At 40.6% G+C, this 114,479-nt stretch carries 128 protein-coding genes, 6 tRNA genes, 2 rRNA genes, 1 pseudogene and 2 other annotated features (1 of these 139 running past the window's edge); of the genes and pseudogenes, 18 read left to right on the top strand and 119 right to left on the bottom strand.

Annotated features, from left to right (window positions below; translation table 11 throughout):
* Together CR194_RS17275 and CR194_RS17270 are read left to right on the top strand one after the other, a co-directional pair.
* A protein-coding gene (locus CR194_RS17275) for an MBL fold metallo-hydrolase (protein WP_233254406.1) crosses the window boundary here: on the top strand, nt 1-76 show its 3' portion. It extends 1,391 nt beyond the left edge of the window; the window shows 76 of its 1,467 coding nt (coding positions 1,392-1,467); its start codon lies off the left edge, out of view; the stop codon is at nt 74-76.
* A gap of 1 nt (nt 77) precedes the next feature.
* Nucleotides 78-347 carry a DUF3006 domain-containing protein gene (locus CR194_RS17270; RefSeq protein WP_110611360.1) on the top strand — a complete coding sequence of 90 codons (270 nt, stop codon included), beginning with the start codon at nt 78-80 and terminating at the stop codon, nt 345-347.
* A 204-nt stretch (nt 348-551) separates the two neighbouring features.
* On the opposite strand, the gene CR194_RS17265 is transcribed toward CR194_RS17270, so the two are convergent.
* From CR194_RS17265 to CR194_RS17240, 6 genes are all read right to left on the bottom strand, one after another.
* Nucleotides 552-1,133 carry a GNAT family N-acetyltransferase gene (locus tag CR194_RS17265; protein ID WP_110611358.1) on the bottom strand — a complete coding sequence of 194 codons (582 nt, stop codon included), beginning with the start codon at nt 1,131-1,133 and terminating at the stop codon, nt 552-554.
* 149 nt (nt 1,134-1,282) lie between these two features.
* Nucleotides 1,283-1,927, bottom strand: a complete 645-nt coding sequence (locus CR194_RS17260) for an SIMPL domain-containing protein (RefSeq protein WP_110611356.1) — start codon at nt 1,925-1,927, stop codon at nt 1,283-1,285.
* Between the two features lie 163 nt (nt 1,928-2,090).
* Complete coding sequence (locus CR194_RS17255) at nt 2,091-2,402, bottom strand: hypothetical protein (protein WP_110611354.1); 312 nt, start codon at nt 2,400-2,402, stop codon at nt 2,091-2,093.
* A gap of 22 nt (nt 2,403-2,424) precedes the next feature.
* Nucleotides 2,425-2,763: a hypothetical protein gene (locus tag CR194_RS17250; protein ID WP_110611352.1), complete on the bottom strand. Its 339-nt coding sequence runs from the start codon at nt 2,761-2,763 to the stop codon at nt 2,425-2,427.
* Between the two features lie 32 nt (nt 2,764-2,795).
* Nucleotides 2,796-3,482 (bottom strand): AIM24 family protein, encoded by a 687-nt coding sequence (locus CR194_RS17245; RefSeq protein ID WP_110611350.1) that lies wholly within the window; start codon nt 3,480-3,482, stop codon nt 2,796-2,798.
* Nucleotides 3,483-3,577: 95 nt separating this feature from the next.
* Nucleotides 3,578-3,820 carry a hypothetical protein gene (locus CR194_RS17240; RefSeq protein ID WP_110611348.1) on the bottom strand — a complete coding sequence of 81 codons (243 nt, stop codon included), beginning with the start codon at nt 3,818-3,820 and terminating at the stop codon, nt 3,578-3,580.
* Nucleotides 3,821-4,243: 423 nt separating this feature from the next.
* On the opposite strand from CR194_RS17240, the gene CR194_RS17235 reads away from it, so the two are divergent.
* Complete coding sequence (locus CR194_RS17235) at nt 4,244-5,320, top strand: M42 family metallopeptidase (RefSeq protein ID WP_110611346.1); 1,077 nt, start codon at nt 4,244-4,246, stop codon at nt 5,318-5,320.
* Between the two features lie 101 nt (nt 5,321-5,421).
* Here the strand turns inward: CR194_RS17235 and CR194_RS17230 are convergent, their stop codons facing one another.
* From CR194_RS17230 to CR194_RS17225, 3 genes are all read right to left on the bottom strand, one after another.
* A complete protein-coding gene (locus tag CR194_RS17230; protein WP_110611344.1) occupies nt 5,422-6,360 on the bottom strand; it encodes an LPXTG cell wall anchor domain-containing protein in 939 nt (312 codons plus the stop codon).
* Nucleotides 6,361-6,693: 333 nt separating this feature from the next.
* Nucleotides 6,694-6,819: a hypothetical protein gene (locus CR194_RS20755; RefSeq protein WP_269845727.1), complete on the bottom strand. Its 126-nt coding sequence runs from the start codon at nt 6,817-6,819 to the stop codon at nt 6,694-6,696.
* 213 nt (nt 6,820-7,032) lie between these two features.
* The gene (locus CR194_RS17225) at nt 7,033-7,686 is read right to left on the bottom strand and encodes a YusW family protein (protein WP_110611342.1); all 654 of its coding nucleotides are present in this window, start codon (nt 7,684-7,686) and stop codon (nt 7,033-7,035) included.
* 611 nt (nt 7,687-8,297) lie between these two features.
* Between CR194_RS17225 and CR194_RS17220 the strand changes: the two genes are divergently transcribed.
* Both CR194_RS17220 and katG read left to right on the top strand, forming a co-directional pair.
* Nucleotides 8,298-9,284 (top strand): aldo/keto reductase, encoded by a 987-nt coding sequence (locus CR194_RS17220; protein WP_110611340.1) that lies wholly within the window; start codon nt 8,298-8,300, stop codon nt 9,282-9,284.
* Nucleotides 9,285-9,774: 490 nt separating this feature from the next.
* Complete coding sequence (gene katG, locus CR194_RS17215) at nt 9,775-11,958, top strand: catalase/peroxidase HPI (protein ID WP_110611338.1); 2,184 nt, start codon at nt 9,775-9,777, stop codon at nt 11,956-11,958.
* A gap of 203 nt (nt 11,959-12,161) precedes the next feature.
* Here the strand turns inward: katG and CR194_RS17210 are convergent, their stop codons facing one another.
* Nucleotides 12,162-12,533, bottom strand: a complete 372-nt coding sequence (locus CR194_RS17210) for an iron chaperone (protein WP_199228200.1) — start codon at nt 12,531-12,533, stop codon at nt 12,162-12,164.
* Between the two features lie 47 nt (nt 12,534-12,580).
* Nucleotides 12,581-12,931, bottom strand: a complete 351-nt coding sequence (locus CR194_RS17205; protein ID WP_110611336.1) for a DUF2200 domain-containing protein — start codon at nt 12,929-12,931, stop codon at nt 12,581-12,583.
* 122 nt (nt 12,932-13,053) lie between these two features.
* On the opposite strand from CR194_RS17205, the gene CR194_RS17200 reads away from it, so the two are divergent.
* Nucleotides 13,054-13,500, top strand: a complete 447-nt coding sequence (locus CR194_RS17200; RefSeq protein WP_110611334.1) for a hypothetical protein — start codon at nt 13,054-13,056, stop codon at nt 13,498-13,500.
* A 123-nt stretch (nt 13,501-13,623) separates the two neighbouring features.
* Here CR194_RS17200 and CR194_RS17195 read toward each other — a convergent pair whose 3' ends face one another.
* From CR194_RS17195 to CR194_RS20340, 3 genes are all read right to left on the bottom strand, one after another.
* Nucleotides 13,624-13,965, bottom strand: a complete 342-nt coding sequence (locus CR194_RS17195) for a general stress protein (RefSeq protein ID WP_110611332.1) — start codon at nt 13,963-13,965, stop codon at nt 13,624-13,626.
* 507 nt (nt 13,966-14,472) lie between these two features.
* Entirely contained in the window at nt 14,473-16,275 is a 1,803-nt protein-coding gene (gene glmS, locus CR194_RS17185; RefSeq protein WP_110611328.1) for a glutamine--fructose-6-phosphate transaminase (isomerizing), read from the bottom strand.
* Between the two features lie 70 nt (nt 16,276-16,345).
* Nucleotides 16,346-16,597 (bottom strand): hypothetical protein, encoded by a 252-nt coding sequence (locus tag CR194_RS20340; RefSeq protein WP_158282303.1) that lies wholly within the window; start codon nt 16,595-16,597, stop codon nt 16,346-16,348.
* A gap of 367 nt (nt 16,598-16,964) precedes the next feature.
* On the opposite strand from CR194_RS20340, the gene CR194_RS17180 reads away from it, so the two are divergent.
* The 4 genes from CR194_RS17180 to CR194_RS17165 are packed head-to-tail and all read left to right on the top strand — an operon-like array spanning nt 16,965 to nt 22,132.
* On the top strand, nt 16,965-18,386 hold the full coding sequence (locus tag CR194_RS17180) for a PTS mannitol transporter subunit IICB (protein WP_110611326.1): 1,422 nt from the start codon (nt 16,965-16,967) through the stop codon (nt 18,384-18,386).
* A 34-nt stretch (nt 18,387-18,420) separates the two neighbouring features.
* Complete coding sequence (locus tag CR194_RS17175; RefSeq protein WP_110611324.1) at nt 18,421-20,547, top strand: BglG family transcription antiterminator; 2,127 nt, start codon at nt 18,421-18,423, stop codon at nt 20,545-20,547.
* 1 nt (nt 20,548) lies between these two features.
* Complete coding sequence (locus tag CR194_RS17170; RefSeq protein ID WP_110611322.1) at nt 20,549-20,986, top strand: PTS sugar transporter subunit IIA; 438 nt, start codon at nt 20,549-20,551, stop codon at nt 20,984-20,986.
* Nucleotides 20,987-22,132, top strand: coding sequence for a mannitol-1-phosphate 5-dehydrogenase (locus CR194_RS17165; RefSeq protein WP_110611320.1), 1,146 nt, complete (start codon nt 20,987-20,989; stop codon nt 22,130-22,132).
* A gap of 131 nt (nt 22,133-22,263) precedes the next feature.
* On the opposite strand, the gene CR194_RS17160 is transcribed toward CR194_RS17165, so the two are convergent.
* The 8 genes from CR194_RS17160 to CR194_RS17125 all read right to left on the bottom strand — a co-directional run bounded on the left by CR194_RS17160 (nt 22,264) and on the right by CR194_RS17125 (nt 34,116).
* Nucleotides 22,264-23,598 (bottom strand): glycoside hydrolase family 30 protein, encoded by a 1,335-nt coding sequence (locus CR194_RS17160; protein WP_110611318.1) that lies wholly within the window; start codon nt 23,596-23,598, stop codon nt 22,264-22,266.
* Nucleotides 23,599-23,664: 66 nt separating this feature from the next.
* Nucleotides 23,665-24,957, bottom strand: coding sequence for an ABC transporter substrate-binding protein (locus CR194_RS17155; protein ID WP_110611316.1), 1,293 nt, complete (start codon nt 24,955-24,957; stop codon nt 23,665-23,667).
* Nucleotides 24,958-25,185: 228 nt separating this feature from the next.
* Complete coding sequence (locus tag CR194_RS17150) at nt 25,186-28,335, bottom strand: hypothetical protein (RefSeq protein WP_110611314.1); 3,150 nt, start codon at nt 28,333-28,335, stop codon at nt 25,186-25,188.
* 170 nt (nt 28,336-28,505) lie between these two features.
* The gene (locus CR194_RS17145; RefSeq protein ID WP_110611312.1) at nt 28,506-29,342 is read right to left on the bottom strand and encodes a carbohydrate ABC transporter permease; all 837 of its coding nucleotides are present in this window, start codon (nt 29,340-29,342) and stop codon (nt 28,506-28,508) included.
* A complete protein-coding gene (locus CR194_RS17140; RefSeq protein WP_110611743.1) occupies nt 29,342-30,277 on the bottom strand; it encodes a carbohydrate ABC transporter permease in 936 nt (311 codons plus the stop codon). Before CR194_RS17140 ends, CR194_RS17145 begins: the two co-directional genes overlap by 1 nt.
* A gap of 478 nt (nt 30,278-30,755) precedes the next feature.
* On the bottom strand, nt 30,756-32,135 hold the full coding sequence (locus tag CR194_RS17135; protein ID WP_110611310.1) for an ABC transporter substrate-binding protein: 1,380 nt from the start codon (nt 32,133-32,135) through the stop codon (nt 30,756-30,758).
* Nucleotides 32,136-32,462: 327 nt separating this feature from the next.
* The gene (locus CR194_RS17130; protein ID WP_110611308.1) at nt 32,463-33,068 is read right to left on the bottom strand and encodes a YesL family protein; all 606 of its coding nucleotides are present in this window, start codon (nt 33,066-33,068) and stop codon (nt 32,463-32,465) included.
* 28 nt (nt 33,069-33,096) lie between these two features.
* Nucleotides 33,097-34,116: a LacI family DNA-binding transcriptional regulator gene (locus tag CR194_RS17125; protein WP_110611307.1), complete on the bottom strand. Its 1,020-nt coding sequence runs from the start codon at nt 34,114-34,116 to the stop codon at nt 33,097-33,099.
* 312 nt (nt 34,117-34,428) lie between these two features.
* Here CR194_RS17125 and CR194_RS17120 point away from each other — a divergent pair, with 312 nt between their 5' ends.
* A complete protein-coding gene (locus CR194_RS17120) occupies nt 34,429-35,880 on the top strand; it encodes a glycoside hydrolase family 1 protein (protein ID WP_110611305.1) in 1,452 nt (483 codons plus the stop codon).
* A 3-nt stretch (nt 35,881-35,883) separates the two neighbouring features.
* Nucleotides 35,884-36,816, top strand: coding sequence for an ROK family protein (locus CR194_RS17115; protein ID WP_110611303.1), 933 nt, complete (start codon nt 35,884-35,886; stop codon nt 36,814-36,816).
* Nucleotides 36,817-37,067: 251 nt separating this feature from the next.
* On the opposite strand, the gene glmM is transcribed toward CR194_RS17115, so the two are convergent.
* From glmM to sigW, 5 genes are all read right to left on the bottom strand, one after another.
* On the bottom strand, nt 37,068-38,432 hold the full coding sequence (glmM, locus tag CR194_RS17110; protein ID WP_110611301.1) for a phosphoglucosamine mutase: 1,365 nt from the start codon (nt 38,430-38,432) through the stop codon (nt 37,068-37,070).
* Nucleotides 38,433-38,491: 59 nt separating this feature from the next.
* Nucleotides 38,492-40,027, bottom strand: coding sequence for a CdaR family protein (locus CR194_RS17105; RefSeq protein WP_199228199.1), 1,536 nt, complete (start codon nt 40,025-40,027; stop codon nt 38,492-38,494).
* Nucleotides 40,020-40,838, bottom strand: coding sequence for a diadenylate cyclase CdaA (cdaA, locus tag CR194_RS17100; protein WP_110611299.1), 819 nt, complete (start codon nt 40,836-40,838; stop codon nt 40,020-40,022). Before cdaA ends, CR194_RS17105 begins: the two co-directional genes overlap by 8 nt.
* 180 nt (nt 40,839-41,018) lie before the next feature.
* Nucleotides 41,019-41,669 carry a zf-HC2 domain-containing protein gene (locus tag CR194_RS17095; RefSeq protein WP_110611297.1) on the bottom strand — a complete coding sequence of 217 codons (651 nt, stop codon included), beginning with the start codon at nt 41,667-41,669 and terminating at the stop codon, nt 41,019-41,021.
* A gap of 21 nt (nt 41,670-41,690) precedes the next feature.
* Nucleotides 41,691-42,254, bottom strand: coding sequence for an RNA polymerase sigma factor SigW (gene sigW / locus CR194_RS17090; RefSeq protein ID WP_110611295.1), 564 nt, complete (start codon nt 42,252-42,254; stop codon nt 41,691-41,693).
* A gap of 337 nt (nt 42,255-42,591) precedes the next feature.
* Between sigW and CR194_RS17085 the strand changes: the two genes are divergently transcribed.
* Nucleotides 42,592-42,777: an aspartyl-phosphate phosphatase Spo0E family protein gene (locus CR194_RS17085; RefSeq protein ID WP_199228198.1), complete on the top strand. Its 186-nt coding sequence runs from the start codon at nt 42,592-42,594 to the stop codon at nt 42,775-42,777.
* 256 nt (nt 42,778-43,033) lie between these two features.
* On the opposite strand, the gene CR194_RS17080 is transcribed toward CR194_RS17085, so the two are convergent.
* From CR194_RS17080 to CR194_RS17045, 9 genes are all read right to left on the bottom strand, one after another.
* A tRNA-Ala gene (locus CR194_RS17080) sits at nt 43,034-43,109 on the bottom strand.
* A gap of 25 nt (nt 43,110-43,134) precedes the next feature.
* Nucleotides 43,135-43,210 (bottom strand) — tRNA-Lys (locus tag CR194_RS17075).
* A gap of 32 nt (nt 43,211-43,242) precedes the next feature.
* Nucleotides 43,243-43,386 carry a hypothetical protein gene (locus CR194_RS20335; RefSeq protein WP_158282302.1) on the bottom strand — a complete coding sequence of 48 codons (144 nt, stop codon included), beginning with the start codon at nt 43,384-43,386 and terminating at the stop codon, nt 43,243-43,245.
* 44 nt (nt 43,387-43,430) lie between these two features.
* Nucleotides 43,431-43,505, bottom strand: a tRNA-Gln gene (locus tag CR194_RS17070).
* A gap of 249 nt (nt 43,506-43,754) precedes the next feature.
* Nucleotides 43,755-43,829, bottom strand: a tRNA-Glu gene (locus CR194_RS17065).
* Nucleotides 43,830-43,845: 16 nt separating this feature from the next.
* Nucleotides 43,846-43,921 (bottom strand) — tRNA-Thr (locus CR194_RS17060).
* 1 nt (nt 43,922) lies between these two features.
* A tRNA-Asn gene (locus CR194_RS17055) sits at nt 43,923-43,997 on the bottom strand.
* 14 nt (nt 43,998-44,011) lie between these two features.
* A 5S ribosomal RNA gene (gene rrf, locus CR194_RS17050) occupies nt 44,012-44,128 on the bottom strand.
* A gap of 108 nt (nt 44,129-44,236) precedes the next feature.
* Nucleotides 44,237-44,473 (bottom strand): hypothetical protein, encoded by a 237-nt coding sequence (locus tag CR194_RS17045; protein WP_110611293.1) that lies wholly within the window; start codon nt 44,471-44,473, stop codon nt 44,237-44,239.
* 118 nt (nt 44,474-44,591) lie between these two features.
* Between CR194_RS17045 and pdaB the strand changes: the two genes are divergently transcribed.
* Nucleotides 44,592-45,356: a polysaccharide deacetylase family sporulation protein PdaB gene (gene pdaB, locus CR194_RS17040; RefSeq protein ID WP_110611291.1), complete on the top strand. Its 765-nt coding sequence runs from the start codon at nt 44,592-44,594 to the stop codon at nt 45,354-45,356.
* A 23-nt stretch (nt 45,357-45,379) separates the two neighbouring features.
* Here the strand turns inward: pdaB and CR194_RS17035 are convergent, their stop codons facing one another.
* Nucleotides 45,380-46,057: a KinB-signaling pathway activation protein gene (locus CR194_RS17035; RefSeq protein WP_110611289.1), complete on the bottom strand. Its 678-nt coding sequence runs from the start codon at nt 46,055-46,057 to the stop codon at nt 45,380-45,382.
* 230 nt (nt 46,058-46,287) lie between these two features.
* Between CR194_RS17035 and gerD the strand changes: the two genes are divergently transcribed.
* The gene (gerD, locus tag CR194_RS17030) at nt 46,288-46,935 is read left to right on the top strand and encodes a spore germination lipoprotein GerD (RefSeq protein WP_110611287.1); all 648 of its coding nucleotides are present in this window, start codon (nt 46,288-46,290) and stop codon (nt 46,933-46,935) included.
* A gap of 56 nt (nt 46,936-46,991) precedes the next feature.
* Here gerD and CR194_RS17025 read toward each other — a convergent pair whose 3' ends face one another.
* The 3 genes from CR194_RS17025 to CR194_RS17015 form a co-directional block, all read right to left on the bottom strand.
* A complete protein-coding gene (locus CR194_RS17025) occupies nt 46,992-48,041 on the bottom strand; it encodes a P-loop NTPase (RefSeq protein ID WP_110611285.1) in 1,050 nt (349 codons plus the stop codon).
* Nucleotides 48,042-48,159: 118 nt separating this feature from the next.
* Nucleotides 48,160-48,879 (bottom strand): N-acetylmuramoyl-L-alanine amidase CwlD, encoded by a 720-nt coding sequence (cwlD, locus tag CR194_RS17020; protein ID WP_110611283.1) that lies wholly within the window; start codon nt 48,877-48,879, stop codon nt 48,160-48,162.
* A 66-nt stretch (nt 48,880-48,945) separates the two neighbouring features.
* Nucleotides 48,946-49,383: a DUF2521 family protein gene (locus tag CR194_RS17015; RefSeq protein ID WP_158282301.1), complete on the bottom strand. Its 438-nt coding sequence runs from the start codon at nt 49,381-49,383 to the stop codon at nt 48,946-48,948.
* A 320-nt stretch (nt 49,384-49,703) separates the two neighbouring features.
* Between CR194_RS17015 and CR194_RS17010 the strand changes: the two genes are divergently transcribed.
* Nucleotides 49,704-51,530: a UbiD family decarboxylase gene (locus CR194_RS17010; protein WP_110611279.1), complete on the top strand. Its 1,827-nt coding sequence runs from the start codon at nt 49,704-49,706 to the stop codon at nt 51,528-51,530.
* Between the two features lie 79 nt (nt 51,531-51,609).
* Here CR194_RS17010 and CR194_RS17005 read toward each other — a convergent pair whose 3' ends face one another.
* The 8 genes and pseudogenes from CR194_RS17005 to CR194_RS16975 all read right to left on the bottom strand — a co-directional run bounded on the left by CR194_RS17005 (nt 51,610) and on the right by CR194_RS16975 (nt 57,444).
* Nucleotides 51,610-53,031 (bottom strand): LVIVD repeat-containing protein, encoded by a 1,422-nt coding sequence (locus tag CR194_RS17005; RefSeq protein ID WP_110611277.1) that lies wholly within the window; start codon nt 53,029-53,031, stop codon nt 51,610-51,612.
* A 483-nt stretch (nt 53,032-53,514) separates the two neighbouring features.
* A complete protein-coding gene (locus CR194_RS17000; protein ID WP_110611276.1) occupies nt 53,515-54,300 on the bottom strand; it encodes an SDR family oxidoreductase in 786 nt (261 codons plus the stop codon).
* Nucleotides 54,301-54,501: 201 nt separating this feature from the next.
* Nucleotides 54,502-54,702, bottom strand: a complete 201-nt coding sequence (locus CR194_RS16995; protein ID WP_110611274.1) for a hypothetical protein — start codon at nt 54,700-54,702, stop codon at nt 54,502-54,504.
* Nucleotides 54,703-54,889: 187 nt separating this feature from the next.
* Nucleotides 54,890-55,030 (bottom strand): annotated as a pseudogene (locus tag CR194_RS20905) (family 4 glycosyl hydrolase); the annotation flags it as partial.
* A 95-nt stretch (nt 55,031-55,125) separates the two neighbouring features.
* The gene (locus CR194_RS16985) at nt 55,126-55,914 is read right to left on the bottom strand and encodes an ABC transporter ATP-binding protein (RefSeq protein ID WP_110611272.1); all 789 of its coding nucleotides are present in this window, start codon (nt 55,912-55,914) and stop codon (nt 55,126-55,128) included.
* A gap of 325 nt (nt 55,915-56,239) precedes the next feature.
* Nucleotides 56,240-56,659 carry a pyridoxamine 5'-phosphate oxidase family protein gene (locus tag CR194_RS16980; RefSeq protein WP_110611270.1) on the bottom strand — a complete coding sequence of 140 codons (420 nt, stop codon included), beginning with the start codon at nt 56,657-56,659 and terminating at the stop codon, nt 56,240-56,242.
* Nucleotides 56,660-56,993: 334 nt separating this feature from the next.
* Nucleotides 56,994-57,137: a hypothetical protein gene (locus tag CR194_RS20330; protein WP_158282300.1), complete on the bottom strand. Its 144-nt coding sequence runs from the start codon at nt 57,135-57,137 to the stop codon at nt 56,994-56,996.
* A 73-nt stretch (nt 57,138-57,210) separates the two neighbouring features.
* A complete protein-coding gene (locus CR194_RS16975; RefSeq protein WP_110611268.1) occupies nt 57,211-57,444 on the bottom strand; it encodes a hypothetical protein in 234 nt (77 codons plus the stop codon).
* A gap of 148 nt (nt 57,445-57,592) precedes the next feature.
* Between CR194_RS16975 and CR194_RS16970 the strand changes: the two genes are divergently transcribed.
* Together CR194_RS16970 and CR194_RS16965 are read left to right on the top strand one after the other, a co-directional pair.
* Nucleotides 57,593-57,958: an SET domain-containing protein gene (locus CR194_RS16970; protein WP_199228197.1), complete on the top strand. Its 366-nt coding sequence runs from the start codon at nt 57,593-57,595 to the stop codon at nt 57,956-57,958.
* A gap of 80 nt (nt 57,959-58,038) precedes the next feature.
* Nucleotides 58,039-58,926, top strand: coding sequence for a YheC/YheD family protein (locus tag CR194_RS16965; RefSeq protein WP_110611266.1), 888 nt, complete (start codon nt 58,039-58,041; stop codon nt 58,924-58,926).
* Between the two features lie 103 nt (nt 58,927-59,029).
* Here CR194_RS16965 and rpsI read toward each other — a convergent pair whose 3' ends face one another.
* The 71 genes from rpsI to rrf (CR194_RS16610) form a co-directional block, all read right to left on the bottom strand.
* Nucleotides 59,030-59,422 (bottom strand): 30S ribosomal protein S9, encoded by a 393-nt coding sequence (rpsI, locus tag CR194_RS16960; RefSeq protein WP_110611264.1) that lies wholly within the window; start codon nt 59,420-59,422, stop codon nt 59,030-59,032.
* A gap of 20 nt (nt 59,423-59,442) precedes the next feature.
* Entirely contained in the window at nt 59,443-59,880 is a 438-nt protein-coding gene (gene rplM / locus CR194_RS16955; RefSeq protein ID WP_110611262.1) for a 50S ribosomal protein L13, read from the bottom strand.
* A 148-nt stretch (nt 59,881-60,028) separates the two neighbouring features.
* Nucleotides 60,029-60,805 (bottom strand): tRNA pseudouridine(38-40) synthase TruA, encoded by a 777-nt coding sequence (truA, locus tag CR194_RS16950; RefSeq protein WP_110611260.1) that lies wholly within the window; start codon nt 60,803-60,805, stop codon nt 60,029-60,031.
* Between the two features lie 18 nt (nt 60,806-60,823).
* Nucleotides 60,824-61,624 carry an energy-coupling factor transporter transmembrane component T family protein gene (locus CR194_RS16945; protein ID WP_110611738.1) on the bottom strand — a complete coding sequence of 267 codons (801 nt, stop codon included), beginning with the start codon at nt 61,622-61,624 and terminating at the stop codon, nt 60,824-60,826.
* Nucleotides 61,617-62,498, bottom strand: coding sequence for an energy-coupling factor transporter ATPase (locus CR194_RS16940; RefSeq protein ID WP_110611258.1), 882 nt, complete (start codon nt 62,496-62,498; stop codon nt 61,617-61,619). Before CR194_RS16940 ends, CR194_RS16945 begins: the two co-directional genes overlap by 8 nt.
* Complete coding sequence (locus tag CR194_RS16935; RefSeq protein ID WP_110611256.1) at nt 62,474-63,313, bottom strand: energy-coupling factor transporter ATPase; 840 nt, start codon at nt 63,311-63,313, stop codon at nt 62,474-62,476. Before CR194_RS16935 ends, CR194_RS16940 begins: the two co-directional genes overlap by 25 nt.
* 158 nt (nt 63,314-63,471) lie before the next feature.
* A complete protein-coding gene (gene rplQ / locus CR194_RS16930) occupies nt 63,472-63,834 on the bottom strand; it encodes a 50S ribosomal protein L17 (protein ID WP_110611254.1) in 363 nt (120 codons plus the stop codon).
* Between the two features lie 74 nt (nt 63,835-63,908).
* Nucleotides 63,909-64,853 (bottom strand): DNA-directed RNA polymerase subunit alpha, encoded by a 945-nt coding sequence (locus CR194_RS16925; protein WP_110611252.1) that lies wholly within the window; start codon nt 64,851-64,853, stop codon nt 63,909-63,911.
* Nucleotides 64,854-65,029: 176 nt separating this feature from the next.
* The gene (gene rpsK, locus CR194_RS16920; RefSeq protein ID WP_110611250.1) at nt 65,030-65,422 is read right to left on the bottom strand and encodes a 30S ribosomal protein S11; all 393 of its coding nucleotides are present in this window, start codon (nt 65,420-65,422) and stop codon (nt 65,030-65,032) included.
* Nucleotides 65,423-65,445: 23 nt separating this feature from the next.
* Nucleotides 65,446-65,811 carry a 30S ribosomal protein S13 gene (gene rpsM / locus CR194_RS16915; protein WP_110611248.1) on the bottom strand — a complete coding sequence of 122 codons (366 nt, stop codon included), beginning with the start codon at nt 65,809-65,811 and terminating at the stop codon, nt 65,446-65,448.
* A gap of 20 nt (nt 65,812-65,831) precedes the next feature.
* Nucleotides 65,832-65,945: a 50S ribosomal protein L36 gene (gene rpmJ, locus CR194_RS16910; RefSeq protein ID WP_003322638.1), complete on the bottom strand. Its 114-nt coding sequence runs from the start codon at nt 65,943-65,945 to the stop codon at nt 65,832-65,834.
* A gap of 47 nt (nt 65,946-65,992) precedes the next feature.
* A complete protein-coding gene (gene infA / locus CR194_RS16905; RefSeq protein ID WP_071307888.1) occupies nt 65,993-66,211 on the bottom strand; it encodes a translation initiation factor IF-1 in 219 nt (72 codons plus the stop codon).
* Nucleotides 66,212-66,215: 4 nt separating this feature from the next.
* Complete coding sequence (locus CR194_RS16900) at nt 66,216-66,518, bottom strand: KOW domain-containing RNA-binding protein (RefSeq protein WP_110611246.1); 303 nt, start codon at nt 66,516-66,518, stop codon at nt 66,216-66,218.
* Nucleotides 66,519-66,539: 21 nt separating this feature from the next.
* Nucleotides 66,540-67,289, bottom strand: a complete 750-nt coding sequence (map, locus tag CR194_RS16895) for a type I methionyl aminopeptidase (RefSeq protein WP_110611244.1) — start codon at nt 67,287-67,289, stop codon at nt 66,540-66,542.
* Nucleotides 67,286-67,939, bottom strand: a complete 654-nt coding sequence (locus CR194_RS16890; RefSeq protein ID WP_110611242.1) for an adenylate kinase — start codon at nt 67,937-67,939, stop codon at nt 67,286-67,288. The genes map and CR194_RS16890 overlap by 4 nt, the downstream gene beginning before the upstream one ends.
* 57 nt (nt 67,940-67,996) lie before the next feature.
* Nucleotides 67,997-69,289, bottom strand: coding sequence for a preprotein translocase subunit SecY (gene secY / locus CR194_RS16885; protein WP_110611240.1), 1,293 nt, complete (start codon nt 69,287-69,289; stop codon nt 67,997-67,999).
* Nucleotides 69,289-69,729 (bottom strand): 50S ribosomal protein L15, encoded by a 441-nt coding sequence (gene rplO / locus CR194_RS16880; protein WP_110611238.1) that lies wholly within the window; start codon nt 69,727-69,729, stop codon nt 69,289-69,291. The genes secY and rplO overlap by 1 nt, the downstream gene beginning before the upstream one ends.
* A 27-nt stretch (nt 69,730-69,756) precedes the next feature.
* Nucleotides 69,757-69,945, bottom strand: coding sequence for a 50S ribosomal protein L30 (rpmD, locus tag CR194_RS16875; protein ID WP_110611236.1), 189 nt, complete (start codon nt 69,943-69,945; stop codon nt 69,757-69,759).
* A gap of 13 nt (nt 69,946-69,958) precedes the next feature.
* Nucleotides 69,959-70,456, bottom strand: coding sequence for a 30S ribosomal protein S5 (gene rpsE / locus CR194_RS16870; RefSeq protein WP_110611234.1), 498 nt, complete (start codon nt 70,454-70,456; stop codon nt 69,959-69,961).
* A gap of 26 nt (nt 70,457-70,482) precedes the next feature.
* Nucleotides 70,483-70,845, bottom strand: a complete 363-nt coding sequence (gene rplR, locus CR194_RS16865; RefSeq protein ID WP_110611232.1) for a 50S ribosomal protein L18 — start codon at nt 70,843-70,845, stop codon at nt 70,483-70,485.
* A 34-nt stretch (nt 70,846-70,879) separates the two neighbouring features.
* On the bottom strand, nt 70,880-71,416 hold the full coding sequence (gene rplF / locus CR194_RS16860) for a 50S ribosomal protein L6 (protein ID WP_110611230.1): 537 nt from the start codon (nt 71,414-71,416) through the stop codon (nt 70,880-70,882).
* Nucleotides 71,417-71,446: 30 nt separating this feature from the next.
* On the bottom strand, nt 71,447-71,845 hold the full coding sequence (rpsH, locus tag CR194_RS16855) for a 30S ribosomal protein S8 (protein ID WP_110611228.1): 399 nt from the start codon (nt 71,843-71,845) through the stop codon (nt 71,447-71,449).
* A gap of 29 nt (nt 71,846-71,874) precedes the next feature.
* Complete coding sequence (locus CR194_RS16850) at nt 71,875-72,060, bottom strand: type Z 30S ribosomal protein S14 (RefSeq protein ID WP_110611226.1); 186 nt, start codon at nt 72,058-72,060, stop codon at nt 71,875-71,877.
* A gap of 30 nt (nt 72,061-72,090) precedes the next feature.
* Complete coding sequence (gene rplE, locus CR194_RS16845; RefSeq protein ID WP_110611224.1) at nt 72,091-72,630, bottom strand: 50S ribosomal protein L5; 540 nt, start codon at nt 72,628-72,630, stop codon at nt 72,091-72,093.
* Nucleotides 72,631-72,659: 29 nt separating this feature from the next.
* The gene (gene rplX / locus CR194_RS16840; protein ID WP_110611736.1) at nt 72,660-72,971 is read right to left on the bottom strand and encodes a 50S ribosomal protein L24; all 312 of its coding nucleotides are present in this window, start codon (nt 72,969-72,971) and stop codon (nt 72,660-72,662) included.
* Between the two features lie 63 nt (nt 72,972-73,034).
* The gene (rplN, locus tag CR194_RS16835; protein ID WP_110611222.1) at nt 73,035-73,403 is read right to left on the bottom strand and encodes a 50S ribosomal protein L14; all 369 of its coding nucleotides are present in this window, start codon (nt 73,401-73,403) and stop codon (nt 73,035-73,037) included.
* 44 nt (nt 73,404-73,447) lie between these two features.
* Nucleotides 73,448-73,711: a 30S ribosomal protein S17 gene (gene rpsQ / locus CR194_RS16830; RefSeq protein WP_110611220.1), complete on the bottom strand. Its 264-nt coding sequence runs from the start codon at nt 73,709-73,711 to the stop codon at nt 73,448-73,450.
* Nucleotides 73,712-73,732: 21 nt separating this feature from the next.
* Nucleotides 73,733-73,936 carry a 50S ribosomal protein L29 gene (gene rpmC, locus CR194_RS16825; RefSeq protein ID WP_078578514.1) on the bottom strand — a complete coding sequence of 68 codons (204 nt, stop codon included), beginning with the start codon at nt 73,934-73,936 and terminating at the stop codon, nt 73,733-73,735.
* Nucleotides 73,926-74,360 (bottom strand): 50S ribosomal protein L16, encoded by a 435-nt coding sequence (rplP, locus tag CR194_RS16820; RefSeq protein WP_110611218.1) that lies wholly within the window; start codon nt 74,358-74,360, stop codon nt 73,926-73,928. The genes rpmC and rplP overlap by 11 nt, the downstream gene beginning before the upstream one ends.
* 2 nt (nt 74,361-74,362) lie before the next feature.
* Entirely contained in the window at nt 74,363-75,022 is a 660-nt protein-coding gene (rpsC, locus tag CR194_RS16815; RefSeq protein ID WP_110611216.1) for a 30S ribosomal protein S3, read from the bottom strand.
* A 2-nt stretch (nt 75,023-75,024) separates the two neighbouring features.
* The gene (gene rplV, locus CR194_RS16810) at nt 75,025-75,366 is read right to left on the bottom strand and encodes a 50S ribosomal protein L22 (protein ID WP_110611214.1); all 342 of its coding nucleotides are present in this window, start codon (nt 75,364-75,366) and stop codon (nt 75,025-75,027) included.
* A 21-nt stretch (nt 75,367-75,387) separates the two neighbouring features.
* Nucleotides 75,388-75,663, bottom strand: a complete 276-nt coding sequence (gene rpsS, locus CR194_RS16805) for a 30S ribosomal protein S19 (protein ID WP_110611213.1) — start codon at nt 75,661-75,663, stop codon at nt 75,388-75,390.
* Between the two features lie 60 nt (nt 75,664-75,723).
* Nucleotides 75,724-76,554 carry a 50S ribosomal protein L2 gene (rplB, locus tag CR194_RS16800; protein ID WP_110611211.1) on the bottom strand — a complete coding sequence of 277 codons (831 nt, stop codon included), beginning with the start codon at nt 76,552-76,554 and terminating at the stop codon, nt 75,724-75,726.
* A gap of 30 nt (nt 76,555-76,584) precedes the next feature.
* Nucleotides 76,585-76,875 carry a 50S ribosomal protein L23 gene (gene rplW, locus CR194_RS16795; RefSeq protein WP_110611209.1) on the bottom strand — a complete coding sequence of 97 codons (291 nt, stop codon included), beginning with the start codon at nt 76,873-76,875 and terminating at the stop codon, nt 76,585-76,587.
* Nucleotides 76,875-77,498 (bottom strand): 50S ribosomal protein L4, encoded by a 624-nt coding sequence (rplD, locus tag CR194_RS16790; protein ID WP_110611207.1) that lies wholly within the window; start codon nt 77,496-77,498, stop codon nt 76,875-76,877. The genes rplW and rplD overlap by 1 nt, the downstream gene beginning before the upstream one ends.
* Nucleotides 77,499-77,524: 26 nt before the next feature.
* Nucleotides 77,525-78,154 carry a 50S ribosomal protein L3 gene (rplC, locus tag CR194_RS16785; protein ID WP_110611205.1) on the bottom strand — a complete coding sequence of 210 codons (630 nt, stop codon included), beginning with the start codon at nt 78,152-78,154 and terminating at the stop codon, nt 77,525-77,527.
* A gap of 36 nt (nt 78,155-78,190) precedes the next feature.
* Complete coding sequence (gene rpsJ, locus CR194_RS16780; protein WP_110611203.1) at nt 78,191-78,499, bottom strand: 30S ribosomal protein S10; 309 nt, start codon at nt 78,497-78,499, stop codon at nt 78,191-78,193.
* A 257-nt stretch (nt 78,500-78,756) separates the two neighbouring features.
* Nucleotides 78,757-79,584, bottom strand: coding sequence for a hypothetical protein (locus CR194_RS16775; RefSeq protein ID WP_110611201.1), 828 nt, complete (start codon nt 79,582-79,584; stop codon nt 78,757-78,759).
* 105 nt (nt 79,585-79,689) lie between these two features.
* Nucleotides 79,690-80,880, bottom strand: coding sequence for an elongation factor Tu (gene tuf / locus CR194_RS16770; RefSeq protein WP_110611199.1), 1,191 nt, complete (start codon nt 80,878-80,880; stop codon nt 79,690-79,692).
* A 119-nt stretch (nt 80,881-80,999) separates the two neighbouring features.
* Nucleotides 81,000-83,078, bottom strand: coding sequence for an elongation factor G (gene fusA / locus CR194_RS16765; protein ID WP_110611197.1), 2,079 nt, complete (start codon nt 83,076-83,078; stop codon nt 81,000-81,002).
* A 133-nt stretch (nt 83,079-83,211) separates the two neighbouring features.
* The gene (rpsG, locus tag CR194_RS16760) at nt 83,212-83,682 is read right to left on the bottom strand and encodes a 30S ribosomal protein S7 (protein ID WP_110611196.1); all 471 of its coding nucleotides are present in this window, start codon (nt 83,680-83,682) and stop codon (nt 83,212-83,214) included.
* A 64-nt stretch (nt 83,683-83,746) separates the two neighbouring features.
* Nucleotides 83,747-84,160: a 30S ribosomal protein S12 gene (gene rpsL / locus CR194_RS16755; protein ID WP_110611194.1), complete on the bottom strand. Its 414-nt coding sequence runs from the start codon at nt 84,158-84,160 to the stop codon at nt 83,747-83,749.
* Nucleotides 84,161-84,274: 114 nt separating this feature from the next.
* Nucleotides 84,275-84,523 carry a 50S ribosomal protein L7ae-like protein gene (locus tag CR194_RS16750; RefSeq protein ID WP_110611192.1) on the bottom strand — a complete coding sequence of 83 codons (249 nt, stop codon included), beginning with the start codon at nt 84,521-84,523 and terminating at the stop codon, nt 84,275-84,277.
* An 83-nt stretch (nt 84,524-84,606) separates the two neighbouring features.
* Nucleotides 84,607-88,215, bottom strand: coding sequence for a DNA-directed RNA polymerase subunit beta' (gene rpoC, locus CR194_RS16745; protein WP_110611191.1), 3,609 nt, complete (start codon nt 88,213-88,215; stop codon nt 84,607-84,609).
* Between the two features lie 36 nt (nt 88,216-88,251).
* The gene (rpoB, locus tag CR194_RS16740; RefSeq protein ID WP_110611189.1) at nt 88,252-91,797 is read right to left on the bottom strand and encodes a DNA-directed RNA polymerase subunit beta; all 3,546 of its coding nucleotides are present in this window, start codon (nt 91,795-91,797) and stop codon (nt 88,252-88,254) included.
* Between the two features lie 459 nt (nt 91,798-92,256).
* Nucleotides 92,257-92,862 (bottom strand): class I SAM-dependent methyltransferase, encoded by a 606-nt coding sequence (locus tag CR194_RS16735; RefSeq protein WP_110611187.1) that lies wholly within the window; start codon nt 92,860-92,862, stop codon nt 92,257-92,259.
* Between the two features lie 120 nt (nt 92,863-92,982).
* A complete protein-coding gene (gene rplL / locus CR194_RS16730; protein WP_110611185.1) occupies nt 92,983-93,345 on the bottom strand; it encodes a 50S ribosomal protein L7/L12 in 363 nt (120 codons plus the stop codon).
* A gap of 59 nt (nt 93,346-93,404) precedes the next feature.
* Nucleotides 93,405-93,905 (bottom strand): 50S ribosomal protein L10, encoded by a 501-nt coding sequence (rplJ, locus tag CR194_RS16725; protein ID WP_110611183.1) that lies wholly within the window; start codon nt 93,903-93,905, stop codon nt 93,405-93,407.
* A 37-nt stretch (nt 93,906-93,942) separates the two neighbouring features.
* Nucleotides 93,943-94,089 (bottom strand) — a sequence feature (ribosomal protein L10 leader region).
* 37 nt (nt 94,090-94,126) lie between these two features.
* Nucleotides 94,127-94,822 (bottom strand): 50S ribosomal protein L1, encoded by a 696-nt coding sequence (gene rplA, locus CR194_RS16720; protein WP_110611181.1) that lies wholly within the window; start codon nt 94,820-94,822, stop codon nt 94,127-94,129.
* A 126-nt stretch (nt 94,823-94,948) separates the two neighbouring features.
* A complete protein-coding gene (gene rplK, locus CR194_RS16715; protein ID WP_146035969.1) occupies nt 94,949-95,374 on the bottom strand; it encodes a 50S ribosomal protein L11 in 426 nt (141 codons plus the stop codon).
* Nucleotides 95,375-95,541: 167 nt separating this feature from the next.
* Nucleotides 95,542-96,075 carry a transcription termination/antitermination protein NusG gene (nusG, locus tag CR194_RS16710; protein ID WP_110611177.1) on the bottom strand — a complete coding sequence of 178 codons (534 nt, stop codon included), beginning with the start codon at nt 96,073-96,075 and terminating at the stop codon, nt 95,542-95,544.
* A 62-nt stretch (nt 96,076-96,137) separates the two neighbouring features.
* Nucleotides 96,138-96,332, bottom strand: a complete 195-nt coding sequence (gene secE / locus CR194_RS16705; protein ID WP_110611175.1) for a preprotein translocase subunit SecE — start codon at nt 96,330-96,332, stop codon at nt 96,138-96,140.
* Between the two features lie 23 nt (nt 96,333-96,355).
* Nucleotides 96,356-96,505 carry a 50S ribosomal protein L33 gene (rpmG, locus tag CR194_RS16700; RefSeq protein ID WP_110611173.1) on the bottom strand — a complete coding sequence of 50 codons (150 nt, stop codon included), beginning with the start codon at nt 96,503-96,505 and terminating at the stop codon, nt 96,356-96,358.
* Between the two features lie 349 nt (nt 96,506-96,854).
* Nucleotides 96,855-97,511 (bottom strand): RNA polymerase sporulation sigma factor SigH, encoded by a 657-nt coding sequence (gene sigH / locus CR194_RS16695; protein ID WP_110611171.1) that lies wholly within the window; start codon nt 97,509-97,511, stop codon nt 96,855-96,857.
* Between the two features lie 136 nt (nt 97,512-97,647).
* Nucleotides 97,648-98,160: an NYN domain-containing protein gene (locus CR194_RS16690; protein WP_110611169.1), complete on the bottom strand. Its 513-nt coding sequence runs from the start codon at nt 98,158-98,160 to the stop codon at nt 97,648-97,650.
* 1 nt (nt 98,161) lies between these two features.
* Nucleotides 98,162-98,917, bottom strand: a complete 756-nt coding sequence (gene rlmB / locus CR194_RS16685; RefSeq protein WP_110611167.1) for a 23S rRNA (guanosine(2251)-2'-O)-methyltransferase RlmB — start codon at nt 98,915-98,917, stop codon at nt 98,162-98,164.
* A complete protein-coding gene (locus tag CR194_RS16680; protein ID WP_110611165.1) occupies nt 98,910-99,332 on the bottom strand; it encodes a Mini-ribonuclease 3 in 423 nt (140 codons plus the stop codon). Before CR194_RS16680 ends, rlmB begins: the two co-directional genes overlap by 8 nt.
* Before the next feature lie 3 nt (nt 99,333-99,335).
* Entirely contained in the window at nt 99,336-100,733 is a 1,398-nt protein-coding gene (gene cysS / locus CR194_RS16675; protein ID WP_110611163.1) for a cysteine--tRNA ligase, read from the bottom strand.
* Nucleotides 100,734-100,748: 15 nt separating this feature from the next.
* Nucleotides 100,749-101,414 (bottom strand): serine O-acetyltransferase, encoded by a 666-nt coding sequence (gene cysE, locus CR194_RS16670; protein ID WP_110611161.1) that lies wholly within the window; start codon nt 101,412-101,414, stop codon nt 100,749-100,751.
* A gap of 164 nt (nt 101,415-101,578) precedes the next feature.
* Nucleotides 101,579-101,826: a binding site (T-box leader), on the bottom strand.
* A gap of 15 nt (nt 101,827-101,841) precedes the next feature.
* On the bottom strand, nt 101,842-103,296 hold the full coding sequence (gltX, locus tag CR194_RS16665) for a glutamate--tRNA ligase (protein ID WP_110611159.1): 1,455 nt from the start codon (nt 103,294-103,296) through the stop codon (nt 101,842-101,844).
* Between the two features lie 114 nt (nt 103,297-103,410).
* Complete coding sequence (gene ispF / locus CR194_RS16660; protein ID WP_110611157.1) at nt 103,411-103,884, bottom strand: 2-C-methyl-D-erythritol 2,4-cyclodiphosphate synthase; 474 nt, start codon at nt 103,882-103,884, stop codon at nt 103,411-103,413.
* Nucleotides 103,884-104,579 (bottom strand): 2-C-methyl-D-erythritol 4-phosphate cytidylyltransferase, encoded by a 696-nt coding sequence (gene ispD / locus CR194_RS16655; RefSeq protein WP_110611155.1) that lies wholly within the window; start codon nt 104,577-104,579, stop codon nt 103,884-103,886. Before ispD ends, ispF begins: the two co-directional genes overlap by 1 nt.
* A 22-nt stretch (nt 104,580-104,601) precedes the next feature.
* A complete protein-coding gene (locus CR194_RS16650; RefSeq protein ID WP_110611154.1) occupies nt 104,602-105,702 on the bottom strand; it encodes a PIN/TRAM domain-containing protein in 1,101 nt (366 codons plus the stop codon).
* A 198-nt stretch (nt 105,703-105,900) separates the two neighbouring features.
* Nucleotides 105,901-106,983 (bottom strand): DNA integrity scanning diadenylate cyclase DisA, encoded by a 1,083-nt coding sequence (gene disA / locus CR194_RS16645; RefSeq protein WP_110611152.1) that lies wholly within the window; start codon nt 106,981-106,983, stop codon nt 105,901-105,903.
* Nucleotides 106,958-108,364 carry a DNA repair protein RadA gene (radA, locus tag CR194_RS16640; RefSeq protein ID WP_110611150.1) on the bottom strand — a complete coding sequence of 469 codons (1,407 nt, stop codon included), beginning with the start codon at nt 108,362-108,364 and terminating at the stop codon, nt 106,958-106,960. The genes disA and radA overlap by 26 nt, the downstream gene beginning before the upstream one ends.
* A gap of 177 nt (nt 108,365-108,541) precedes the next feature.
* Complete coding sequence (clpC, locus tag CR194_RS16635) at nt 108,542-110,983, bottom strand: ATP-dependent protease ATP-binding subunit ClpC (RefSeq protein ID WP_110611148.1); 2,442 nt, start codon at nt 110,981-110,983, stop codon at nt 108,542-108,544.
* Entirely contained in the window at nt 110,980-112,077 is a 1,098-nt protein-coding gene (locus tag CR194_RS16630; RefSeq protein WP_110611145.1) for a protein arginine kinase, read from the bottom strand. Before CR194_RS16630 ends, clpC begins: the two co-directional genes overlap by 4 nt.
* 2 nt (nt 112,078-112,079) lie before the next feature.
* Entirely contained in the window at nt 112,080-112,619 is a 540-nt protein-coding gene (locus CR194_RS16625; RefSeq protein ID WP_110611143.1) for a UvrB/UvrC motif-containing protein, read from the bottom strand.
* Nucleotides 112,620-112,637: 18 nt separating this feature from the next.
* Nucleotides 112,638-113,114 (bottom strand): CtsR family transcriptional regulator, encoded by a 477-nt coding sequence (locus tag CR194_RS16620; protein WP_110611141.1) that lies wholly within the window; start codon nt 113,112-113,114, stop codon nt 112,638-112,640.
* Nucleotides 113,115-113,269: 155 nt separating this feature from the next.
* The gene (locus tag CR194_RS16615) at nt 113,270-114,004 is read right to left on the bottom strand and encodes an MgtC/SapB family protein (RefSeq protein ID WP_233254405.1); all 735 of its coding nucleotides are present in this window, start codon (nt 114,002-114,004) and stop codon (nt 113,270-113,272) included.
* A 351-nt stretch (nt 114,005-114,355) separates the two neighbouring features.
* A 5S ribosomal RNA gene (gene rrf / locus CR194_RS16610) occupies nt 114,356-114,472 on the bottom strand.
* Nucleotides 114,473-114,479: the final 7 nt, after the last annotated feature.

Below are 114,479 nucleotides of genomic sequence, written 5' to 3'. Positions count from 1 at the left end.
GACTCGGATTAATGGCATTGCCGCTAAAACGTTGGAAGATATCAAATCAGAGGGAAATGCTTGTATAGGAGGTTAATATGAATACTTTGGGCGTTATTGATCGAATGGAAGACAACCAATATGCTGTCATTCTTGCAGAAACTGAAGGAAAAGAATTTGTAGTGAACAGAGGGGAGTTGCCTGACGGAGCTAAAGAAGGGACTTGGCTTCATCTCATCCTTGAGAATGAGAAGGTGATAAACATGACGATCGATCATGATAAGACCATGGCTCAAAAAACGAAAATAAAGAATCAATTAGCACGGATCAAGAAAAAAAGTAGCGGGAGTAAGTTTAAGAGGAAGTAATCACATGTATATAGGTCGAGATACTTCCCTTGTTCGTCGCTAATCTCTCATTTTGGCTGCGTTCAGACTAACGCTCCCCCTCTGTTCGTCGCTAATCTCCCATCATTGCTCTTTTTTTACCTGAGATTAGATAAAAACACCCTCCTATCGACTTAAAAGCGAGCCGGAGTTTCCTCCAAGCTCGCTTTTCTCAAAGTATAGGTATTAGATACTCTCTTTTGTATTGGAATTCATATAATATATCAGGTTATCGGTCCAGCCTCCGAATTCATAAATGAACCCTTTTCTTGTGCATTCATAAGACATGCCGACGCTTTTGGCTAACCGGATAGAAGCTTCGTTGTCTGTGTTAATGTGGGCCTCAATCCGATGGAATTTCAACTCATTGAATGCCAGATCCACTGCAAGCTTGACTGATTCATGTCCGTAGCCATTTTTCCAGTGCTGATTATGAATCATATAGCCGATCCTGCCCCACTGAAAGTCATTCCTTTCAAGTGTTGAGAAATCTACCATTCCTAGGTGCTTCCCGTCCTTTTTGCGAAAAACAGCGAAAATATGGGATTCGTCAGTTAACGCCAACTGCTGGTGTTTCTTTACCAAGTTAACAAACCAATTCTCCGAACAAATACTCATGTCTCTCTTCCCTTCATCATGACGGTGATGAGAAGGTTTTCTAGCTTTAAATTCAGTCAGCCAATTCTTGTAATCCTCTTCCTCAAGAGGGCGTAAAATTAACCGGTCAGATTCAGCACAGAGGTCGAACGTTTTTTCTTTTTTTGACAATGTGATGTCTCCTTTTCATGACGTTTTTTTGATACATATGTGCTTTTTCTACTGAAAAAAAATAGATTTGTCATAAGCCATCACACCTTTCAAAAAAGATAAGTTAAATATTACCACAAACTCTTTGCCTTTTTAATAAAAATTCAATGTTAATATTGAAACTGCGCTTCTACTTTTGCCACAATCACGAGCTGCCCCGGCTCAATCGGAGTTGTCGTCGCCCCTTGGACAGATGCAAAGGCGGTAAAAGGACGGTCACGGTCGATGTTTAATTCAATTACTTTCACAGGAATTAGATCAACATTTACATTGAATGTACGAGCAATCGTTTGAGCTTTCAATTGAGCATCTTGCAACGCCTTGTTCAAAGATCTTTGATACAACACATTCGGATTTTCTACCGTCAGTTCGATATTCGACACTCGATTAACGCCATTTTCTACGGCAACATCGATTGCTTGCCCCACTTGATTCAAGTTTTTTATTGTGACGGTCAATCCGTTAACTACTTGATAGTTCCTGAATACTTGTTGGCCGTCTACATAATCATACGTTGGGCGAATGTTGTAAGTCGTTGTCTGCAAATGTTCTCTCGGAATGCCTAATTGAATGAGAGCCTGGATCACTTGGGTCATGATCACCGCATTCTCCTGCTGAGCTAGACTTAGAGACTCATTTTCCGTTACCACGTCTAATTCAACGCTGGCTGTATCTGGTTCTACTGAAAGGTTCCCCTCCCCTATCACTGTCATCATACGAGTTCCGTTCCCTTGTTCTCGATATGAATCATACATAAGCACTCCGCCACCTTTCTTGTTATCTACATTAATGAATGTATATGCTGTAGCAAGGAGGAAAAATGCTTGGCAGAAGAGGGTGCATCTATTTAGTTAAATTTGTTCTACTGTTTACTGGCACTAAAGGATCTAAGCTCTTGTGAAGATATGCTGTACAATCCTACGATCCTAGAAGAATATAGAAAAACCGGATGAGGACAAAGAGGATAAATGCTCCTCCGATTGAAAAAAAGATGACTCGTCCGATCAGCTGTTTTTTTGTTGGATGGGTAGTGCCTTTGTCAATTATCGTATGAGCAAAATATTTCCCTCTAATCATACCGACTATGATGATACCTAGGCTAAGACCCACAAGATTTGGCCATGGGGGCCAACCCACTTCAAGCAAGGCAAGAGTAACAAAGACGACAGTAATTTGAACGAGCGGACCGAACAGATAAATGTTTAGTTTTTGTTTGGCAGTTAATGCCATTGGACTTCACCTTCTAAACTAATTATAGAACCATGACGCCAAATACGAAAAATGATACGAGTAATGGGACCCCGATGCACGCTGAACGGAATGCCCATTTCATAAGTTTTCCGTCCTCTTGTTTTTGCTCATTTGCATTGATAGTGGTCATTTTCCCTGGCGCTGATGTTCCATAAACGGTCGGTCTTGGAACCTTGCTGGTTGTAAATGAAGCTACGATTAAAGGGATGAACGAAGCTATAGCTAAGATGACAGTGAGTATTAGAAATAGCTGCCAGCTTCCTAATGTAACTGTAGTGAATCCCAATATGGCAGTCAGGATACAGCCTATGAGAATATATTGTAAAATCGTTCGTGCCATACAACCTCTCCTTTCACGTTTGAAGCTGTGCTTTACTGGTTAGAAGTTCCTTCAAAACATGGCTGAACAATGACGAACCCTTCTCCTTCAAACTTCATCTGAATGGATTCTCCACTTCCTCGACCTAAAAACGTCTTGTAATTCATATCCGTTTTGAACTCTGGTTCTAAATGACCTGACCATGCAACGGTTGCACTCGGGTCTGTCATCACGGGCTTCCCTGGTTCTACTAACAAGGTTAGCGGTTCATAATAGGTCGTGATCGCTATTTTGCCTTGGCCTTCTAGGATGATATTGAATAACCCGCCGGACATCATGCCCGCTACTTTTCTCATCATATGAATATCCCAGTTTACAGAAGGCTGAAACGCTAGAAGATCGTTCCCATTGACGGTTATTTTTTCTCCTTGTAAATCTAAGATGGTGATTTTCTTCCCTTGGTCTGATAAATAGATTTGTCCTTTTCCTGTTGCACTCATCAATTCGCTACCTTCGCTAGTAAATGCTTTCTTCAGCATGCGATCAGCTCCATGATCCATCAGGCCTTCTCGTTCGAACTTTACATCTCCTATGTAAGCGATCATCGATCCCATTTTCGCCCATAAATTCCCTGCTAATTGCACGTCTAAAATCCGGTCTGTTTCAAGATCAAATGAATCCTTTGGCTCCTTTGTTTTTTTCGTTTCATTGATAAATTCTTGAATGGAATATTTGCTCATGTGAGTCACCCTTTCAATTTTTTATCTATCTTGAAAAGCAAAGGTTCGGCAGTCACTAATGTCATGATGAGGATCTCACCACCAAAGTTTAACTGTTACTCTAATCCCTTTTTCTTACGCCATTTATGCCCTAAAAACGTAAGAATGGTTCCGACAATGCCTGCTAGAATCACTATAACAATCAGCCCTTGCCAAAAAGTTAAATCCGTTGTCTCTCGCCGGTACGTGTTGAAAACCGCTGCACCCGCACCGATAATCGCGAAAATAATATAATCAATTTTCTTTGTAAACATCGGCCCCTTCCACATACTCTTTTGGGGAACTTGATTATCACTCATCAAACCACTCCTTTATTTCTATCATTCTATTAAAATGACGAAAGGCTTATTTCTTATAGATCACATATGTATTGGCCAACATGTCATGAAGCCCTGTTTTTTCTTAGTCAGTCCTACGAGGACATATCCGATAATCATAATTAAATAGGAAAGAATCTCTGCAAAATATCTTCCTATCGACTTCCCATATCCAATTCTTTCGTAGTCTTTATCTGTGATTTGCATTCTCTGCGAATGTTAGAACAGATTCTAGTCACATAAATTGGTAAACAATAACATTAGTTCCCTCGAAAGAAATTTCTAAACTCGAAATTTTTCGAGGGAGACATCTGCGACAATCGCTAAAAAACTATTTTATGCGATTTTGAATAAAATGATCTTCCTTACTGATGCTATAAGTATCCAACCTTAAGGAGGAACGATATGGAAAGAGCTGATTATCAATTAATGCAAGGTTTAACTGAAACTGAAGGGTTACCAGGGTTTGAAGATCGCATCTATCGTTTTATGAAAAAGGAGATTGTTACTTATACAGATGATATTTATTCTGATAACTTAGGCAGTATTGTTGGCAAGATAGGGAGTGGTGAACCGAAAGTGTTGCTAGCAGGACACATGGATGAAGTGGGATTCATTGTCAGTTCTATTACCAAGGATGGCTTTTTGCGCTTTCGTCCACTAGGAGGTTGGTGGGGACACGTGTTGCTCTCTCAACGAGTGAAAGTGTTAACGAAAGAGAAAGATTTAACAGGGATCATTGGTTCTAAAGCTCCTCACGTGCTTTCACCTGAGGAACGGAAAAAAGTGTTGGACATAGATAAGATGTTTATCGATATTGGCGCAAGTTCTAGGAAAGAGGCAGAATCATTCGGAGTGGCTGTTGGTGATCCTATCGCGACGATTTGTCCTTTCGAGCCGCTCCCTAATGAGAAAATGCTTCTAAGCCGTACGTGGGATAATCGGGCTGGCTGCTACATTGCGTTAAAAGTCTTGGCTCGCTTAAAAGATGAAGCACTGCCTAATTCCTTGTACTCAGGTGCGACCGTTCAAGAAGAAGTAGGTCTTAGAGGCGCTGAGACTTTAGTAAACATGGTCGAACCGTCGATCGCTTTTGCTACAGATGTGGGCGTTGCCGGGGATATTCCAGGTATGAATCAAGAGGAAACGGGGTTATCCCTAGGGAAGGGGCCAATATTATCCTTCATGGATCGCTCGATGATTCCTCATCGGAAATTACGTGATTTCGTTGTGGAGACAGCGAAAGAAAACCGGATCCCTTACCAAACAGATATCATGGCAGGGGGTGGCACAGATGCAGGAAAGTTCCACATCGCTTATAAAGGAGTTCCTACGATGGTCGTAAGTGTTCCAGCCAGGTACATTCATAGCCATGTCTCCATCGTTCATCACGACGATTTAGATCATGCTATTGACTTGTTATGTGAAGTTATCAAGAAGCTGGATAAAGATACAATACACGGTATCATTGGCTTGCATTAATGTGAAATCAAACGAAGCCACTCGCTTTTTCCAAGCTCGTTAAGATTCTCCAAACGAGAACAGGAGACAGAGTGGCTACTGTCTCCTGTATCAATAATTAGTTATTCTTGTGCAGTTCTCCTGCGAAAGAAGAGTACTCCGCCTGTTAGCATAGCAAGCATTAACCCACCGAGAGCAAACATCGGATGATTAGTTGCTGTATTTGGGAGCTCGTCCCCTTCCTCAGCCTCTTCTAGCATTTCGTCTATACCTTGTGCACCTTCAACGACTTCTTGCGGAACATCGAAATCTTCTACACTATCGTAATTGTGAAAATTCATATCCATCATTTGCTCAATTGTAGCTGTTTCTCCTTCAGCCTCGATTTCCATGTCCATTTCCAAATGAATGGAACTGATATAATGCGTATCCATATCGATAAAGACTTCATAGGAGAAATCGTGGACCTCCACATCCCCTAACATGTCTTCCATCATATCCATGTCTTCGCCATTCATCCCATCGTTCATGGCTTGGTTCATGATATATGTCAGTTCTTCCCCATCACCGTTATATGTAACGACATAATAATTATCTTCTTCAGAGAGAGTCAAGTCTTCAGACATCGCTTCAAATTCACCTAGCTGATTACTTGGGTGGTGCGCCATTCCTTCCATATCTTCCGATCCGTCGGCAATTTTCATCCATCCACCTTCAGGGTCTTCCATGAAATATCCTTCATCTGTCCAATAAGAAGTTACGGTTTCTTCTTCAGCATCAGGTAAGCTAGTCGTCACAACTTGATGAAGCTTGAAAGGATCCAGGATTACATCTTGTTCAATTTCAGAATGAATTTCCACCTCACCTGACACTTCGTCTGAGATAACCTGATGCAACATGGTCATACTTGAAAAGCTCTGAATATCTTCCATTGCTTCATTTGAATGATTTAGTACATCCTCCGCCGTCATATCATCATTTGCAAATGTGCTATTCGCACTAACCAACAACATCGACAAGGACAAGGCAGAAAAAGTAGTTGCTTGCTTTTTGTTTATCAAACCGCTCACTCCTTATTTTTTTGGGATTCTATGAAACTGAATTCTCTCGTTCTGTTAACCTTGGTAATATATACCTCCCAGTTCGACAGCATAAACCTTTTTATGTAAAAATAGGAAATAAATATTTTTCAAGTAGGAGGAGAATACGTCATTCAGGTACACGAGCGTTCAAACTGGCTTACCATTCTCCATACGGGCTACAACCTCTCTCAAACCGGCTACAACTACCTCCAAACCGAATACCGACCTTCTCAAATCAGCTACCATTCTCCATGCGGGCTACAACTCCACTCAAACTGACTACAACCCCCTCCAAACCGAATACCAACCTTCTCAAACCAGCCACCATTCTCCATGCGGGCTACAACTCCACTCAAACTGACTACAACTCCCTCCAAACCGAATACCAACCTTCTCAAACCAGCCACCATTCTCCATGCGGGCTACAACTCCACTCAAACTGACTACAACTCCCTCCAAACCGAATACCAACCTTCTCAAACCAGCTACAAATCTCCATAAGGGCTACAACTCCACTCAAACCGACTACCAACCTTATCAAACAAGCTACAACCATAATTACATTTTTCAAAAAAACTCATTATTAACATCAAAAGCCTAAGTCCGCAAAAAAGTTGCGAACTTAGGCTCAATGAATTTTCACTATCATTTTTAGTTGTTTACGTCATCGTCGTTATTTAATGCATCATTATTTTCTTCAGCGGAGTCATCATTTTCCTCGTCTTGGCTCCATGTCCATTCTGTTTCATTCTCTTGATCAGCGAAATCAATCGTCAAGTTGTACTCTTGGAAGTCTTCTTCATTAAAGTCGAACGTGTTAGCAATTTCAGAAGTGATATCTTCTTGATCCGTTGCTGCGTCCACGTGGAAGTTAGATAAATAGATTTCCATTTCAGCCATCGCATTTTCGCCTTCTAAATCTAGATCATCTCCACTGACCGTAGCGTCCCCTTCTTCATCTTCTGATTCAGGAGTGTAGGAGAATTCCCACTCTGTTTCGTCAACTAATGTAACGTTTAAATCGAAACTGTTAATATCTTGATCCGCGACTGCTTCAGCCTCTTCTTCATCATCATTCATTGCATCATTATTATCTAAACCATCATTGTTATCTTCAAAATTGTCGTTCATATTCATATCATTATTTTCGTTCTCTTCATTATCAGCTAAGTTTACATCAGGCTCTTCTGTTACTTCATTGTTCTGATTATTATTATTTTCTTCTGTGTTAATTCCTTCATTGTTGTCTCCACACCCTGCTGCAACTACAGCTAATACTGCGATACTCATAGCAAACTTCTTCATTATTAAACCCTTCTTTCAATTAATTTAAATATATTTTTTAGCGACTAGGGTCTGTTTCCTGTTCACGCACTTCATAAACTCGATTAAACTAGATTAGCCCCAAAGTACCAAAATTTCATTTAATTTAAAATAAATAGAAAAAAAGATTTCATTCAGTCCCACCTGTTCAGTTAAAAAATTGATGTAATATGATAAGAAGTTCAATCGTCTAATTAGTAAATCAAACGCACAGCACTGAAAGGAGGCGGTCCAATTGGATGAAATAGAATCGTGGTTTTATCAATACTCAGATGATATCTATAAATCCGCAAACACGGTCGTGCTTCTAGCGATAAGAAAAGTGTAAAAAAATCGGTTCAATCTAAAGGAAGCCCTCACTTATTAAAGGGTAACTTATTGATTTCGTGCCCTAAGTCGATAAATATTCCTGATCCTGTCTTACTCTTACATGAATAGTTTCACTAGCCCCCCTTCTAGGTGTTTAATTTTCAATTTTATCGGTAATGGACAAAATGACAGCTAATAAGTTGCTCAGGTTATTGATAATTACTTGCTAGATGTCATAAGGGCTTTTGAAACAATCCCTTTATTATTAAAGGAGGATAATTAACATGATAAATTTAAAACAGAACGGAAAACTTGGCTTTGGAACGGCGCCTTTAGGAAATATGTTTCGAGACGTTCCAGAGGAAGAAGCACTTGAAACAGTCAAGACAGCATGGGATAACGGCATTCGTTATTTTGACACTGCGCCCTTCTACGGAGCTGGTCTCGCTGAAATGAGATTAGGAGCAGTATTGTCTAATTATGATCGGGACGACTATGTGTTAAGCACAAAAGTTGGACGACTCATCTTAGACGAAGAGGAAGAAAAAGAAGGTCTATTTGAATTCGGCCACAAGAATAAAATTGTTAATGATTATTCTGCAGAGGGTACTCGTCGCTCCATTAAAGATAGTATGGAACGATTGAAAACCGATCGACTGGATTTTGTTTACGTCCATGATATCTCACCGGATTTCCATGGAGATCAGTGGCTCTCATTATTTGAAGAAGCAAGAACAGGAGCTTTCCGTGAGCTGAACAAGCTTCGTGACGAAGGTGTCATTAAAGGTTGGGGATTAGGCGTTAACACAACGGAACCCATTGAGCTTGCAAATGAATTAGAAGAAACAAAGCCAGATATTCATGTTCAGGCTACCCAATACACCCTATTAGATCATGAATATGCTCTACAGCGGTTAATGCCCGGTTCTGAAGAAAAAGGAATCAAAATCGTGGTTGGTGCTCCTTATGGCTCAGGTGTTATCGCTGGTGGCTCTCATTATGCATATCAAAAAGCCCCATCTGAAATCAATTCAAGGGTAGAGCGCATGAACGAGATCGCTAAGCGTCATCAGGTCAGCTTAATTTCAGCTGCTCTTCAATTCTCAGCGGCCCATCCGGCAGTAGCTGCTGTCATTCCAGGTACTACTCGCCCTGAGCGCATTCTAGAGAATATCAATGCTATGAACGCTGATATTCCTGTAGCCTTCTGGGAGGAAATGAGAGAACAAAAATTAATCTCTCCTGAAGCACCGTTGCCAATAAAAGAATAACTTTCTTGCAAAAAACTAACAACAGATGGAATCCCCTTAGAATACACATGCTAAGAACACGAAATGTAGATAGCATGTTGCTCGGAGGGGTTTTTTTGAGGGAAATTGGACAACCTTTAGCAAGATGAAAAAGAGATTTATATTTCTAGCATTGCAACTTCACGACTTGAATTAAATATCATTCCATTCATCAATGTTTGGATTTAAAACCGTTCATCTCCCCCTTGAATTCGTTGTACCTCTTTAAAAAATATCCTAATTTTAATGTGAGAATATCTTTATGCATAACCCTTACAACGATTAATCTACTGATACCTTTGAGACATTTTACAATTTTCTGAAGTCTAACTGCGTTTTACTTTTTATTTGAGTAATTATTTATTATAATTATAATGTAAGAATCGATACTGTCTCTATTTTAAGTTTCGTACGATGAGAGGCATGATCATTTATTGTCTACTCTTCTCAAATCAGAAAGGGGAATGAACGTATGGACATGAAAGAAAATGAAAACGCAGGAAAGTGCCCGTTTACAGGTGGAGGTGCTGCTAGTAAACCTACTGGAGGAACAAAAAACAAGGACTGGTGGCCAACCCAACTGGACTTACATGTTCTTCATCAGCATGATACGAAAACGAACCCACTTGGGGAAGATTTTAATTATGCAGAAGAATTCAAAACAATTGATTACGATGGATTGAAAAAAGACCTTCATAATCTCATGACAGACAGTCAAGAGTGGTGGCCTGCGGACTACGGACATTATGGTCCATTCTTCATCCGCATGTCTTGGCATGCAGCAGGTACATACCGCATGCAAGATGGACGCGGTGGCGGTGGAAGTGGTTCCCAACGCTTTGCTCCTCTTAATAGCTGGCCCGACAACGGAAACTTGGACAAGGCCCGTCGTCTTCTTTGGCCAATTAAACAGAAATATGGAAATAAATTATCTTGGGCAGACTTGCTCGTTATCACAGGAAATGTCGCGATTGAATCCATGGGTGGTAAGACTATTGGATTTGGTGGAGGACGTGAAGACATTTGGCATCCGGAAGAAGATGTTAACTGGGGTCCTGAAGAAGAATGGTTAGGGGACAATCGTTACTCTGGTGAACGTGACCTAGAGAACCCTCTCGCTGCCGTTCAAATGGGCTTAATTTATGTAAATCCAGAAGGTCCAAATGGCGAACCGGATCCACTTGGAAGTGCCAGAGATATTCGTGACACCTTTAAGCGCATGGGTATGAACGATGAAGAAACCGTTGCCCTTACGGCCGGTGGCCATACTTTTGGTAAGGCACACGGTGCAGGAGACCCTTCACATGTAGGTGAAGAACCTGAAGGATCTCTGGTTGAACATCAAGGCTTCGGCTGGAAAAGTACACATGAAACCGGCCACGGGCCTTTCACCATTACTAGCGGAATCGAAGGTGCATGGACTCCTACCCCAACTCAATGGGATATGAGTTACTTTGATTTGCTGTTCGGATATGAATGGGAGCTTACAAAGAGCCCTGCCGGAGCATATCAGTGGCAACCTGTAAATCCTGATGAGAAGCACCTTGCTCCTGATGCGGCTGATTCGTCGAAACACGTTCCGACGATGATGACTACAGCTGATATGGCTATGCGTATGGATCCAGATTATGAAAAAATTTCACGTCGTTTCCATAGTAATCCTGACGAATTCGCTGATGCTTTTGCTCGTGCATGGTTCAAGCTTCTTCACCGTGACATGGGCCCACGTGACCGCTACTTAGGTCCAGAAGTTCCAGAAGAAGAATTCATCTGGCAAGACCCTATTCCAGCGGTTGATTATGACTTAACAGATGCTGAAGTAGAAGATCTAAAAGCGAAAATTTTAGACTCAGGACTAACAGTGGGCGAACTTGTCAAAACTGCCTGGGCTTCCGCTAGCACATTCCGTGGCTCAGATATGCGCGGAGGCGCGAACGGTGCTCGGATCCGCCTTGCTCCACAGAAAGACTGGGATGCGAATGAGCCAGAACAGCTTTCAAAAGTGTTATCGGTTTACGAAAACATTCAAAAAGATCTAGATAAAAAAGTCAGCTTAGCTGATTTGATTGTACTTGGAGGAAGTGCAGCCATTGAAAAAGCTGCAAAAGACGGCGGCGTTGACGCTAAGGTTCCATTTACTCCAGGACGCGGGGATGCAACTCAAGATCAGACAGATGTAGAAAACTTTGAAGTATTGGAACCAGTAGCCGATGCTTTCCGCAACTATCAGAAGAAAGAGTATAGTGTTAGTCCAGAAGATCTCATGGTAGACAAAGCACAGCTACTTGGCTTGTCGGCTCATGAAATGACTGTACTAATTGGTGGTATGCGCGTGCTAGGTACCAACCACGGTGGAACACAACACGGCGTCTTTACGGATCGTGTCGGTACCCTCACGAACGACTTTTTCGTTAAGCTCCTAGAAATGGGACTTGAGTGGAAGCCAGTAGACGGCGGTATCTATGAAGGACGCGATCCTAAGACAAACGAACTCGTACGTACTGCAACGAGAGTCGATCTTGTTTTTGGTTCCCATTCGATTCTCCGTGCCCTTTCAGAAGTGTACGCGCAGGACGATAGCAAAGAGAAATTTGTTCATGACTTTATCGCTGCATGGGTGAAGATCATGGACGCAGATCGTTTTGACGTTAAATAAAGGAATTCGGAACTTTATGTTTTAATTAACATCCGGGCTATATGAAGTTTTAATTTAAGCATAGAAAAGGAACACCTTACAAAGCTTGTTGGCCAACAGCCTCGTTTCCCGTGGTTGTTGGCCATAAGAGTGAACACTTGAATGGACAAAAGGACAGAACTTGAGAAGTGCTAAACTCAAGTCCTGTCCTTTTAATGATTAAATTATTTTCTCCATAAAGTTGAATAGTCTTTTTTATCTAAAATATATAACTCAATCATTTTTTCGATTAAAGTGAAATCAATCGGCGTATTCCATTTCATCCTGACCAATTCCTTCGTGTAATCATAACCTGCCTGCTCAATTTCAGTTTTAAAGTGATCCAGCCCTGCTCTTTCTGGCGCTACAGATAGATGATGTTTCGCCACACTAAACCCTATAATATAGGTCGCATGATCCGTAAACATAGGCTGATTCCAAGCAATTTCAGGCTCTAAACTTGGAAACTTCTCCATAACCCAAGTCAATAATTCTTCCATTCTTTCTCGATGCTCTGGGTTATCAATTTTCTTTAAATAACCTTCAAAATCATTCAAGTGGTTTTCTCCTCGTATCGTTTGCGGTTCTGGTTACACTAACTTATTTATTTCCGCAAAATCTTCTCCATCGCTTTTCCCTTTGCCAATTCATCGATCAGCTTATCTAAATAGCGGATTTCCTGCATCGTCGGTTCTTTGATCTCTTCTACTCGGACACCGCATATCACACCTTTGATCAGAGTCCGTGATGAATTCAGTTGGGGTGCTTCAGCAAAGAAGGTCTCAAAGTCTGTCTGTTTTCGCAACTGTTCTTCTAACTCTTCCTGGCTATATCCGGTTAACCAACGGATGATCTCATCAACTTCGGCTTTCGTCCGTCCTTTTTTCTCCGCTTTGTTAATATAATGTGGATAGACACTTGCGAAACTCATTGTATAAATCTTATGTTTGGCCATGATACACCCCCTCTTACATTTTTTTTAGTATATCACGAAATATACAGTACTAGCAGATGGACTCTTTTAGATTAAACTACTTCTTTATTGAGTATGCTAATCATAGAGGAGGGAAGAAAAACATGGTAATTAACATTATTTTAGGAGCAATCCTCCCATGGATCATCCTTGTTTACTTATACAAACGAGACTCAAAAATTGTAGTATTGTTCGTCCCCTTTGCAATTGCGCTTGCATTTATAGCAAATGACTGGGGCCAAGAAATTTTTTGGGTGGTGACACCTTATTTTGAGAATCCCTCTTTGTCCACCCTCCCCATAAACCTCGGATATTTCCCATTGCTTGCATGTTTATTAGTTTATATTAAGATAAAAAAAGTCGTAAATAACCGGATATTATTAACCTTTTCAATTAGCGGCGCAATAGCACTGGAGTTTACTGCTTTGACATTCGGTAAAGTCATTTATCTAAATAATTGGAATTTGTTTTATACTTCCTTTATCTATTTGGGCGGAGCCCTAGTTACGCTTTCTTATCTTTACTTGTTACAAAAGTTCAATTTCATTTGAGTCCACTCCTATCTATGTAAATTTTTGAATAGTTAAAAAGAATGACAAGAAAAAAACTTGAGGTCAGATTTCTTTTCTCTGCGCCTCAAGCCTACCAACCGTTATTACAATATTTAATTTACGTTAAAACTCCACTTTTTTTTGGTTTGTAACAATGAGCAATGTTTTTCCTTTATCTAGTTCTTCTTCTAGATCTTCTGCTCTCTCTGCACTAAATCCCATTTCTTTCATTTTCGTACGAAGCTTGTCTCCTTTGGAACGAAAGACATTTTTTAATGTTGTTCCTACTCCTAATTCACTAACTCCGATCTTGTTTGCATCAGTGTTTTTTCTACTTCTTTGTTCATGGTCGTTGTCATGGGAAAGGACATAAATGTCTTCATCCCGAACACCATCTTTTCTAATTTTCCCAATCGATTCGCTTAATTTTTCATCGTCGTGAAATATTTTGAATAAAGGTTTCATTTGCATTTCCTCCTCATATATTATGACTATCGTTTTTCGTAATAGATAGACAGAAATCTTAAGATGATGGAGTCTACATATCGATCTCAATGAATATCTCTTCCATCATAATGGAACTACTCTTTTGTGTTCCCGATAAGATCATTTTAAAACACACATCTATAGAATTTATTGCAATTACACCGGAAGCGTCAGTCTCTTTTGGTAATCCTTTTGCACTCACCCCAACAACTCAACCCCATTTTCTCTCCATTTCCACAACTTCCATATGTATTAATGTTTTGAGCGAAAACACCTCTTTTCACATCCATAATATGGGATAAAAACTCAAGAAAATGCTCCTTGAGGGGAATACGCTGTGGGTTAAGGAAGCAAGAAAAAAAGCCAGAGAAAACGACGGGAAGGTCGTCTCTCGGGCTTGGAAAAAAGAGTGGGGAGCGTGTGATGGATATCCCAACTCAAATGTTTTTTACATAGACACACTTAACAAATTTCGTCGACTAAAACCTATTCCACCGTAACACTCTTAGCAAGGTTACGTGGCTTATCAACGTCGCACCCACGGTGAAGGGCAGCGTAGTAAGAGATCAGTTGCATTGGGATGACGCTCACTAATGGTGTGAGGTAATCATGGACTTTCGGCATAACGATTTTATCGTCATCTTCTTGGAAGCCTTCCATACTGATCATACATGGGTAAGCGCCACGAGCGACAACTTCCTTCATGTTTCCGCGAAGATTTAAATGAACCTTTTCCTGTGTGGCAAGACCAATGACAGGGGTTCCTTCTTCAATTAACGCGATCGTTCCGTGCTTCAACTCTCCACCTGCAAAGCCTTCAGCTTGAATATAAGAAATCTCTTTCAGCTTCAACGCGCCTTCCATACAGACATGGTAGTCCATGGATCGACCGATAAAGAAGCAGTTTCGTGAGACGCTCAAATAGTCGCGAGCGACCTCTTCTAAAACGTCCTTTTGTTCAGTGAAAATCTCCATGGCATTGGCAACAATCCCTAGCTCTTGAAGAGGATCGAAGTCCATTTCTAGCCCTGACGCTCTTGCTGTGTCAACGGCGAGAATGGCAAGAACAGCCATTTGCGCTGTGTAGGCTTTCGTAGAAGCAACAGCGATTTCTGGACCTGCATACGTGTGTAGCGTGTACTCCGCTTCGCGAGACAGAGTGGATCCTGGAACATTTGTAATGGTTAAGGTTTGATGACCTAACTTTTTCACATTTACGAGAACGCCGCGGGAATCCGCAGTTTCTCCGCTCTGTGATATGAAAATAAAGAGTGGTTTTTTACTTAATAACGGCATGTTATAGAGGAACTCACTGGCAATATGGGTTTCAACTGGAATGTTAGCGATTTTCTCAAGCAACTCTTTCCCTACTAAACCAGCGTGATAACTCGTACCTGCCGCGATAATATATATACGGTCCGCACTTTGAACAGCTTGACGTACTTCCTCATCAAGCTTAATGCTATCGTCTTCGTCTTTGTACTTCGTGATAATGTTACGAATGACAAATGGCTGCTCATCAATTTCTTTGAGCATGTAGTGAGGGTATGTTCCTTTTTCTATATCACTGCTATCGATCTCAGCGATATAGGAATCCCGTTTCACTACTTCACCAGCCATCGTCTTGATTGTCGCTTCTTCTTTCGTTACAACGACGATTTCTTCGTCCATGATCTCAACGAATTCATTCGTAACTTGCAGCATAGCCATGGCATCACTTGCTACCACGTTTACGCCTTCACTTAGTCCAACGAGAAGCGGACTTTTGTTTTTCCCTACATAAATTGTATCTGGATCTTCAAGGTCTAACAGAGCCGTCGCATAAGACCCTTTCAAAACGCTTAGCGCATGCCGAAATGCTTCTTCTGTTGATGCTCCTTCAGAAGAAAACTTCTCTACAAGCTGAACAATAATCTCTGTGTCTGTATCACTGATCATCTTCACGTCAGGAAGGTATTCCCGGCGAACGTATTCGTAATTTTCGATTACTCCGTTATGAACAATGGTATATCGAGCTGAAGTACTTTGATGAGGATGGGCATTCAACTGACTTGGCGCACCATGAGTGGCCCAGCGAGTGTGTCCAATCCCAACCATTCCAGATTCTGTTTCATCCACTGACTCACGAAGAGTGGCGATTCGCCCCTTCTCCTTATAGACATGAATGCCTTGATGGTTAGCGATGGCAATGCCTGCTGAGTCGTAACCCCGATATTCCAATTTCTCTAAACCTCGTAAAAGGATTTCTTTTGCATCTTCCGTTCCTACATATCCTACTATTCCACACATAATTCCATTTCCTCCCTCGGCAGGACAAGAAATGCTTTTGGGGCATTCTCGCCCCACTCTTCATCTTAGTTTATGATAATCTTTTCCTGTTTGTTAGTTTGATTTCATCAATACTGAAGCCTTTGTTCGAAAAGTCGCCTTCTCGTTTTGGGCTGCAGCTTGCGGTTGTGATGAACCAACCGAGAGGCATCCGCCGAATCGTTCGATGAACCTCTTCCTCGTCAACTGCGATACGTTTCATCCGTTCACAGTCCTGGCGCTTTGTACTGCTGGAATATATTGTTGTCCGATCCTCCTTTCTTCTCTTGAATAGTCTAATCATACTACATTCGTAAAAATTTGGTCAATTCTTTTTTTGTTAATGACTGAACTTATTCTTCATATGAGAAGACTAATCATGAAGAGGCCTCTCCCTAGTACTATATGATTATTATCTAATTGAGGTTCTTACAATGTGTAAATCCCGAGTCTAATTTACCCGCTAACAGGGTGATTGAAACGATTTTCGGGCAAAATAACTGTCTCACTATTTACAATAAGTAAAATGTCAGTAATTGTTATGTCAAAAATGTCAACAATGTCTATGACGAAATTAGCTTTAGATTGCATTGTATCAACGTTGGGAGCGCTTTATTATAGAGTTATACAGACGAATTCATTTTTCATTATAAAAAAAGGAGGAAACAACAATGACGCAAGAAAAAAGTTCAATACGTACGAAGATTCAAAAGTTCGGTAACTTTCTAAGCAGTATGATTATGCCGAACATCGGTGCTTTCATTGCATGGGGACTTATTACTGCACTCTTTATTCCTGATGGCTGGCTCCCTAATGAAAGTTTCGCTGAATTAGTTGGACCGATGATTACATTCTTACTTCCTTTATTAATTGGTTTCACTGGAGGTAAACTCGTTCACGGTACTCGGGGAGGCGTCGTTGGTGCGACTGCCACAATGGGTGTCATCGTCGGAGCAGAAGTACCGATGTTTATCGGTGCCATGATTATGGGACCTTTAGGCGGTTTCATCATCAAGAAAATTGACCAGTCGTTTGAAGGGAAAATCAAGCCCGGTTTTGAAATGCTGATTAATAACTTTACTGCAGGTATATTCGGTGGTGCCCTTGCACTTGTTGGCTTAGTTGGTGTCGGACCGATTGTGACTGCCTTCAGTCAAGCTATGGGCGCGGGTGTAGACGTCATTGTTGACGCCGGTCTACTTCCTCTGGCAAGTATTCTGATTGAACCTGCGAAAATCCTGTTCTTAAACAATGCAATTAATCATGGGGTGTTAACTCCTCTTGGTTTAGAACAAGTATCTGAAATGGGACGTTCGATTTTATTTCTATTAGAAACTAACCCAGGACCTGGTTTAGGAATACTTTTAGCCTTTACATTCTTTGGAAAAGGCATGGCGAAACGTTCTGCTCCTGGAGCTGTCATCATTCATTTCTTTGGAGGGATTCACGAAATTTATTTTCCTTATGTATTAATGAAGCCAGCTTTAATTCTGGCGGCCATTGCTGGTGGGATGAGCGGGATCTTCACATTTAATCTATTAGGTGCTGCTTTACCTGCAAGCCCGTCACCAGGAAGTATTATCGCCTATACACTGTTGATACAGCCAGGTTATTACGTTCCTGTATTCTCCGGTGTCATTGTTGCAACTGCCGTGTCTTTTGTTGTAGCCTCAATAATATTGAAAACAGGCAAAGCAACTGAAGAGGAAGATTTGACAGAAGCAACATCTAAAATGGAAGCCATGAAAGGAAAAGAAAGTTCCGTCTCGTCTTCTCTAACGGGTAGTTCAGCTACAGCTTCAGGGGAATTTGATTATAACAACGTAAACAAGATCATCTTTGCTTGTGATGCAGGAATGGGGTCCAGTGCCATGGGAGCATCCATTCTACGCAATAAAGTAAATAAAGCAGATCTTGACATCAACGTATCGAATACAGCGATTAGCAATATTCCAGATGATGCAGATGTGGTTATCACTCACAAAGACTTAACACCACGTGCAAAAGATAAAATTCCGACTGCTCATCATATTTCTGTCGATAATTTCTTAAGCAGTCCTGAGTATGATAAGCTGATTGAAAAGTTAAAGTGATGCAGCTTTTGATGCTGTAATGGAGTGATCCAATATGTATGTTTCTGCAAGAGACAGGTTTATTTTAGATAATCTCATTCAACATCCTGAAGGAGTGACGATCCGAGAGATCGCTCACTCTCTTCAAGTAAGTGAACGGACGATTCATCGTGATCTGGCCAGCTTCGACTCTTTGCTTCATCCTTATGAGCTGACCCTTGAGAAAAAAACGGGAAAAGGAATTTTTCTAAAAGGGGCCAAAGAGCAAATTCAACAATTCAGTCAAGATTTACAAGAGGCTAGACACTTTGATTTTATGCCTGAGCAAAGGCACGTGATCATTATTTGCAAATTGCTCGAAACCTTTCAGCCAATGAAACTTCAGTCTCTGGCATCAGACTTAAACGTCACCGTAGCAACGATCAGCAGCGACTTAGATAAAGTGGATGAGTGGTTAACGAAGTATGAGCTAACACTTGAAAAAAGAAGAGGACTCGGCATTCAGGTGATTGGAAACGAGACAAATAAACGAAGAGCCATCAGTGGTCTCTTAACCGAACACTTCGCTGAAGGTGAGATCTTGCAGTATATTCGCAGGCAGTTGCCGAATCGGGATTCTGATATAAACGAATCCATCGCCGGACAATTGCTTGGATTTATCAACGTTGAAAAGTTAAAAGAGGTACAAGAGGCTGTAGCAAAGATCAGTCGATCACTGGATTATCATATCGCTGACTCTGCTTATATCGCTCTTGTTGTTCACCTGACCTTGGCATTGGAACGAATTCTAAAAGGGGAAAATATCAGTATAAACACTGAACTGGCCAAACGTCTTAAGGACAAAAAAGAATTTGCATTGGCCGAAAAACTCGCACAAGAGCTCGAAAATACCTTCTCTCTTGCTATACCTGAAGCAGAAATCTGTTATATTACGATGCACTTGCGAGGAGCGAAACTACGCCAAGATCATCAGGTGTTGTTTACAGAAGAGAATATGGATACGGCCATGCTAGCTAAGAGATTGATCCGTGCAGTCAGCGAACATGTTCACATCGATTTACAAAGGGACGATTCCCTTTACCAAGGGCTTATCGCTCATTTGGATCCTGCTCTTTATCGTTTAAAACAAGGAATGCATATTCATAACCCTTTGCAAGATAAAATCCTAGAGAATTATCAAGAACTTTTCTCTACTGTAAAACAAGCCTTTCATTCGGTTATCACGGATATTGATATCCCCGATGAAGAAGTTGGTTTCCTCGTGTTGCACTTCGGTTCGGCCATTGAGAGGGAGAGTAACAGAAGAACGCATAAAGCAGTTGTCATATGCTCAAGTGGGATTGGCTCATCGAAAATGATCTCAAGCAGACTTCAAAATGAATTTCCAAATATTATTGATGTGAAAAACAGTTCTTTGTTCGACTTAGATGACGTTGATCCTGATGAATTAGATTTAGTAATTTCAACGATTCCTCTAGTAGATCACGCCATCGATTATGTTCAGGTGAATCCTTTTTTAACGAAAGAAGATGTTCGAAAGATTCAGGATTACATTGATCGTAGAGAACATCATGCCGCCCTGTTAAAAGCATCAACGACCTCAAGAGCGAAGAGTAAGAACCCGTCTGTGCAAAGCATGGTTCGAGCGAAAAACATTTTCATTAATATGCAACAAAGTTTAACTTCTACCGTGCATTTGCTACGTCACTTTAAAGTCTATCGACCTTTCCCTAACTTAACGCTATGGGAATCACTCACTCACGTATGTACAGACCTAAAAAATAAATCTTTGATCACTGATGTTAATGAAGTCTTACAACATTTAAAAGCAAGGGCGGAACTTTCCGGGTTAGGAATTCCAGGTACACAAATGGCCTTGTTCCATGCCCGCAGTGAAAGTGTCAATCAGCCAATATTTATCATCATGGAGCTTAGTCAAATAGAGAGAGTAAATGCCATGGACGGTAACGAGATTGATATGAATCGAGTATTAGTGATGCTAGGTCCAGCAGAAATGGCAGAGGAAGAAACAAAAATATTAAGTGCTATCAGCAGTATGATGATTGAAGACGACGATAGTATCGCTCTTTTTGCAAAAGGGAACGAAGAAGAAGTTTCTAATTTCATCAGTGAACAGTTAATCATTTACTACCAAAATTATTTGAAAAAGGAGCATCATTAAAATGAGTAAACCTATTATTTCAAACCAAAACGTAGTATTAAAAGCGAAAATATCATCCAAGGAAGAAGCCATCAGAGAAGCAGGAAAGATCCTAGTAGATGGAGGATATGTTAACGAAGAATACATCACGAAAATGTTTGAACGAGAAGAAATCACGTCTACATTCATGGGGAATTACATTGCCATTCCTCACGGGACCGAAGATGCAAAAGGAACCGTACTTGCATCTGGAATTTCTGTTCTTCAGTTAGCAAAACCGATTGATTACGGTGATGGAAATCAAGTGAAGATCGTGTTTGGAATTGCCGGTCAAAACAATGAGCATCTGGATATTCTTTCAAAGATTGCTATTGTTTGCTCAGAAGAAGAAAATATTGAGAAAATGGTTCAGGCAAACACAGAAGACGAGCTTCTATCGTTATTTAGCGAGGTGGAATAAATGATTGCCGTTCATTTCGGAGCTGGGAATATTGGTCGAGGATTTATAGGAAAAATCTTAGCAGAATCTGATTATGAGATGACCTTCGTGGATGTAAACGCTGAGATTATTGACGGGATAAATGAACACAAAATGTATCAAGTTTTTTATGCGGAAGAAGATAGACGGTCGTTTACAGTTTCAAATATTCGTGGACTTCATTCTCAACACCAAGAAGAGGAAGTCGTTCAGGCCATCGCTCAAGCTGATCTCCTGACAACGGCTGTTGGAGCTCACATCCTCCCTCACATTGCGCCTTTAATAGCGAAAGGGTTAAAGAAGCGTCTAGTTGAAAACAATCATCCGCTAAACGTGATCGCCTGTGAAAATGCCATAGGTGGGACAGATCAGTTAAAGCAAGCTGTACTAAAGCATCTGGATCCTGTTGAAGTCAACGACCTAAACCGCCTCATCGGCTTCCCGAATGCAGCCGTTGACCGGATTGTACCTAATCAAAACCAGGAAAATATCCTTGATGTCCTTGTTGAGCCGTTCTTCGAGTGGGTCGTCGACAAAAGGGCAGTGAAAGGAACGATCCCTCCCGTTGAAGACATTCATTTCGTTGAAGATTTAGACGCCTTTATCGAAAGAAAATTATTTACAGTCAATACGGGACACGCATTAGCTGCATACTCTGGCTATCAAGCTGGAAAACCAACAGTACAAGAGTCCCTCCTTGATCCAGTAATTAAAGAGAAAGTTCTTCAAGGTCTTAAAGAAACCGGTCAACTCTTATGTGAGAAGCATGGTTTTGATCCGATTCAACATCAAGGGTACATCGAAAAAATACTTGAAAGATTTACTAACCCTTATTTGACGGACGAAGTCACTCGAGTAGCTCGTCAGCCGATCAAGAAATTAGGTTTAAACGAACGTTTGATTAGTCCGGTTAAGCAATTAATGACGAGAAAGATCGTGCCATATGGGTTATTAACCGGGATTGTAGCAGCTTTACAATACGACTTCTCTGAAGACGCTGAAGCAGTTGAATTGCAGAAAAAAATAAAGCAACATGGCGTTAAAGTGGCGTTAAGTGAAGTTTCAGGATTAGCAGAAGACGATGAGATTATCGATCAAGTCTTCGCTTTGTATAGCGAAACCGTTTAACTTATGTAGATGATTCAGGATCTATGAATCTCTCTCTACTAACACGAATGGCCGAAGAGGACTTCGTTTCACCAACGAAGCCCTCTTCGGCTCTTTTTTATTGATACCCACTTTCTATCTCTTTTATAGCTTTATATAATATAGGTTGTGATCGACCTTTTTGGTATTTGAATATTGGTTTGATATCCTTCAAGATTTAGCTTTGTATCAACTTCCTCATCAGTCTCATTTAGAACAACAATAATAATATCATTATTTTTATTCTTGAAAGCGGTGGTGGATACTTTATCTAAAGAAGAAGTCACAGCAATTCGCTTCGCCCCTGGTTCGATAAACTTACTGAAATGACCAATATAGTAATAAGAACTGTTGTAGTGAATTTTATCTTCTTTTGTCTCAACGATAATTGGTGCATCACAAAAGTTCCCCACGTGATTAGGTCCACCTTGCTCATTTAGTACAAGGTTCCAATCAATAAAACCTTCCAACCAATTGTTCATGTCCCCAATGATATTCCTGGCGTAGCGCTCACCAGTGTGCCATTCTCCTAATTGAACGCCCCCTTCAATGCACCCTTCAGTGAATATCAAGTGTTTATCAGGGAAGGCTTCATGAACTTTCGATAAATTCTCAAATTCTTCCGATACGTACCAATGGTTACCCGTGCCCCAAACGTATTTTGAAGCCTCAGGGTCAGATAACACGGTCGTTGCTCTTTCTACCATGAGATCGCGATTATGATCCCATATAATGATTTTTTTATCCTCTAGTCCATGGTGCCGTAACGTAGGTCCTAAATAATCTTTAATAAAATCTCTTTCTTCTTCTGCCGAATATAGACAAGAATCCCATACTTGCTTCGCTGCTGGCTCATTTTGAACAGTAACTCCCCAAATAGGAATACCTGTTTTCTCCATCTCCTTAATATACTTAACGAAATAATTAGCCCACGTTTGACGATATTCATCTTTTAACTTTCCTCCGTGGTTCATTTCGCCATTTGTTTTCATCCAAGCCGGAGGACTCCATGGAGAAGCTAACATTGTAAAGTTTTGGTTTGCAATACTTGCCGCATCTTTTATTAATGGGATGACGTATTTTTGTTCTCGTTCAATGGAGAATGATTCAAGAGAATTGTCATTTTCCTCAACATATGTATAATTCTCCAGAGCAAAATCACAACTATGGATGTGCGTTCTTCCTAAGTTGTAGCCTAAACCATCTGTTTGATCAAAATAGGAATGAATGACCTCTTCACGCTTACTAGGTGAAACTTGAGAGAGCGAATAAGCGGCCGCTTCGGTAAATGCACCGCCAAACCCTAACCATTCTTGATATTCTTTCGTTGGGTCTACAGATATGACACTCCCCGCTTCGTTCGATTCTTTTTCTAAAATTAAGTCGTTTTTATGAGCCCATTTTTCAGCTGAAAACTTACTAGTTTGAATAACTTGAACTTTTTTCAATGATTAACACTCCCCAATAGTTCTTATTCGAGCGGTAATGATTTAAACCGCTTCATTTTCCCTTCATTATCTGAATACTCTTCGTTCAACTCGGTTAATGATTTCTGGCCATTCTTCTTCTGGATTTGCACCGTCATAGACATTATCTAACCCAATGAGGATTTCTTCATTCACATCTTCGTAGAGTGATCCTTTATAAACATATTCTACTTCCAAGGCCGCTTCTGCGAATAATTCTGCAACATTTCCCCCGCCGAAATGATCATCTGTAGGTAGTGTGAAATCAGGATCATCATAAACGTCTGGCGTCGATGGGAACGTACCTCTTTCTTCAAAAGATTTCATTTGTTGCTTTGCAGCTACCAGCCACGTTAGAAATTCATAAGCCTCTTCTGGATGATCTGTTTCTTTCGGAATAGTGAACCAAGAACCCCCCCAATTTCCAGCTCCTTCTGGCATGGAGACAACTCGCCAGTTCGTATCATCTGGTGCATATCCCTTAATCGTCTCACTCATCCAAACTGGGCCTAATAATGTAGCATAATCTCCTTCTTGTATAGCATTTCGCCACTCTCTGGACCCCATTTCACTATTATCGATATACCCGGCCTCGATCCATCGTGCCGTCTCATCGTATACTTGTTTCATATATGGTGAAGACTCAATGAGAAGTTCGTTTGTTTCATTAAAATAGTGTTCAGAAGCTTGATCCCGCTTCGCTTTAAATACTGGCTCCGAATTATCCACCATCTTTTTTCCAGTCTTATCTAAAATCGTCGCTGCTATTTGACGGTAATCCTCCCACGTTTGAATCATCTCTTCCACTTCTTCTGGTTCAGATGGTAGGCCTGCCTGTTCAAACACATCTGCTCGGTAATACATCGCAGTCGGTTCAATGTCTGCTGGAACGCCAAGTAAAAAGTCTCCATCTACACTTGAACCAATCTCCCAAGCCCAATCAAGATAATCAGATTCTAAGTCAGAAGCACCCAAATCATATAAATTCATAAATTTATCTTCTGCCCTTTTATAAGAATCAATTTCAGACCTTTCGATTGCGGCGATATCTGGCGCTCCTGCTCCTGCAGATAAAGATGTAAATAGACTCGTATGATGATCTTCCATATCAACCTGTTGAATAGATATGGTGACATTTGGATTTTCTTCAGTGTATTCCTCAATCAACGAATCATAATTGGTACCGAACGCCCAAAAGGACAATTCCACTTCACTTTCTTCAGACCCTATACTGATCTCATCATTTCCTGCATCTTCTTCACCAACGCCACCATTGCTACTGCAACCAACGGCAATCATTGCCGTTACGAGTATGGCCGATAGTAAACGCTCTTCTTTCATAATTTACTTCCCCTTTGAACTGCTATTCTCCCATAATGAATATGGTACGTTCATTTTAGCTGATCCCTGATATTTTGTTCAACAGTGATCATATTATCGTCTATATACGATTAAGTATGTAAGGCGAAATTGCTCAATCTATGAAACAGGGGTAGGGAGATTGATTCGTCAATCTCCCATACATTTTTCATCCTATTAAAGAATGGGCCAAAACTGGCTTATTCTCTCTTATTGCAAATGAACAGTCATTTGTTCGATCTTGCCCTCTCGAAGAGCTTTCGCATGACTTCCGACTAATTCGCCAACGTTCACCTCAAAGGTATCTCCGTTATCATAAGTGATCACATAACTTTGTGGAACCGCTCCATCCTTACCAAAGGTATGTTTTCGCTGAGGATTTGTATAAGTGACCTTGCAAGTTCCAAACAACGTAAACGTTACTTCGTTCTCTTCCGTAAACATCCAATCTGCTAAAACGGGTGTTAATCGGAGCACTAATTGATCTTCTTCCACGGTAAATGGCTTCTGACCAGCCATCATAATCATCCACATGTTCATAAATTCAATTGTCGATCCGCTTAAGCGGGCAACAAATCCCCGTCCGTGCAGTGCCGGATTCGGATTAGCTGAACTGGCAATAAACGAGGAGTTCTCCAGCGTACTTCTTCCATAAATAGCAGGATCAAGAAATGGAATCAGTGCGTTTTGCATGTCCTCATAAAACTCTTCCGCTAAGCCCGCTTTCAACACTTCAAGCAAGTATTTATATTCCATATGCAAAAAGATTGACTCATTTTCCAGCCATCCCGGTGTGAATGACTTAGCACGACCTAATTCTAATGGCTCGTTTTCAATCGGCATCGATGTTTTGTACATTTTCAACTTCCGATCATAAATAGCAGATTCCTTTACTTGATCGTATATTTTCTTTGCTGACGATTGATCAGCTGAAATCTTTAATGACTTCACAATCCCTTCTAAGAAAGGTGTTACTGGTACAGGTTTCCAGTCGATTTCATCCATACGACCACTTTCCACTCCTGCTCCTGAGGCATCAAAATAAAAATAAGTTGGAGGTAGAGAACCATAGTTGGCTAATCTTTCTATTCCTTTAGCCACTCTTGATTTCAGAGTCGCTAATGCTACGTGAACTTCTTCCATAGACAAGGTCTTCTCTTTCCCTGAGATACCGTTTCGAATTTTTTCTCGGTAAGCTTCTCTTAAGGTTGTTACCTCATTCCAATAAGCAGTTTCTGCTTTTGGTACTGCAGGATCCAGTTGATTTATTTGGCTCAACACTCCGTCGAGAAATTCACCTGCTTCTTCAGGGAGATACACTGTCTCTTCACTTTGTACGTCCTCTAGTTGTTCTATTAACCTGTATAACTCCATTAACTCAGATGTACTCGCTCCAAACATCCCAGGCAATCCGTTTAAGGAATCGTTCCATCCAGGTTTACCCGCTTCCATCTCAATTCCTAAACCGTCAGGAGCAAGAGTCGATGTCTTCACTAAAGCGAGAAGCAACAACTTGGAATATAAATTCGTTTCATACACCTCTCCTTTGCCGTAATTCCCTTTTACCCAATTGGAGTCACCTGAGTGTGTTTCTTCCACCGCGCTATATTGTCGGAGCTGATCGCCTTTTCCTTTGTACTTATGTTGGCGAGGCTGAACTGATGCTGGGCTTTGGAAAAATGCATAAGAACGATTAAAGTAAAATTTCTCTTTATCGTCAGGATAAACGGATAGAAAACTCTCTACCAAGTCTAAATTGTAAGTCCAATGATCTATCCAGTATCCTTCACCGAATTCTGCTTCGTAATTCTCCTTGGCTTCTAGTAAAACTGTTGTAAGAAACTCATCAAATGACGTTTGTAACTGAATTTCTTTATCTAATAAATAATGTTTTAATTCTCCTGGTGTAAATGAATCTTGGAAAAATGATTTTAATACGTCGATCTGGTTTTGCTCCACATAGGCAGAAAAATCAAATGTAGAGGCGTCATTTAGTTGAAAGCGAACACCCTTAACCGCTAGTGGATTATAACCATCCAACTGGATCAAGTTCATAAACTGCTTCACATTACTGTCGTAAACATGAGGTTCAAAAAACACGTCACACCGACGATTTTGATTGATATCCCGATAGTTTCCGTTTCCTTGAGAATAGAACGTGGGACTAATTGAGAAGAAATTGTAGTCTCTTTCAAGATCTCCATGTTTTCTCGAATATAAATAATAGACCTTACTCTCTTCTTTGTTTTTGAAGACAAACGGAAATCCTCCGCGCAAACCATTATCGAGGAAGCTCTGTCTGCTATAAGCATCGAATAAAGGCTGACCTGTTACTGATTCTATCGGCTTCGTTAGTTCTCTTGTAATGGATTGAGCTTCTTCTTTTTGTTCAACCAAGAAATCAAGTGTTAAATGGGAATTCACAAAAGATTGAACTGCATCCAAATTACGCCCATGCCCAATGACAGAGAACAACACCGACTCTTCTCCTGCTTTCAGTTCACACTGGATGGGAGTAAATCCACAAGATACCTTGTTCGTCGTATACTGTTTCTCCTTAGCAAGTTCACTTACTGAGGATTGAATGAAATTCTCAGGTGTCAGTAAAGAAGTATCTGAACCAAAAATCAGATCTCGATCCACAATAGGCGTCAAATGGGTCTCTTGGCCATTTTGTGAAAACAAACTAAAGTAGAAATTTCCCTCTGTGATTTCATTCACTTCAGCTGTGTCTTCCATACTTCCTCTCAATGTATAAAAAGGAACCTTCTGCTCTACATTGTAAACATCGAACCAGCTTTTCAACGTATTTCCTAATTCCTTATAAGGGGTATTAGCTACTCCGCTAGGTAATACAGCTGGCATACCATCTAGAATTTCGAACGATTTCGTTTGGTTGGAAATATTTTTAAATTCAACGTGACGAATCAAGCCACTTACAGGTGCATTTGCCAAAATGAAGTAACTGACATTCATAGAGAATCCAACACGCTGATTCGCGTAGTGAAGTTGCAGCATATTTTCCGAAATGGTCATTGTTTCAGTGATATCCTCTTCATTCGCTCCTTTAGAAGCAAACGGTTCAATCACTTTCGTTCCTTCTGAGTCTGCAACCTTTACAAACGTTCGGAATCCTTGAAGGTGAACCATTTGATAGGATTTGTCTGCCGGATAAAATTCCATCATGGCATGGTTCTTGTCTTGTATACCAAAGCTCGCAATCCCTTGGCCTCTGTTAACATAAAAAGCCCACATAGGAATTCCTGATAGCCCAGCAATTCCCGGTAGGAAGCTGGAAAAAGGTGCTTGGGACTGGTAATTTTTAATTTCAAATGAGTGGTCTTTTTTTAACTGGTACATAGTAATGCCTCCGTGATATTTTTTAGTGTAAAGAACTTTTTCTAAACGGTAATGTAATACTACCTTTTAACAAGGTCTAAAACAAAAACAGGCAGCTGAGTAAACTACCTGTTTTATAATTACAACCATATAATTGAAAAGAGGGAAAAAGGGAACAACCGTAACTTTTGTTATTTCACTGCTCCATCGGTGATACTCTTAATAAATAACTTATTAAATAGTAAGAATATAACGATTAATGGAACCGTCGCCCAGAATGTTCCGGATAAAATCATACCGTAGTCTCTTACTCTGTCATCCATTAAGGACCGCAATGCTACTTGGATTGTATGCATGGATTGATCTTGTAACACGACCAACGGCCATAAATAATCTCCCCAAATTGCCATGAAGACAATGATCCCTAGTGTTGCAAAGGCTGGGAGAATCGTTGGAATAATGATGTTCCAATAAATTCTGAAATTACTACACCCATCAATTCTAGCTGCTTCAATGATCGAATCAGGTACAGCACTAGAAATATACTGTCTCATCCAGAAGATCCCGAATGCGTTCATTAATCCAGGTACGATAACCGCCCGTAAATCACTCAGCCAGCCCAACTGGGTAATGATAAAGTAAGTTGGAATAAGACCTAGCTGCGGAGGAATCATCATCGTTCCCAAGATGAAAACAAATAACATTGTTCTTCCTGGAAATTCTAATTTCGCAAAAGCAAACCCTGCAAGGGAACATAAAATTAAGACACCGATTGTAATGGTACTTGAAACAATCAGAGAGTTCAGCATAGCACCCCAGAACGGAATACTGTCTAGTACAAGTTGGAAGTTCGAGACCATGTTAGATCCGGGAATCATGACCGGAGGAGTCTGGTTAATCATGCTATTCGGATTGGTAGCCATAACAAACATCCAGTAAAAGGGAAATAAAGACCCCAAGGAAACTACAATTAATCCTAAGTAAACTAAATATTTTGCCACTGGTGCTTTTTTCTTGTTAGTTTCCATTATTTAACACCTACCTTTTTCGAACGTCCGATCCGATTCGCAAAATACAAATTCATAGTTGAGAAAACAATGATGATAAAGAACAGGACAATCGCTGTTGCCGACGCCGTTCCAAAGAAGTTACTTCCAAACGCATCTCTATATAGATACAATACGATACTCATACCCTCTGGCCTTCCGGCACGACCTTGGAAAATATGAGGTTCAGCGAAGATCTGAAGTGCACCGATAGTAGATGTAAACACTGTAAAAATAATAAATGGTTTCAACATCGGGATGGTAATATGCCAAATCTGCTGTCTTAGTGAAGCTCCGTCAATTTTAGCTGCTTCATATAAATCACTAGGAATTGCTTGCATTCCAGCTAAATAAATAATTGTGTTATAACCTACCCAGCGCCAAAAGATCATCGTCGCAATGGCTACTTTTGTTCCCCATTCCGCTCTCGTCCAAGTAATAGGTTCAACGCCAAACATGCCTAGAAAAGCATTCACGAGGCCTGATTCTTGGTTGCTGAAAATTACACTGAAGACAATTGCAACAGCTACGATTGACGTAACATAAGGTAAGAATATGGCAAGTCTGAAAACACTTTTATATTTAATTAGTACTGAGTTTAATGCAAAAGCAAGGAGTAAAGCCACAATCAGCTGAGGAGCTGTCCCCATCAAACCGATTACGATTGTATTATATAAAGACTTCCAAAAAAGAGGGTCATTGAAAATAATATTAAAGTTATTAAACCCTACATACTCCATGTCCCCTAGTCCATCCCACCTGAAGAAAGCTAAATAGAAGCTGTACAAGATGGGGAAAACCCCAAAGACGGCGAACAGTAAATAGAAAGGAGAGATAAACATATACCCTGAGGCCATGTTTCTTTGTCTTTGCGAAAAGGACCTCTTCTTTGGTTCTTGCGGTTCTTTATTAGACATTGTGTTATGATCGTTCGATTTTCCAGCATCTCGTTGTAATCTAGCCATATTTATCCTCCTAATAAAATGGTAGCGTATCATCAAGGTTACATGTTTATTAATATCCTTAATAAGTGTACTCTACTTTATAAAATAGCTTTCTCTTTCTTAATTCCTTGAAACAACTCCAGCTTTGCCCATGTTCTAAATTTTCCCCTTTAAGTTTCCGTAAGACCCTAAAACTACATAAATAGTAATTCGAGTTTTCTCTTTTCTATTTACAAATATATAGGCTCTGGTAAACGTTGTGCTAGGAATGCCTTATTTTGCGAATCATACGCTGCCTAAGACCAATTTAATAGTGGAGTAACAGAATACTTACTACAGAAATCAACACTATTGTTTAACAGAACCAATATATAGAATGACTGTTTATGTGAGTTTTTAAAATGAATTGCGGGTACAGCATGTTCACCATACCCGCATAAACATTCCTTACTTAACGGTTAATACGCTGTCCAACTCGATCTAAAATATCTTGCCATTCTTCTTCAGCATCAAAACCATCATACACATTATCTAATCCTGCAAGAATTTCAGAGTTCACATCTCCGTATTGAGGACCTTTGTGAACGTGGTTAACTTCAAGAGCTGAATCCGCGAAAACTTGAGCAGTATTTTGACCACCAAAGTAATCGTCAGTGAAGTCATTAAATTCAGGCATATCATATACTTCAGGTGTCGAAGGGAATAGACCCATGTTTTCAAAGGCTCTAAGTTGTTGTTCAGGTGATAAGAGCCAAGTCAAAAACTCATAAGCTTCTTCTGCGTGCTCTGACTGTTCAGGGATTGCAACGTAAGAACCTCCCCAGTTTCCGCCACCTTCAGGCATTGCAGCTACTCTCCAATCAGTTGCATCAGGAGCATTTCCTTTAATAACGCCTTGCATCCAAGCTGGAGCTAATAATGTAGCAAAGTCTCCGTCTGCCATTCCAGCACCCCATTCAGGCGTCCACATACCAAAGTTTTCAACGTAACCATTTTCAATCATTTCAGAAGTCTCAAGGAAAGAATCTCGAACATAAGGAGAATCTTCTAAAATTAGTTCATCTTCTTCGTTAAAATATGCTTCTGGCGCCTGATCTCTTTTTGCATTGAAAACTGTTTCAGGGTTGTCTGCCATAGGTTTTCCAGTCTCATCTAAAATCGTTTGAGCCACTTCTCGGTAATCATCCCAAGTGCTAACTAACTCTTCCACTTCTTCTGGCTCCGATGGTAATCCTGCTTCTTCAAAGACATCAGCACGGTAAAACATAACTGTAGGTCCGATGTCAGTTGGAAGACCAAATAAGAAATCGCCATCTACATTTTTCCCGTTTTCCCATACCCAATCCAAGTAGTCATCTTCGATTTCTTCTGCTCCTAGATCGTACAAGTTAACAAAACGGTCTTCTGCACTCTTATATCCGTCAATTTCAGAAACTTCAATGGCTGCCAAGTCTGGAGCACCACTTCCTGCAGATAGTGCAGTGAAAAGGTTGTTATGGTGATCTCCCATTTCAATCTCTTGGAAATTAATGCTTACATTTGGATTTTCTTCAACATACTCTTCGGCTAATTCAGGATAGCCTGTAGCTCCAAATAACCAGAAAGATAACTCTACATCTGCGTCATCTGATCCTACTTCAGTGACCTCAACGTCTTCATCTTCCTCATCTACAGCAACTGCTTCATTCACATCATTATTAACTTCTGCATTATTATTATTGTTGTCTCCTGCATCACCGTTATTATCTCCTGAGGCATTATCATTATTACCACAAGCAGATACCATAACTGATAACGCTAACAAACCTGTCATTAAACCATACTTTTTCATGTAAAATCCCCCTTGAACGCTTATTATTATTAAAAATCTTACCAACTGCAAGCTAATGTGAGACGATCCACCTCCTAGCCGTAATTTAAAAAACCTTCATTACTACACTTACCAAAATATCCAATAACCTTTTAGCTAAACCGGTTTCGTAAATACCACTAATAAAAACTAAATTGCAACACAAATGCGCTGACAGATGTTGACATCATCGGTTCCTGTTCTGCAATTAACTAAATCGGTTTCGTAATGTCATTGTATATGCAGAAATATTTTATGTCAACGCTTTCTTTTTAGAATCTTTCAATTTTTTTTGGGAGGAGATTTTTTTTAGTCATTAGCTATATTTAGTTTATGAGAATTCTTATGAGTGACCAGCATGATCATATAAGTAATAATACTCACTGAATAAAACAAATAAAGAACCGGAAATTGGAAGATCAGATAATGAATCACTAGAAAGCTAATTATCAGAGAGATTGTTAGCGACGGTGAACGAAACCCATAGATAAGAGCATATTTGATAGACTGCATTACTTTCAAATTTCGATATGCAATTAGTGGGAAACTAAACATGATGACCATAATATAGAGTATGAGAACAAACATCCCTAAACCTAACAAAACGGGAGCTATTACGTGATCCCATCTGAAAATAAAATAAAAGTCTACATACAATATAAAGCCGATGACAAGCAATATTCCCCAGAGAAGATTCGCTCTAAAGAATTTTTCTTTATAAATTTTAAAGAAATGAGTAATTATTTTTCCTTCTATTTCTTCTCCCTTGATCCACTGTTGAAAAACGCTGTAGACAGCAATAGTCGCAGGAGCCACTCCGAAAACAACCATTCCAACCAATGAAAATACAATCCATAAAATATTAATATATGCTAATCGGTAAATCCATTCCGCAACGGTCTGTAATTTATTCATTATTACAACTCTCCTTGAACATGATAGATCAACCGGCTTTATTCGCACCGCAGGATGCTCTCACAATTAATTCTGGGTCAATTTTAATTGAGGTCTGATCTATTTTCTCTTTAATCATATCATTTAAAATATACGCTGCCATCTTGCCAATCTTTTCCTTATCTTGTTTCACAGTAGTAAGCGGAGGATCGATGTGTTTAGAGGCAACAATATCGTCACAGCCTATAAAAGAAAAGTCATCAATCTTTCTACCACTTTCTTTAACCGCTCTAATAGCGCCCATAGCCATTAAATCAGAAGCAGCAAAGATCGCTTTCGGTATAGATGGCCGCTGAAGCAATTCTTCCATTTTTTCGTATCCGCTATCTTCAAAGAAGTCACCATAGACAATCCATTCAGGATTCACTTTCAACCCATAGGTCTTCATTTCGTCAATAAAACCTTGGTATCTCTGTTTCGATATAACTGATTCTTCTTTCCCCCCAATAAAGGCTATGTCCCTTTGGCCAAGCAGATAAAAGTGTTCAACAGCTAAGGCAGAAATTTGAGGATTGTCTGTCATAATATAAGCTGATTTTTTCCCTGATAGCTCAATATCAACTCCTACACAAGGAATTTCACTTTTATCAAGATCATAAATAGAGGGCTCCACCTCTTCACCACCAATAATAATACAACCATCTACATTATAGTGCTGGCACCGAGCTAAATAATTTTCGTCTGATTTATGAAATTTTTCGTTCGAGAAAAATAATAAATCATATCCTTCTGATCCCATCGTTTTTTTAAACGAGCTGACCACTTCCACAAAGAAAGGATGGTTAAAGTTAGCATTAATTTTCCCTGCATAGATAACACCAATAACTTTGGTTATTTTCTTCGCTAAAGATTGCGCCGAATAAGAAGGTCGATAACCATACTCATCCATGATTTGTAGCACTCTTTTTTTCGTCTTTGCCCCTACATCATCATAGTTATTAATAATTTTCGAGACTGTCGCTTGTGACACCCCCGCAAGCTTAGCAATTTCCTTAATAGTCATTTTCATGGTTGGAGCCCCTCGCCTTTTATAAATTCTCTGTCCATTTCCTTCATAGACCCTCTTATCATACCAAGTGAGTGTCCTTTCAACAATGCAGTCCTTAGATAAATACTGATGACGAAACCGGTTTATTATTTTCTTCACTTTTATACAAAAAAGGCTGATTTCACTTTGACAAAGATAAGTGATTGAATTATACTTTTTACGAAACCGTTTTCGTAGACTTATCATAACGCTTTCATTTTGTCTTGTAAATACGATTTCTTAAAAACGTTCTATGAACGTTTTAATATAACAACAGACAGGAGAGGATTTAACATGTTTCATAAACACATTCAGCCGTTTCCTCAGAACTTTCTTTGGGGATCTGCTTCAGCAGCGTACCAAATTGAAGGAGCTTGGAATGAAGATGGAAAAGGCCCGTCTGTATGGGATACCTATACAAAAAAAGAAGGAACCACTTATAAAAACACTAATGGAGATATCGCCGTCGATCATTATCACCGATTCGAAGAAGACGTAAACTTAATGGCCGAGATGGGGTTAAAAGCTTATCGTTTTTCTGTCGCCTGGTCTCGTATTTTCCCAACAGGAAAAGGTGAAATGAACGAAGAAGGTTTGAAATTCTATGATCGCCTCATTGATTTACTTTTAGAAAAGCAGATTGAACCAATCATTACTGTCTACCATTGGGATCTCCCTCAAGCGTTAATGGATGAATATGGTGGTTGGGAATCCAGAAACATCATTGAAGATTTCAATCAATACTGCATCACGCTTTTTAAACGATTTGGTGACAGAGTAAAGTATTGGGTCACGTTAAATGAACAAAATATATTTATTGGATTAGGTTACAGGTCAGGCATTCATCCCCCTGGTGTGAAAGATTTAAAACGGATGTACCAAGCAAATCATATAGCTAATTTAGCAAACGCAAAAGCGATTCAATCGTTTAGAGAATTCGTACCAAATGGCTTTGTCGGTCCAAGTTTTGCCCATGGTCCTGTCTATCCGATAGACAGTCATCCGGACAATATTCTTGCAGCTGAAAATGCTGAAGAAATGATTAATCATTGGTACATGGACGTCTATGCTTGGGGCAAGTATCCTCAAACGACGATGGAATATCTTGAAAGAGAAGGATTAGCCCCAGTGATTGAAGATGGCGATTTGGAATTATTAAAAGCAGGAAAACCAGATTTCATGGGAATCAATTACTATCAAACAACGACCGTTGAAAGTAATCCGTTAGATGGTGTTGGCGAAGGTACGATGAATACTTCCGGTAAGAAAGGAACGTCTTCAGATTCAGGTGTACCCGGCGTATTTAAAACCACCCCTAACCCCAATCTTGAAACGACAAACTGGGACTGGGAGATTGATCCTGTCGGCTTAAGAATCGGAATGCGTAGAATCAACAACCGTTATAACCTTCCGATTCTCATCTCTGAAAATGGATTAGGTGAATTCGACAAACTGGAAGATGGTCAAATTCATGACGATTATCGTATTGATTATATTAACCACCATTTGCTTGAAATTAAACAAGCCATGTCTGATGGCGTGAACATTATCGGCTATTGTACGTGGTCATTTACAGACTTATTAAGCTGGCTTAACGGGTACCAGAAGCGTTACGGTTTCGTATATGTCGATCGTGATGAAGAAGGTCCTAAAGAATTACGCCGTTACAAGAAAAAAAGTTTCCATTGGTATTCTCAAGTGATTCAATCTAATGGAGAAAGTCTACATCGAGGGGATGGTGAATAATCATTGAAAAGCTATTTATCTTTTGACATTGGTGGAACGAATGTTAAATGGGGTCTCCTTAACGATAAAGGAGAAATCCTAAAAAATGACTTTTTCTCATCCGGCCACTCAGACGGTGAAACAATCTTAAGAGGCATGCGAGCAAAAATTAATGATCATCTCTCTGAAATCAAAGGTATTGCCATCTCAGCTCCCGGTTTTATTCATCCGTCAGGATTTATTGAAAAAGGCGGAGCGATCGTGGCATTTGATCAATTTCACTTAAAAGAAGCACTAGAAAAAGAATTCTCTATTCCAGTGTCTATTGAAAACGATGTAAATTGTGTAGCTTTAGCAGAGAAATGGCTTGGTAACGGTAGAGATCACACGGAATTTATTTGTTTAACTGTTGGAACGGGAATAGGTGGTGCGTTGTTTATAAACAACGATCTCTATCGAGGACATGCTTTTCGCGGCGGTGAGTTTGGCTACATGATCACGCGGGGATTGAATTCCACACTCTCATTAGGTGATACATTAAGTGCTCAAGCATCGATGACTTTCGTTCGAGAAAAGTACGCTGCTCTTCACTCTATCCCGCTTAAAGAAGTTACAGGCGAGAGAGTGTTTCAAGGGTACGATTCAAAAGAGCCTGTCGCAGTGCAAATTGTGGAGAGCTTTTATCAAACGTTAGCAATCGGTATTTATAACATCACGTCTGTTTTGAATCCTGAAAAAGTATTAATTGGCGGGGGAATCACCAGTCGACCAACATTTATGAAAGAGCTACGCAGTCATTTAACCTATGTTGATCGTGTCTTCAACGTGGAAATTGATCGCTGCTACTTTAAAAATGACGCTGGTTTAGTAGGTGCCTTAGCCTTTCACTTAAGCAAATATCCTAGTGTGAGGAACTATGTCCTTGAAACTGAAACAGAACCAAACACTAGGTCATAACAGAGATAAACTATTCTTTAAGAAGACTAAAAGGACTTGAGATTATTAATCTCAAGTCCTTTTTTTAATACCATCCCTACCTATTTATTTACAGGTCGGGTGAAATTTTTACTTCCCTATAAAAAAGAAGTTGTCTTCAGACGATGTAAATCGCCCAAAGCCAACTTTTTTTGTAACATGGTTCCTCCCCTTTCAGTTGAAAACGTCCAAATTAAGGAGAGCAGACAAGTCATTTAAGGCTAAATTATCAGTTATTCTAGCGACCCTAATTCACGTTTGATCACTTCTACAATCTTTTCCACATAAGTCTCACAAAGCTCCACGCTCGGTGCTTCTGCCATGACACGTACGAGAGGTTCTGTTCCAGAAGGGCGCACTAGAATTCGTCCTTCTCCGTGCATTTCAGCTTCAACGACACGGATCTCGTCAGCGATTACCCCATTGTTGTGAAGCGCATGTTTATCCGCTACCCGAACGTTAACCAGTTTCTGAGGGTACTTCTTCATTTCATTTGCCAGTTCTGATAGTGGTCTGCCCGTAGCTTTTACGATCTGAACCAATTGTAAAGCAGATAACAGCCCGTCCCCTGTCGTTGTGTAATCAAGGAAAATAATGTGACCGGATTGTTCACCACCTAGGTTATAGCCACCTTTACGCATTTCTTCCATCACGTAACGGTCCCCAACAGCCGTTTGCTTCGTGTTCAATCCCGCTTCCTCTAATGCTTTATAAAAGCCTAGATTACTCATCACCGTAGAAACAGCTGTATTATGCTTTAATTTGCCTGTTTCCTTCATATACTTTGCACATATGTACATGATTTGATCACCATCCACGATTTGGCCTTTTTCATCAACGGCAATTAAGCGATCAGCATCTCCGTCAAATGATAAACCAACGTCTGCCCCTTTTTCTTTCACAAGAGCAACCATCGCTTCAGGGTGGGTAGAACCAAATCCATCGTTGATATTGATTCCGTTTGGAGAAGAACCGATACAAGAAATCTGATCCGCTTCTAAATCTGCAAACAAGTGGTTCGCCAAAGGAGACGCCGCCCCATGAGCACAATCCAGCGCGATATGGAGTCCTGAAAAATCTTCCGTAATTGTCTGCTTCAAGTATTGTAAATACTTTTGTCCACCTTCAAAATAATCATTTACAGTACCAATTCCAGCACCAGTAGGACGTGGTAAGTCGTCTTCCATATCGTCTTCTTTCACTAACAGCTTTTCGATTTCTTCTTCTTGACTATCTAATAGTTTAAAGCCATCTGAACCAAAGAACTTAATCCCATTATCATTTACTGGGTTGTGGGATGCTGAAATCATTACTCCTGCATCAGCACTTAAAGCCTTCGTTAAGTAAGCGACCCCCGGAGTAGAGATTACACCTAATCTCATCACTTCTGCGCCTATAGATAGAAGCCCCGCTACTAGCGCCCCTTCTAACATGTGACCAGATATACGTGGATCTCTTCCGATTAATATTTTTGGTTTATCTGTTGTTGCTTTTGTAAGAACATAGCCGCCGAATCGACCTAGCTTAAAAGCAAGCTCTGGAGTTAATTCTTTATTTGCTATTCCTCTCACACCATCTGTTCCAAAAAACTTTCCCATAATATCTCTCCTTAAAGGTTCTTCAAATACAACATTTCAAACAAATATCTAGCAGGTACTTATGAAGTATTTTCATTATTTTCTTCTGCCTCAATCTCTTCATCATTATTCGTTTCTTCTATTTCTTCTTCATTTTCCTCTACTTCAACATTCTCTCCGTTATTTTCATTTTCATTAATTTCTTCATTCTCATCGCTTTGGATATTTTCGTTATTTGTGTTATTCTCACTGTTTTCGATGTTGTCGTTGTTGTCGTTGTTGTCGTTATTGTTGTTGTCGTTATTGTCGTTGTTTTCATTGTTCTCATTATTCAACGCGTTCTCACCGGTTTCAACGGACGACCCTGAAGCCGTGTTATCATTATTATTCTCTGAAAGTATGAATGTAACGTTCATCCCTCTTTGTTCAAAGCGGAGGTTTTGAGGTCCATTAATATCTAAAGTAAGCTCATGCTCCCCTTCTGATAAATCTTCTACGTCAATTGATGCTTCTAAATCACCTCGATCAAGACGCTCTAACGCACTCGAACTGCCTTTAACGATAAAGTCAAATAATCCATCTTCAGGAGAGAGAAACTCCACTGCCTGACCATCTTCCAAGCCTTCTACGGTAATTTGAAAGTCGGAAAACTCTCGTTCCGCCTCTTCTGTCGCTTCTACTTCTACGGTAATTGTTTCCGGCTCCACCCGCTCCACACCTTCTGGAACAGGGACCGTTAATTCAAATGATGTATCATTCGTAATTTCAGTCAAGTCGATGGAAGATAAATCAATAAAAGAAATTTCATTTATCACGTTCACCGGACCAAAAATTGTTACGCTCTCCGGTTGAGTGGAAATTGAATCAATAGCTACCCCATCGGGCAATTCCCCATCTCGACCGATTCTAATAGGTACTTCTTTATTAGGACTAGTGATCGGCACATGAACTTCTACAGCAGGTGGATCAGCATTTAATCCCAAGTCATTCCCGTTTTGATCATAAAATACCACAGGTACAGAGTCTTCAAATGACGAGTTTCTATCAGATATGTCTACATTTGCTCTGGCCGTTGCTATCTGTTCAATAAGTCCTTGAGCTGCGGTTACATCGACAGAAGATGGGTTTACTTCTGGAGTACCAACGACATATCCCTCTTCTATTTGTCCTTCATTTTCCAATTCAACATCTACAGGAAAAGAAGCCGTTTGCTTTTCTTGAAGGGTGACACGCACTGTCATTGGAACCACTGATAAGCTCAAGTCTGCAGGGAAGCCGCGGTGTTGAACTCTTTCATAATGCACCCCTGCTTCTTTTCCAGCTAAGTCCACATACAACTCTTGCTGCGCTTGGTTAACTTGCGCCATTGTCAGTGCCGTCTGAGGTCCTCTTAAAGTGACTTGAACAAATTCTGGTCCTTCCGTCAGCACATAGTTTTCATCATCATAATAATAATGCAAATCTACTTCTTCGAGAACCCTTGAACCGTCCGTAACTCCAGGAATCCCCCCAGGCTGGTTTCCTGCATTATCCATATTCACCATCAAAAACAACATGAAAGCAATGACCAAAGAACTTACTTTTATAAACCAGCTTTTATTAAAAAGTTTATCCATTCTTTTTGCCTCCCCACTGCCAACGGGAAGATGAACCATTTGAATCTTGCTTTATCAGTTCATTTTCTAACGTTTTTCGAAGCGCATCTTCATCTAAGTTTCGGTGAAGCTCCCCATTTTTCGTTACAGATATTCCACCTGTCTCTTCAGACACAGCAATAGTAATAGAATCTGTTACTTCACTAACTCCAAGGGCTGCTCGGTGGCGTGTCCCTAGCTCTTTTGAAATAAATGGATTCTCCGAAAGAGGTAAATAACATCCAGCAGCCATAATTTCATTGTTCTTTAAAATAACAGCGCCATCGTGGAGCGGAGTATTAGGAATAAACACGTTAATTAATAGTTCTGAGGTAAGTTTGGCATTCATGAGAATCCCTGTTTCAATATAATCGTTCATCCCTGTTTCCCTTTCAAGGGAGATTAATGCACCAATTCTTCGTTTTCCCATGTAATTGGCAGCTTTAATAATATGCTCAATGGACTGTTTCACTTCTTCGTCATCAGCTATAGAACTAGATTGGAACAAGTGACCACGCCCTAGTTGCTCGAGGGCCCTCCTTAATTCTGGTTGGAAGATGATAATAATTGCTAACAGTCCGTATGTAACAGCTTGTTGCATAATCCACTGCAACGTATTCAAGCCTAAATAGCCACTCAAAAACCAGACAGCCAAAATAACCGTGATTCCTTTAACAAGTTGCACGGCCCTGGTACCTCGGATGACCATAATTAATTTATATATAACGAACGCGACTAATAATATGTCAACGATAATCGCTAAAACTCTTAAAATAGAAATATCTTCTAACATGCTCGTTCCTCCAAATATCACATTTCTATTCAAACATGTACATTCGTTCGTTTATTATAACATATATTTCCCTTTTACTATTCGGAATCGGAGGCATTTATATGTAGGGATAGTATAATTTGATTCAAACCTGTATCAGACATAGGAAAGACACACGGGGGATCCATGTGTCTTCCTCGTTCAGTTATTCTCTTCGTTCTCTTCATTCTCAGTACTCATAAACGCAACAACCTCTGATAAGAAAGCTTTAGTTTCATACCAGAGCCAATCCATGACTTGATTTATCTCTTCAATTTCCCCTGAAACTTGGTCGGCGGAAGCCATAAGGTGCTCACCATTAATAACTGTAATGCTCCCTGTGACCTCACCTGCAATTTCAATATCCCCATTACGAACAATAAGATCTCCCGAAATGTGTTCTCCTTCCGGAATGACAACAACTCCCCGTTGTTCATCCACGATGAAATGGCCATCACCCTTGACGACAATATCATTTCCGTCCCCGCCAAAAGCGGAGGAAAGACTAATGATAAATACTAAGAAAAATGTTGCAGCTGTGATCATGAAAGGATGTTTTCTAAGCCTATGTTTCCATTTCTGAGAAGCCGGCTGTTTAGGCAGTTTGCCCATAACATTTTCTGTAAAGTTAGACGGTGCTTTAACATGTGATGCACTTTGGGTAATCGCCTCGGTTTTTCTTAATTCCTGTAAATGCTTCTCACAATCACTACATTTATTAATGTGCTGTTGAAATTGTTTTATTTCTAACAGGGTCATCTCATTATCTAAATATTTATGAATAAGGACGATATTTTCCTTAGAACAAGCCATTCTCTTATCTCCTTTCCACGACTATGAATGTCTAAGTCGCTTTCGCAACGCTTCTCTTCCACGGTGAATACGTGTCTTAACCGTTGCTACCGGAAGATTTAATATTTCTCCAATCTCTTTTAAAGAAAGGTCTTCTAGATATTTCAAGATAATAGCCGACCTGTACTTAGGGGGGAGTTGCATTATTTCTTCTTGAACCCACTCCTGCATTTCCCACTGTACAACCTGGTCCTCTGGCAATTCCTCATCAGAAGAGAATTGAGAGTAATATGTAAGGTCTTCAGTTCCTGCCACTTGATCTTCCAGATGAAAGTTCGGCTTTTTTTTCCTTAAGCGATCAATCGCTAAATTCGTTGCAATGCGAAAAAGCCAAGTAGAAAATTTACGATTTGTGTCATAGGAGTCAATATTCATAAAGGCACGCAAAAAAGCTTCTTGAGATACATCTTGCGCCTCGTGAACATTACCAAGCATTCGGTAAACAATATGATAAACTTTATCTTTGTATATATCCATGAGTTCACTAAATGCTTCTTGATTCCCTTTTTTTACTTCTAATATGATTTTTTTTACGACGATATCCATCTCGCATAACCTCCGCCTCACTGCGGTTACCTCTTATACGTGTCCGTCCAATGATAGGTTTCAATTCCCAAACAATATTTTATCACTTCAAAGCAAAAAAAAACATTCGTTTTCAATAAAATCCATGTTTAGGAAAAAAAAGTATTGGGAATTTAGAAGATATTATTAGTAAAACACTAGCCTTACGTGGGACATCCTAAAAGGGTCGTCCTCTAGGCTGGTACCTTGAATAATGAATATAAACCACAATATTTTCTTGTCAAGAAGGTCTTAAATAAGCGTCTCTATACGAACAAAATTAGATTGGGTCATCATTAAATAAAGGAGGTTGTCCATAATGACTGTTAAAACACACTCCATGAACGAATTACTTCAAGAGATTGAACAAGTTCGCAATCGAATGAACGAACTGTCTGCTCATATGCAACGTACGTCAAAAGAAGTTGTAGAGCTAAGCACCCACTTAGATAAACTTCTTAACGAATATCAATCACAGCAAATTAACCATCATAAAAATAAATAAAACATGGAATCTGGTCACCCCTTGGAGTGACCAGATTTTTTTCATTTGGCTTCTGCATATCACAAACTAAAAAGATAATGTCTCATCGTATGAGATAAGCAACTAAGCTCAAGGAGGCTCACCCGTTTGTCCGTTTAAAAGGAGGACCTTTAATCCAACATAGCTCTATTGAGAAAACTACTCAACATCACAATCTTTAACTGAGCTAACAATAAAAAAACCCTGGATTTCCTCCAGAGTGTATTAATCAAATGATTGGTGGAGCCTAGCGGGATCGAACCGCTGACCTCCTGCGTGCAAAGCAGGCGCTCTCCCAGCTGAGCTAAGGCCCCGATAAAGTTATAAGTTCTAAAAAAATGGTGAGCCATGAAGGACTCGAACCTTCGACCCTCTGATTAAAAGTCAGATGCTCTACCAACTGAGCTAATGGCTCGCAGCTTATTCATGGATGCTTATTCATGATGCTTACGGACGATGCTTTTCCTTCGATGTCTTACCTGTTTCTTCCTCTTCTAGCTTTTTCAATGATGATCCATGCGTCGAAACAACTCGTAGTAAATTCATAGATGCTTGGCTCGTCACTGAGCTAATGGCTCGCAGCTTATTCATGGATGCTTACGGACGATGCAATGGCTTCTCATAAAAAAAGAAAATGGCAGGGCTAGCAGGATTCGAACCTGCGGATCACGGAATCAAAATCCGATGCCTTACCGCTTGGCTATAGCCCTATAGAATTTCACCTAGCATGATGCATAAATAAGGTGAGCAGAACTTTAAGTTCATAGTTACTACAATACCCGTTTACACAAATAAATATACCGCTTATTTATTATGAATGGTGACTTGGTCAAACCGGTGCAACTGGTTGTGAGGTAGATGCTCTGTCAATTGAGTAATTTCTCCATGTGACGTACATACGGTTATGGTTCGTTACATAGAAAAAAATTGCTCTACGCAGCAATTTAACAATAAAAATATGGTGACCCGTACGGGATTCGAACCCGTGTTACCGCCGTGAAAGGGCGGTGTCTTAACCACTTGACCAACGGGCCATCAACGATTTTTCATTGGAGCTTCCTAGCGGGCTTGAACCGCTGACCTCATCCTTACCATGGATGCGCTCTACCAACTGAGCTAAGGAAGCATGGCTCCACAGGTAGGATTCGAACCTACGACCGATCGGTTAACAGCCGATAGCTCTACCACTGAGCTACTGTGGATTAATAAAAGGTGAGCTTAGCGACGTCCTACTTTCACAGGGGGAGATCCCCCAACTATCATCGGCGCTGGAGAGCTTAACTTCCGTGTTCGGCATGGGAACGGGTGTGACCTCTCCGCGATCGTCACTAAACTCTGTCTGCAAAAGAAGTACTTTCTTTGTGAGACATTTGATATCTTACTATTAATCCAAAAAAAATTCAAGGGTATAAGCGAAAAAAAGTGATATTTTTCAAAAAAATTATTCATTCGAATCGATTGATTTAGACGGAGGCCTTCTCAAGTATTTGCAAAGGTCTCTCGGTGAAGCAAAACGTTTATATATTTGATAAATGATTTTATAGCGTTCTTCCATCGCCTTATGAATTAAACCGTCCAGTCGATCATCTGTTAAATCGAGTAGCAGTTCCTCCAGCTCCCGTTTTAATAAATATTCAATTTCCTCTGCTTCTTTTCCGTTTAGCATAAACCCAATCATTTTATCACCCCATTTTCATCTTCTTGAAAATTATTTTCCCATTTACGTTATTTTATTCATAAATGCCTGTCCTCGGAATACATATGAGGTAAACGAGGGACAAGGGGGCAACAATAAAATGAATTTTATATGGGTATGGCATGCTAAAACCTTAAAGCGATATATGATTATAGGCATCGCTGCTTTTTTCACTGCGGGAATTCTTTACGTAGAAACGCCGCTTCTGCCGGTTTTTTCTCCTAACGAAGAAGGCCCTGTAGCTATTCATCGAGTGGAAGCTGAACGACCGGAGCTGGCATTAACTTTCGATATTAGCTGGGGGGAACAACAACTAGCTCCTATTCTTGAGACACTTCAACATAAAAACGTGGAACACGCTACCTTCTTCGTATCAGCTGCATGGGCGGAGCGTCATCCAGACCTTTTACAAACGATTGTTGATGCAGGATATGAAATTGGTAGTCATGGGTACAGACATGAACACTATACTCGCTGGGAAGAAGATCAAATTAAAAAAGATATCCAACAAGCACACAGTGTATTATCTGAGCTGACAGAAGAGGCTCCTAAATTATTACGTCCACCAAATGGCAGCTTCGACAAGCGTGTATTAGAGGTTGCAGAATCGCTCAACTATGACGTGATTCATTGGAGTATTCATTCACATGACTGGGAAAATCCTGGAGTTGAAGCCATCGTGGAAAATACTACAACGAACGTAACGAATGGAGATATCATTCTTTTTCATGCCTCTGACTCTGCAAAGCAGACACCAGAAGCGTTGCCAATTGCTTTAGATAAATTGGAAAGTGAAGGTTACTCTTTCGTAACTATCTCACAATTGTTAACAGGCGTCGAGATGAATGCGAAAGAAGTGGACTGATTACTAATAAAAGCTCAGCCCGATTATTTTCGGCGCTGAGCTCCTTTTTTCCCTCTGGATGTATTCGCTTGCTTCTCCTTTTGCTTTACTTCGCTCACACCAGGTTGCTTTCCGTTTGGTTGTTGATGGAGATGATGAAGGACAAGAATTTGCCATGTGTTTGCTACTAGTAATGGCACAATTGCTGTTAGAAGAAAAGTAAAATCATTTTCTCGTAAGGCCGGTATCCATTCAATCAATGTCACTACAACGATAAAGAATACTGTAGGAATGAAAGCCGAACGGTCCGTTTCCTTACTTTTAATCGTTGCTACGATGAGACCATAAACGAGAAGCAAAAGCGGCATCCAAATAAACCCGAGCATCGACTCCCCTTCTTCAGCAAAGAAATAATGTCTGAAGAACATCAAATCAAACAGCGCAAAGGCGATGATGACCAGTTGCACTTGATTCCACAATTTTACGGACTTAAAGATTCCTAAGCCGAATCGGTGAATCGTTAAGTAGGCAAAAAAGCCCATCTGAGCAATGACTGTCCAGATCGCTGACGTGATAATAACCATCGCTACCCCGCCAAAATTCCAGTTACTTAAATCATTCATATGTGTTTGCCAGTCCAAAATCATACCAATGATAAAACCGGCTGTTGTCCCGATTAAAAAGGTTGAATTAAATAAAAAAACGACTTTTCTTGAATTCACTTCGTTTTCCTCCCACTGCTTTTCGTCCACTCCTTATTGTATCAAAGTTTGAATTTCCTGCGCCAGTTTTTTCGACAATCTCATGGAGATTGTTGTTTTTATTTGGACGATAAGTCCAATTCAAAGAAATCCTTTAGAGCGAACAAGCCAAACTCTTTCAACAGATTGTATAAAAAACGAACCCATATCTCATATTAAAGATAGTGACGATGAAGGGAGTATGAACCTTGATGAAAAAATTTGCTATTATTTGTATAATGATGATGCTTATTCCCTCTATTATTGGCTGTGCTGTTTTAGACGATTCTGGCTCTAAGCAACCTGATTATGAGGATACAAAACAAATGGTTGTTGATATGCTCCAAACAGAAGAAGGAAAAAAAGCGATTCAAGACGTACTGAAAGAGGAAGAAATGAAAGAACAATTACTCATGGAACAAGATTTTATAAAAGAAACTATTCAACAAACTCTCGCTTCTGAAGATGGAAAAGAATATTGGCAAAAGGTGATGCAAAACCCCGAGTTTGCCAAGACTTTTGCTGAAAGCATGCAAGAAGAAAATGAAAAGCTCTTAAAGGGTCTTATGAAAGATCCTGATTACCAAGGAATGATGTTGGATATTATGAAAGACCCGGAAATGGAAAAAAATTCGGTGGAATTGATGAAAACGAAAGAATATCGAAAAGAGATTACCAACGTAGTGACTGAAGCTATGGAGAGCCCTTTATTTGTCGCACGAGTATATGAACTGCTTCAAAACATTGCGAAAGAGGAATTAAAAAGTAGCGAGGATGATCAGGCTAGCCAGTCCGGAGGTAATACTGAAGAGGAACCACCAGATGATGAAGAATCTGAGTCTATGGGTTCTATGGGTTAAGTTGATTTGATCAATAAAAGCCGCCGTTTCAGCTGAGACGGCGGCTTGTTCTTCTTTTATTTTTCAGTCGATTGAATGACTTTTTCCGCCATGTCCATGTAAATTTTTCCGATCGGATGCTCTACATCATATACGGATGGAGCAAAGTTCTCTTCATCAATTTCAGGCTGACCTAGAGGAATTTGAGCAAGGATTTCCGTTTGAAGCTCTTCAGCCAATTTAGGTCCTCCGCCTTTTCCGAAGACGAATTCTTTCTCTCCCGTAAGTTTGCTTTCAAAGTAAGCCATGTTCTCCACCACGCCTAAAATTTCATGCTCTGTTTTCAAAGCCATCGCCCCTGCTCTTGCTGCAACAAAGGCGGCTGTAGCGTGAGGAGTTGTTACGACAATTTCCTTGGATTGAGGAAGCATGGAATGAATATCTAAAGCAACGTCCCCTGTTCCTGGTGGTAAGTCTAAGATTAAGTAGTCTAAATCATCCCACTCCACTTCATTAAAGAAGTTATTTAGCATTTTGCCGAGCATCGGTCCGCGCCAAATAATTGGTGAGTTGTCTTCGACAAAGAAGCCCATGGAAATGACTTGCACGTCAAAACGTGTCACAGGATAAATGCGTTGCCCTACAACTTTTGGACGTTCTTCAATGCCCATCATGTCTGGAACACTAAATCCGTATATGTCAGCGTCAATGATCCCGACTTTTTTGCCTTGGCGAGCCAAAGAGGTGGCTAGGTTCACAGATACAGTTGATTTACCTACGCCGCCTTTACCACTCGTTACCGCAATAAATGTCGTACGCTTGTTATCCAATAGCGACTTTTCGCCTTCTTCTTCTGCTGCTCCGCCATGCTTTGCAATTTCTTCTTCTGCTAGCTTCTCAAAACGAAGACCAACGGATTCTGCTCCTGCATTCTTTACCGCATTTACTACTTCTTGTTGAAGCTGCATTTGTTCAGCTGTTCCAGGTTGTGCAATCGCCAATTTCAAGCTGACGAGTTTTTCTTTGATTTTGACTTCTTTTACTGAGCCGATTTCAAGTAATGTTTTATTTAAATGAGGATCTTTAACTGGCTCTAGCGCTTTTAGCACTTGTTCTTCTGTTAACATGAAGACACCATCCTTTATATAATCTTGTATGTATTCGGTTCCACTACATGGTAATTATAACACACATACACAGGATCGATAATGATATAGATCACACCTTTTACAAGAAAAAGGAGGGCTATTCACCCTCTTGCGTCACAGGTTCGTTATTCGTGTAGCGTAAAATCCCATTGTAGATCGATGCGGCTATTTTTTGCTGATAGTCTTCAGTGCCAAGCAACTCCGCTTCTCTCGGATTGGAGAGAAATCCCACCTCCACTAGGGAACCAGGGATCGTTGATTGTTGGATCAAATACACGTTATGGATTGGTTTTGCTTGTCTTGCCGTATTTTCTAAATTTATGACTAATTCATTTTGAATGTGTTTTGCCAGTACTTCGTTACCCTCTATCGCTCGGTTATAAAAAGTTTGGGCCCCGCTCCAACGTGGTTCACCAATAGCATTTAAATGGAGACTGATGAAAAAATCTGCATCAGAGTTATTGATCAGTCTAACCCGCTCTTTTAAATCTTCTACTTTTCGAGAACGAATTTTTTGCGTGTCCGCTGCCGCTAAATCTTTGTCAACTTCTCTCGTCATCATCACGAAAGCACCTGCTTCTTGTAAATAATCACGCAAATTCAAACTAATCTCAAGGCTGACGTCTTTTTCTAACAACCCTGACTTCGAGGTTGCTCCACCATCTATCCCACCATGTCCAGGGTCCAGTACTATCATTTTTCCGGATAACGGCAGTCCATATCCAGTTGAATCTTCTGTTGTGTACAACAATGGTCCAATGGCTAAACCGATCGCTATGATGAAAGCTAGACTTGCCAATCCCCACCACTTCTTCATGCTATTCCCCTCCCCACCTGTAATAAATATATGGGACAAGGGGAAAAATATGTGCGAAATTCGTTTTTAATGAAGCCTTAGATGGTATCGTTTCTTTCCTTCATCGAACCCTTGGCGCCACCATTCGTAAATGTAGCCAGTGGCCACTTCTTTATAAACGTCAGCTTGCGGTTCATCTAAATTTAACCACGCTGAAAACTGCGCAACCGTCTGATCAATTTGAGCCATAATTTCACCAGCACAACGCTGCATGACCATGAATTCCGATTCACCATAATAACCAAATCGGGCGAATTCAGCACCTAACAAGTATGCATCTATCCCCACATCTAAGCAGAAATCTTGAAGGTACAATTGGGATACTGTTTCTTGAACTTCATGAGCGAAAAATCGCCTTTGAACATCTTTTTTCATATTACTGATCTGTAAAGAACGGAGCATCGTCCGCTGATATTTCCATTGTTTCTCTTTTCTTTTTTCACCTAGCGTAAATATCACATTCATCCCCATCGCTGCTCCTTTGTCTATGGCTGTATCGTACCCTTAGTGTTGATTGAATGAGACTTTTCATAACGGCAAATATTTGGTATACGAGGGAGTTGAAACGATGTTTGATTAGTTTCGCTGATAGGATGGTGATTTTCGCCGATAGACAGCCGTATTTCGCCGATAGAAGGGTCATTTACGCTGATAGACCAGCCAATTTCGCCGATAGAATTATTTTCCGCTCAAATCTCTGCATTATTTTCTGTTTTAACGTAAAATAGTGAATGAACCTCTGTAAATAATGGACGAAATTTATCGATAGATGGGAGTCATTCATCATGTATCAAAATATGGAAGAATGTATGAAAGATTTAGAAAAAAACGGCCATTTAATTCGCATAAAAGAAGAAGTAGATCCACACTTGGAAATGGCTGCTATTCACTTGAAAGTATATGAGGCGGGCGGTCCTGCATTGTTGTTTGAAAACGTCAAGGGGTCATCGTACCGGGCTGTCTCGAATCTTTTTGGTACAGTGGAGCGGAGCAAATTCATTTTCCGTAAAACGTGGGATCCGGTGCAAAATATTGTTGCCCTTAGAAACGATCCCATTCAAGCCATGAAACACCCATTTAAAAACATTGGCAATGGCTTTTCAGCAATAAAGGCTCTCCCCCAAAAGAAAAGAGGAAAAGGTCCAGTACAATCAAAAGAAATTAGTATATCTGACCTTCCTCTGATTCAATCATGGCCGAACGACGGAGGTGCATTCATTACGCTACCACAAGTTTATTCTGAAGATCCTGAAAAACCAGGAATCATGAATTCAAACCTTGGTATGTATCGGGTGCAGTTGAGCGGGAATGACTATGAACAAGACAAAGAAATTGGCTTGCATTATCAAATTCACCGTGGAATTGGCGTCCATCAAGCGGCCGCTACCAAAAAGGGTGAACCACTTAAAGTCAGTATTTTTGTTGGTGGGCCGCCCTCCCACACACTATCTGCCGTGATGCCGCTTCCTGAAGGATTAAGCGAAATGACCTTTGCTGGCTTACTTGCAGGACGCCGCTTCCAGTACAGCTACGAAGACGGTTATTGCATTAGTCACGATGCGGATTTCGTCATCACTGGAGAAATACATCCAGAAGACACCAAACCAGAAGGACCATTCGGAGATCACCTTGGCTATTATAGTTTGACACATGAATTTCCTGTCATGAAAGTACATAAAGTGTACGCAAAAGAAAAGGCGATTTTACCGTTCACCGTCGTCGGTCGCCCTCCTCAAGAAGATACGTCTTTTGGCGCTATCATCCACGAGATCACTGGTGATGCGGTCAAGCAGGAGATTCCAGGGGTAAAAGAAGTACACGCCATCGACGCTGCCGGTGTTCACCCGTTGCTGTTTGCGATTGGAAGTGAACGATACACTCCTTTTGAAGAAGTGAAGCGACCAGCGGAATTACTGACAATTGCTAACCGGATTTTAGGAACTGGACAATTAAGTTTAGCCAAGTTTTTATTCATTACCGCTGAACAGGAAACACCATTGGATACACACAGAGAAGTGGATTTTCTAACCCACATCTTAGAACGAATTGACTTACAGCGCGACCTTCACTTTCAGACAAAGACGACTATTGATACGCTAGATTACTCTGGTGAAGGCTTAAATAGTGGGAGTAAGGTAGTTATCGCCGCCTATGGTGATAAAAAAAGGGATTTGTGTACAGAGGTTCCTGAAGCGTTTCATCAATTAGAAGGGTTTAAACATCCAAGGTTAGTCATGCCAGGGGTAGTGGCTATCGAAGGACCGGAATTTAAAGACCACGACAATGCGAGCAAGGAATTTAACGCTATGTCGGACGCTATTGGAGACATTCCCTCATGCCCGATGATAGTTGTCTGTGACGGAAGCGAATTCCTGAGCGAAAACATGAGTAATTTCTTTTGGGCAACGTTTACGAGAAGTAATCCATCTCATGATATTCACGGGATTAATAGCACTTATCAAAACAAGCATTGGGGCTGTGACAGTATGATCATTGATGCTCGTATCAAGCCGCATCACGCTCCCCCGCTCATTCCAGACCCTACTGTTGAAAAAAACATCGAAAGATTCTTTGTTAAAGGGGCTAGTTTGGGTGAATTGAACGTGAAGTAAGATGAAAACCTTGTAAAAAAATAGACGCCCCGATTTCATTTCAGGGCGTCTATTAATCATGCATTACTTCTTCAAATACTTAATTATTCAAACGGTTGTTATTTGAACGGTTGTCGTTGTTTTTCAACAAGACCTTTAATCCTTGGCCCATGTCTGAAGCTAGGACATAGTTTCTATCAACAAATACGCCCCAAACGTCGGCTTGATCCGGTGTGTAACGACCGATTTCAACCGGTTCACTCGGATTGGTTATATCTACAGAAATAACTCCTCCAGAGTAGTAGGACAGGTAAAGGGTATTTCCTTGTACTTTCGGATCATGTACCGTTTTCGCAAATGTATTCACTGGCGTAGAAAAATCATACGTTAAATCTGTTGTGAATTCACTTAATAAAACAGGATTTGTTTTGTCTTTAATGTCGAAAATACGAGTATACCCGTATGCACTCTCATAACCAGCACCGTGAGGACTAGCCACTTCACGCGTTTCAATCAAAACTGTTCCACCTCTTGCTAAGGCAGCAGAGTGTGCAGCACCTTTTTGATCATCGGCAAATTCTGTTCTGCCAAGATACTTCGCATTTTCAGGGTCTCGAATATCGAAAATAACTGTGCCTAAATCCCACATCGATACATACGCATACTGGCCGTTATTATCTGTAATGACACTATGATTAAACACAGGTCTTGTTTTACCATCTGGAGAGCTCCAATGATATCCGTTAAAATTTTCATCAACTTCAGCAAGTTCTCGTGGATCGAATTCCCATAGTTTTTCCGGATTTGTCGGATCACTTACATCAATAATCTGAAAATCTCTTTCAGCACCACCCGTATAGTAATCAGCATAAGGATTAGATAAAAGCATTAGGGCTTGATTTCCTTGAGTCGTTAAGTATAATTCATGCGTACCGGTAATCCGGCGATCTAATTCATAAAACCCTATTCTTTCGGGATTATAAGGATCAGTCACGTCGTAAAGTAAGGCTCCTCCGATGCTGTCTGGACGATTGGCATTATTTCGTGACGTTTGCTGAAGGCTTACTACTGCCAGATCTCCTTTAAAATTAGGGGTATTTACACTTTTTACGATGACTTTTTCTTGCCATGTATGAGGAACATCATGTGCAAATTGTGCAATTTCTTGTGGGTTTTTAGGATCCTTTAAATCGAAAATCCGCACTCCTCCGTTCGCACCGTTTGCTGTATGTGTTCCAAGATATGCAAATCCTTTATGAGCGTATACATCAGCTGTGTTGTTCTGAACCCCATCCATCTCTTGAATTTGAGCAGACCCTGCTTCGTGTAAAAACTTAAGATTTTTAGAGCCCTCTTCTGCTGGATCACCGAGCATCTCCAAAGCATCATGGTCAAATGGCATGCGTTCACCTTTTGAGCTTCCATCTAATGCATCATGAGCAAATCCTGCCGGGGCAATCGAGCTTAACACAAGTGTTCCTGCAAGCACTGACGTCAAAAAAACTTGGTTCTTTTTCTTCAAATTATAACTCCTCCTTCAAAAATAAGTGGGGCCTTACAGTCCAAAGTATATAGAACAAGCCATTGTTTCGCTATACGAAACATTCGCTTAATTTCGAAATATTTCGAACATTAATCAGGCTATTTACTTAAATATAACAAGAATTATGTCGAATTAACGCCCAAAAAATAATGTCACTATATTCCTCGATAAAAGATGAACCATCTCCCCTAGAATATTGAGAATTTACCACTATAATCACTGTGTTTAACTCAAAAATGATTCATTTCCTTGCTGTGATATGTTTCTAAATACCTATCAAAAGGAATAAAAACAGTCACACCAAGTTGATTAACATGCCGGGCACACCACTTTATTAAATAACTAGTTGTTTTTGTAATGTACAAAGCTTCCTAAAGGTAGATTAGGTCTGTATTTTCATATAAAAAACAGCACCCTATTTAAGGATGCTGTTTGAATATAACAAATTTAAATTAAATCGAACTATACTTTCGATTCCCAAGTTTCCTGTTCATAACTTTTCATGTTATCCTCTGTTTCTTGAGGATAGGCTGTTCGAAAATGATGCCTATCGGACTCAATGACTTCCACCATTTTGTCTATCATATTTTTCGGATCATATTGTTCATCCAAGATTTTTTCTGTTTCTTCCATCGATTCTTTTTTCGTAAAGTGGTTTTCATTTTCAAACCATTTCGATTTTTCTTCAAACATTCGGTCATTAAATCCTGTTTCAAATGGTCCTGGATTAATTGTTGCCACTTGAACACCAAACTCTTCTAATTCCGCTTTCATTGTTTTGGCGATAGCTTCTATGGCATGCTTTGATGAACTATACGCCCCTAAGTAAGGCATTGCTACAATCCCTACAATAGAGCTTAAGAAGATAATTTTACCTTGTTTCTTTTTCACAAATTTTTTCGCGGCAATTTGTGCATTTTCTAAAGTGCTAAATACATTTGTCTCATAGATCGCCCTGACTCTGTCGACTGGGATTTCTGAGATTGGGCCACCCTCTCCAATGGCGGCGTTAGCCACAAAGACATCGTAATCATAGTCCTCAATTAATTGTTGATCCCGTTTATTCGTGATGTCTAACTTTATAACTTCCAGGTCCACGCCTGCTTTTTCCGCTTCTTCCCGTAGACTTGTCACTTGAGAAATAATCTCAACAGATGCAATGACTTTATGACCTTTTTTGGCAAGGCCAATAGCTGTTCCTTTTCCTAAACCGCTTCCTGCACCTGTTATAAAAATAGTTTTACTCATGATTATGTCCTCCTTCTGAATGTCTCATGACATAGTTGTTTCTTCCCACCGGTGATATCACTTAAACGTTTTTGACAAATACTAAAGACGATTTCAAACCTCTACTCTTTTTTTACATCAAAAAAGAGCTGTATACATCACAGCTCTTTTAGGTTGATCCTCTATATTAAAAATTCTATCGATGAGCCTAATATTCTTACTTTATCTTGGGTCTCCCGGTGGATCTGCCTCATTCTGTTTCTTGGCTGTCAACGATGTAATCAGGGTTCCCACAACTATAGCCGCAAAGACAATCATCAAAATATCTAAAACCGTCTGCGTTGTACCTCCAAAGGGATACTCTCTCATCGATAAATGAATGGCGGCCAATATCGCAAAGACTGCTACCATACCGATTTTCACAAAGGCGTCCTCCTTATATAATAGTTATTACATAAGGTATTTGCCTGTTTTATCTTAAGTTAAACACTGTTTTAGAGGCGGCTAAATAGTTGTAATGAAAAATGATTTGTCTTCTTTAGGCAACACTGCCGCAGTTATCTGTAATTTTCTATTGCAACTTTGGCCAGAAATCTTTGTTTACTTCAATTTAGTCGTCAAGGATATCTTTGGCTACTTGAGCGCTTGGTACAGTTTTTGATAGGACTTCTCGTACCACGCTTCAACCACTAGTTTTTGCCACAGCTACTTGCTGTTCCATTAGACCTTTTTGAAAGCGAGGGGTTTCGCCCTGTATACGTGACGTGGGTTCTTTCCATTTAAAACATCGTTTAACTATCTTAACAATATCCGAGAGGCACATGGTGAAACTTCAACCTCAGGAAATCATACGCTAATCCAAGGACGAGCATTTCGCCAGTGCACTTGGATTGGCAAGTCGAATGTCGCTGATAGATTTTCTTCTGTGAGAGTCTCTTCCTTTTTTCCAGCTGCAATAACTTCCCCTTGACGCAAGAGTAAAATATCGCTAATAGGTGAAATAATTTCCTCTACGTGGTGAGTCACAAATATCATTGTCGGCGCTTCTTCCTCTTGACTCAATTTTTCTAAAGTGGAGAGAAATTCTTCTCGAGAACGAATATCTAATCCCGCACAAGGTTCGTCCAAAATGAGCAATTTTAATTTTGACATCCACGCTCTAGCCAGCAATACTTTTTTTCTCTCCCCTTGTGAAAAAATTGTTAAAGGTTCATGAGCTAAATGTGAAATATTAAACTTATCCAGCAATCTCATCGCTTCTTGCTTATCCTGTTCTGACACTGCATCATACAAGCCAATTGACGCATACTTCCCACTCAGAACGATCTCCAAAGCAGAATCTTGCGAATGATCTTGTAATTGCTGATCAAGCGCAGTACTCACCCATCCAATTGATCTTCTGACTTCATGAATATTCACTTTGCCATAGCGATTTCCAAGGACATCTATGGTCCCTGTTGTCGGCCACAAATAACAAGTGAGAATTTTAAGAAGTGTCGTTTTCCCTGCGCCATTCAATCCTAGAATCGCCCAGTGCTGATTTTTATGTATATTCCAAGAAACGTTTTTTAACAAGGATTTTTTGTTACGAATAATATTAATGTTCTTTAATGAGATAATGGGGCCTGACGTCATGTGTGCTCACCTCTTAGTAAAAAATAAGTCATTCATTCTGATTATGAATTTTTATCGAGTTACGGTAAAACGGTATAAAATGATGTCCTTACTCCATTCGACATAAGCGACATTTTTCCTTTGTTTAAAATACTTTGTTGAACTTTTTGGTAACTACCCGTATTAAGTAAATCGTTTTAACTTAGATTAAATAGTTCGATGATCATTTTGGAACGGAAAAAAGCAGACTCAGACGAGCCTACTTTGGGAGTGGAACTAGGTATCATTTGTTTCGTTACACATGAGAATTTACAACTTCACGTTTTATTTTTATATTAAAGTATTACTATATATCTACAGTTTTCGCCTTTTCACCACTGTTCATTAAGCGAATAGCTGTTGGCTTAATTTCTAAAACGATAAATTCAGGGTCGTCCACCCCATCAAACCATTTCTCAAATTTATCCTTCCAAATATCTTGCTTAAGATCCACTGAATCACGAATTTTTGCTTTTCCTTCAATCTCTAAATATTTATCTCCATATCCTTCTCCTTCGTAACCGATAAGAATATGAACATGTGGATTTTGCTCAATCTCCTCTGCCTTGTGCGTTTCCTTATTCGTTGGGGTAAATAGCGTAAAATCATCGTTATAAAAAGTCATATAACGGGAGTGAGGCTTATTATCTTTCACTGTAGCCAGTGTCCCAATTTTATTGCCATCTAAAACTTCTATTGCTTTATTTTTAATTTCCTGTTGATTCATGATTGAACATCCCTTCTCTTTTAAAGATATTCATAGTATTCCTTTATAAGAATTTCTTTAAACACTAGTTCGATGCAGCGCATTTCTGAATAAAATATTAAAACCACGATAGATATTCACACTCACGTGACTGATGAAGCGAAGGAAAAAACAACCGAAATGTTCCAGCAGTACATGAAAATTTAACTAGGGGTATGCAAATGTAACGAAACCACAAAAAAGCCCTCCCTGCTCCATAAGAGCAAAGAGGGCTGAACCCTTTGTATAAAGGATAAAGGGATATTAATGCTTAGAGAACTTCAGTGTGCGACATGCAGCTTTAATAACTTATTTCTTACGCTCTTTGATTACTGAAGTTATACCCGACTTCATAAGAGTCTACAAACATCGCCATATTAGGCTTTTCGTGTTTTTGAACTTCATGAGATTCTACCTCACGATAGACACTCTTGCCCTTCATAACAGTTCTTACTGCCAAGCTTGGAGTGGACTCTCACCAGCGATGAGGGCCATTTATTATTCGAGTTTTGCTGCAGCTTTTTTCATTTTTATTAATTTGGCCCCGGTGCTTCTTGAATAGAAGTTATTTTAGTACAGCAAAAATAAATTAAACCTAAGCCTTTTCCAGTTGGGTCAAATATTAGAAAGTTCCCATTGGTCCCTCTGTAAAATGCGTTATTTATAGCATCTGCAGTACCTGCTTCAGTAGTCACATTATATTGGTCATCGATCTCAAGGATTTCGTCCCATGCCGCACAGTCGCAGCCATTTGCTCTAATTCCCATGTTTAATTACCTCCTTTTCTTTAAAGTTAATTTATTTATATTAGTCAAATTTAATAAACGTTTGGACTATCAGTATAAATAGGTAATTGACGTTTCATATGCCATGTTTTTGAATATGTTGATTTTAAGAAAAGGGAGGGGATTGAGAGTGTTAGAGGTTAAACAGAGCCCTGGAAAAGGCCGCGGTGTTTTTACTCTGAAACCATATAGAAAAGGGGACATTATTGAAAAGGCACCTGTTATTATCATCCCTAAAAGTGACTTGCGTGCCATTATGGTTACTGTTATGGTTGATTACTTCTTCCAATGGGGGAGAGAAGGAGCTGTCGCTTTAGGGTACGGTTCGCTATTTAACCATTCATATAAACCGAATGCAGAATTTATATTGAAAAGAGAAGACACATGTATTCACTTTCGTGCCCTACGTAATATAGCACCGGGAGAAGAGGTGACAATAAATTACAAAGGAAAGCCGGACAGGAAGTTACCAGTTCCGTTTGAAGTGGTGGAATAAAAGATGAAAGTGGATTAGGACGTAAGAAGCAGGAAAAAAGCTGTTTATGATTTGATTATTTTTAAGAAAGGAGGTTAGTTATGAAAGTTTCAGTATCCAAATGGTCCAAATATAAACTAATGAAACAAAACGCTTTGCTTGCTGACTATCTTCCAGAAACCAAAATTTTTAAAGAAGACAGGTTATGGTCTATGCTAACAAGACATAAAAACGTTGTAATAAAACCTAATTTCGGCAGGCTGGGATATAAAATAATGAAAGTAAGCGACCTATCAAATGACAATTATAGAATTCACTACGGCAGAAAAATAAATCATATTTCTGGACAAGTACCTACCATAAACTACATTAACCAGATAAATAATAAGAAACGGGTCATTCAGCAGTACATTTCTCTAGCCACTATAGACAGAGCTCCCTTTGATTTGAGAGTGATGTTGCAACGGAAGAGAGGTTCTGATGATTGGTTCGTAACAGGGAAAGCAGCCAAATTAAGTTTTACAGGATACTTTGTTACTAACGCCAGCGTTAAAGTGTTGACCATCGAAGAAGCAATTAATAAATCCGTTATAAAAAATAGCGTCAATATAACTGAACTAAATGAAAAACTTAATAGCTTAGCTCTTGAAACTACGAGACACCTCCAAAAATATTATCCTAAAAGAACTGAAATAGGATTGGATGTGGGAATAGATGAAGATGGTCAATTATGGATTATAGAAGCGAATTACCGACCTTCCATAAAAATGTTTGAAATAATGCATGACCAGTCATCTTATCAAAACATTGTAAACTTTAGAACTTCACCTGAAAGATACGAGGAACGAAGGAAAGAAAGCACAGAGGAATATGACCTACCCCCTGCATATAAAGTTAAATCTAAAATTAATAAAGATCCTGTCGGAAAATTCATTCCTAATTTTAAAAAAATCTGCAGACGCCTTTGGCCATTTAAATCAAGCAAGTGAAGCTCGCTTAGGGCTCTCCAATAATATTTTAGCTCATCCTATTTTCAGTACAAAAAAGACCCCCAACCAAAATTGGTTGAGAGCCTTTGAAGTATTGATATAATTAACGCTTTGAGAATTGTGGTGCACGACGAGCAGCTTTAAGACCGTATTTCTTACGCTCTTTCATACGAGCGTCACGAGTCAAGTAGCCTGCTTTCTTAAGTGATGGGCGGAATTCTGGGTCTGCTTCAAGAAGCGCGCGGGCAACACCATGACGGATTGCGCCTGCTTGACCTGTATATCCTCCACCTTCTACTTTAACACGTACATCGTATGTGCCTTCAGTTTGTGTTTCAGTAAGTGGTTGCTTTACAATAACTTTTAATGTTTCAAGGTCAAAGTAGTCGTTGATATCTCTGTCGTTAATCACGATTTTGCCGTCTCCTGGTAATAGACGTACACGTGCAACGGAGTTCTTACGACGACCTGTTCCGTAATATTGAACTTGTGCCAAGAAAATTCCCTCCTTCTAAATTAACCGCGTAGTTCGTAAGCTTCTGGCTTTTGTGCTTCGTGTGGATGCTCATTACCAGCATACACATTAAGCTTTCGGTACATTTGGCTGCCTAAAGGACCTTTAGGTAGCATTCCTTTGATTGAAAGCTCAAGTAATTTTACTGGCTTTCGGTCACGCATTTCACCAGCAGACATTGATTTCAATGACCCTGGGTAACGGCTGTGACGGTGATACATCTTATCCGCTAACTTATTTCCTGTTAAGTGGATTTTTTCTGCATTGATGATGATAACATGGTCACCTGTATCAAGGTGTGGTGTAAAAGTCGGTTTATGCTTTCCGCGAAGAAGGCTCGCTACTTCAGTCGAAAGACGACCTAGTGTTTTACCTTCTGCGTCGATCACGAACCATTTACGTTCAATTTCACTTGGCTTTGCCATATATGTCGTACGCATGTGTTTCCCTCCTAATCAAACTATCCAAAAAATTTCCTACGTTTCAATGATCGATTCCGTACCCGGGGCTAGTGGGCATAAGAATACCATAGACCATCTTATAATATCTGAGTGTCAATGTCAACAATAAATACACTAGGATTCGTTGTCATTGAAATTTTTTTAGATAGTCGTCTAATTTTTTGGCTTCATAAAAGACTTGAGATAAATATAATCCACAAGCAGGTGCCGTTTTACCAGCAAGTGCCCTGTTTTTTCCTTGCATAATCGCCACCATGTCATCAGGATTACGTTCTCCTAGCCCTGTTTCAATCAATGTACCTGTTAAGACACGCACCATTTGGTACAAAAAGCCACTTCCGATAAATCGAAACGTCCATTCATCCCCATCTTGTTGAATATCAATCGTATAGATTGTCCTCACTTTATCTACTACATCCGTTTTCGGGGACGAAAAACTTGTGTAGTTATTCGTCCCGATCAAGTACTCTGCGGCCTGCTGCATTTTAGTCTGGTCTAGTTTTTTCGGCAAATGATAAACATAGTTTCTTGTAAAAACATCTCGTTCAGACGATGTACTTAAACGGTACACATATTCTTTCCCTACGGTATCATAACGGGCGTGGAAGGATTCAGGGACATAGTGACACGAGTGGACATGAATATCATCAGGGAGGAGGCTGTTAAGCGCCTTAGCCCATCTGTCTTCAGGGATTGCTAAGGTCGTGTCAAAATGAACCGGTTGAGAAATGCCATGCACACCTGCATCCGTCCTGCCAGACGACGTAGAAGGCCAAGAATTCGCTTTATGGATTTTCGCCAATGCACGCTCTACTTCTCCCTGCACAGAACGATCTCTCAGCTGCCGCTGATAGCCATGAAATTGGGCGCCGTCATATGATAATGTCGCTAATACTCTCTTCATAAGCCGTCTCCTTTTTCATTAAACAAATCGAAAGACCACTGTTAACATAGCAAAAACAATGAACAGTCCTACTGCTAGCGAGTCCATTTTCCTCCAAGATAACAGCCTGAATTTTGTCCTACCTTCTCCCCCACCGTAGCCTCTCGCTTCCATGGCGATAGCTAAATCCTCTGCTCTTTTAAATGATTGAACAAAGAGAGGGATAAGAATGGGGATAAGCGATTTTAACCGTGTCCATAACGAACCTTTAGAGAAATTTGCTCCTCGTGCCATTTGAGCTTTAACAATTTTGGACGTTTCACCTAATAGAGTTGGAATGAACCTTAATGCGATCGACATCATCAAAGCCAGTTCATGTGTTGGCACGCGAACGATCTTGAGGGGTTTCATGAGCATTTCCATTCCATCTGTTAAATCAATCGGTGTGGTCGTTAACGTCAATAACGAGGCCATCAAAATGAGTAAGAATAACCTAAGAGCAATGAAACTTCCTTCAATAAGGCCCCCTGAATAAATCGTTAGCCAAGACCATTCAACCACAATCGTTCCTTCACGCGTCATAAAAAGGTGGAGTAGGAATGTAAAAAATATAAGGATTGCAATAAATCTCATCCCTTTTATGAAATAGCGAACAGGTATTTTCGAAAGTAAAAAGGCTGTGCCGGTCAGCACCACCGCAAAAGCTAGCACTACAGGGTGACGACTTGTAAACAAAAATACAATAAAGATCAAGAGGACTAGTAACTTCGCCCGAGGATCCATCTTATGAATGACAGAATCCCGAGGAACGTATTGACCAATAATCACGTTATCAAACATGATCATTCACGCCCCTTTTCTTTAAATAGACGAGCAGTCGATTCACCGTCTCCTCTAACGTAAAAGCATCGATTTCCATGTCTCCTCCACACTCCGAGCGAACAGCTTGAAGAAGTTGAACGGACTGGGGAACAGATAGACCTAGTTTTCTCAGCTCTGTTCCTTTAGAGAAGATGTGTTCCGGACTTCCTTGATCGACGACTTGGCCCCGGTCCATGACTAATATCTGATCAGAATAACGAGCCGCATCTTCCATCTGATGTGTCACTAGAACGATCGATCGCTCATCTGTTTCTTGGAACCACTCATAGAACAAGTGCATGATCGTTTCCTGTCCATGAGGATCAAGACCGGCGGTAGGTTCATCTAGGATCAGCAACGTCGGATCTAATGCCAACACCCCAGCAATGGCAACACGTCTCATTTGGCCACCACTAATATCAAATGGCGACTGATCATAAAGTGTTTCAGGAATGCCGACTTTATGGAGACATTCTTTCGCTATGTCCTCTGCTTCCTGCTTTGTTTTGCCGAAGTTTATCGGACCGTATGCAACGTCTTGTAAAATCGTTTCGTTAAACAATTGGTGCTCAGGGAATTGAAAAACCATTCCTACATGCTCTCTTAACGAGTATAAATTCTTTTGTTTCGTTTCAGGACGTATGATCCAATCACCAATGGTTATAGTACCTTCCGTCGGCTTGAGTAATCCATTCAGGTGCTGAACGAGTGTTGATTTACCAGAACCTGTATGCCCAATGATAGATGTGAACTGTCCGCTGGAGAGGGATAAGTCCACCTTTGTAAGAGCATTTTTTTCAAAAGGAGTTCCCTTCATATAAGTGTAGGTTAATTGGTTTGCTTGTATGTGCATAGTGCATTGATCAACTCCTCCTCAGAAAAGACATCATCAGCTATAGCCACGTGATGCTTTCTGAGCTCGTTAGCAACCTGAACAGAAAATGGCGCACTAAGGCTTGATTTCTTTAACGTCTCATCGTCCTTTAAAATTTCACGAGGAGTTCCTTCAAGAACGAGTTGACCTTCATTTAACACAACAATCCGATCGGCTATCATTGCCTCTGAAACATCGTGAGTGATAGAAATAATTGTTATGTTCTCTTCCTCTTTTAACTTTTGAACCATTGCTAACACTTCTTTTTTTCCTGTTGGATCAAGCATGGAGGTCGCTTCATCTAAAACTATGATTCGAGGCTTTAGAGCAAGTGCTCCTGCCAGCGCGACACGCTGCTTTTGACCACCTGATAAGCTGTGTGGTTCTTGTGTTTCAAGACCTTTCAAACCTAGTCGTTCAATACTGCTATAGACCCTCTCCCTCATTTCATCATAAGGGATTCCTGCATTTTCCAGCCCGAAGGCTACATCATCTTCAACGGTTGGGGCAACAATTTGATTATCAGGGTTTTGAAATACCATTGCCACTTGTCGTCGAATATTCGTCCACTGATGTTCATCCTTCGTGTCCATGCCACATGAGATCACGCCCCCTTCAGTAGGGACGAGAAGAGCATTAAAAAACTTAGCTAACGTGGACTTCCCCGAGCCGTTATGTCCAAGGATGGTCAACCACTCTCCTGTCGGAACCGTTAACCAGATATCTTTTAACACGTAGGGCGCCTGTTCATGATAACGGAAATGAAGATGTTCAACGGAAAGTTCATTTGTCATTCATAATGCCCCATTTCTTAAAAGATAAGGATGATCCTAATAATAAAAGCTGCCAATGGTTTCTAAAGCACTTCTTATAAAATGGTACAAAAAAAGGGCACAGCACCAGAATCTGTTGCCAGACCCGGTGTCTCGCCCTTTATAGAGAGTCAATGAGCTTACACAAGCTCAATGATAGCCATTTCTGCACCGTCTCCACGGCGAGGTCCTAGCTTAAGAACTCGAGTGTAACCGCCTTGACGGTCGTCGTAGCGCTTTGCTACATCATCAAAAAGTTTCTGGATTGCATCTTGTCCAGTTTCTTCGTCTGCAATTTCATTACGAACGAAAGCTGCAACTTGACGACGAGCATGCAAGTCCCCACGTTTACCTAAAGTGATCATTTTTTCAACGATTGAACGAAGCTCTTTAGCTTTTGGCTCAGTAGTTTCGATTCGTTCGTTGATGATTAAATCAGTGGCTAAGTCACGGAATAATGCTTTACGGGCACTGCTGTCGCGACCTAATTTTCTGTATGCCATGATAGTCCCTCCTTCTCAGGTGAAAATTTCTCTACAGGCTCGATTTGACTAAGCAAATCGTAGATGGTAGATTTTTATTCTTCGTCTCGAAGACCAAGACTTAGTTCTTCAAGTTTTTCTTGAACCTCTTCTAAAGACTTACGTCCAAGGTTACGAACTTTCATCATGTCTTCTTCTGACTTTTGTGTTAGCTCTTGAACTGTATTAATTCCTGCACGCTTCAAGCAATTGTAAGAACGAACAGACAAGTCTAACTCTTCGATCGTCATTTCAAGGACTTTTTCTTTCTGGTCCTCTTCTTTTTCAACCATGATCTCAGCATGTTGTGCTTGATCGGTCAATCCGACGAAGATATTTAAATGCTCGGTAAGAATCTTAGCTCCAAGTGATACAGCTTCTTCCGGTCGAATGCTTCCGTCTGTCCACACATCTAGCGTCAATTTATCAAAGTTGGTAATTTGACCGACACGAGTATTCTCCACTTGGAAGTTAACACGAGTCACGGGTGTGTACATGGAATCTACCGGAATAACCCCGATTGGTAAATCGTCAGAGTTGTTTCCTTCAGCAGGTACATATCCTCTTCCACGATTTGCCGACACTTTCATTTGGAACTGAGCTCCCTTAGATAGGGTGGCAATATGAAGATCCGGGTTTAAAACCTCCACATCGCTGTCATGCATCAAATCAGCTGCAGTGACAACTCCTTCTCCTTGTGCATCAATTTCCAAAGTTTTCTCATCATCTGAGTAAATCTTCAATGCAAGTTTTTTTAGATTGAGTATGATGGTTGTTACATCTTCAACCACACCTTCAATCGTAGAAAATTCGTGAAGCACTCCGTTAAACTGGACGCTAGTTACAGCAGAACCAGGTAGAGACGAGAGTAGGATTCTGCGGAGGGAATTTCCCAACGTCGTTCCATATCCGCGTTCAAGAGGCTCTACGACAAATTTTCCATACGTTGCATCATCGCTCATTTCGACAGCTTCAATTTTCGGCTTTTCTATCTCGATCATTAAACAAACCCTCCTTCAAAACGTCGAAACCCCGGTTGTGGATTAGGCACAACCGGAATCCCTCATTGGGCACACCTCGACCTGTCACGTTTACGTCAATAATTTAAGTGTCCATCTGGACATAGGCTATTAAACCATTATTGACATAGGTATGAATATTCATACCTTTGATGCGACTATACTCTACGACGTTTTGGTGGGCGGCAACCGTTATGCGGAACCGGTGTGACGTCTTTAATCATGTTCACTTCTAAGCCAGCAGCTTGTAGTGAACGAATAGCAGCTTCACGTCCAGCTCCAGGGCCTTTAACTGAAACTTCTACAGTTTTCATTCCGTGCTCCATTGACGCTTTTGCTGCAGTTTCTGCTGCAGTCTGCGCTGCGAATGGCGTAGACTTACGAGAACCTTTGAAACCTAAAGCTCCAGCACTTGCCCATGAAATGGCATTTCCTTGAGTGTCTGTGATCGTTACAATCGTATTGTTGAAAGTGGAACGAATGTGCGCAATTCCGGACTCAATATTTTTACGTTGACGACGCTTTGAACGAGTCGTTTTTGGTTTAGCCATAATTGAACATGACCTCCTTTACTTTACTTTTTCTTGTTTGCTACAGTCCGACGTGGACCTTTACGAGTACGTGCATTGTTTTTCGTCTTTTGACCGCGAACAGGTAGTCCACGACGATGACGAATACCACGGTAAGATCCGATTTCAATCAGACGCTTGATATTTAGAGATACTTCACGACGAAGATCCCCTTCTACTTTGATTCCGTCTACAACTTCACGGATTTTAGTTAATTCATCTTCAGTTAAATCACGAACGCGAGTGCTTTCAGAAACACCTGCTTCTTTCAGAACTTGGCTAGCTCTTGAATGACCAATTCCGAAAACGTACGTGAGAGACACGACAACTCGCTTATCACGAGGAATGTCGACACCAGCAATACGTGCCATGTTTTACACCTCCTGTGTGTTTAGCCTTGCTTTTGTTTGTGTTTAGGGTTTTCGCAAATTACCATGACGGTACCTTTTCGGCGAATAACTTTGCATTTCTCGCAAATTGGTTTCACTGATGGTCTTACCTTCATGCTTTCTACCTCCTTATAATGCGGAGTGACTAGTATACCTTGCCAGTTTATTTAAAACGATACGTGATACGTCCACGAGTTAGGTCATACGGAGATAATTCTACAGTAACCTTATCTCCAGGTAAAATACGAATGAAGTGCATACGGATTTTTCCAGAGACGTGGGCCAAGATCTTATGCCCGTTTTCCAACTCTACGCGGAACATCGCATTGGGAAGCGGCTCAATGACCGTTCCTTCTACTTCAATTACATCTTCTTTGGCCATGAATTTACTCTCCTTCCTTCAGTAAATTATCATCAATATATGTTGAAATTGCAAACCGCAATTTAGCATTGGTAACACGGCCCGTTTCAACAATGCTATGCTTAACTTCGGGAGCAAGAATGTTCATTCGCTCAACGTGATGCAGATTCTTCTTTTTCGCACGGTCTACTTTTCTTTTATCCCCATCAGCAATCCGAACGAAACGTTCATCTAACACCTCAATAATAAAAGCAAACTGATCTTTGTCCCGACCATTAAGAATTCGCACAAGTTCTCCAACTTGCGGAATCGATTCAGGATCGTTCATTTAATGACCACCTTCATAAGTTCATTGGGCTTTTGTCAAAATTTCATATCCTGTGTCAACAATAGCAATCGTGTGTTCGAAATGGGCACACATTTCTCCATCAGTCGTCACGACGGTCCAATTATCTTTCAATGTCCGTACATGTCGGCTTCCAGCGTTTACCATCGGCTCGATGGCTAAGACCATTCCTTCTTTCAACCGCGGACCTTTACCAGGTGGGCCGAAATGGGGAATTTGTGGATCCTCATGAAGACTTTGACCAACCCCGTGACCTACATATTCTCTCACAATGGAAAAACCATGTGCTTCTACATGCTTTTGAATCGCATGCGAAATATTAGAGAGCCTTTCACCAGGCTTAGCTTCAGCAAGTCCTTTATATAGTGACTCTTCAGTGACTTCAAGGAGTTTGCTAGTCTTTTCATCGATCGTCCCCACTGGATACGTCCATGCTGAATCTCCGTGATATCCTTGATAGTCAGCGCCAATATCAATACTGATAATATCGCCATCTTTCAATGTGCGGTCACCCGGAATTCCGTGTACCAATTGATCATTCACTGAAGCGCAGATACTTCCAGTAAATCCATTATATCCTTTAAAAGATGGAATCGCATCATATGATCGAATAAATGAATCTGCGATCTCGTCTAATTCTTTCGTCGTGATGCCAGGCTTGATGTGTTTTTGAAGTTCTCGGTGAGTCAGTGCAACGATATTCCCTGCTTGACTCATGATATCCAGCTCTCGCTGTGTCTTGCAAATAATCATTGATGGCTTCCTTTCAGAAGCTGATCAACATCTTCAAAAACGTCTTGGATGTCTCTTTGACCATCGATATTTCGAAGGTAGCCCTTTTCACTGTAGAAATCAACAAGTGGTTTAGTTTGACCTAAGTTCACTTCTAGACGCTTTTCGACCGTTTCAGGCTTGTCATCTTCCCGTTGAATCAAATCACTTCCGTCTTTGTCACATTTACCTTGTACCTTTGGAGGATTATAAATCTCATGATAGGTAGCTCCGCATGTAGGACAGATCCAACGACCAGTGAGACGTTTATGAAGATCCTCTTTAGGCACTTTAATATATAAAACATGATCAAGTTGACGATCTAATGTTTGCAGCATATCTTCTAGTGCTGATGCTTGGGCAACAGTACGTGGAAATCCATCAAGCAAAAATCCGTCTTCACAGTCACTTTGACTTAAACGATCTTTCACGATACCTACAGTGACTTCATCTGGAACAAGGTTGCCCTCATCCATGAACGCCTTAGCTTTAAGACCAAGTTCAGTACCATTTTTGATAGCAGCACGGAACATATCTCCTGTAGAAATGTGTGGCACACCGTATTTATCAACGATTTTTTCTGCTTGTGTACCTTTTCCTGCACCTGGAAGTCCCATTAAGATTAAATTCATCTTCTTTCCCTCCATCGTTCTAATCATCGACCAAAGGCAAAGGGAGAAAACCTCCCTCTATTTTATAAAACCTTTGTATGATCGTTTAATTAGTTGACTTTCAATTTGTTTCATCGTGTCAAGAGCCACACCAACAACGATCAATAACCCTGTACCACCAATTTGTACTGCTGGTGGAAGGCCTGCGATTTCTGTAAAGAAGACAGGTAAAGTTGATACTGTTGCCAGGAACAATGCTCCGACAAATGTCAAACGATAAAGGATCCGAGTAATATAGACTTGAGTTGTCTTACCGGGCCGGATGCCAGGAATATAGCCACCCTGTTTTTTTAGATTGTCTGCCATTTGTTCGGGATTCACCTGAACAAATGTATAGAAGTACGTAAAACCGATAATCAATGCTGCATATGCAACAAGTCCAAAAGGCTGTGTATAATCGAAGTTACGTGTAATCCAACCAGCTATCGTACTTTCATCTCCGAAGAATCCAGCCACTGTCGGCGGGAAGATAAACAGAGACATTGCAAAGATAACTGGAATTACCCCGGCTGAGTTCACCTTTAACGGCAGGTGGGTCGATTGACCTCCCTGCGGCTTCCCAGCAACCAATCGCTTGGCGTATTGAACAGGAATTTTTCTTAAGGCCTGCTGTACAAAAATCACTCCAACGACGATCGCTAAAAGTGCCAAGAGTAGTAACAATACGGTAACGATGTTAATAAACAAGGCATCTCCTGCGTCTTCGAATTGAGTTACATAAATTTGATTAACTCCATTCGGAATCCCAGCAGCAATCCCGGCAAAGATCATGATCGAGATCCCGTTCCCGACACCATTTGCTGTGATTTGCTCACCTAACCATAATAAGAATGCAGTTCCTGCTGTTAAGGTTAGGGCAATTAATAAATAGGTCGAAATACTTGGATCAGGTACAAGCCCTTGGAAGATGTTATTGAAACCAATAGACATTCCTAAAGCTTGAATAAATGCGATCCCAATCGTACCGTATCTAGTTACTTGCGCTAGCTTTTTACGACCTGCCTCACCCTGCTTAGACCATTCGGCAAACTTAGGGACTACATCCATACGTAACAGTTGTACGATAATGGAAGCAGTGATGTACGGCATGATTCCTGTTGCAAAAATGGAGAAATTCTCAAGTGCTCCCCCACCAAAAGTATTTAAAAAACCAAAGGCGTTCATTTCTCCACCAAAATCTAAAATGTCAGCATTCACACCAGGAGCAGGAATGTGAGCACCAATACGAAAGACGATAAGCATCGCCAGGGTGAAAAAAATCTTTCTTCTTAAATCACCAACACGAAAAATATTGGAGATCGTCTGAAACATTAAATCACCTCAGTCGTTCCGCCGGCAGCCTCAATCGCTTCCTTCGCTGATCCTGAGAATTTATGAGCTCTCACTGTAAGCTTACGCTCAAGTGAACCATTTCCTAAAATCTTAATTCCGCCTTTTTCGCTTTTGACGACGCCTGTTTCAACAAGAAGTACAGGAGTAACATCTGTACCATCTTCAAAACGATTTAGCGTGTCAAGATTCACGATGGCGTATTCAGTACGGTTTGGATTCTTAAATCCACGTTTTGGCAAACGACGGAATATCGGCATTTGTCCACCTTCGAATCCAGGGCGTACCCCACCACCAGAACGAGCGTTTTGACCTTTGTGACCTTTACCAGCTGTTTTACCATTACCAGTACCGATACCACGGCCTTTACGCTTGCGCTCTTTACGTGATCCAACTGAAGGCTTTAATTCGTGAAGTTCCATATTGACACCTCCTCAACTGTTTATCAATTACGCTTCTACTTCTTTCACACTGACGAGATGGGAAACTTTGTTTACCATTCCGCGCATTGCATCGTTATCTTCTTGAACGACAGTGTGATTGACTTTACGAAGACCTAAAGTCTTCACAGTCACGCGCTGATCTTCCGGACGTCCGATCAGGCTTCGTGTGAGGGTGATTTCTAGTTTTTTTGCCATGACAAATCCCTCCTTAACCTAGCAACTCTTCTACAGATTTGCCGCGTAGTTTCGCAACATCTTCTGGACTCTTTAAGCTTTCAAGTCCTTGGATAGTCGCACGTACCATGTTAATTGGGTTGTTTGATCCTAAGGATTTAGAAAGGATGTCACCTACTCCAGCTAATTCTAATACCGCACGAACAGGTCCGCCTGCGATAACTCCAGTACCTTCAGATGCCGGCTTTAGAAGTACACTTCCAGCGCCGAATTCTCCAGTGATCTGGTGAGGAATAGTTGTTCCTTGGACTGGTACGCGAATCATGTTTTTCTTACCTGCTTCAATAGCCTTACGAATCGCTTCTGGTACTTCAAGTGCTTTACCCATACCAAAACCAACGTGTCCGTTTTTATCTCCAACAACAACGAGTGCTGCAAAGCGGAAACGACGTCCACCTTTAACAACCTTCGCTACTCGGTTAACCGTTACGACTCTTTCTTCTATTTCTAACTTGCTTGAATCGATACGCAATGAATTTCCCTCCTTTATAGCCTTGATTAAAACTTCAGACCTGCTTCGCGAGCAGCATCTGCTAGTTCTTGTACACGACCGTGGTAGAGGTAACCGCCACGATCAAACACTACGGATTCATGTCCCTTTTCAAGGGCTCGCTTTGCCACAAGTTCGCCAACTTGACGCGCTGCTTCTTTGTTCCCGCCATTAGTTACGTTTAGTTCTTTATCTAAGCTTGAAGCACTCGCTAGAGTAACTCCTGCTACATCATCAATAAGCTGTGCATACATGTGCTTAGTAGAACGGAAAACATTCAAGCGAGGACGTTCAGCAGTTCCTGTGATCGAACGACGAACGTGGGCGTGTCTTTTCTTACGTACCGCGTTCTTGTCAGTCTTCGTGATCATCGAACGTCATTCCTTTCTATCCCGTTATTAGGGTTTATTTCCCTGTCTTACCTTCCTTACGTCGTACATATTCGCCTTCATAACGAACACCTTTACCTTTGTAAGGTTCTGGTCTTCTAGTCGCACGAATATTTGAAGCAAGTGCTCCTACGCGTTCTTTATCAATACCTTTAATGGTAATTTGCGTATTTGCTGGTACTTCAATTTCCAATCCGTCTTCTTGAACAAACTCAACTGGGTGGGACAGACCTACGTTTAAGACAAGTTTATTTCCTGTCTTTTGCGCTCTGTAACCAACACCTACAAGCTCAAGCTTCTTTTCAAAACCTTTCGTAACACCTTCAACCATATTGTTGATAATGCTGCGAGTAGTCCCGTGAAGAGCACGGTGTTCTTTATGATCAGAAGGACGTCCAACAGTGATTGTGTTGTCTTCTTGTTTAACAATCATTTCATGGTGAATTTCACGCTGAAGTTCACCTTTTGGTCCTTTAACTGTAACTGTGGTATTGTCGATTTTCACTTCTACTCCAGAAGGAATCTCAACTGGTTTCAAACCAACTCGAGACATGCCTTACACCTCCATTCTCTTACGTGTTTATTACCAAACGTAAGCGAGTACTTCTCCGCCTACTTGTTGTTGACGAGCTTCTTTATCTGTAACTACTCCTGTTGAAGCAGAAATAATTGCGATTCCTAATCCACCAAGTACACGTGGAAGTTCATCTGACTTCACATAAACGCGTAGACCTGGTTTACTTATTTTCTTAAGTCCAGTGATAACTTTTTCGTTGTTAGCACCGTACTTAAGGAAAATACGAAGGATACCTTGTTTACTATCCTTAATATATTCATAATCGCGAATAAAACCTTCACGCTTTAAGATATCGGCCACTTCTTTTTTAAGATTTGAAGCTGGAAGCTCCAAACTTGTGTGTCGCACTGTATTTGCATTACGAATACGCGTAAGCATATCAGCAATAGGATCTGTCATGGTCATCGTATTTACCTCCTTCCTTATAAACGGAATTACCAGCTAGCTTTTCTAACGCCCGGAATTTGACCTTTATGTGCAAGTTCTCGGAAGCAGATACGGCAAAGTTTGAACTTACGAATAACACTGTGAGGGCGTCCACAACGTTCGCAGCGAGTGTACTCTTGTACATTAAACTTTTTCGTGCGCTTCTGTTTTGCGATCATCGATTTTTTCGCCAAGGTCTTCACTCCTCTCTTTTGGCAAACTTGTTATTTTTGAAACGGCATACCCATTTGAGTGAGAAGTTCACGGGCTTCTTCGTCTGTGTTAGCAGATGTAACAACTACGATATCCATACCGCGGACTTTGTCTACATTGTCATACTCGATTTCAGGGAAAATTAATTGCTCTTTAACACCCATAGTGTAGTTTCCTCGACCGTCGAATGCTTTCTTAGAAACACCTCTGAAGTCACGAACACGTGGTAAAGAAACAGCAATTAGCTTATCTAGGAAATCGTACATACGCTCACCGCGTAATGTTACTTTCGCACCGATTGGCATACCTTCACGAAGTTTGAATCCAGCAATGGATTTCTTCGCTTTTGTAATCAATGGTTTTTGACCAGTAATAAGTGTGAGTTCCTCCACAGCTTTATCAAGAACTTTAGAGTTTTGAACTGCATCACCTACACCCATGTTGACAACAATTTTCTCAACACGTGGTACTTCCATAACAGAAGTGTAATTAAATTTTTCAGTTAGAGCAGGAGTGATCTCCTGGTTAAACTTTTCCTTTAAACGACTCATTGAGTTAACCTCCTTTCAGCCACTGGCTATTACTTATCTAAAGATTCGCCAGATTTTTTCGCAATACGGACTTTCTTACCATTTTCTTCTTTATAGCCAACGCGTGTTGGTTCACCCGTTTTAGGATCAATAGGCATCACGTTTGAAACGTGAATTGGAGCTTCTTGATTAAGAATTCCACCTTGTGGATTCGATTGGGATGGTTTCGCATGTTTTTTTACCATGTTTACGCCTTCCACAAGCACACGGGAATTACTCGGGTATGCTTCAAGGATTTTACCTTCCTTGCCTTTGTCTTTGCCAGAGATAATTTTAACGTTATCTCCTTGTTTGACATGCAATTTCGGTTGAGACATGAGGGCACCTCCTCTTAAGACGTATATTTCTGTTATTTTTATTATTCATTAAAGTACTTCAGGAGCTAAAGAAACAATCTTCATAAATTGGTTTTCACGTAGTTCACGTGCAACCGGTCCGAAGATACGTGTTCCTCGTGGTCCCTTATCGTCACGGATAATCACCGCTGCGTTTTCGTCAAATTTAATGTAGGATCCGTCTTGACGACGAGCACCACTCTTTGTGCGAACGATGACAGCGCGAACGACTTCACCTTTCTTGACAACGCCACCGGGTGTTGCTTGCTTTACAGAACAGACGATTACGTCTCCAATGTTTGCAACTTTACGTCCGGAACCTCCAAGAACTTTAATACAAAGCACTTCACGTGCTCCAGAGTTATCGGCTACTTTTAAACGGCTTTCTTGCTGAATCATAGACTTCTTTACCTCCCTTCAGGTAAGCAAACATATACTTGAAGTTAAACGATGACTGCTTCCTCAACAATGTCTACAAGACGGAAACGCTTATCTTTAGATAATGGACGAGTTTCCATAATCCGAACAACGTCACCAATTTTAGCTGAGTTATTTTCATCGTGTGCTTTAAGCTTTTTAGAATATTTTACACGCTTTCCATAGAGCGAGTGCATTCTATACGTTTCGATAACAACTGTGATAGTTTTGTCCATCTTATCAGATGTTACGCGACCTACATAGCTTTTGCGGTTATTACGATCTTCCACTGTGCAAACCTCCTCTCAGGACTATTCGTTCGTGATTCCGAGTTCTCTTTCACGTAAAACTGTTTTAGCACGAGCAATAGCTTTTTTTACTTCACGAATGCGGGCTGGATTGTCTAGCTGTCCAGTCGCAAGTTGAAAGCGAAGGTTGAAAAGTTCTTCTTTCAATGACTTCGATTTTTGTTCGATTTCTGCAGTGGTAAGGTTTCGAATCTCATTAGCTTTCATTTGCGTCACCACCCACTTCTTCACGTTTTACAAATTTCGTTTGAATCGGTAGCTTATGAGACGCGAGACGTAGAGCTTCGCGAGCTACTTCTTCAGATACTCCTGCTATTTCAAATAAAATCTTCCCTGGCTTAACAACTGCCACCCATCCTTCAGGTGCCCCTTTACCGGAACCCATTCGAACTTCTAAAGGCTTTGCTGTATACGGCTTATCTGGGAAAATTTTAATCCATACTTTACCTCCACGCTTCATGTAACGTGTCATGGCAATACGTGCAGATTCTATTTGACGGTTTGTGATCCATGAAGCTTCAAGAGCTTGTAAACCATATTCACCGAATGATACTTCTGTTCCGCCCTTCGCACGACCGCGCATCTTACCACGGTGTTCACGACGGAATTTAACACGTTTAGGCATTAGCATGATTAATTTCCTCCTTCCTCTTCATTCGTTCCTTTCGTTGGAAGGACTTCACCTTTGTAGATCCACGCCTTCACACCGAGCTTACCATAAGTAGTATCTGCTTCTGCAGTACCATAATCGATATCAGCTCTTAATGTGTGTAGTGGAACAGTTCCTTCGCTATATGATTCAGAACGAGCAATGTCAGCACCGCCAAGACGACCAGAAACTTGCGTTTTGATCCCTAGCGCGCCAGAACGCATCGTACGTTGGATAGTTTGTTTCATCGCACGACGGAATGAAATACGGTTTTCTAATTGACGAGCAATATTCTCAGCAACAAGCTTAGCATCAAGATCTGGTCTCTTGATTTCATTGATGTTGATGTGAACTCGCTTGCCAGTTAATTGATTTAGAGCTTTACGTAGTGCTTCTACTTCAGATCCACCCTTACCGATAACCATACCTGGCTTAGCAGTGTAAATCGTTACGTTCACGCGATTAGCTGCGCGTTCGATTTCGATTGTGGAGACTGAAGCTTCGTTTAAGCGCTTCTCCAAGTATTCACGAATTTGGATGTCTTCGTGAAGTAGGTCAGCATACTCTTTATCAGCGTACCATTTTGACTCCCAGCCTTTAATAACGCCGACACGAAGTCCATTAGGATTTATTTTTTGACCCACACTTATCCCTCCTTCTTTTCTGTTAGAACGAGCGTGATATGACTCGTACGTTTGTTGATTCTGCTCGCACGTCCCATTGCACGTGGGCGGAATCGCTTCAATGTGATGCCTTCATCTACAAATACTTGACTGACAACTAAATTGTCAGGTTCCATTTCATAGTTATGCTCTGCGTTCGCAATAGCTGAGTTCAATAGCTTCTCAACAACAGGAGATGCCTTTTTTGGTGTTAGTTTCAAAATAGAAACTGCTTCACCAACTGCTTTACCGCGAATTAAGTCTACGACTAAGCGAACTTTGCGAGGAGCAATACGCACTTGTTTTGCAACTGCTTTTGCTTCCATGAATAGTACCTCCCCTCTTTATTAACGTCGTGTTTTCTTATCGTCTGCTGCATGGCTTTTATACGTTCGAGTTGGTGCAAATTCACCAAGCTTGTGTCCAACCATATCTTCAGAAATAAATACTGGTACATGTTTACGACCATCATATACCGCAATCGTATGTCCGATGAACTGTGGGAATATAGTGGAACGACGTGACCAAGTCTTAATGACTCTTCGCTTCTCAGTGTCCATCGCTTCTACCTTCTTCATTAAATGATCATCGACAAAAGGTCCTTTTTTCAAACTGCGACCCATAGTTGTACCTCCCTTCGTGATCGGCGTACGGCTCTTTCAGCGAACCGTAGCCTAACCGCGTTATTTTTTACGACGACGCACAATGTATTTATCCGTGTCTTTGTTCTTTTTACGTGTTTTGTATCCAAGAGTTGGTTTACCCCATGGAGACATTGGTGACTTACGTCCGATTGGCGCGCGTCCTTCACCACCACCGTGTGGGTGATCGTTAGGGTTCATAACAGAACCACGAACCGTTGGGCGCTTGCCTAACCAGCGTGAACGACCAGCTTTACCGATAGTCACAAGTTCATGTTCTACATTACCTACTTGACCGACTGTAGCTCGGCAAGTTGCTAAGATTAAACGCGTTTCTCCTGAACGAAGTCGAACAAGAACGTAATCCCCTTCTTTACCTAAAACTTGTGCTTCAGCACCAGCAGAACGTACTAGCTGTCCACCTTTTCCAGGTCGAAGCTCGATGTTGTGGATAATCGTACCGACTGGAATGTCTTTTAGTTGAAGAGCGTTACCTACTTTGATATCCGCATCTTTACCAGACATGATTACTGTGCCAACTTTTAGGTTTTTTGGAGAAAGGATATAACGCTTCTCTCCATCTGCGTAATTGATTAGTGAAATATTAGCAGAACGGTTCGGATCGTATTCAATCGTAGCAACGCGCCCTGGAATTCCATCTTTATCACGCTTAAAATCAATAACTCGGTATTGACGCTTATGTCCACCACCTTGGTGACGAACTGTCAATCTACCTTGATTATTACGGCCGCCGCGCTTGCTTAATGGAGCTAACAATGATTTTTCTGGCTTATCTGTAGTAAGTTCCTGATTATCAAGAGTAGTCATAAAACGTCGACCGTTTGTGGTTGGTTTATACTTTTTAATTGCCATTAGTTTTCCCTCCTTCTCTATAGATTGTTTTTACGCGCCTTCAAAGAATTCTAATTCTTTGCTATCCGCTGAAAGTTGAACAATGGCTTTCTTGCGCTTGCGAGTGTAGCCTGAATGACGTCCAAAACGCTTGAATTTTCCTTTATAGTTCATAGTGTTAACACGAACAACGGTTACACCAAAGATTTCTTCAATAGCATCTTTGATTTGTGATTTGTTTGCGCGAGGATCAACCTCGAACGTGTACTTTTTATCAACCATCAAGTCAGCTGAGCGTTCAGTGATGATCGGGCGCTTAATAAGATCTCTTACGTTTGCCATTATGCAAGCACCTCCTCTACCTGTTTCACAGCGTCTTGAGTAATGATGAGCTTCTCATGATTAAGAAGATCAAGTACGTTTACTCCGTCTGCTGTAACAAATTTAACTCCTGGAAGGTTACGGACAGATAAAGCAACTGCATCATTGTAATCTGCTGTTACAACTAATACTTTCTTATCTGCTGTTAATCCAGCAAGAACTTGCTTCATTTCTTTAGTCTTAGGTGTTTCAAGACTTAATCCTTCCACAACGCGAATGGTATCAGCATTCACTTTAGTAGAAAGAGCAGATCTCAACGCCAAACGACGTTGTTTCTTCGGTAATTTATAAGCGTAGCTGCGTGGTGTTGGTCCGAATGTTACTCCACCACCAACCCAGATAGGGGAACGAGTTGAACCGTGACGTGCACGACCTGTTCCTTTTTGTCTCCATGGCTTACGTCCGCCACCGCGAACATCCGAGCGTGTTTTTGTTGAGTGTGTACCTTGTCGCTGAGATGCTTGTTGCATCACAACTGCTTCATATAGAACACTTTCATTTGGTTCAACGCCAAAGACGTTGTCTGAAAGTTCAATGTCGCCTACTTGTGAGCCAGCTTGGTTATACAAAGTAACTTTAGGCATCTGGGCTCCTCCTTTCCTTTTCGATATTAGTCAGCTTTAATTGCTGATTTAACAGTAACGTAGCTTTTCTTTGCTCCAGGTACATTCCCTTTAACAAGAAGAATATTACGCTCTGCGTCTACTTTTACGATTTCAAGGTTCTGAATAGTTACTTGCTCTCCACCCATACGTCCAGGGAGCAATTTACCAGGTCGAACGTGGTTTGGATCAACAGGACCCATTGAACCGGGACGACGGTGGTAACGTGAACCGTGAGACATTGGTCCGCGGGATTGGTTATGACGCTTGATAGCACCTTGGAACCCTTTCCCTTTGGATTGACCAGTAACGTCAACCGTATCTCCAGCCGTAAAAGTATCTACTTTGACTTCTTGACCAATTTCATAGTCCGCAACTTTCATGTCACGAAGCTCTTTAACGAAGCGCTTAGGGGTTGTCTTCGCTTTTTCTGCATGGCCTTTTGCAGGTTTGTTTTGTCTGTTTGGCTTTTCATCAGAAAAACCTAATTGAATCGCTTCATAGCCTTCACCTTCGATTGTCTTCTTTTGAAGAACCACGTTTGGATCAGCTTGAATTGCTGTAACAGGGATTGCCTCTCCAGTTTCAGAGAAAATTTGGGTCATGCCTAATTTTCTACCTAAGATTCCTTTGGTCATGAGTCACACCTCCTATAATTCTTTTCATTTTATTTATTATAATTTGATTTCAATGTCAACGCCTGATGGCAGATCTAATCGCATCAAAGCATCCACCGTTTGCGGTGTAGGTTCAACAATATCGATTAAACGCTTGTGAGTACGCATCTCAAATTGCTCACGAGAATCTTTGTACTTATGCACCGCACGAAGAACTGTATAAATTGACTTCTCAGTCGGAAGCGGAATCGGTCCTGATACGCTAGCACCGGATCGTTTTGCCGTTTCAACAATCTTCACCGCGGATTGATCAAGAATTCTATGATCATACGCTTTTAATCGAATGCGAATTTTCTGTTTTGCCATATTATTACCTCCTTTTTCGCCCATTTTATGGAAATAGACTTGCTCCTCGGAAATTTCCACACACTCTCCCATGGCAAAGGGGCCGGGTGTGTCAGCAACCTTCCGGATCAAAGCCTGTCAGTGACCAACATTAGATATTATACACGAAACCAAAAGCCTATGCAAGACTTTTAAAAAATAAATATCCTCTGGCCACACTTTGACTATTATACAAGCATCCGCTGATTTTTTCAAGGAATGATTTCAAAACTTAATAGCTAACCTTTGAAATGAAGTTGAACAACTATTGGGGCTAGAATTATCGCTTCTTTGTAACAATCATCAATTTGGTCATGGTAGATATCAATAATATCTCCACGCGTTCCAGAGAAGAGCTTTAAAGCTTCTATTGGTATACCGTCATATTTCAGTTCAACCATTCTATTACCTTGGTTGTTGACGACCTTGAACTCCCGACCGGAAAAACCACCATCATTCATTCCAATAAGCTGACCTTTAGGATTTGTTATTTCTGCGTATTGATGAAGGAGGTTAAAAACATTCATTTTAAACGTAATTAGATGTTCTTCTTCCTTATTATAAATTCGATATATTTGGTGAATACCAGAATCTTTTCTCATATAGTACAGAACGTTGTCATCGTTTTCCACAATAATTGTTTTTTTGAAAAGCCATCGAATTTTTATTAAATGAAGAAAGAAAGCTGAGCTCTTCTTCCAACCCTTCACATCCTCCCTCACTCTACCAATCGATTCTCCCTCTAGTGAAAAAAGCTCATATTCTCTTAACCAATGGACATGTGGAATAAGGATAAATCGTGATAAGGTCAAAAAATTCACTGAGGTTGATTGTTCATGTAGTCTTACTCTATTTTGTTTAGCTCGTTTTAATTTCATCGCTCCAGCGACTATAAACGCAAAACCTCCTGTAAAAGTAAATAAATACACTGGTAGATCATCCCACAAATAAAATGGAGAGATGTCTAGCCAAGTTAAAAACAACATGACTAGAAATACCAGTAAAAAAACACTCCCTAACAAAAAATATGGTTTAGAGGTTTTCCAGTAATAGCGATTTATTCCCATTGAGCAAACCTCCTTTACTCTCAAAATATAAGTAAAGAAAAAAGGCTGCCTGCGGAAAATCCGCAGGACAGCCTTAAAGTCATTGATTTATTTAATCAACTGAGACTACTCAGTGATTGTTGCTACAACACCAGCGCCTACAGTACGTCCACCCTCACGGATAGAGAACTTCGTACCTTCTTCGATAGCGATTGGAGAGATTAGTTCAACAACCATCTCAACGTTATCTCCAGGCATAACCATTTCTACGCCTTCTGGAAGATGAGTAACACCAGTTACGTCCGTAGTACGGAAGTAGAACTGTGGACGGTAGTTAGTGAAGAATGGAGTGTGACGTCCACCTTCTTCTTTTGAAAGAACATAAACTTCTGCTTTGAACTTAGTGTGTGGAGTAATTGTACCTGGCTTAGCAAGTACTTGTCCACGGTTGATGTCGTCACGTGAAACCCCACGTAGAAGCGCACCAATGTTGTCACCAGCTTCAGCATAGTCAAGAAGCTTACGGAACATTTCAACACCTGTAACAGTTGTCTTCTTAGCTTCTTCAGCAAGTCCGATGATCGCAACTTCATCACCAACGTTAAGTTGTCCGCGCTCAACACGTCCAGTCGCTACAGTACCACGACCAGTGATTGAGAATACGTCCTCAACAGGCATCATGAAAGGCTTGTCCTTGTCACGGTCTGGAGTTGGGATGTAGTCATCAACTTGTTGCATAAGATCAAGAATAGCTTGCTCGTGATCAGCATCTCCTTCAAGAGCTTTAAGAGCAGAACCTTTAACAACAGGAATGTCGTCACCAGGGAAGTCATACTCAGAAAGAAGGTCACGAACTTCCATTTCTACTAATTCAAGTAGTTCTTCGTCATCTACTTGGTCAGTCTTGTTAAGGAATACCACGATGGATGGTACACCAACTTGACGAGAAAGCAAGATGTGCTCACGAGTTTGTGGCATTGGGCCATCAGCAGCAGATACTACAAGGATAGCTCCGTCCATTTGTGCCGCACCAGTGATCATGTTTTTAACATAGTCAGCGTGTCCTGGGCAGTCTACGTGCGCATAGTGACGAGAATCAGTTTCGTACTCAACGTGTGCAGTGGAGATAGTGATTCCACGCTCGCGCTCTTCAGGTGCACCGTCAATTTGGTCATACGCCATTGCAGTACCTTTACCTGATTTTTTGTGTAGTACGTGAGAAATAGCTGCTGTTAATGTTGTTTTACCGTGGTCAACGTGTCCAATTGTACCAATATTGGCATGCGTCTTGGAACGATCAAATTTTTCTTTTGCCATGATCGAAATCCTCCTTCGAGTTTATAAAAGTTTTTTTATTTTAGAGAGAAAGATGAGAGACATAAATCTATCACCTTTCTTAGCTTACAACAAAATAATTGTTGAGACAATCTTTCTTCTTACTGACCTGAAGTTTTCTTAATGATATCTTCAGAAATACTCTTTGGAACTTCTTCGTAGTGATCAAAGTGCATGGAGTATTGTCCACGACCTTGTGTGTTAGAACGTAGAGACGTCGCATAACCGAACATCTCTGCAAGAGGAACCATCGCGCGAACGGTCTGGGCATTTCCTCGAGCTTCCATTCCTTCCACACGTCCACGACGGGAAGTAATGTCACCCATAATGTCACCCATGTACTCTTCAGGGATAACAACTTCTACTTTCATAATAGGTTCAAGTAGAACAGGCTTACACTTGTTTTTAGCTTCTTTTAGAGCCATAGAGGCTGCAACCTTAAACGCCATCTCGTTTGAGTCGACGTCATGGTAAGAACCATCAAACAATCTTGCTTTCACGTCGATAAGTGGGAACCCAGCAAGGAGTCCATTATCTAATGAATCTTTCACACCAGCTTGAACAGAACCGATATATTCACGTGGTACAACACCACCAACAACATTATCGATAAATTCAAATCCGGCGCCTTCTTCGTTAGGTGAGAATTCAATCCATACGTGACCGTATTGGCCGCGTCCACCTGATTGACGAACGAACTTACCTTCACATTTCGCTGCTTCGCGAATTGTTTCACGGTAAGATACTTGTGGTGCACCAACATTAGCTTCTACTTTAAACTCACGCTTCATACGATCAACGATGATATCTAAGTGAAGCTCACCCATACCAGCGATGATTGTTTGACCCGTTTCGTCGTCCGTGTGTGTTTTAAATGTTGGATCTTCTTCTGCTAATTTAGCAAGGGCCATACCCATTTTGTCTTGGTCAGCTTTTGACTTAGGCTCAACAGACAAGGAGATAACCGGATCAGGGAATTCCATAGATTCAAGAATAACAAGCTTCTTTTCATCACATAGAGTATCACCTGTAGATGTATCCTTTAAACCAACACCAGCTGCGATATCCCCAGAGTAACAAGTAGGAATTTCTTCACGGTGATTGGCGTGCATTTGAAGGATACGTCCCATACGCTCACGCTTCCCTTTAGAGGAGTTGCGAACATATGAACCTGCTTCAACTTTTCCAGAATAAACCCGGAAGAAAGTTAATTTACCTACGAATGGGTCAGTCGCTACTTTAAATGCTAATGCAGCGAAAGGTTCTTCATCACCAGCTTTACGAACAACTTTCTCTTCCGTTTCTGGCACGTGCCCTTCAATAGCAGCAACGTCAGTAGGTGCAGGAAGGTAATCAATTACAGCATCTAGCAATAATTGTACCCCTTTGTTTTTGAAAGCAGATCCACAAGCTACAGGGTAAAATTCAACGTCACACGTTGCTTTACGGATAGCCGCTTTAAGCTCAGCTTCTGTAACTGCTTCGCCTTCTAAGTACTTCATCATTAGATCTTCATCTAATTCAGAAACCTTTTCTACTAGTTTATCGTGCAATTCTTCTGCTTGAGCTTTATACTCTTCAGGAATTTCACGAGCTTCAGTACGAGTTCCTAAGTCATCTGTATAATAGAAGGCTTCCATTGTAACTAAATCAATGATCCCTTCGAAATCATCTTCAGCACCAATTGGTAACTGAATCGCAGCTGCATTGGCACCTAAACGATCAGACAATGTTCCAAGAGAATAAATGAAGTCAGCACCTAATTTGTCCATCTTATTTACAAAGACGATACGAGGAACACCATAAGTAGTTGCTTGGCGCCAAACAGTTTCTGTTTGAGGCTCAACACCTGATTGTGCATCAAGTACTGCAACCGCACCATCTAATACTCTTAACGAACGTTCAACTTCTACTGTGAAGTCTACGTGTCCAGGAGTATCGATAATGTTAATACGATGACCTTTCCATTGTGCTGTTGTTGCTGCGGACGTAATTGTGATACCACGCTCTTGCTCTTGGTCCATCCAGTCCATCTGAGAACCACCATCGTGAGTTTCACCAATTTTATGAATGCGGCCTGTATAGAAAAGAATTCGCTCAGTCGCAGTTGTTTTTCCGGCGTCAATATGAGCCATGATCCCGATATTACGGGTCTTTTCTAAGGAGAACTCTCTTGCCATTGGTTAATTTCTCCTTCCTATTTTTCGAGATATATAGTTGTTAATGCGGTCAAATCAATTCAAACACGATTGTAAACGGTCTGAATTGATTCCGCCTTAACATATTAAGCACTTATCATATTTTCGTTGAATTCTACCAACGATAGTGAGCGAATGCTTTGTTTGCTTCAGCCATTTTGTGAGTATCCTCACGCTTCTTAACAGCTGAACCAGTGTTATTCGCTGCATCCATGATTTCATTAGCTAAGCGCTCTTCCATCGTTTTTTCTCCACGAAGTCGAGCATAGCTTACTAACCAACGAAGTCCTAAAGTCGTACGACGTTCAGGTTTTACTTCGATAGGTACTTGATAGTTAGCTCCACCTACTCGGCGTGCTTTAACCTCAAGTACTGGCATGATATTTTTTAATGCTTGTTCGAAAACTTCTTGTGGATCATTGCCACTTCTTTCGCGAACAAGATCAAATGCTTTATAAAGTATAGTTTGTGCTTTACCTCTCTTACCGTCTTCCATGATGCGGTTAATTAAACGAGTAACTAGCTTAGAATGATAAATCGGATCAGCTAGCACGTCTCTACGAGGTACAGGTCCTTTACGAGGCATTGAAGTCCCTCCTTTCAAATATTGGTTGAGTGTCTCTCACACTCAAATGTGGTTCATCGTTCTATTATTTCTTAGGACGTTTCGTTCCATACTTAGAACGACCTTGTCTACGGTTTTCAACACCAGCAGTATCAAGTGCTCCACGTACGATGTGATAGCGAACCCCCGGTAAATCCTTTACTCGTCCTCCACGGATCAACACAACACTGTGCTCTTGAAGGTTGTGTCCGATTCCTGGGATATATGCTGTTACTTCGATTTGATTCGTCAAACGAACACGAGCATATTTACGAAGTGCGGAGTTCGGTTTCTTTGGTGTCATCGTACCTACACGAGTACAAACACCGCGCTTTTGAGGAGAATCCTCATCAGTCTGGTGCTTTTTGAAGCTGTTATAACCTTTATTTAAAGCTGGAGAGTCGGATTTTTGAATTTTTGATTGACGACCCTTACGTACTAATTGGTTAATTGTAGGCATGGTTTTTCCTCCTTTCTGTTCTAAAATATTCAAGCCCACTGGTCCAGGTGGTTCATAAATGGCTAAAAGGAAAGTTTTCACCAACAACGACGTGCGCCGTTGGCAAAAACTTTTTTACTTTTTAATAGCTACGATTGCTGCATTTACGTCAATGCCGCATGCTTTACCAAGTTTTTTCATGGAGTCTACCGGATGAACGGAAACTCCTTTGCCTTGGGCGATCACTAAAGCTTTTTCTAAAACTTTGCGATCAGCATCTTCAGCAACAACCAGTTCTTTAACCTGCTCGTTTTCCAGTGCTTTTAATGTCTGCTTAGTGCCTACGACTTTGTTAACTGCCTGGGCTACTTTATCATAAGACATTTGTCATCCTCCAAAGCATCAGGTATTTGGCACACTTGGATATAGTACCACCATGATTGTTGCCTGTCAACTGTTTTTGCAAATTATTCTTGTACAGTTACTTGTTCAACTGTCTTTTCTTGTTTTTCTTCTGAGTCAGCAGCAGCCATTTGACGGTATCGTTGCATACCTGTACCTGCAGGAACCAACTTACCGATAATAACATTTTCTTTCAGACCCACAAGCTCATCACGTTTACCTTTGATTGCTGCATCAGTAAGAACTCTTGTTGTTTCTTGGAATGATGCGGCAGATAAGAAGGAATCTGTTTCAAGAGATGCTTTAGTGATCCCCAATAATACCGGACGACCAGAAGCTGGACGGCCATTTCTTAGAAGGATATCACGGTTCGCTTCGTTGAACTGATGGATTTCTACAAGAGACCCTGGTAATACGTTAGTATCCCCGGCGTCAATGACGCGAATCTTCCTCATCATTTGACGAACCATTACCTCTACGTGCTTATCTCCAATTTCTACCCCTTGCATGCGGTATACTTTTTGAACCTCACGGAGGAGATATTCTTGAACGCCCTGAACACCAGATACGATTAATAATTCCTTAGGGTCAATAGAACCTTCTGTTAGTTCTTCACCTGGTTTTACTTCATCACCGATATTCACTTTCAGCCTTGAGCCGTAAAGCGTTGGATAGCTTCTTGTTTCAATCGCACCTTGAACAACAATCTCTTTCTTGTCATTCACATCTTTAATTTCAATGACTTTCCCTTCAATTTCAGAGATGATCGCTAAACCTTTTGGATTACGAGCTTCAAATACTTCTTGAATTCTTGGTAAACCTTGAGTAATATCATCACCGGCAACTCCACCTGTATGGAACGTACGCATTGTTAACTGAGTACCTGGTTCACCGATAGATTGTGCGGCAATGATTCCAACAGCCTCGCCTACTTCAACCTCTGAACCTGTAGCCAAGTTTCGTCCGTAACACTTCTTACACACACCGTGTTTAGAGTCACAAGTGAAAGCAGATCGAATCAAGACAGTTTCGATACCTGAATCTTCAATCGTTTTTGCCATGTCTTCGGTAATATCTTGATTACGCTCAGCAAGAACATCATTCGTTTCAGGGTGATAGATACGTTGGAATGATACACGCCCTACTAGTCGATCGTAAAGACTTTCAATCACTTCGTTGCCTTCTTTAATCGCTTTTACCACAAGTCCTCGATCTGTTCCACAATCATCTTCACGAACGATGACATCTTGTGCAACGTCTACGAGGCGACGAGTTAGATAACCAGAATCGGCTGTCTTAAGTGCGGTATCTGCAAGACCTTTACGCGCACCGTGAGTAGAGATAAAGTACTCTAGTACAGTTAAACCTTCACGGAAACTCGATTTGATCGGGAGTTCTATGATTCGACCAGATGGATTGGCCATCAGTCCACGCATACCCGCAAGTTGAGTAAAGTTCGAAGCGTTACCACGGGCTCCGGAATCACTCATCATGAAGATAGGGTTAGTTTTATCAAGCGTGCTCAACAATTTCTGTTGAATCACATCTTTAGATTTACTCCAAATTTCAATGACTTTGTCATAACGTTCCTCTTCAGTTATGAGACCGCGACGGAATTGTTTCATTACTCGCTGAACTTTTTCTTCCCCATCATCGAGAATATCTTGTTTGTCTTTTAATACGACAATGTCAGAAACTCCAATGGTGATACCAGCTCTTGTTGAATGATAAAAACCGAGATCCTTCATTTTATCCAACATAACAGAGGTTTCAGAAATCTTAAATTTCTTAAATACTTCTGCGATGATGTCTCCTAAGAAACCTTTTTTAAATGGAAGGACGAGATCTCTTTGTTCAACTTCTTTTTTCACATCGGTACCAAATGGGACAAAATATTTATCCGGTGTTTCAATCTCAAGATTCTCTAATGACGGTTCATTCATGTATGGGAATGATTCCGGCAAAATTTCATTGAAGATAATTTTACCAACAGATGTAAGAATCAAGTGATCTTCAAACTCATCTTTGAAATTTGATTTATTCAGAGATGAAACCGGTACAGCCACTCTCGTATGAAGGTGGACATATCCATTTTGATAAGCTGTTAAAGCTTCGTTAGGATTGTTGTAGATGTTCCCTTCACCAACAGCACCTTTTCTCTCAAGGGTTAAGTAGTAGTTACCTAATACCATATCTTGAGATGGTGTAACAACTGGCTTTCCATCCTTAGGGTTCAAGATGTTTTGCGCTGCAAGCATTAACAAACGTGATTCGGCTTGTGCTTCAGCAGATAACGGAACATGCACAGCCATTTGGTCACCATCAAAATCAGCGTTGTATGCTGTACAAACTAGTGGATGAAGCTTAATGGCGCGACCTTCAACGAGGGTCGGTTCAAAGGCTTGAATACCTAGTCTGTGTAACGTAGGCGCACGGTTTAACAGAACGGGGTGCTCACGAATAACTTCTTCAAGAACGTCCCAAACTTCTGGGTGTACCCGTTCGACTTTACGTTTAGCACTCTTAATATTGTGTGCCAACCCTTTGCTCACTAGTTCTTTCATTACGAAAGGCTTAAATAACTCTAGAGCCATTTCTTTAGGCAGACCACATTGGTACATCTTCAAGTGAGGCCCTACAACGATAACGGAACGACCGGAATAGTCAACACGTTTACCTAATAGGTTTTGACGGAAACGCCCTTGCTTTCCTTTTAGCATATGAGAAAGAGATTTCAATGGACGGTTTCCTGGTCCAGTAACTGGACGACCGCGACGTCCATTATCAATCAGTGCATCGACAGCTTCTTGAAGCATACGTTTTTCGTTCTGCACGATAATATTTGGTGCACCTAAGTCTAATAATCGCTTAAGTCGATTGTTACGGTTAATTACACGACGATAAAGGTCATTTAAATCAGATGTAGCAAAACGCCCTCCATCTAACTGCACCATCGGACGGAGTTCCGGAGGGATAACCGGAAGAACATCCAACACCATCCATGATGGATCATTACCAGAATGACGGAACGCTTCAAGTACTTCCAGACGCTTAATCGCTCTTGTACGTCGTTGACCTTGAGCTGTTTCCAGTTCTTCTTTCAGAAGGTTTGCTTCTTTATCTAAATCGATATCTTCAAGTAGCTTACGAATAGCCTCTGCACCCATTTGAGCTGAGAAGGATCGACCGTACTTATCACGATAGGCACGATACTCCTTTTCAGAGAGAAGTTGTTTCAACTCAAGAGGCGTATCACCTGTATCAGTGACAACATAAGAAGCAAAGTAAATCACTTCTTCCAATGAACGAGGAGACATATCCAGCACGAGTCCCATTCGACTTGGAATCCCTTTAAAGTACCAAATATGTGAGACTGGAGCCGCTAACTCAATGTGTCCCATTCGTTCGCGACGAACCTTGGCTCTCGTTACTTCGACTCCACATCTGTCACATACGACACCTTTGTATCGAACTCTTTTATACTTTCCGCAATGGCACTCCCAGTCCTTTGTAGGACCGAAAATGCGCTCACAGAACAAGCCGTCTTTCTCAGGCTTAAGCGTACGATAGTTAATCGTTTCAGGCTTCTTCACTTCTCCTCGAGACCAAGAGCGAATCTTGTCTGAAGATGCGAGACCTATTTTCATATATTCAAAATTATTCACATCTATCAAGGGGCTAACCTCCCTTTCAACATTCAAGTTCTTCCGTTACCCGTTCGTTTCTCCACTGGACTCCAAGTTTAAATTCAATTTATCATTGGATTGGTCTTCCTCGTCATCCATCTCAAGCATGTCAATTTCTTCATCGTTACTTGAGAGCATTTTCACGTCCATACCTAAACTTTGGAGCTCTTTAATTAGAACCTTAAATGATTCTGGAACACCTGGTTCTGGTACATTTTCACCTTTAACAATCGCTTCATACGTTTTCACACGCCCGATTGTGTCGTCTGACTTCACGGTTAAGATCTCTTGTAAAGTATAAGCTGCACCATAAGCTTCCAGTGCCCATACTTCCATTTCACCGAAACGCTGTCCACCAAATTGAGCTTTACCACCCAACGGTTGTTGCGTAACCAATGAGTAAGGACCAGTAGAACGCGCATGAAGTTTGTCATCAACCATGTGAGCTAGCTTGATCATGTACATGACCCCAACAGATACACGGTTGTCAAACGGTTCGCCTGAACGACCGTCATATAGGACAGTCTTACCATCTCGTGACATCCCTGACTCTTCAATTGTGCTCCATACATCTTCTTCTCTGGCACCGTCAAATACTGGAGTAGCAATATGGATCCCTAATTGTCTAGCGGCCATACCCATGTGTAACTCTAGCACTTGTCCGATATTCATACGGGAGGGAACCCCTAGAGGGTTAAGCATAATGTCGATCGGTGTTCCATCTGGTAAATAAGGCATATCTTCTTCCGGAAGAATACGTGAAATAACACCTTTATTACCATGTCGACCGGCCATTTTATCCCCTTCATGAATTTTACGCTTTTGAACGATATAAACACGAACGAGCTGATTCACGCCTGGTGGTAGTTCGTCACCGTCTTCACGGTTAAATACTTTCACGTCAAGAACAATTCCATCTCCACCGTGCGGAGAACGTAAGGAAGTATCTCGAACTTCACGGGCTTTTTCTCCAAAAATCGCGTGTAGAAGACGCTCTTCAGCAGTTAACTCCGTTACCCCTTTAGGTGTAACTTTACCTACTAGAATGTCTCCATCCTTAACTTCTGCACCGACTCGGATAATACCGCGCTCATCTAAGTTTCTTAAAGCGTCTTCCCCTACATTGGGGATATCGCGGGTAATTTCTTCAGGACCTAACTTTGTGTCTCGTGCTTCTGACTCATATTCTTCAATATGAATAGAGGTATAAACATCGTCTTTTACAAGACGTTCACTTAAAATGATCGCATCCTCATAGTTATAACCATCCCAGGTCATAAATCCGACTAGAACATTTTGTCCAAGTGCCATTTCACCCTTTTCCATAGAAGAACCGTCAGCAAGGATTTCTCCTTTATCGACAACCATGCCTTCTCTTACGATTGGGCGCTGGTTGTAACAAGTCCCTTGGTTAGATCGTTCAAATTTCATTAAATTATATCGCTGAACGTTCCCTTCAACTTCTTTACCGTTTACTTCTTCAATGACACGAATGTCCACATGTTTAGCCGTCACACTTTCAACACGACCTCGATCTTTAGCAACAATTGCTGCACCAGAATCTTTTGCAGAAACATATTCCATTCCCGTTCCAACAAGTGGTGATCTTGGTTCAAGAAGTGGAACAGCTTGACGCTGCATGTTTGCTCCCATTAAAGCACGGTTAGAGTCATCGTTTTCCAAGAAAGGAATACAAGCTGTTGCAGCTGATACGACTTGCTTCGGAGAAACGTCCATGTAATCAACTCGATCACGAGGAACAATGATGTTCTCCCCACGGAAACGACAGATGATATTTTCGTCAGTAAATGAACCATCGTCATCTAGTTTCGCGTTGGCTTGAGCAACCACGTAGTTATCTTCTTCGTCAGCAGTTAAATAATCGACTTGTTCAGAAACCTTTCCAGATTCGTGATCCACTTTACGGTAAGGTGATTCAATAAAGCCAAATTGATTCACTTTTGCAAAACTGGATAAGGAGTTAATTAAACCGATGTTCGGTCCTTCCGGCGTTTCAATCGGACACATACGACCATAGTGGGAATAGTGAACGTCACGGACTTCAAACCCTGCTCGCTCACGAGTTAGACCACCGGGTCCAAGTGCAGATAAACGACGTTTATGCGTCAATTCTGCTAATGGGTTCGTTTGGTCCATAAACTGTGAAAGCTGAGAACTACCGAAGAACTCTTTAATAGACGCAATAACTGGTCTGATATTAATCAAAGCCTGCGGTGTAATCATGTTAGCATCTTGAATAGACATACGTTCACGAACAACACGCTCCATTCGGGACAACCCAATACGGAACTGATTTTGCAACAGTTCACCTACTGAACGAAGGCGACGATTCCCTAAGTGGTCAATATCATCTGTATTTCCTACTCCATGGAGGAGATTAAAGAAATAACTAACTGATGAGATGATATCAGCAGGAGTGATATTCTTAATCTTTTTATCAATCTGACCATTGGCAATGACTTTAATCGGTTGATCTTGTTCATTTTGTTTTTGTGAATAGATCATCACAGACTGCAACTCTACCTCTTCATCATCGATGACCCCACCTTGTAAATTAATATGGCGGAAACCTACATCGTTCTCTAAATAAGGGATGAGTTTGTCAAGCAATCGACGATCGATCAATGAACCTTCTTCAGCTAGAATTTCCCCAGTTTCAGGGTCTACTAATGTTTCAGCTAAAATTTGATTGAACAATCGATTTTTAATATGGAGTTTCTTATTCATCTTATAGCGACCTACATTTGCTAAGTCATATCGCTTTGGATCAAAAAAGCGAGATTCAAGCAAATTCTTGGCGCTTTCTACTGTAGGAGGTTCTCCTGGTCGCAGACGCTCGTAGATTTCAAGAAGCGCTTTTTCAGAGCTATCTGTATTATCTTTTTCAAGCGTATTACGTAAATATTCATCTTCTCCTAGTAAGTCAATGATCTCTTGATCAGTGCCAAATCCAAGCGCACGTAATAAAACCGTTGCAGGTATTTTACGTGTACGGTCGATTCGTACATACACGACATCTTTCGCATCGGTTTCAAGTTCCAGCCAGGCACCACGGTTTGGAATAACCGTCGTTGTAAAGCCTCGCTTTCCGTTTTTATCCATCTTCTCACTAAAGTACACACTTGGTGATCGAACAAGCTGTGAAACGATAACACGTTCCGCACCGTTAATAACGAATGTACCCGTGTCGGTCATGAGAGGAAAGTCTCCCATAAACACTTCTTGTTCTTTTACTTCGCCCGTCTCCTTGTTAATAAGTCGGACTTTCACGCGAAGCGGCGCAGAATAAGTTACATCCCGTTCCTTAGATTCATCTACAGGATATTTCGGATCTCCTAAGCTGTAATCAATAAACTCAAGAACTAAATTCCCTGTAAAATCTTCAATTGGTGAGATGTCTTGAAACATCTCGCGAATACCCTCATCAAGAAACCATTGATAAGAAGCTGTTTGAATTTCAATTAAGTTCGGAAGATCCAAAACTTCATTAATTCGCGCATAACTTCTTCTCTGGCGGTGGCGTCCATACTGAACTAGTTGACCTGTCAACTCATTCACCCCTCAAACCTAACGTTTTTATCATCAAAAGGACCGCATGGAGTAGATGCAGAAATCCTTTGACAGATACGTAATTTAACCTTGCTTTGTAAAACATACTCCGTTTCTCATTATGAAAAATGAGTGAAATCTTGAAACTAAAAAAGGTTTCTTAGAAACTATATAGAATGAAGTAGAATAGAAAGCCAAAATACATAAATCTGAGAAGTTCTTTTTTTCAAATGAAAATAAAGAAAAAAAGGGCTGTAAGTCTTCTATATGTTTCATACATAAAAGACGTTCATAGTTTGTCCAATTCACCCTTTTTCTATACACTTCCTTTTATTCAACTCTTATTCAAGTCTCTGAAACCACACCTAGTTCAAGCATTAATCACGAATAGAGCATAAGAGCCCTATTATCATTTTCCATGTTCATACGCATTAAATAACACTAACACAACTAAAAGGACTAGTCAATCTTTTTTCCACGGAAGATGAAATATCCTTTTTGTTTGTTTTCCACAGTGACTTCAAAACCTAACTCAACAAGTTTCCGCTGCGTGGATGCAGCACCTTGTTTCTTTTGAATCACAATCCATATTTCCCCGTGCTGCTTCAATACACGTTTCGCTTGTTCGTAAATGGAGAAAACGACATCTTTACCTGCCCTAATAGGTGGATTTGTGACCACTGCCGCAAAATCAATCGTATCAAAACCATCTAATATATTGTTTTGCGCCACCGTTACATTTCCCACACCGTTTAATCGTACATTTTCTCTTGATAATTCTACTGACCGCTCATTAATATCAACCATGTACACATGTCTATCAGGGTTGGTCTTGGCAAGGGAAATACCTATGGGCCCCCAACCGCAACCTACATCAGCGATCGATCCAGTTATTTCTGGCTCTTGGTATGTTTCTATCAACAAACGTGTACCGAAATCCATGCCACCTTTCGAAAATACCCCATGATCTACATGGAAATCAAACGAATGACCATGAATTTCTTCGTTAATTTGCTTTTTCCCGCTTTTAATTTTCGGCTTTTCTGAAAAATAATGATCAGACACAGGTGTCAACTTCCTTTCTACACATGGTAGCAACATTCAAACAATGCAGTGGTGTAATCATTTTAGTTATAAAGAAAACTCGCTTTGGCATCCAAAGCGAGTTTTCATATTGTTTTAGAATTACTTAACTTTTACAGAAGCTCCTGCTTCTTCAAGCTTACCTTGAATTTCTTCAGCTTCAGCTTTGTCTACGCCCTCTTTAACAGCAGCTGGAGCGCCGTCAACTAGTGCTTTTGCATCTTTAAGGCCAAGACCTGTGATTTCACGAACTACTTTGATTACACCGATCTTAGAAGATCCAGCTGATTCAAGTACTACATCGAATTCAGTTTGCTCTTCAGCAGCTTCTTCTCCGCCACCGCCTGCAACTGCAACTGGTGCTGCAGCAGTAACGCCGAATTCTTCCTCAATTGCTTTTACTAAATCATTTAATTCTAATACTGACATTTCTTTAATCGCGTCGACCATTTCTTGCTTTGTCATGATTAAATTCCTCCTATAAATTTTATTATGCCGTCAGGCACTGATTTGGAAAGGTGTAATTACGCACCTTGTTCTTCTTTTTGTTCTGCAACGGCTTTTGTAGCCAATGCGAAGTTGCGGATTGGAGCTTGCATAACGTTGCAAAGCATAGACAACAAACCATCGCGTGATGGAAGAGTTGCAAGAGCCTTGACTTCGTCTAAGGAAACAACCTTACCTTCGATAATCCCTGCTTTAAGTTCTAAAGCTTCATGTTTCTTAGCGAAGTTGTTAAGAATCTTAGCAGGAGCAATCACGTCATCGTTACAGAAAGCAATTGCAGTTGGACCAACGAGTTGCTCATCAATTCCTTGCAATTCCGTCGCTTCTGTAGCACGACGAACCATGGAGTTTTTGTAAACTTTAAAGTCTATATTGGCTTCACGAAGCTCCTTACGAAGTTCAGTTACTTCAGAAACATTCAACCCACGGTAATCAACGACGATCGTAGATTGACTTTCTTTAAGCTTCGTAGCAATTTCGTCAACAACTTGACCTTTCTTTTCAATCACTGTGCTCATTCTGACACCTCCCATTAAAGATTATTCATACCGTTTGCAAGCCATATAAAAGCCTCCATGTGTAGACACATGGAGGCAGTATAATCTATTCCCTATGAGAACATAGGTCTTCGACGCTACAAACCTCGGCAGGATATTAAGCTACTTAAGCCCCTGCTGTCTACGGTATGATCAATTAAATTAACAAATGCTAGTATAACTTTCCGTTATAGAAAAGTCAACTATTGCTTAAAGCTAGATACATTTATTTTCAAGCCAGGTCCCATTGTTGCTGCAACAGAAACGTTACGAAGGTAAGTTCCTTTTGAAGCAGCCGGCTTCACTTTGACTAATGTGTCCATCATTGTTTTGAAATTCTCAATAAGTTTCTCATTGTCAAAAGATGCTTTACCGATTGGAACATGGATGTTTCCTGATTTATCAACGCGGTATTCAACTTTACCAGCTTTGATTTCATTGACAGCTTTTTCGACATCAAACGTAACAGTCCCAGTTTTCGGGTTAGGCATTAACCCTTTAGGTCCCAATACTCGTCCAAGCTTACCAACTTGAGCCATCATGTCTGGAGTAGCTACGACTACATCAAAATCTAACCAACCTTGGTTAACTTTGTTGATCATGTCTTCTTCTCCAACGAAATCTGCTCCTGCAGCTTCCGCTTCTTTCGCTTTATCTCCCTTAGCAAAAACAAGGACACTTTGTGTTTTCCCTGTTCCGTTTGGAAGAACGACTGCTCCACGAATTTGTTGATCAGCTTTCTTTGGATCAACACCTAAACGTGCTGCTAATTCGACAGTCTCGTCAAATTTTGCTGTTGCTGTCTTTTTCACAAGTTCAATCGCTTCTTGTGCATCGTACAACTTTTCACGATCGACTTGCTTTAATGCATCTTGATATTTTTTACCTTTTTTAGCCAATGTTGTTTCCTCCTTATTGTGGTTTTAGCGGTTAGACCTCCCACTAATAAAGGTTGCGAACCTGAATAATGTCAGGTAGGACCTTGATCCTTTGCTCGCAACCTCTATCTTCCTGCATGGGTACAATTAGTCTTCAATAACGATTCCCATGCTACGGGCAGTACCTTCTACCATACGCATCGCTGCTTCTACATCAGCTGCGTTTAGGTCAGGCATTTTTGTTTCCGCGATTTCTTTTACTTTATCACGCTTTAGTGTAGCAACCTTGTTGCGGTTAGGCTCACCTGAAGCTGTTTCCAATCCTGCTGCCTTCTTCAATAGAACGGCTGCTGGTGGAGTTTTAGTGATAAATGTAAATGAACGATCTTCAAATACCGTGATTTCTACAGGGATGATCAAGCCCGCTTGTTCTTGCGTACGAGCGTTAAACTCCTTACAGAATCCCATAATATTAACACCTGCTTGACCTAATGCTGGCCCAACTGGTGGCGCTGGATTAGCTTTCCCAGCAGGAATTTGCAATTTTACTACTTTAATGACCTTTTTAGCCACGCGACACACCTCCTTAAGTCCGTGATGTGGTAACCGAGCAATTGCTCTCCCACTCATAAATCCTGCTTTTTTGCAGGAAAAAACGTGAACAGAATGTCCACGTTAATTAACAACATTCAAATTTTATCACTTTCGTGACAAGATAGCAAGAAGTTTTCTAAATTGAATTAGATTTTCTCTACTTGGTTGAATTCTAATTCGACTGGAGTTTCTCGGCCGAACATATTGACGTGTACTTTTAGTTTTTGTTTTTCTGCGGAAATATTCTCGATCGTACCAATGAAGTTGGCGAATGGTCCTTCTTTTACTTTAACAGATTCTTTTAATTCGAAATCTATTTCAGCTTTAGGAGCTTCCACTCCCATTTGACGTAAAATTCTCTCAACCTCTTCTGGAAGAAGGGGAGTCGGTTTGGCTCCTCCACCAGACGAGCCGATAAATCCTGTAACTCCTGGTGTATTTCGTACCACATACCAAGAATCATCCGTCATGACCATTTCCACTAGAACGTAGCCAGGGAACACTTTTTTCGTAACTTGTTTCGTCTTACCATCTTTAATTTCTGTTTCTTCTTCTACAGGAACGAGGACTCGAAAGATCTTATCTGTCATTCCCATTGATTCTACTCGTTTTTCCAAGTTCGTCTTCACTTTATTCTCATAACCTGAATAAGTGTGAACTACATACCAATTATTCTCCATGATTGTTCAGGACTGTGACGTCCTTCCCTCCTCTAGCGGATACATATTTTCAATTTCTTTTTTTATCCAGTGATCAAGCGAATAAGGGAAGAAATCCCAAAATCTGCTATTGCGAAGAAGATCGCAATGAAAATCACTGTAAATGATACAACGATTGTGTATTTTGTTAGTTCTTTACGATTCGGCCAGGTTACCCGCTTCATTTCTGTTGAAACTTCTTTTAAAAATTTAACTGGTTTTTTAACTGTATCTGCCAACTCACACACCCCCAACCCGTTCACTACTTTGTTTCTAAATGCGTTGTATGTTTTCCACACGTACGACAATATTTATTTATTTGAAGCCGCTCTGTCCGATCTTGAGCAGTTTTCGTCGTCGAATAATTTCTTGAATGACACTGATGGCAGGCAAGAATCACTTTTTGTGACATAGCCACCTCTCCTCTTTATACCTTACGCTCTATACATACTAGTAAAATTTATCATAGGCTAGGCTTTCATGTCAATGCTCCTTCTAACTTAAGCATAGACACATTAGTCACATTTCATAATTAGTCTATTGAGAAATAATAAGAGAATAGAGATATAGAATGAAATGAATGAGCGATAGATTGTTTTTGGCCAGGGCGTTTTGATTATTACAATCTCATAATACGAGGACCTTGTCTATATTGACGATGGTCAAGCCTTTCTTCTTAGGCATCACTGTTCTCTAATTCATTTCCGGAGAGACACTAAATTCAAAAAAAAAAAGGAGCTGAGCCCCTATGTTTCTAGTATTTATGGAATCTTGACGCCCCTTAATTCTACATAGCGCTCTAACTTGCGCTTAACTCTCTGCAAGGCGTTATCAATTGATTTCACGTGACGATTCAAATCTTCTGAGATTTCTTGATAGCTTCTGCCGTCTAAATAGTGCATGAGTACTTTCCGTTCTAAGTCGCTTAAGATCTCGCCCATTTTCAACTCAATATCATCGAACTCTTCTTGATTAATAAGAAGTTCCTCTGGGTCACTGACTTTAGATCCGCAAATCACATCCAGAAGGGTTCGGTCAGAATCCTCATCATAAATCGGCTTGTCCAGCGACACATAAGAATTGAGCGGTATATGCTTTTGTCTAGTGGCAGTCTTTATTGCAGTAATAATTTGTCTTGTAATGCATAACTCGGCAAAGGCTTTAAATGAGGACTGCTTGTCCCCTTGGAAGTCGCGAATGGCTTTGTATAAACCAATCATCCCTTCTTGTAAGATATCTTCATGATCAGCCCCTATTAAAAAATAGGATCTTGATTTCGCTCGAACAAAGTTCTTATACTTAGTAATTAAAAATTCCAACGCAGCACTATCGCCTTCCCGCACGTACTCTACGAGACTTTCATCTTGAAGCTGACGAAACTTTCCATGAAGTCCATTCTCGATGAGGTTTAAAGCCACCGCAATCCCTCCGACCCTATCTTTTTCTATTTATGAAAAAGCTAGTCACTCTCATACATTAAATGAAAGCGCAATTTTAAAGAATTGTCTAATAATAACAATAGTATACATGAGTAAAAACAAAAGCGTCAAGCTGTCATTTTTTGCCTCTGCGCCATTTTTCAAATATTTCAGCCATTTCCTCTGTGATCGGTAGTTTCGTTTTAGCTTTTGCTTTCTTCGTTTGAAGAACTTCTTTAGCAATCCCCCGTTCGATTTGGTTCATTTCTGTACGGAGTTCACGGGCGGACTTTCGGTAAGCGCCGCTGGCAAAAATAACTCGTTGTTCAACAAAATCAGAAGTGGCCACATAAATTTGTGTGTCAATTCTTTTCCATTCAATAACAAGCCTTTCGATTCGTTCGTCCGCCGTTTCTTTTTCTCTTGTATAAATAATATTTAATGCGTAATTTTGATATTTTTTCCCTAGTCCAGGCACCATGTGTGCATCAAATATAACCGTTACTTCAGTTCCTGTGTAGGCTTGGTATTCCGCCATTTTTTTAATAAGCAGATCTCTGGCGGATTCTAAATCCGTTAACTGTAGCTCCCGTAATTCCGGCCAGTCTCCTATGATGTTGTAGCCATCTACTAACAACACCCTCCTCATACTAGTTCGTCTCCGGAGACGGTCGTCGTCTAAGAACTTCGTACATAAGTAAGCTTGCAGCTACAGAGGCATTAAGAGAGGTAACTTTCCCCATCAATGGAATTTGCACGAGAAAATCACACTTTTCTTTGACTAGGCGGCTCATCCCTTTTCCTTCACTTCCAATAACAAGGCATACCGGCATGTCCACGTCTACTTCACGGTAATCTGCTTGCCCACGAGCATCCGTTCCTATAAACCACAGACCATCCTTCTTTAATTCCTCCATGGTTTTGGATAAATTTGTTACTTTCGCTACAGGTACATGCTCAATTGCTCCAGCAGATGCTTTAGCCACTGTGGATGTTAGTCCAACTGATCTCCGTTGAGGAATAATTACACCGTGAACCCCAGAGGCGTCAGCTGTTCGTAAAATGGACCCTAAATTATGCGGGTCTTCTAGCTCATCAAGCATTAAGAAAAACGGTGATTCGCCTTTTTTCGCGGCGTTGTCAAAAAGTGTAGAAATATCTTTGTATTCATATGCAGCGATTTGCGCAACTACTCCTTGATGATTAGAACTTTGAACCATTTGTTCCAACTTCTTTTTGGGAACGGTCTGCACCAAGATTTTTTTTTGCTTGCTTAGGTCAATAATTTGGTTCATTTGCCCTTTTTGGGACCCTTCCGCCACCCAAATTTTGTTAATCGGGTGATTCCCTTTAAGTGCTTCAATTATCGGGTTTTTCCCTATAAGAAAATCTTCTTTTTCAGCCATGGTTATCCTCCTTCCCCTCTATAATTTCAAAGCTACTTGTCACAAGCTCGTCCATTCTAGCTTCATCTCCGGTTAAATATAAATAGCCAACCAATGCTTCATATGCTGTACTGTACCGATACGTAGCAAGATCAGTATTCTTAGGAACAGTGCCGGACTTAGCATTCCTTCCACGCCTAACAACAGCCTCTTCTTCATCTGTCAGCAGTCCTCTATCCAACAATGTCTGCAATACTCGAGCTTGCGCTTTTGCAGAGACGTATTTCGTCGCTTCTTTGTGCAATTTATTCGGACGAACCTGGCCTTGGGAAATTAGGCGGTACCGGACATACATATCCAGTACCCCATCTCCCATGTAAGCTAAAGCGAGCGCATTTAACTGCTCCGGTTCACGGACTTCTTTATCTAGTTTCATATGTTACCCTCTTTTCCAACGGGTGCCTTGAGGCGTGTCTTCTAAAATAATATTTTGCTCTTTTAGCTGCTCGCGAATTTCATCAGCTCTAGCAAAGTCTCTGTTCTTTCGGGCTTGGATCCTTTCTTCAATTAATTTATCCACCTCGTCGTCAACTAATGTATCTTGACCAAAATGAACTCCTAACACATAGCCCATATCGTCCAACTGATCCAAGAACGCTTGTAAAACATCTTGGCGTGTCTGCTTTTCCTTCAAATAAATATTGGCTATTTTCACAAGATCAAATATTACAGCCACGGCGTTAGCGCTGTTAAAGTCGTCATCCATCGCTTCAATAAACAACTGACGGTGAGAGGCAATCTCCTTTTTCCATTTGTCAGTCTCTTCCCCTAAATTAGCCGTTTCTGACAGACGATGAGATAGATTTAAGTAAGTCGTTTTAATTCGGTCTAAACTGTTCTCTGCACTGCTTAATTGATCATCACTGAAATTGATTGGACTGCGATAATGAGCATTCACGATAAAAAAGCGTACAACTTCCGGGTCAAATTGTTTAATGATGTCATGAACGAGAATGAAATTCCCGAGAGATTTCGACATTTTCTCATTGTCGATATTTATATATCCATTGTGAATCCAATAGTTGGCCATTTGCTTTTCATTCAAGGCCTCTGACTGGGCAATTTCGTTCTCATGATGAGGAAAGGATAAATCTTGTCCCCCGGCGTGAATATCAATGGTGTCACCAAGGTATTTCTTCACCATCGCAGAACATTCAATATGCCACCCCGGTCTCCCTTGCCCCCATTTACTTTTCCAAGATATCTCACCTGGTTTCGCTGCCTTCCATAAAACAAAGTCTAATGGGTCTTCTTTCTTTTCTCCAACTTGAATACGAGATCCAGATTGAAGATCGTCTACGGACTGATGTGAAAGTTTTCCATACCCATCAAATTTTCTTGTACGAAAATAGACATCTCCCTCTGATGCATAGGCATAACCTTTATCAACTAGTCGCTCAATAAACTCAATGATTTCAGGCATTGTATTGGTGACACGCGGGTGTTCGTCTGCTTTTTTCACACCTAGAGCACCAGTATCGTCATAATAGGCTTGAATAAACCTTTCAGCAATAGTTTGAACATCTTCACCCATTTCTTCAGCAGCTTTAATTATTTTATCGTCCACATCCGTGAAATTCGAGACGTATTGTACTTGGTATCCTCGATATTCGAAATAACGTCGAACCATGTCAAAAACCACTGCAGGGCGAGCATTTCCTATATGAATATAATTGTAAACAGTAGGACCGCACACGTACATTTTTATTTTTCCTTCTTCCATAGATCGGAAGGGTTCTTTTTGTCTTGTCAGTGTATTATATAGCTGAATGGCCATAAGGTTGTTTCCTCCTCAGTTTGGTGTTCCCTCTTTCTTCTCTTGCTCCCGCTTTAATTGTTTCAACTCTTTTTTGACTCGTATCAATTCTTGTTCTAAAGAGCGGAATTTGTCGGAAACAGGGTCTGGCAAGTTGCTGTGATCGAGATCATTTCCGATCTTGACTCCATCCTGAACCACGACTCTTCCTGGTATTCCTACGACCGTTGAATTAGGTGGGACCTCTTTTAGAACGACAGATCCCGCTCCAATTCTGGCGTGCTTGCCAATGACCATTGAACCGAGAACTTTGGCTCCTGTAGCCACAAGGACGTGATCCTCCAACGTCGGATGGCGCTTTCCTTTTTCTTTTCCTGTTCCACCTAGCGTGACCCCTTGAAAGATCGTTACGTTATCGCCGATCTCACAGGTTTCGCCGATCACTACACCCATTCCATGGTCGATAAATAACCTTTGACCGATTTTTGCTCCGGGGTGTATCTCAATCCCTGTGAAAAAACGGCTAACTTGAGACAAAAATCGAGCGACAAAAAACAACTTTTTATTCCACAACCAGTGGTTTAAGCGGTGTGACCAAATGGCGTGGACACCTGAATAATTAATCATAACTTCCAGACGATTTCGCGCTGCCGGATCTTGATCCAATACAACGTCTACATCATTCTTCAACGTTTTAAACAAAAGAAAGTCCCTCCTCTCTCCTTCTACTATTAGCTTTAAACATATTCATCAATGGTCATTCTAAAAAGATATAAATGGTGATCTCACCCGCTTAATACGGTTGAAACTTGATAAAGAGGTAAACGATCATAAAGAATAAAAAAACGCCTCTGTGCCCCGAAAGACACAGAGACGCTTGTTGGCGCGGTTCCACTCTGTTTGAGTACACTTGCATAGTTGAACATTGTACTCCACTTTGAAAGGTAACGGTCTTTCATCCGCCATTCCTACTAAGGACTTCAACTTCTCCTGTTCGCGAGATGGACTCAGAGGTGCATTTCAAAAGGGATCTTCTTAAGTCACTTTCAGCCACAGGTGACTCTCTCTTTAAAGAAAGTTTCGCCTTCTTACTTCTCCTCATTAGCGTTCAATATATCAAGATGAGAATTTATAATAAATTCTCCAGTCGTTTAATTACCACCGGTCGACCTAATAGCGCAATGGTTTGCGGTAAGTCTGGGCCGTGCATTTGGCCTGAAACTGCTACACGAATGGGCATGAACAACTTCTTTCCTTTGTGCCCTGTTTCTTTTTGAACAGCCTTGATGGATTTCTTCACGGCATCAGCTGTAAATTCCTCCAACTCAGATAGCTTATCTTTAAAGGCACGAAGGACTTCAGGAACTTGCTCTTCTGAAAGAATTTCTTTAGCTTCTTCATTATAATCGATTTCTTCTCTAAAGAACAACTCTGTTAACTCAACAATTTCAGCTCCGTAACTCATCTTTTCCTGATGAAGAACGATCAGATCGTAAGCCCATTGCTTTTGCTTTTCTGACATAAACTCCGGTAAACGACCTGCCTTCACTAAGTGAGGAAGAGCCAACCAAACGACTCGGTCCTCATCTGTTTCTTTCATATATTGATTATTCATCCACGCAAGTTTTTGTGTATCGAATACGGCAGGCGCTTTTATGACGCGTTTTAAACTAAATTGATTTATTAACTGATCTTTCGTTAATATCTCTTCTTCACCACCTGGAGACCAGCCAAGAAGGGCAATGAAGTTCACAATTGCTTCTGGTAAATAGCCTAAATCACGGTATTGTTCCACAAATTGAATAATTGATTCGTCTCGTTTACTCATTTTCTGCCGATCTTCGTTCAAAATCAGCGATGCATGGGCAAATATTGGCGGCGTCCACCCCAATGCTTCGAATAATAAAACTTGTCTTGGAGCGTTAGATAAATGCTCTTCACCACGAATAACATGAGATATTTCCATCAAGTGGTCATCAATCACCACGGCGAAGTTATATGTCGGAATACCATCTTGTCGAACAATAACAAAATCGCCAATACCTTCCGCTTCGAAAGTAACCTTTCCACGCACCTCATCATTAACCACAATTTCCTGGCTCGAAGGAACAAGGAAACGAACCACTGGCTTTCGGCCTTCTGCTTCATAAGCACGCTTCTGATCCTCTGTTAAGTTACGGTCACGACCACTGTACTTAGGTGTTTCTCCGCGAGATCTTTGCTCTTCCCGCTCTTGCTCAAGTTCTTCTTCGGTCATATAACAGTGATACGCCTTTCCTTCTTCTAAAAGCTGGTTCACGTATTTGTTATAAATATCTAATCGCTCCATGCTTTGATAAGGCGCATGGGGGCCCCCTAAATCAACACTTTCATCCCAGTCGATGCCTAGCCATTTCATACTCTCCATCAACTTCTCTGTAGCAGTATCCACATTTCTTGCCTGATCTGTATCTTCAATCCTAACGATGAATTTCCCATTTTGATTGCGTGCATACAAATAATTAAATAATGCCGAACGAGCTCCACCTATATGTAAATGACCCGTTGGACTAGGAGCAAACCTTACACGAACTTGTTGACTCATTATATGACACCTTCCATTCATTAGTTCATTTCCTTTTATTCTATCATTATCTCAGATGATAATAAACGTACAACCTTATAGTCCGTGAATGCACGACGGCCTTTTACGGCAGCACTACTTAGATTCAAGTAATATAACCGCTTGAGAGGCAATCCCCTCTTCTCTTCCTGTAAAACCTAACTTCTCCGTCGTAGTCGCTTTCACGTTAACTTGAGAAACATCCGCTTCCAGCAGGTCAGCAATTCGTTGCTGCATTGCCTGGATATGTGGAGCCATTTTTGGTTTTTGTGCCATAATCGTGCAATCCACATTCCCTAACCGATAACCTCGTTCTTGAACAAGACCCCAGACGTGAGAAAGTAATTGAGCGGAGTCTGCATCTTTAAATTCCTGATCTGTATCAGGGAAATGCTTTCCGATATCCCCTTCACCAATAGCTCCTAAACAAGCATCAGCGATCGTATGTAACAAAACATCTGCATCTGAATGTCCTAATAATCCTTTAGAATGAGGAATGTTAATTCCCCCGATAATCAAAGGCCTTCCTTCAACCAGTTGATGAACATCAAACCCTTGGCCAATTCGCATTAGTCCACTTCCCCTTTTCTCTTTTTAATAATTGCCTCTGCAAACAGTAAATCTTCTGGGGTCGTTATTTTGATATTTTCGTAATCTCCTTGCACAATCGCTACAGGTCGATTTAATTTTTCCATCAAACTAGCATCATCGGTTCCTAAGAATCCTTGTTTTTCAGCCATTTGATGAGCATAGGAGATTTCTTCAAGGTGAAAAGCTTGCGGTGTTTGAATCGACCACAAACTTGAACGATCGACCGTGGCTACAATTTCCTGTCCTTGAACTTGTTTGATTGTGTCTTTAACAGGTACACCCGCAACCGCTGCACCATTAGCATCTGTAGTTTGTACTAACTCCCGGATTATTTCTCTCCGAATGAAAGGACGAGCGCCATCATGAATCAGTACAACCGGATTCCCATGAATGGCCTTAAGACCTTCGTTAACACTTTGTTGGCGTTCTTTCCCGCCTTTAACAATGTTTTTCACTTTCGTTATTCGGTATTCTTTAACCAATGTTTCTATCTCTTCTATTTCCATTTCATTAACAGCTAGTACAATCCCTGAACATAGAAGATCCTCCTCAAACACACGAAGCGTGTGAATCAGGAGGGGAACTTGATCAATCAATAAAAATTGTTTATTCTTTCCTGCATTCATTCGTTTGCCTTGACCCGCTGCAGGAATCACTACATGATATTTTAGCATACAACCGTCCTCTATTCCGGTTCTAAAGTGCCTTTTCAAGTAATTTCGGCTTAGCAAATATCATTCTGCCTGCCGATGTTTGTAATACACTTGTGACAACAACCTCAATATTTTTACCTATATAGTTTCTTCCTTCTTCAACAACAATCATCGTTCCATCATCTAGATAAGCAATGCCTTGGTTTTGCTCTTTGCCGTCTTTAATGACTTGAACGCCCATTTCCTCTCCGGGAAGGACTACAGGCTTGACCGCATTTGCTAGATCATTAATATTCAAAACGTCTACACCTTGTAGATCACATACTTTATTTAAATTAAAGTCATTCGTAACAACATATCCGCTCATCACTTTAGCTAATTTAACAAGTTTACTGTCGACCTCTTGTATCTCATCAAAGTCGCCTTCGTAAATCACTACTTCAACGGCTAATTCCTTTTGAATTTTGTTTAAGATATCTAAGCCTCGTCGACCTCGATTTCTTTTTAGTACGTCTGAGGAGTCGGCAATATGTTGGAGTTCTTCAAGAACAAATTCAGGAATGATTAACGTTCCTTCAAGAAAGCCTGTTTGACAAATGTCTGCAATTCGACCATCGATGATCACACTCGTATCGAGAATCTTCAATTTGCCTTTCTCGTATTCTGGTTCAGCATCTTCATTTTTCTTTGAATCTTTTGATGAAGTTCTAGAACCTGGGAACAATCCCATTAACTCGTCTCTTTTTTGGAAACCTACCTGAAATCCTAAATACCCAAATAACAAAGTGAGAACTAGAGGAAGCACAGAACTAACAATGGGAATTTCCACACTATTCAATGCAACAGTAATTAAAAATGCCAGCATGAGACCAATAACTAAACCCATTGTTCCAAACAATAGGTCTGTAACTGGGAACTTAATCAGTGTATCTTCGATTAAACGAACGAAATTCACAATATTGTCCACAAACCAATAAAGAGATAAGAATAAAATAAGTGCGCCTAAAACTGCACCAGTATATGGGTTTATGAGCCATTCCGGTGTAGAATTAATGTTTAGTACTTGAACAATATCCGGGATGAATATATAGCCTATCGTTCCACCAGTAAATAAAATGACCAACTGTACGATTTTTCGAAGCATTCACTTCACCTCCTTTTATTTATTATAGACAAGTGTGCAAATTCCAAACGTGAAACGCTAAAAATCACAAAAAGTTACATAATCAATAATAATCAAACTTTACCATTGAGATGATTGGTTGTCAAATAAAGTAAACTAACCATTATATCTCTCTTAGTAACTATCGTCAAGAGCCGATTTTTTTAGACAATTTTATCGCTAAATATGCCGATCGATAAATAGCTGCTCTTGGATTCTAGTTAATCCATCTTTGATTTTCTTCGCTCTTGCTTCTCCTATTCCGTCCACTTCATCCAATTCTTCTATCGATGCACGCATAATAAACGGTAGCTCTTTGAACTGAGTCATTAAATTCCGTACAACAATTGGCGGAATTCGAGGGATTTTATTTAATATACGATACCCCCTCGGACTAATAGGCTGTTCAGCTAGATTTGTAATTTTTCCATGTCCCAAAAGCTTCACGATGACTTGATCGTCTAATAGTTCATCATTTGAGAGACGCTTCAGTTTCTTTAGCACTTCTTCAGGATTTTGTTTATCATCTTTCATATAATCTTTAATTAATAACAGGGCTTCATGCTCTGTATTTAATACGAGCTCCTCTAATTGCATGGAAATGAGTCGCCCTTCATTCCCTAACTCATTGACATAATTTAAAATTTCGCTTTTGATTCGCAAAACCATTTCAACGCGGTGCATCACTTGAGAGACTTCTTGAAAGGTAACCAATTCTTCAAATTCAAGAGCCCCTAAATTTGTCACACTTTGATCTAGCACAGACTTATATTTCTCCAAGGTCTGAATAGCTTGGTTTGCCTTGGTTAAAATCACACCAATGTCCTTCAGTGCATATCGATATTCCCCTTGATACAATGTTATGACGTTTCGTCTTTGAGAAATGGAAATGACTAGGTTTTTCGTCTGTCTTGCTACACGTTGAGCTGTTCGGTGACGGATCCCTGTTTCAGTTGATTCAATCGCATTATCAGGAACGAGTTGTGTATTAGCATATAAAATTCTTCCGCCGTCTTCACTTAAAATAATCGCCCCATCCATTTTCGCCAATTCATATAAGTAAGCAGGGGAAAAGTCACTATTAATAAAGAACCCTCCATCAACCAAGGTCATCATCTCATTATTATAGCCAAGGACAATGAGTCCCCCTGTTTTAGCTCTGAGAACATTGTCGATCCCTTCTCTTAAGGCTGTTCCTGGAGCAACAAGCTTAAGTACTGTACTAATAAAACTCGCATCATAATTCGAACGTTGGTGATCCACTAGACACTCCTCCTAAGGTGATTTCTATTGCTTCGCTTACACTATTCACGCCTACGACATCGATACCATCTGGCACGGTCCAACCACCGAGGCATTTCTTTGGAATGATCACTCGTTCAAAACCAAGCTTGACCGCCTCGACCACTCGCTGCTCTATTCTAGACACTCTCCGTACTTCTCCAGTTAAGCCGACTTCACCAATAATGACATCACCTGGTGCCGTTGGAGAATCGCGAAAACTTGATGCGATGGAAACGGCAATAGCCAAGTCGATAGAAGGTTCATCAAGGCGGACTCCACCTGCTACTTTCACGTATGCATCGTGATTTTGCAACATCATTCCTACTCTTTTTTCCAAGACGGCCATGAGTAACGAGATTCGATTATGGTCGATCCCTGTAGCCATCCTCCTAGGATTCCCGAAGCTTGTTGGGGATATGAGGGATTGTATCTCTACGAGAACTGTTCTTGTTCCTTCCATGGAAGCTACGACAGCGGACCCCGCCGCTCCCGATGAACGCTCTTCTAGAAAGATTTCTGAGGGATTTAATACTTCTTCTAACCCTAATTCCTTCATTTCAAAAATACCGATTTCATTTGTGGAACCGAATCGATTTTTTACAGCTCGTAAAATACGATATGTATGGTGTCGTTCTCCTTCAAAGTAGAGGACTGAGTCTACCATGTGTTCTAAAATCCTGGGTCCTGCTATCGATCCTTGTTTGGTCACATGGCCAACTAAAAAGATCGCTATTCCTCTTGTCTTAGCTATTCGCATAAATTGAGATGTACATTCTCTTACTTGTGTAACACTGCCGGGAGCACTAGTGACTCCGTCAAGAAAGACCGTTTGAATTGAATCAATCACTACCAAGGTAGGATTTAGTTCTTCAATCACTTTCTCAATCAAGTCCACATCCGTTTCAGCTAATACAAATAACTCATCGCTCCCTATACCCAGCCTGTCCGCTCGTAATTTCGTTTGTTTGACAGATTCTTCCCCTGAGATATAAAGGACTCGTTGCTTATGGTCAGACAAAGTGGCTGACACTTGTAAAAGTAGCGTTGACTTCCCAATACCCGGGTCTCCCCCAACTAAAACAAGGGAGCCTGGTACCACTCCTCCTCCAAGGACGCGATTTAACTCATTAATGTGAGTACTGATTCGCGGCTCTTCAGATTTTTCTATTTTTGTGATTGGTTGTGGCTTTGCAACTTTAGTGTTTCCAGAAGTAACAAAGCTTCTTTTTCTCCCCGATGTCTCTGCTTCCATTTCTTCAACGAGGGTATTCCAACTCTGACAACCGGGACACTTCCCCATCCATTTTGTTGATTCATAACCACATTCTTGACAAATAAATTTTGTTTTTCTTTTCGCCATATAACCGTCCCCTGTACATCAATCTTTTTGCTTATTATTTTAGCACGTAGAAGCAGGAATAGAAAAAATCATCAAATATTTCTAGAGATCTTTCATTCTATACGGAAAGGGAGAAGCCTTTTTCTTACTCGGACTTCTCCCCTACCTCATATTAAATAGATCTTGTCGTTGTAATAATTAGCTTCCTTGACTTGATGAAACGACGTATTCCCCGTCTTTCACGTCCAATTTAACAAATTGACCTTTTGTAATTGTTCCTCTCAAAAGTTCTTCAGATAAGCGGTCTTCCACTTGTTTTTGAAGAGCTCTTCGAAGAGGACGCGCACCGTACTCAGGGTCAAATCCTTCATCAGCAATCTTCATCTTTGCATCTTCAGTTAATTCGAAATCAATGTCTTGATCAGCTAGTCGCTTTTTCAACTCGTTAGCCATCAAGGAGACAATTTGTTGAATATGTGATTTCTCAAGAGAGTGGAAAACGATAATCTCATCAATACGGTTAAGGAATTCTGGACGAAATGCTTTTTTCAATTCACCCATGACTTTTCCTTTCATATCCTTGTAATCTTCTCCATCCCGTTGAGCCGTAAAGCCAAGACTCTTCTCTTGTCTTAGAGTGCTTGCTCCAACGTTGGAGGTCATAATGATCGCTGTATTCCTGAAATCAACTCTGCGACCTTTTGAATCGGTTAAGAACCCGTCTTCTAATACTTGAAGTAAAATATTAAACACTTCAGGGTGAGCTTTTTCCACTTCGTCTAATAAAATGACTGAATATGGTTTACGACGAACTTTCTCTGTTAATTGGCCCCCTTCTTCATGACCGACATACCCTGGAGGAGAGCCGACGAGTCGGCTAGTCGTATGTTTCTCCATAAACTCTGACATATCAATACGGATAATCGCATCTTCGTCACCAAATAATGATTCGGCTACAGCGCGAGCCAGTTCCGTCTTACCAACCCCGGTAGGACCAAGGAAGATGAATGAGCCTATAGGTCGTTTCGGATCTTTCAGTCCTGCTCTTGCCCGGCGGATCGCTTTCGATACAGCTTTAACCGCTTCATCTTGTCCAATGACTCGATTATGAAGAATCTCTTCCATGCGCAGTAAACGATCTGTTTCTTCTTCAGCCAGTTTACTTACTGGAATTCCTGTCCACGTGGACACGATGGACGCAATATCTTCTGTTGTTACTTCAGAATCTTCTTGGCCTTGCTTCTCTTTCCATTCATTTTTCATCGTTTCAAGCTCTTCGCGAAGCTTTTGTTCTTTGTCTCTTAGGGATGCCGCCTTTTCAAATTCCTGACTTTGAACAGCCGCGTCTTTTTCTTTGCGAAGATCCTCTAGGTTTTGTTCTTTTTCCTTTAAATTCGGTGGTGCAGTATAAGACCGTAATCTAACTTTCGATGCCGCTTCGTCAATCAAATCAATTGCTTTATCGGGTAAAAATCGATCTGAAATGTATCGATCAGAGAGTTGTACCGCTGACTCAACCGCTTCATCGGTGATGTTAACACGGTGGTGAGCTTCATACCGGTCTCTTAACCCTTTTAAAATCTGCACAGATTCATCCGCTGTCGGCTCATCAACTTGAATAGGTTGAAAGCGTCTTTCCAAAGCTGAATCTTTCTCAATATACTTTCTGTACTCATCTAGAGTAGTGGCACCAATACATTGCAGTTCACCACGGGCAAGGGATGGCTTTAAAATATTGGAAGCATCAATCGCCCCTTCTGCCCCACCAGCTCCAATTAACGTATGCAGCTCATCAATGAACAAGATGACGTTTCCGGCTTGCCGGATTTCTTCCATGACTTTCTTTAGGCGATCTTCAAACTCTCCACGGTATTTTGTGCCTGCGACAACCGTTCCCATATCTAACGTCATGACGCGCTTGTTACGAAGAGTCTCTGGCACTTCATTATTAATAATTTGTTGAGCCAACCCTTCTGCAATCGCTGTTTTACCAACCCCAGGCTCCCCAATAAGGACGGGATTGTTTTTCGTCCTACGACTCAAAATCTGAATGACACGTTCGATTTCTTTTGCACGACCAATCACAGGGTCAATTTGATCTTCTTTAGCAATGGCGGTTAAATCACGCGCTAAACTATCAAGTGTAGGCGTGCTGGCATTAGAGCTCCCCGTTCCAACAGATTGTTGTTGACTATTTGCCGACTCGTTAGAACCTAACAACTGCAATACTTGTTGCCTAGCTTTATTTAGACTGACACCAAGATTGTTTAGTACTCGAGCAGCAACCCCTTCTCCTTCACGGATCAAGCCGAGTAAAATATGCTCTGTTCCTACATAAGAGTGACCTAGTTTCCTTGCTTCGTCCATAGATAACTCAATAACTTTCTTAGCTCTTGGAGTATAATGAATTTGTTTTGAACTCTCTTCTCCACGGCCAATAAGATTTTCTACTTCTGACTGAATTTTTTCAGCCCCTAATCCCAACGCCGTTAATGCTTTTGCTGCAATTCCTTCTCCTTCACTCACTAACCCTAATAAAATATGCTCTGTTCCTATATTGCTATGACCTAATCTTCCTGCTTCTTCTTGTGCTAATGCTAATACTTTTTGTGCTCTTTCAGTAAATCGTCCAAACATCATATTTCTCCACCTCCGTCGTGTAGTTCACCGCTAAGTTCTAATTTTACTCTTTCTCTTATTAATGTCGCTCTTCGTTGATCTCGTTCTTCTGAAGATAATTCTTTCCCTGCGTATTGTTGCAAAAAGCCTGGTTGAGTCAGGATCATTAATTCATTAAGAATGTTTCCTTCTAAGCCATCTATTAATTTTAAATCAATCCCCATTCTCACATCTGATAATCGCTGCATCGCTTCTTTTGACTCGATTCTACGACTATATGCAAGAATTCCATAAGAACGGTATATACGGTCTTCCAATTGATTTCTTGATTGTTGCAGTAATGTTTCTCTTGCTGAACGTTCATGTTGTATCAATTGTGAGACCACACTGCGTAAGTCATCGACAATATCTTTTTCAGATTTGCCTAAAGTAATTTGGTTTGAAATTTGAAATAAATTACCTAAAGCATCACTGCCTTCTCCATATATTCCCCTCACAACTAAGCCAAGTTGATTAATCGCTGGCAAAATACGGTTTAGCTTTTTAGTTATAACCAGTGCAGGCAAGTGCATCATGACAGATGACCTGAGTCCCGTCCCCACATTAGTGGGACAACTAGTTAAATACCCTCTTTTCTCATCGAAAGCGAAATCCAGTTTCTCTTCCATCCAATCATCCATATCATTGGCATACTTTAATCCCTCATCCAGCTGGAAACCAGACAGTAGGCATTGAATTCTAAAATGGTCTTCTTCATTCACCATAATACTAACGGATTCGTCCTCACTTAACAGAACGGCGCCTGCTTTAGATTCGGTTGAGAGGTTAGGACTTATCAAATGCTTTTCTACAAACACTCTTTTCTCATTATTTGTTAACTCATTCATATTCACTAATTCTAACTGGCCGAATTTCCGGTGAGAGCGCCCTGAGAATTTTTCTTTTACTTGCATGATAATTTTTTCAAGTTGCTCTGTTTTTGCAATCAACGGATACGGTACATTTTGTAGATTTCGGGCTAACCTTACCCTACTGCTAATGACAATATCCCCATCAGGCCCTTTGCTTTTCATCCATGGACTAATGGCTTCACTCATAAAAGATTCTAACGACATAATTACGCTCCCCCTTTTTTCTTAAGACTGTTTTCCAAGGAGCGAATATAATCTCGTGTTTGGGCAGCTTCTTCAAATTCTTCTTCTGATATTTGTTTTTTCAATGTTTCTTTTAAGTTTTCGATTTCCCGATGAACGTGCAAATCTTTTCCTTTACGTTTAGGAATCTTCCCAGAATGCACAACGTTTCCACCATGAATCCTTTTAAAGATCGGATCTAATTTCTCTTCAAAGTTTTTGTAACAATCTGCGCAACCAAATTTTCCTGATTTTGCGAACTGCTGGTATGACATGCCACAATGAGAGCAATTTAATTCAGGTCGAGGTTTGCTATGTTTTTTATTGGCCGCCGATGAAAAAGGCTGGTCCGTATCCATAAGCCCTGATAATAACTGGTGGATCGAAAAACTGTTGGATCCTGGCATGTAATCGCCTTTGTCTTTTGCACACGTTTCACAAATATGAAATTCTGTTTTTTCACCATTTATTATTTTTGTGAAATGCAGACTCGCTGGCCGCTGCTGGCATTCTTGACAGAGCATCAGATCCCCCTCCTTACATTATGATTCTTTCCACTCCTTGTATTTTAATGTAGTCAGCATCGCTTTAAGGAGTTTCCCTCTCAACTCATCTCTGAATGGTAATTTTATATGAATGACCTCTCGATCCATGACGCTTAGCATTAAATTCGCTTCCCGCTTAGATATCGCTTCTTCCTCTAACAGACGTTCAATCATATTTGTGGCTACTGTTTGCGATATTCCATCTCCTACTAATTCGATCAACTGGTCAAACAAAGCAAGCTGATTATCAGCTTTAACTCTAATGATTCGAATGTACCCTCCGCCTCCACGTTTACTTTCAACCATATACCCTTTTTCAACGGTAAACCGTGTACTAATCACATAGTTAATTTGTGAAGGGACACAATCAAATTGTTCAGCTAACTCACTTCTTTTTACTTCTATTAGTTCCTGTTCATTTCCTTCAATAACCTTTTTTAAATAATGTTCAATAATATCTGATATATTTCTCAACGCATCCTCCTCCTTTACGATACAAAGTAGATGCAACTTTAAAAATCAAGGTTCATAAAACAAATTTCTTTTAATTTGACTTTGACTATATTTGACTTTGACTCTATTATAACTTTTTTTCTGAATGGTGCAACTGTTTTGCTTTCCTATTTTCGTCATATATGAGTCGTTTCATTCGACTCTTTTTCAATCGCTACTTTTTTCACAAATGAAATCTTATGTAAGGCATCCACTGCAATCCTTAATGAGGTCTCTTCTATATATTCCACTACTAAGCGATATTCAATCATAGGATTCTCATTGTATATATTTTGTTTTTCCGACTTCATGCTATGAATTTTTATTGCATGGGTTTCAAATATTTTTATAAGTTCATTTAACTGACTTCCTTGCTCATCTACAAAAATAGATAACTCATTTTTCCTCTCTCTTGTGCCAAATCGAAAAGTGACTTTTCCTAATAGGAATAAACTTAAAACAACGATCACCGTAGCAATAATGGCAGCGCTATACATCCCTGCACCAACGGTTAATCCAATTCCAGCTACGACCCATATTGAAGCAGCAGTCGTAAGTCCTCTCACAGTATACCCTTGAACCAAAATTGTGCCTGCGCCAAGAAAACCAATTCCAGAAACTACGTAAGCAGCGAGACGTGAAGGATCAAATGTAACGACTTCTTTGTTTTCTGCGATGTAATCTTGAAAACCGTAAAACGCAAGTAACATAATTAAACTCGAGCCAACACTCACTAATAAATGAGTTCGAAATCCAGCTGGGTGGTGGTGAAGTTCTCGCTCTAGTCCGATAAATCCACCTAATATAGCTGCAAGAACTAATCTAACAACCATTATGACGATATCGTTTTCCACCATTAATGCAAAATCCACAATCCATCAACTCCAATAAGTTCTTATAAGCATTTTTCACTTTATATATCATTCCATAATGGTGTACTGATACCCTTTCAACAATGAAAATATGTTTGAAATTTTTCGTGTGTTAATCACAATAAAGTATTTTTAATCATTTCTGTACCTGTGCCTTAGTATATTAAGATAATATACCATTTAATTCATACATTTACTGATGATCAGACTCAGTCTTCTAATTACGTCTTGTTATTTACTGTCTAGTTATTTTTACTGTCCAGTCAAACTTTATTGGCGGTCATCTATCGGTTCTTTAAATTATAAACACAAAAAAAGAGATACTCTCGAATGAGAATACCTCTTTTGATTGCCCAGCGACGTCCTACTTTCACAGGGGGAGATCCCCCAACTATCATCGGCGCTGGAGAGCTTAACTTCCGTGTTCGGCATGGGAACGGGTGTGACCTCTCCGCGATCGTCACTGGACATATGA

The sequence above is a fragment of the Salipaludibacillus keqinensis genome (genome assembly GCF_003226325.1).
Taxonomy (GTDB): Bacteria; Bacillota; Bacilli; order Bacillales; family Salisediminibacteriaceae; genus Salipaludibacillus; species Salipaludibacillus keqinensis.
Note: the sequence above shows the minus strand (reverse complement) of the source record. Positions and strands in the feature narration are given on the sequence as shown.

Excerpts from the sequence above, each read along its gene's own strand:
- CR194_RS17270 (WP_110611360.1), top strand. The coding sequence starts at position 78 with ATGAATACTTTGGGCGTTATTGATCGAATGGAAGACAACCAATATGCT.
- CR194_RS17260 (WP_110611356.1), bottom strand. The coding sequence starts at position 1,927 with ATGTATGATTCATATCGAGAACAAGGGAACGGAACTCGTATGATGACA.
- CR194_RS17255 (WP_110611354.1), bottom strand. The coding sequence starts at position 2,402 with ATGGCATTAACTGCCAAACAAAAACTAAACATTTATCTGTTCGGTCCG.
- CR194_RS17250 (WP_110611352.1), bottom strand. The coding sequence starts at position 2,763 with ATGGCACGAACGATTTTACAATATATTCTCATAGGCTGTATCCTGACT.
- CR194_RS17245 (WP_110611350.1), bottom strand. The coding sequence starts at position 3,482 with ATGAGCAAATATTCCATTCAAGAATTTATCAATGAAACGAAAAAAACA.
- CR194_RS17240 (WP_110611348.1), bottom strand. The coding sequence starts at position 3,820 with ATGAGTGATAATCAAGTTCCCCAAAAGAGTATGTGGAAGGGGCCGATG.
- CR194_RS17235 (WP_110611346.1), top strand. The coding sequence starts at position 4,244 with ATGGAAAGAGCTGATTATCAATTAATGCAAGGTTTAACTGAAACTGAA.
- CR194_RS17225 (WP_110611342.1), bottom strand. The coding sequence starts at position 7,686 with ATGAAGAAGTTTGCTATGAGTATCGCAGTATTAGCTGTAGTTGCAGCA.
- CR194_RS17220 (WP_110611340.1), top strand. The coding sequence starts at position 8,298 with ATGATAAATTTAAAACAGAACGGAAAACTTGGCTTTGGAACGGCGCCT.
- katG (WP_110611338.1), top strand. The coding sequence starts at position 9,775 with ATGGACATGAAAGAAAATGAAAACGCAGGAAAGTGCCCGTTTACAGGT.
- CR194_RS17205 (WP_110611336.1), bottom strand. The coding sequence starts at position 12,931 with ATGGCCAAACATAAGATTTATACAATGAGTTTCGCAAGTGTCTATCCA.
- CR194_RS17200 (WP_110611334.1), top strand. The coding sequence starts at position 13,054 with ATGGTAATTAACATTATTTTAGGAGCAATCCTCCCATGGATCATCCTT.
- CR194_RS17195 (WP_110611332.1), bottom strand. The coding sequence starts at position 13,965 with ATGAAACCTTTATTCAAAATATTTCACGACGATGAAAAATTAAGCGAA.
- glmS (WP_110611328.1), bottom strand. The coding sequence starts at position 16,275 with ATGTGTGGAATAGTAGGATATGTAGGAACGGAAGATGCAAAAGAAATC.
- CR194_RS20340 (WP_158282303.1), bottom strand. The coding sequence starts at position 16,597 with ATGATTAGACTATTCAAGAGAAGAAAGGAGGATCGGACAACAATATAT.
- CR194_RS17180 (WP_110611326.1), top strand. The coding sequence starts at position 16,965 with ATGACGCAAGAAAAAAGTTCAATACGTACGAAGATTCAAAAGTTCGGT.
- CR194_RS17175 (WP_110611324.1), top strand. The coding sequence starts at position 18,421 with ATGTATGTTTCTGCAAGAGACAGGTTTATTTTAGATAATCTCATTCAA.
- CR194_RS17170 (WP_110611322.1), top strand. The coding sequence starts at position 20,549 with ATGAGTAAACCTATTATTTCAAACCAAAACGTAGTATTAAAAGCGAAA.
- CR194_RS17165 (WP_110611320.1), top strand. The coding sequence starts at position 20,987 with ATGATTGCCGTTCATTTCGGAGCTGGGAATATTGGTCGAGGATTTATA.
- CR194_RS17155 (WP_110611316.1), bottom strand. The coding sequence starts at position 24,957 with ATGAAAGAAGAGCGTTTACTATCGGCCATACTCGTAACGGCAATGATT.
- CR194_RS17150 (WP_110611314.1), bottom strand. The coding sequence starts at position 28,335 with ATGTACCAGTTAAAAAAAGACCACTCATTTGAAATTAAAAATTACCAG.
- CR194_RS17145 (WP_110611312.1), bottom strand. The coding sequence starts at position 29,342 with ATGGAAACTAACAAGAAAAAAGCACCAGTGGCAAAATATTTAGTTTAC.
- CR194_RS17140 (WP_110611743.1), bottom strand. The coding sequence starts at position 30,277 with ATGTCTAATAAAGAACCGCAAGAACCAAAGAAGAGGTCCTTTTCGCAA.
- CR194_RS17135 (WP_110611310.1), bottom strand. The coding sequence starts at position 32,135 with ATGAAAAAGTATGGTTTAATGACAGGTTTGTTAGCGTTATCAGTTATG.
- CR194_RS17130 (WP_110611308.1), bottom strand. The coding sequence starts at position 33,068 with ATGAATAAATTACAGACCGTTGCGGAATGGATTTACCGATTAGCATAT.
- CR194_RS17125 (WP_110611307.1), bottom strand. The coding sequence starts at position 34,116 with ATGAAAATGACTATTAAGGAAATTGCTAAGCTTGCGGGGGTGTCACAA.
- CR194_RS17120 (WP_110611305.1), top strand. The coding sequence starts at position 34,429 with ATGTTTCATAAACACATTCAGCCGTTTCCTCAGAACTTTCTTTGGGGA.
- glmM (WP_110611301.1), bottom strand. The coding sequence starts at position 38,432 with ATGGGAAAGTTTTTTGGAACAGATGGTGTGAGAGGAATAGCAAATAAA.
- CR194_RS17105 (WP_199228199.1), bottom strand. The coding sequence starts at position 40,027 with ATGGATAAACTTTTTAATAAAAGCTGGTTTATAAAAGTAAGTTCTTTG.
- cdaA (WP_110611299.1), bottom strand. The coding sequence starts at position 40,838 with ATGTTAGAAGATATTTCTATTTTAAGAGTTTTAGCGATTATCGTTGAC.
- CR194_RS17095 (WP_110611297.1), bottom strand. The coding sequence starts at position 41,669 with ATGGCTTGTTCTAAGGAAAATATCGTCCTTATTCATAAATATTTAGAT.
- sigW (WP_110611295.1), bottom strand. The coding sequence starts at position 42,254 with ATGGATATCGTCGTAAAAAAAATCATATTAGAAGTAAAAAAAGGGAAT.
- CR194_RS17085 (WP_199228198.1), top strand. The coding sequence starts at position 42,592 with ATGACTGTTAAAACACACTCCATGAACGAATTACTTCAAGAGATTGAA.
- CR194_RS20335 (WP_158282302.1), bottom strand. The coding sequence starts at position 43,386 with ATGAATAAGCTGCGAGCCATTAGCTCAGTGACGAGCCAAGCATCTATG.
- CR194_RS17045 (WP_110611293.1), bottom strand. The coding sequence starts at position 44,473 with ATGATTGGGTTTATGCTAAACGGAAAAGAAGCAGAGGAAATTGAATAT.
- pdaB (WP_110611291.1), top strand. The coding sequence starts at position 44,592 with ATGAATTTTATATGGGTATGGCATGCTAAAACCTTAAAGCGATATATG.
- gerD (WP_110611287.1), top strand. The coding sequence starts at position 46,288 with ATGAAAAAATTTGCTATTATTTGTATAATGATGATGCTTATTCCCTCT.
- CR194_RS17025 (WP_110611285.1), bottom strand. The coding sequence starts at position 48,041 with ATGTTAACAGAAGAACAAGTGCTAAAAGCGCTAGAGCCAGTTAAAGAT.
- cwlD (WP_110611283.1), bottom strand. The coding sequence starts at position 48,879 with ATGAAGAAGTGGTGGGGATTGGCAAGTCTAGCTTTCATCATAGCGATC.
- CR194_RS17015 (WP_158282301.1), bottom strand. The coding sequence starts at position 49,383 with ATGAATGTGATATTTACGCTAGGTGAAAAAAGAAAAGAGAAACAATGG.
- CR194_RS17010 (WP_110611279.1), top strand. The coding sequence starts at position 49,704 with ATGTATCAAAATATGGAAGAATGTATGAAAGATTTAGAAAAAAACGGC.
- CR194_RS17000 (WP_110611276.1), bottom strand. The coding sequence starts at position 54,300 with ATGAGTAAAACTATTTTTATAACAGGTGCAGGAAGCGGTTTAGGAAAA.
- CR194_RS16985 (WP_110611272.1), bottom strand. The coding sequence starts at position 55,914 with ATGACGTCAGGCCCCATTATCTCATTAAAGAACATTAATATTATTCGT.
- CR194_RS16980 (WP_110611270.1), bottom strand. The coding sequence starts at position 56,659 with ATGAATCAACAGGAAATTAAAAATAAAGCAATAGAAGTTTTAGATGGC.
- CR194_RS16975 (WP_110611268.1), bottom strand. The coding sequence starts at position 57,444 with ATGGGAATTAGAGCAAATGGCTGCGACTGTGCGGCATGGGACGAAATC.
- CR194_RS16965 (WP_110611266.1), top strand. The coding sequence starts at position 58,039 with ATGAAAGTTTCAGTATCCAAATGGTCCAAATATAAACTAATGAAACAA.
- rplM (WP_110611262.1), bottom strand. The coding sequence starts at position 59,880 with ATGCGTACGACATATATGGCAAAGCCAAGTGAAATTGAACGTAAATGG.
- truA (WP_110611260.1), bottom strand. The coding sequence starts at position 60,805 with ATGAAGAGAGTATTAGCGACATTATCATATGACGGCGCCCAATTTCAT.
- CR194_RS16945 (WP_110611738.1), bottom strand. The coding sequence starts at position 61,624 with ATGTTTGATAACGTGATTATTGGTCAATACGTTCCTCGGGATTCTGTC.
- CR194_RS16940 (WP_110611258.1), bottom strand. The coding sequence starts at position 62,498 with ATGCACATACAAGCAAACCAATTAACCTACACTTATATGAAGGGAACT.
- CR194_RS16935 (WP_110611256.1), bottom strand. The coding sequence starts at position 63,313 with ATGACAAATGAACTTTCCGTTGAACATCTTCATTTCCGTTATCATGAA.
- rplQ (WP_110611254.1), bottom strand. The coding sequence starts at position 63,834 with ATGGCATACAGAAAATTAGGTCGCGACAGCAGTGCCCGTAAAGCATTA.
- CR194_RS16925 (WP_110611252.1), bottom strand. The coding sequence starts at position 64,853 with ATGATCGAGATAGAAAAGCCGAAAATTGAAGCTGTCGAAATGAGCGAT.
- rpsK (WP_110611250.1), bottom strand. The coding sequence starts at position 65,422 with ATGGCTAAACCAAAAACGACTCGTTCAAAGCGTCGTCAACGTAAAAAT.
- rpsM (WP_110611248.1), bottom strand. The coding sequence starts at position 65,811 with ATGGCACGTATTGCTGGTGTCGACATTCCTCGTGATAAGCGAGTTGTC.
- rpmJ (WP_003322638.1), bottom strand. The coding sequence starts at position 65,945 with ATGAAGGTAAGACCATCAGTGAAACCAATTTGCGAGAAATGCAAAGTT.
- infA (WP_071307888.1), bottom strand. The coding sequence starts at position 66,211 with ATGGCCAAAGAAGATGTAATTGAAGTAGAAGGAACGGTCATTGAGCCG.
- CR194_RS16900 (WP_110611246.1), bottom strand. The coding sequence starts at position 66,518 with ATGAACGATCCTGAATCGATTCCGCAAGTTGGAGAACTTGTGCGAATT.
- map (WP_110611244.1), bottom strand. The coding sequence starts at position 67,289 with ATGATTATTTGCAAGACACAGCGAGAGCTGGATATCATGAGTCAAGCA.
- CR194_RS16890 (WP_110611242.1), bottom strand. The coding sequence starts at position 67,939 with ATGAATTTAATCTTAATGGGACTTCCAGGTGCAGGAAAAGGTACACAA.
- secY (WP_110611240.1), bottom strand. The coding sequence starts at position 69,289 with ATGTTTCAGACGATCTCCAATATTTTTCGTGTTGGTGATTTAAGAAGA.
- rplO (WP_110611238.1), bottom strand. The coding sequence starts at position 69,729 with ATGGAACTTCACGAATTAAAGCCTTCAGTTGGATCACGTAAAGAGCGC.
- rpmD (WP_110611236.1), bottom strand. The coding sequence starts at position 69,945 with ATGGCAAAAAAACTAGAAATCACCCTCACACGAAGCCTGATCGGACGT.
- rplR (WP_110611232.1), bottom strand. The coding sequence starts at position 70,845 with ATGATCACGAAGACTGACAAGAACGCGGTACGTAAGAAAAGACACGCC.
- rplF (WP_110611230.1), bottom strand. The coding sequence starts at position 71,416 with ATGTCTCGAGTTGGTTTGAAACCAGTTGAGATTCCTTCTGGAGTAGAA.
- rpsH (WP_110611228.1), bottom strand. The coding sequence starts at position 71,845 with ATGACCATGACAGATCCTATTGCTGATATGCTTACGCGTATTCGTAAT.
- rplE (WP_110611224.1), bottom strand. The coding sequence starts at position 72,630 with ATGAGTCGTTTAAAGGAAAAGTTTAACCAGGAGATCACTCCTGCTCTA.
- rplN (WP_110611222.1), bottom strand. The coding sequence starts at position 73,403 with ATGATTCAGCAAGAAAGCCGTTTAAAAGTAGCCGATAACTCTGGAGCA.
- rpmC (WP_078578514.1), bottom strand. The coding sequence starts at position 73,936 with ATGAAAGCTAATGAGATTCGAAACCTTACCACTGCAGAAATCGAACAA.
- rplP (WP_110611218.1), bottom strand. The coding sequence starts at position 74,360 with ATGCTAATGCCTAAACGTGTTAAATTCCGTCGTGAACACCGTGGTAAG.
- rplV (WP_110611214.1), bottom strand. The coding sequence starts at position 75,366 with ATGGAAGCAAAAGCAGTTGCAAAACAAGTGCGTATTGCTCCTCGCAAA.
- rpsS (WP_110611213.1), bottom strand. The coding sequence starts at position 75,663 with ATGGGTCGCAGTTTGAAAAAAGGACCTTTTGTCGATGATCATTTAATG.
- rplB (WP_110611211.1), bottom strand. The coding sequence starts at position 76,554 with ATGGCAATTAAAAAGTATAAACCAACCACAAACGGTCGACGTTTTATG.
- rplW (WP_110611209.1), bottom strand. The coding sequence starts at position 76,875 with ATGGCAAACGTAAGAGATCTTATTAAGCGCCCGATCATCACTGAACGC.
- rplD (WP_110611207.1), bottom strand. The coding sequence starts at position 77,498 with ATGCCTAAAGTTACTTTGTATAACCAAGCTGGCTCACAAGTAGGCGAC.
- rplC (WP_110611205.1), bottom strand. The coding sequence starts at position 78,154 with ATGACCAAAGGAATCTTAGGTAGAAAATTAGGCATGACCCAAATTTTC.
- rpsJ (WP_110611203.1), bottom strand. The coding sequence starts at position 78,499 with ATGGCAAAACAGAAAATTCGCATTCGATTAAAAGCGTATGATCATAGA.
- CR194_RS16775 (WP_110611201.1), bottom strand. The coding sequence starts at position 79,584 with ATGGGAATAAATCGCTATTACTGGAAAACCTCTAAACCATATTTTTTG.
- tuf (WP_110611199.1), bottom strand. The coding sequence starts at position 80,880 with ATGGCAAAAGAAAAATTTGATCGTTCCAAGACGCATGCCAATATTGGT.
- fusA (WP_110611197.1), bottom strand. The coding sequence starts at position 83,078 with ATGGCAAGAGAGTTCTCCTTAGAAAAGACCCGTAATATCGGGATCATG.
- rpsG (WP_110611196.1), bottom strand. The coding sequence starts at position 83,682 with ATGCCTCGTAAAGGACCTGTACCTCGTAGAGACGTGCTAGCTGATCCG.
- rpsL (WP_110611194.1), bottom strand. The coding sequence starts at position 84,160 with ATGCCTACAATTAACCAATTAGTACGTAAGGGTCGTCAATCAAAAATT.
- CR194_RS16750 (WP_110611192.1), bottom strand. The coding sequence starts at position 84,523 with ATGTCTTATGATAAAGTAGCCCAGGCAGTTAACAAAGTCGTAGGCACT.
- rplL (WP_110611185.1), bottom strand. The coding sequence starts at position 93,345 with ATGACAAAGCAAGAAATGGTCGACGCGATTAAAGAAATGTCAGTATTA.
- rplJ (WP_110611183.1), bottom strand. The coding sequence starts at position 93,905 with ATGAGCACAGTGATTGAAAAGAAAGGTCAAGTTGTTGACGAAATTGCT.
- nusG (WP_110611177.1), bottom strand. The coding sequence starts at position 96,075 with ATGGAGAATAATTGGTATGTAGTTCACACTTATTCAGGTTATGAGAAT.
- rpmG (WP_110611173.1), bottom strand. The coding sequence starts at position 96,505 with ATGTCACAAAAAGTGATTCTTGCCTGCCATCAGTGTCATTCAAGAAAT.
- CR194_RS16690 (WP_110611169.1), bottom strand. The coding sequence starts at position 98,160 with ATGAGGAGGGTGTTGTTAGTAGATGGCTACAACATCATAGGAGACTGG.
- rlmB (WP_110611167.1), bottom strand. The coding sequence starts at position 98,917 with ATGGCTGAAAAAGAAGATTTTCTTATAGGGAAAAACCCGATAATTGAA.
- CR194_RS16680 (WP_110611165.1), bottom strand. The coding sequence starts at position 99,332 with ATGAAACTAGATAAAGAAGTCCGTGAACCGGAGCAGTTAAATGCGCTC.
- cysS (WP_110611163.1), bottom strand. The coding sequence starts at position 100,733 with ATGGCCATTCAGCTATATAATACACTGACAAGACAAAAAGAACCCTTC.
- gltX (WP_110611159.1), bottom strand. The coding sequence starts at position 103,296 with ATGAGTCAACAAGTTCGTGTAAGGTTTGCTCCTAGTCCAACGGGTCAT.
- ispF (WP_110611157.1), bottom strand. The coding sequence starts at position 103,884 with ATGCGAATTGGCCAAGGGTTTGATGTTCATCAACTGGTTGAAGGAAGG.
- ispD (WP_110611155.1), bottom strand. The coding sequence starts at position 104,579 with ATGCTAAAATATCATGTAGTGATTCCTGCAGCGGGTCAAGGCAAACGA.
- CR194_RS16650 (WP_110611154.1), bottom strand. The coding sequence starts at position 105,702 with ATGCTTCGAAAAATCGTACAGTTGGTCATTTTATTTACTGGTGGAACG.
- radA (WP_110611150.1), bottom strand. The coding sequence starts at position 108,364 with ATGGCGAAAAGAAAAACAAAATTTATTTGTCAAGAATGTGGTTATGAA.
- clpC (WP_110611148.1), bottom strand. The coding sequence starts at position 110,983 with ATGATGTTTGGACGATTTACTGAAAGAGCACAAAAAGTATTAGCATTA.
- CR194_RS16630 (WP_110611145.1), bottom strand. The coding sequence starts at position 112,077 with ATGTCGTTAGAATCTTTTATGAGTGAAGCCATTAGTCCATGGATGAAA.
- CR194_RS16625 (WP_110611143.1), bottom strand. The coding sequence starts at position 112,619 with ATGCTCTGTCAAGAATGCCAGCAGCGGCCAGCGAGTCTGCATTTCACA.